Genomic DNA, 115,343 nt, shown 5'->3' on the forward strand with positions numbered 1-115,343 from the left:
ATACAGGGAAACACGGCTAAAACTTAGCAATGAAGCAGTACTGATTCTATCTAGAATATAAAGGGGATTATAAAATGACAGAAGAAGAGAAATCTATGTTAGAAACTAGACAAAGTATCAGAATAGGAGAACGAACTCTAAACGATGAAAATTTGCAACTGATTTTACCAAACTGGAAGGAGATTGAGATTCAAGTTGAGCAAATAAGAGCGACTGCTATTCAAGTAACGACTGATCGTATAGAGAGTTCTGGATCTGTGGACAGGCTTGATTTCAATAATGTTATAAGTATTCTCGGAGAGCGAGGTAGTGGAAAAAGCTCTGTTCTGTTGACGATGCGCGATAAGCTGATGAAAAAAGACGATAAAGATATTTTTCTGGATATGATTATTCCTGAAATGTTGGAGGATACTTCAGATATCCTAGGAGTTATCTTACTAAATTTGAAGAAATTTATTGATTCTAGAAGACATGAGATTGATGGATATTATCAAAAACAACGTAGAGTAAGATCTTCCAATAAGGATACCTTTAATAGCTGCATCTATAAGGACAAAACAGAGCTTGATGTCCTATGGGAAAAGGTGTTTTCGTTATACATATATAGAAAGAAAGATTACTCTAAAGTTATTGAGGAGAACTTTTCTGGAGTCACTGATTATACAGAAGAACGCAAAGAAGCACTGGTGTCCGAGTTAGAATTGACAGTTAAACTAAACCTGCTTTTTGATGAGTTAATTCTAGTATTGAATGGTGCGCAAACAGGAAAACATTTGATTTTTATTTGTTTTGATGATGTGGATTTGAACCCCAAACGCTGTAATGAGGTACTGAATGTGGTGTTGAAGTATTTGAATCATTCAAATATCATTACCTTTATTTCAGGTGACATCACTAAGTTCCAGGAGGATATGATCAGTGAAATGCTTATCCAGCATCAAGGGTATCAATTTATGGATCGAACGTTTGTTGGACAAAGGACTATGCTGGAGTCCCAACAAGAGTTGGTGTACGATTTTTTGAAAAAAATCATGCCATACTCGCGTAGATTTATGTTGCAGAAGCTGGACTCCTCAGCGAAGATGAATTTTTCAGTGAATGATGTAAGCAATGAAGGATCTGAGCCTCCTAAAATGAAAGAACTCATTAGACGCTTTTTTAAATATGAGAGCGAACTTCCATATGAATATTTTGTCACTGAGAAAGAAGAAGGAGAGCACATTACTATAAAAAAAGTCCAAAATATCCCAACTTATTTCAATATATTTGATGATAAGCCTCGTGGGTTAATTAATTTATATAGCTATTTGCATTTTAGTGAAAATTCTTCAAAAGATAAGCATAAAGTGAATCTGGATTTTAGGTTATCGGGTGATCAAGCAAGCCATTTGATTAAAGACTATGAGCGACTGATTGCCTATTACCAGAAGCTTTTTTCAATGATTATTGAAACAAATGCTTCATTGCGCAAGCATCAGGAATTTATGCATAATCTATATACTTTAACAAACAGCCAAACAGGTAAAGGTAACCCTATAGTTGTTGAGATACATCATGAAAGATTAAGATTTGAATTAATGAACAACTATTATGGTATTTCTCAAGAAGAGAAGATTCTCATTGTTCACTTCTTATACTTTGTTGAAAGTATAACTAGTACAAATATGGATTCTATTGATGGTAAAGAATATAGTCGCGATCTAAATCTAGCACTTGAAGTAATTGATAATCAAAGATTAATTCCTCATACGTATAATGTTAGAAATGTATTTGCCTTGTACTCCGAATTGAATAACATATTTCAGAATGATCAGTTGAACCAGATATATGATAAATATATATACACTAAGAGGTACCTTGAAATTATAGAGGATAAATTTAACGATTATGAGAGTAGATTCTCTGATGATACGATCTGGCAAAATAATTATGCTTTGATCTCGAATGACAAGGAAAAAAATAAACTGGATATAAAGAACAAAATACTAGAAGATTTCAAGGAGTTTACCTTTGATGTAACAATATTAGACCGAATCTCCTCAACAAAACACAACAGATATCTTCATAATGATTTTTATTCAATTTCGGAAATTACTGATGTTCAGAAGGGGGTTTCCTCCAAATTTGTAGATTATTCATTTTATTATTATTTCATCAGAACTGTAGATACGGAAGATCGAAATGAGTTTTTTGAGAGAATAGATAAAACACGTGAGCAACTTTTAAAAGTAGGAAGAATAATTGATGATGTTATACAAAGCAATCGTTTTAGAATTTCTCCCGAGATCATCAAGAAATATGATTCTCTACAGACTAGTACAGAGAGACTGAATGTGGAGATTGAAATAAAGCGATTGCAGTTGTTTAAAAAATTTCTAAATGATGAAATTGACTTTTTCATCAAGACACGAAGTAAGAGTAACGAGGCAATACTAAAAAATCGTATTAAGGATGAGAAAATCAAAGTTTTTTACCAAAATATTGACAGTTATAAGGGGATTTGAACGAAAAACATATGGAGTACTTATCAACTGTTGTAAATAAGAGTTCTAATATAAGCGACAATATGTTGATAGAAAATAGAGTGAAAGACGTTAAGGAAGTATATACTGATTTTTATGAAATCGCTAAAGGAACAGACCTAATAGAAAAAGGGAATAGTTATTGGCTGTATTACGAACCAGAACTTTTTAAAGGAACCGTAACCAGGGCAGTAAATGCATTTAACAGATTTATAACAATTCATTTTTATAGTGTCATGATTGTTGTTGTTAATGAATTAATTGGGGATTTAGAATCCTCTCAAATTATGCTGTTACTACAAGAGATACAAGAGCGTGCAATATTAAATAATTGTATAGATGATTTTACCGATGAGCAAGCTATAGCAAGAGCTCTAGAGCAACAGCAACAAAACATTAAAGAGACCATCTCTAATTATCTCAAGCATAAGCTGGACAATTCGAATGCTATTAATGCGATTTATACCTACAAGAATGAGTTACTTACGAATTTTGATAAGCTAGAGGATCAATATTTAGTAGATGAGATTCAAATCCAAAAAATCAATCAATTGATTGCTAAAATCCCTGCTGAATCCTTAAAAGCAGAGCTAAGGAATGTGCAAAGAAAACTTTTAGCAACAGGTACAATAAACAAATCTCAATTTGACGAAATTGTAAAGAGAATGAAGATATATTTAGACAATTTGGAGAAGAGAGCAGATGAGAGGGACTCATATGTTGTTATTGAGTTACAATCGCTTGCTAAAAATTTGAGTACTAAGGAAGAACTGTCCGATACCAGTAAGGAAATTCGTCGAGTTAGAAATGAAGCTAAAGAAAGACTTTACGATCTGGCTCTGGAAGAAACTGTATATGCTCTGGCCTATTTGTATCATCAGAAAATTGAGCATGGTGAGTCTATATGATCAAGCATTTTACAGGCTTGGTCTCTAAAATGGCTACTTTGCCATTTACAGAGTTTCTATTTGTTAAAGAAGCCTTGTACGAAGAACTGGTGCCAAGCGGGAAGAAGGAAGGGAGTAACAATAAGTACAAGCAGTATGCTTCGATGAAGAAAAAGATTCAAGAGCAACTAGTAGGCAAGCAGCATATTAAAAGTTTGGATACGCTTAACCTGCTGTTTGAGCAATACTATCCACTCAAGAGTTTTATGGTAGCTCGTTCAGAGGATGATATCTACTTGCAACAGTTAGAGAAGCTTACCGCATCTTTTATTACACATCGTAATGGTAGAATTTCACTGAAATACTGGAAGAATGCCAATGATGAATTTTTGTTTGGTGCTTTTGAAGGAGTAAAAAAGATTGAAGTCTGGAACACGTTTTCCAGAATGTTCTGTATCGATATACTGGTAGTGCTGCATTTATTGAACAATGATATGAATCATCCGGCATATCTTAACGGTTATTACTGGCTAATTAACCTAGGGGATATGCAGTTGGACAAAGTAATGGAACGCGGCTTAGCAGAGACTCATATCCACATTAGTGCTGGTATTAATTTTAATATGATATGGCATGAACTTATGAATATGAACCGTGAAGAGAGCCATGTGAAGCTTGGATCTTTCTGGAATCAAGTAGATGATACATACCTTGAGGATTCCCTCAAGGTATGTAGTTTAATCCGAGTATTACTCTTTAAATACCTCATCACTGGGAAAAACATGATGCTGGAGAATTATTTAGACGATTGGTTGAATCAAGAATCTGTTGATGATTTGGATTATCAATCTGGTAGTGATTTAAGTCATTTACTACAGTGGTTTATCTTTCGAAAAAATAAGCCAGAAAAGTATAACTACAAAAAAATACACAAGTTTTTGCTTCATGACTTCTCATTTCTTGAAGGGGATAATGAAACGCAGTCTACCGAAATCATTAAAGCAATGGCAGGACTTGGGGAGTTGCACACAACAGACGAGAATATATTTTTGTTGAAATCTTTGAGTTATATGAAAGACCAGAACAAACAGGGTTCTAGAGATACCTACTTTTCAAAGCTGTTCTGGCAATATTTGCGAATTAAAAACATAGTTTATCAAGGTGTGACGCAATCCAATTACATGGAAGGCCTTGATTATTTCCGTCATTTTTTTGCTAAAGCAACCTCAAATTCTAATATGCTGGAGCATGCGATCCGTAATCAAGTTTACAATAATAATTTGAAGAAGCTTGAAATAAGAGTAACTCCATCATCGAAGAATAATGTTCATGATATCAAGGATGATCTGAGAAAGAACTTAATTATTTTTTTTCGAACCTATAAACATATCCTTGAAGATCCAAAAGTGGATTATCCAGATTTCCCTCAAATCGGAATTGTTTATCATTTAATTAAAGCTCAGGATGAATCTTTTTATGAGAAGTGCTGGTACAAGGATTCAGACAGAAAGCAGTTGCAGAATGATAATTATTTTTATGGTCGTCTACAAAAAAAGTACATGGAGACTGTCGAAGCAATTAATGCCTTACGTGAGAAGATTCCGGGACTTTCTAGATATATCGTGGGTTTGGATGCAGCAAGTGTGGAGAATAATACAGAGCCCTGGGTATTTGCACCCATTTATCGTCATGCCAGAGATAGCCACAATAGCAAGCTGATGCTGCTTGGACGTGAAGAGAGAATTAACACTCTTGGGTTTACCTATCATGTAGGTGAGGATTTCAGGCACCTATTATCAGGGCTCCGTCATATAGACGAAGTAATTGAACATTTTAACTTTCATGTCGGAGACCGTATAGGGCATGGTATTGCCGTAGGGCTTGATGTGAAATGTTGGTGTGAAGAGAATCCAGTTGTTGTTTTACCCCGTATAGAATATATGGAAAATCTCCTTTGGCTATGGGGTCAAGCCTTTATGGAAAAAAAGTATAGTTTGGATTTAGATTTATTGGGAATTGAACGGGAAATTATGCTGCAGGCAGAGAAGATATATCACAACATTGAAGGAATTACCCTATTTACCTTATGGAAGGCATATCAGGGCAGATTTCAACCTTTTCAAACAGATGAAAGCTACATTTATGATATGTGCGTCACTGAGACAAATCGTACAGGGAAGTGGCGCAATGATACGGAGATGCCAGAACATCATTTTTGTAAGCAGCCTACAGGTACTCATGCGATGTGGAACGAATCCAAGTTGATTCATGCCAATCACTGCAAATGTTATCTAGAGCGGATGTATGAGGTAATTCAGATTACGGTAGGTGATCATGAGGTTGTCCTATTAGATAACCTACAAGCATTTGTACGCAATAAACTTAATGTTAAAGGCATTGTTGTGGAGACTAACCCCACGTCTAATCTTGCGATTTCAGGTATTGAAAGGCTGTTCAATCATCCTGTCCAGAACTTAAATGTACAAGGATTGGAGCATGAAAATCAAACAGGCAAAGGACTGGTGATTTCGGTTAACTCTGATGATCCAGCTGTATTCAACACAAGTATCAGTAATGAGCTGTCCTATATATTCTATTTGCTACAGGAAAAAGGGTACCCGAGAGACAATATCTTGGAATGGATTGATAAGATCCGTGAATGGGGACTGATGACCTCATTTATTAAAGATCGTGATATAGAAAAAGATGCATTAATTAAAGAAATAAATGATATTATTAAACATTTAAAGTAATGAGACATTTCTCCTAGGTATTAAAATATAGTACTGGCTCGCGTCGAACGCGGGCTCTTTTTTTAGTCTAATATCCCTATCTACTTAACTGGATTGAGATAAACTCAAACTGTTCTTACCTACTTATTATTTTAAATAAGTATTAGGGAAAAAAATTCTGATCAACTTTCTGAACAGTTATATTAATCGGAGGTGCCTTTTTGAGGATCTATGATATGGTTGAAGTGGAAAAACTAAAATCAAATTTTAATAAGTTACAAAAAAAGTCCTGCCACGATGCTTTAGAATTCATAAAAGAAAGATATCAAAAAGAGGGATTTTATTTTCATAGATTGTTCTTACACTCTGGTCTTATTTACGCATTGGAACCATCTGAGATCAAATCGATTATTTCTGTAATAGTCATAGAAAATGAAAGGGATAAAAAAATCAAGAAAGATTTATATTTTTTAAATTACCTTCTTTTAAGAAAGAAAGCTTATGAAGAGAATATAACTCAATTGATAAATTTAACTGAAGAAAGCATTAGTATAGAATCAATTTTCAATTACTTAGAATTTTTAAAATATCGTATTTATGTTCATTATGAGCCGTTGAGTGGGACTTTCCGAAGTGAAGATGAGGTTGAAGCTCACTTCGAACATATTCTTAGTTGCTCTAATGAGATAGTTGAACTAATTCGTACAAATAAGGTTTCTCCAGTATCCTCAGATAACAGTAAATGTTCAGAAGAAACTCTAAGAGAATTGTTTAGACTGATTTCTCGAAAAAAGGCTACTCAAGAAAAAATTCTTTCAATACTATTGGAAATTACAGAAGTTAATATTGTTGAAAATTTTGACTACTATGATAATAGGATTGAAAAAGCATATCTAACGGAATATTACATACCATTTTGGAGAGAATTTGAGATTTACAGAGATTTAAATTGTTCGCTATTTTCTCAAAAAAATCAAGATGAAGAAGAATTATTTTTGTTAAAAGCTGGTGGTTCACTAAGGGTGTTTAACTCTGAATTAATTTACTTTGATAACTATAACCAAATAGATTTTAATGCTGAAGTTAATCTCTACCAAGCATATAAATATCTAGAACCAATGTATGGGACTAAAAACAATGAATTCGACTATAAGGGCAAGGTTTTTAAAATAAATGATCTTCTTGAAAGCTATAAAAATTTACTTAAAGTGAATTTTACACTCTTAGAACAAGCAGATGAAACGCAACAATGCAAAATTCTTGTCTTAGAAGAAGAATCTATGCTTGAGTTATCCCATATAAAGCATCCAGAGTTACTTCATCTATTATCAGTAAATTTAGATGATTTAGGCGAACCTGCGACACTTGTTAACTATAAGCCATTAATTCGAAAAGAAGAGAGCTATTACATCGTACCTTCTCATATTGAGAATACAACGATAGAGAGATGTATTGATAAAATACTTTCAAGTGTTGATATAGTGAACATTAAGACTAAAAAAGGAATATTTTTTGAAAACCAAATAGAACAATTTTTTGAAAGAATGAATTTGGAGTTTGTTAAGGTTTCTAGAGATGAAAAGAATGGAATACCAGAAATTGACGGATTGTTTATTTTAGATGATTACTTATTTATCTTTGAGGCAAAAGCAATGATTAAACCAGAAAGTATCATTGAAGCTAGCGATTGTTTTGAATCAAAGGTATATAAAAAAGCTTTTACACAAATTGTGGAGCGACTTAACGTTTTTAATGATCCCGAAAAAAGGAGACTTATAGAGATTAAAACGAAACTTAGCTTCAAGGGAAAAAAAATCGCACCATTTATATTAATGAATCATTTTTATTTCAATGGATATCAAGGTTTATATTTTATGCAAGGAGATGAAACAAGGCACGTACCTATAATTGACTTTCTTACACTGAAAAGTTTAATAATGACGAAGAGTTTTCCATCATGGAAGTACAATAAGAAGCGAAATGCATACAAACCTCACATCAAAAAATACCATTCTGCAGAACAACTTTATTACTACATGTTAAATCAATTAAATGAACTAGTTTCAAGCGAAGAAACTATATATCAATTGGATGAAAATTTCATTCTTTCTCCTATTGCTACGTCGGTTAGAATACTCTAGAGCTAGACAAAAACATATTTTTATAGGTGAGAAAAATGAATTCATTTTCTTTTGGTGCAGAGTCTTCAACAGAAAGATGTTTAGAAAATATGGATAGAATATTTATGGGATTGGAGAAGAAAAATATTAGAGTTCATCCTTCTTGTCGTTTTTCTATTTTCAGAAAAAAATTTCGAGGAATTCTATAGCATAGTGATTGTGAGTGCTGGGTTAACTAGACATAGAAAACAAGCCGAAGCGATGGCAATGCATGCTTCGGCTTGTTTTTTTAATACTTTATTTTGTCGCTCGTTACTTCCCCAAATCCTTACTTCCCACTTACCGACTTGAACCAATCATTCACTTCTTGCGTGATCTGATCTCCACCGTTAGATTTCCAGTTAGCGACGAATTGGTCAAAGGCATCCACTGGCAGTTTGCCGTAGATGATCTTATTGAACGTTTCCATCTCGGACTGGCGGAGCAGGTTCCATTTGGAGACCATGGTTGGTGTGGCTGCGCCGGTGAAGTAGTTTTGTTTGCGAATGTCGATCTGAGACATGACGACTTTGGCAGCGGCCCAGTTTTCGGGTTTGCGGAACTCAGCCATTTGTTTCTCGTAAGGTGTTTCGGGCTTTTCGCCATCAGCCAGCTTCACGAGAGTTTTCATGTAGAGATCTGGAATACGTGCTGGACCAGTCAGGAACGGGAATTCGTTGGAGAAGTCTTTGATTTTCTCCTTGTCACTGGTCGGTTGACCGTCGATAATATCCCAGTCGTACCCTTTGGCGAAGCCGTATTCGTAATCACTGCCTGCAGCCGGGTTAGCCAGGTTATCGAGCAGGTAGTTATAGTACAGGAAAATCGCTTCTGGATGCTTGGCATCCTTATTGATCATGATACTGGCGTTCACACCAGAGTTCTGCCACTTCGTACCGATCTTGCCTTCTGGGCCAGCCGGAATAGGATAGGCTTTGTATTTGGCACCAGGTACGTTCTTCAGCAGATCAGGTGCAGGCCAGTCAGGTACCCAGTTCGCGCCAGGCAGAATGCCAGCGGTGCCAGCAGTCCAGCTTTCAGCGGATTTACCTTCGTCCCACAGTGCGGAGTCGGCGTGGATGTACCCTTTGTTCATCCATTCATTTAGCTTGGCAAGAGCTTGCTTGGCACCTGGATTAATGGAGCCGTATTCGAGATTACCATCGGCGTCCTTATTCCATTGTTCCTGGATTGTGCCGTATGCACCGAATAACCAGTCGAGCGAGCCCATCCAGGTATTCGTGTTATTTTTCAGCGAGATCGCCAGTGGGAATACTTTGTCCGGAGACAGCCCATCCGGGTTCTCGTTCTTGAATTTGTCCATGATATTTTCAAGGTCTGCGATGGTTTTCGGAGCTTCTAGATTCAGCTTCTCCATCCAGTCCTCTCTGAGCCAGAGCAGGGTATCGTCGTTATCCGTGTACTCCATGATTGGCATGTTGTATTTTTTGCCGTCTTTGGTAAACGGGTACCACAGCTCAGGATGCGCTGCTGCGTGATCTTTCAGTGTTTGGTTCGCGTACTTGTCGAACAACTCATCAATGGCGATGAATTGACCGGAGTCGATCAGCTGATTCGTCAGAACAGCGTTGGTTGGTACGGTTACGAAATCAGGCAGTTTCTCACCAGACGCAATCGCGAGTTGCAGCTTCTGTCTGTACTGATCGTCATTGGCCGGATACCATGTATCCTTATGCTTCATACCCAGCGTTTCGAGCATCCAACGATCGTGCACATTGTTTTCTTTTGTATCGCCTTGCACGTATTTCTTCGGCATCAACACCGAACTGAACTCGATAGGTGGGTCGTATTTTCCATTTGCAAAAGCAGCTTCTGCTTCAGCCGAACCGACGATTGCCGGCGTATTATCGTCAGTACCATTTTCACTCGCAGTCTCACCACTGCCGCACGCAGTGATCGTGATGAGTGCGATAACCATGAGCAGTGACCACCATGTTTTGAATTTGATCATTGTTCAATCCCCTACGATGTATGATCTTTACTAATGCATGTTCAAAAAGGACGTTTTTCAGTACCGAGAAGATGGGATGAAGCTAGAAATGGAGTAGCGGAGCGTAGATAGAGCTACGTGAGCAACTACAATGTTTCCAAAGGAAACATACTTCGTAAGCCTCCCGCTTATTTCGGCTGAATTCCATATTCGATGCTGAGGATGCGTGAGGCATCCTTCGTAATCAAAAGCGGACTTTTTGAACAACCTCTACAAGTGTAACTGTACCAATTTGGGTGGGAGGGCATCTATATGAGTTTGTTAGTTTTGATAGGACTCTATTATGTTATTAATGCTGGTCTCTATACTCCTGCGGCGTAACGCCGAACTGACGCTTGAATACTTTGATAAAATAAGCCGGGTCCATATAGCCAATCTCCATGCTGATTTCATATACTTTTTTGCTGGTTGTCACCAGCTTGTGACACGCTCGATCCATACGTAGGCGCGAGATATATTCACTAATGCCTTCGCCTGTTTCAATCTTATATATCTTGGATAGGTGAGTCGGATGCAGATTGACATGATCGGCCAAGGCACGCAAAGACACATCCAAATGCAGGTTCTTATCGGTATAATCCTGAATTTTCTTCACGTACTCGGAGCGAACATCTTTGATCTCGTTGGACGTGCCTTCTTTGAGTTTGCCAAGCACGCTAAGTGACCATTTCCGCAGTTTTCCAATCGTGGAGAAGGCTTCTCCGCTCTGAAGAAACTCGATATCGCTGCCCATTAAATTTGCCAGTGTGAGCTTGTTACGGTGTGCGAGATTAGTGAATGAAGCCGTAATGAGAAAACCAGCCTCCATGCAGTGTTCCCACGATTCCGACCATTTCTCATCTAGTTCTGTGCAGACAGCGAGAATTTTCTCTTCCGCAGCATCCCATTGCCCACTCTCTAGCAGTTGTACTAACGTAGGCGGGGTATACAGTACGTCCAGCGGTCCTTGCGCTGTGGGGGATTCCACGTCGCTGACCCGCATCACGAATTCGCGCTCGTCTCCAACGATCTGCCGAAAATAGGCTGAGGCTTGACGAAAACGGGGATAGAGCTGATCCGGGAAAGCAAACCATTCAGTCATAACGATAGAGAGGGAGCCCTTGAGGAACTGCTTGACCTTGGATTGAAGCTGAATCGATAGCTTCTCCAAAATGGTTTCTTTGCCAATATCGCCTTTGCGCTCCTTTAGTTGCAGTAAGAACACCAGATAGCCATGCTCTTCTTTGACACCCCATACCTCCATAAACTCACCCATAATCTCCTCCGCCATATTGATGATGGCATATTCGATCAGTGTCTGATCATGGCTGTCATATTGACCGAATTCCTCTTCCAAACGCACCAGCATGAGCGCAGCATCCCCCGCATGGAAAGGTAAACCATAGTTAGCAAGCTTACGATCCCATTCACTAGCTGAGTAGCGATGTCCCTGCAAAGCCTCCAACAGTAGTCGTCCCCGCAAATGAGGCAGATTCTCCCGTAACGTAAACTGAGTTCGCGTAAGTGAGCTTACAAGCTCCCATTCATTATTGAGTTGGTCGATTGCCTTCTGCACGGCACCCATTAATTCATCATCTGTAGGCGGTTTGAGTAAATAATCTACGGCCTCATACTGGATAGCTTTTTTGGCATATTCAAATTCGGAGTACCCGGATAAAAGAATGCATTTTATTTTTTTGTCACGGACTCGAATCCGTTCAATCAGTTGAATTCCCGTCATTTCAGGCATTTGAATGTCTGAGATCACGATATCAATCGGGTGTGTATCAATCATTTGTAAAGCTTCATGCGCCGAATAGGCTTTATGCACCTGTTCGATCCCCAGCGTATGCCAGGGCTTGGTCATGGATAGATTATCTACCCAGTGTGCTTCGTCGTCTACGATGATCATCTGCATGATGTTAGTCTCCTTGGGTGGTATTTAAGTCTTGAGGTTAAAATTAAGGGATAGATGAATTGAACAAGGGCGCTACGGATTCAAAGGTTCTTTCGATCGCTGTTATCCCCAGATTTTATTAAATCTTTTCTAAAGGTGAAATCCGGGGATAAAGGCGAACGCTTCGCTTCTACAGAATCCCTTTAATCCTTCGCTTTGGTTCACATAAAGTTTAAGCCTTTATTTTAAAGAAAGACTTTTATAAAGGTGAATTAGTATTAATTTAAGGGCGAAGCATAACCTCTTATGTTAGTTTCGGTTTCCTCGCTCGGGCTCTGTATCTTCCTTCGAGATCTCCCAGACGATCTCGGTTCGGAATCCGCCAAGTGGGGATGGGCCGAATCGGAGGTAGGATTGGGTACCGAATAGGTGCATGATGCGCTGGTTGGTATTCCAGAGACCACAGCCCATTTCCTCTTGCAAAGGCTCCTGCATTTTCATGTTCAGTGCTTCGTACTGTTCTGGGCTTAGGCCAGGGCCGTCGTCATCGATATATATTTTGCCTATTCCGTCCTCGCTCTCGCCAGTTATTCGAATTTCCCCGGAAGAATAGGACTTCGCCACGCCGTGAATGACGGAATTCTCGACCATCGGTTGCAGCATTAATCGCGGCACAGACTGCTGGAGCATGTTCTCCGGAATGTCAATGTGATACTCAATGCGACCGTTGCGCAGCTTCTGAATATCCAGATAGTTGATAAGCAGCTTGATCTCTTCCTGAAGGGAAGATGTCTCTCGTTCCATTCGGGTCGTATAGCGGTAATACGCACTTAGGTTATGCGCCATGGACACGACGGCTTGCTCGTCCTTCATCTGAGCCATATTAATGATATAACCAAGACAGTTATATAGAAAATGCGGATTAATCTGCGCCTGCAACTGCTTCAGTGTAGCTTCTCTGGCTCTAATTTTCTCATGAAATACATTCTCGATCAGATCTTGAATCTGATGGGACATGTCGTTGAACCGACGGAACAGGAACGAGAACTCGTTCTGCTTGTTACTATGCAAACGCACGGAATAGTCTCCTTGCTCTACACGGCGTAAGCCTTTGATCAGTTTTTTGATCGGATATTGCACGTTCCGGTAGAGCAGGATCGACGCCGAGATGCCCACCACCAGTAACAAAATCATACAAGCATAGAATAGATTCCGACTGAGTGAGATCGGCTGAAGAATCTGATAGAGCGGGATGACATCAACCAGATGCCAGTCCAGATACGTGGATTTCACGGAGCTAACCAAGTACTTTTTCCCACCCAGCTCAACGACATCCTGCGTTGTATCTTCTGAAGAGTGTGTATCCAGATAACGAATGAGTTCTTGGGATAACTGCTCATCGGCACTACGATTCAGAATGGGGGCGTCACCCTTGTGATAAAAGAATGGATCGCCTTGCCCGCCAGCTTTATACGTATCCAGCATATTTTGAATGTTCTCATAACTGAAACTGGCTTCAATGACGAGGTTGCTTCCAGTGAGCGTCCCCGGTTGAGCCAACGAATCGGTAAAGAACCAGTAGAAGGATTGCAGCCCTTCTTGAGTTGCTGTCCCTTGATCCCCATAGGTCCATTGTCCGCTCATATTTTTCTTCAAATAATCCTCATCATACCCGGATGAACGGTTGTAGTTGGCGATAACATCCTGATTCTGTTGGGAATACACGGCATAGCGAGTGGGCCATATATCTGTAACGCCGGATTGCAGCGTCATCTTTTCCTGTATGACATAACGGGTCTGCATCTGGTCATACCGATCGTCCCACATGTTCAATCCATTGAAAGCTCGCACATTCGGATCGCGTGAGAGAATCAGGCTGAAATCCATCATCTGATTAATGCGCGAATCGATCTGGCTGGACAGGAACGTCAGCTGCTTCGTGTTCGAAATCTGCAACTCATTACTGACCACGTCATAGGTGACGCTATTCGAGTAGGTGTACATGATGAGAATGGGGATGAATAACACCACAATTAACAAATTTATTTTGGCAAACAGGCTAAAGCGTGATCTCGCCTTGGCTGGAAATAATATTAAGCGCTTCCATGTATGCATGAAAATTCTCCTTTACCTTCACTTTCAGACTACATAGGCTGAACTAAACATTCACACGGAAACGGAGAGGACAGAAAGAACCTGGAGAAGCGGAGCGGTCGCTTGAAAGCTTTCTGAAGGAAAGCTACATCGGAAGCATAGGCTATCCTTGGATTTCCCCATTAAAAATGGGAATCAAAAAAAATCTGGGGGTAACAGCGATCGGAAGGTTGTTCTGTCATCGGAGTGATCGTGTGATATAAGTTTAGATCAAACTAACAAAACCCTATCGAGCCTAACAATGTTATATAGTCAGACCTCAGAATGGCTTGATACTATTTATATCAGAGAACCCCATCACACACAAAAACTTTTTTTGGGAACAGGAGAAGCGCTATGGAGGCTAAATTGGAGGGTAAACGAGTCCCGCAGGCCAGTCTTGGAAACAAGCTGGAGCATAAGAGAAAAAAACGTTACAAACAGCCGTGGATTCTACACTTCATGGTGTTGCCTGCGGCCATTATGGTCTTTATTTTTTCATATATTCCGATGTCGGGCATTCTGATGGCATTTCAAGATTACAAACCTGCATTAGGTTTTTTTAATTCGGAATGGGTGGGTCTGAAGCATTTCAGGTACATGTGGGAAAATGATTACTTCCTGCAAATTACGTGGAACACACTGTTTTTTGCCTGCTCCAAAATTGTCATGAACCTGATCATTCCATTTGTCTTCGCCTTATTGCTCAATGAGGTGCGGAAGATGGCGCTCAAAAGAACAATCCAGACCCTCGTGTATCTGCCACACTTCTTGTCCTGGGTAACACTGTCCGGTATTTTGATCGACATTCTGGCGCAAACGGGCATCGTCAATCAGTTCCTGGTCTCGGTGTTTGGCATCAAGCCAATCTTCTTCCTCGGGGACGGTAACTGGTTCCGGTTCACGGTCATTGCGAGTGATGTCTGGAAAGAGTTCGGCTTCAACACAATCATCTTCCTTGCAGCCTTATCCGGCATCAATCCATCACTCTATGAAGCAGCAGAAGTGGATGGAGCAGGGCGCTGGAAGCAAACGATCTATATTACCATCCCGGCACTCATTCCAATTGGAATTGTGATCGCAACACTGGCACTGGGTAATGTACTCAACGCCAACTTCGACCAGATCTTTAACTTATACAGTCCATTGATCTATCAGCAAGCGGATATCATTGATACGTTTGTGTATCGGGAAGGTCTGTTAAGTGGGCAGTTCAGCTTCGCTACCGCGGTGAATCTGTTCAAATCGGTCATCAGTCTGATCCTGATCGTAATCTCTTACCGACTGGCTTACCGTTTCGCCGGATACCGAATTTTCTAGAAAGGATGACGAGCCATGTATCATAAAACGCTGCCCTATCGCATATTCAGCATCTTCAACAATGTGTTCCTGACCATCCTTTCGCTGCTCTGTCTGCTGCCGCTCTATCACTTGCTGATGGTATCGCTCAGCGCGTCTGCACCTGCTAATGCCGGATTAGTCACGTTCTGGCCGATTGGATTCACGCTCGAAGCGTATGCCAAGACATTTGATAATTCCAACTTCCTGTCCTCGTTGTGGGTATCCGTAGAACGGACGGTACTGGGTACCGGGCTTGCGCTCATCGTCAATACGCTTGCGGCGTATGCGCTGTCCAAGGAGACACGGGTGTTCCGTGCACGTAACATCTATCTGTGGTATTTCGTAGTTACCATGCTGTTCAGCGGAGGACTCATTCCGGGGTATATCCTTATTCTAAAGCTGGGACTGATGAATACGCTGTGGGCGCTGATTCTGCCAGGTCTTGTGGCGGTGTTCAACATCATTCTGCTACTGAATTTCTTCCGCACGGTGCCGAAGGATCTGGAAGAGGCAGCGTTTATTGATGGCGCAGGACACTTTCAGACCTTTATCAAAATCTATCTACCCGTCTCCGTACCTGTTATCGCCACCGTGTCTCTGTTCATGATGGTTGGGCATTGGAACGCATATTTTGACGGGATCATCTATATCCGTGATTCGGAAAAGCTGCCACTCGCGACGTTTATGCAGACGATCATCGTGCAGGCAGACATGACCAAGCTTGATCCCGAAGCGATTGCGAACCTGTCGCAGCGGACAATCCGGGCTTCACAGATATTTATCAGCGCATTGCCGATTCTGCTCGTATATCCGTTCCTGCAACGGTATTTTGTGACCGGGATTGTGGTTGGGGCTGTGAAGGAGTAAGGTGTACGGTTGTATGTAGTAAGGCAATAAGAGGATCGGAAAAAGAGAGCTACTGAACTGGGGAAGGCCAGGGAGGTAGCTTCTTTTTTGATTAAATATTTCGTTTGAATTATGAATAATTGAATCCTTATATTTTTCTATTTCAATAGTATAATAATGGAAATATACGTTGGTTCATCATTCGTAGATAAGGAGAACAAATACAATGATCATAATGGTTGAGCCATCCGCTGAACGGATTGGGCGTTGGATCGACGCCTATGTTCCTAATAAAGATCTATTTTTTCTCAGGGAAGAGCATCTCATTAAACTAGAAATGCACCTTAACGATGTGTTAATTTTTCCGAGCAAAGAATTCTTTCGTCATTCCTCATATAATCAGATACAGCTTGTTAATAGCTTTGAATATTGGAAGATAGACAAAGAAATAAAATATGTACTTGTCGCTGACCCGAATTGGTTGTGTTCTCTCTCAAGTGAAATGCAGAAATGGATCAACCATATTCAGCTTACAGTACATCGTGGTTTGATCTTACCGATCTCGTTGCTCTCTACTCCGTATACATTTCCTGAGGAATATCTGGTGAAGGATCATGAAGAAGAATATGTCGTTCTACACAGTAAACTATGGAGTAAGCTTCCCTATGAAGTGAAGGTGGATCTGCTCAAAGGATATGCTAAGAAGTGGGATGACTGGAACGGTTATGCGCTGGATGACTCTATTCCTCTTCACTTGCAAAGATATGCCAATACATTCCCAGCTGAAGGAGGAGGGAATTGTTTAGCTGCAACATTGTTCGCTGTATCTCAGCAAGAATGGATTCTGAATGAATGGGTACATCCAGAGACATTTGCAGAAGGACTTAAGAGAGCCAATTATGTCATGAGAGATACAGAGGAGCTTCGTACGGGTGATGTTGTTGTATGGATGGATGCTAACGATATCGTTCAACATGCCTCGTATCATATGGGACAAGATCTGTTCTTTAATAAGGATGGTCAGACTTTTTTTAACCCTTGGAAAGTAATTGATTGGAAGGCACTCAAGCTGGAATGGGCGAGTTACACCTATAAGGTGTATCGGAAAGAAATTTAACATAAAGAAACGCAGCCCGATGCTAATAAATTGTATGTTATACATATCGTTTGTCGCTGACACAAACCATTACACTGAACTGAAGCTGTCATATAGAAGTTTTAAAATTTGGTAGACGATGTTTAAAAGGGGCTGTACGAATGTCAGAGTATACTATTAGGTTCATTCAAATCACAGATGTTCATGATATTTATATATTAAATCAGCATTTTAATTCTCAGTTTGTAAATTTCGGTGTTGAACAGGTTAAGCAAAAAATCGAAACCATTCTTGAACATACCAGAGATGTGGTCTGGGTTTATGAGCAGAATAATGAAGTTCTTGGATATATCCACGGTAGCCCGTATCAACTGTTATTCTCAGAGCCGTTGGTCAATGTACTGGGGTTTGTTGTTAAAGAAGGATATCGAAATCAGGGAATCGGGGGACGTTTAATTCAACATTTGGAATCATGGGCTCAGGATGAGGGTTATTATGGGATTAAACTGTTGTCACACCCTAGTAGAAAGAATGCACATGCCTTTTATGAGAAACGAGGATACCAGTTTACCAAAGATCAGAAGAATTTTATCAAGGTGTTGATTGGAGTAAAAGTAGGAACATACCTTTTGAACTAAGAACCCATTGCCCCCACATTCTCAACTCTGTTATAATGCCGGTATATCTACTGCATTGGGGGTTATACCGTGGCAATATTGGCTGTGCCGGATTGCTCGTTCGCTAGAAAGGCCTTACGCAAAGCCTGAATAGGGGCGGACTTTGTGTAGGGCGCGACGAGAATGAAATCGATCGCCCTGTGAGTACGTGAGTACCATCAACATGTGTCATCCCGCTGGCTTTGCACCTTATTGGAATGATCAATAACTATAAGGGGCTGAACGCCATGCAAACACCATTTATTCATAATCATCAATTTAATTATATTCAGAAGCAAGCCGATTTCCTGATCAAAACGCTACGCTCTGTCGTGGATCCTAAAGTATTGGAGACCGTGCGTTATACGGTTGGCACAAATGTCATTGAAGTCTTTGATGAGCTGACATCAGAATTGACATCGGAACAGAAGAATCTACTGGAGCCGTTATCCACGTATAATACGCCGCATGACGTGCAATTGTATCTGAACGAGCTGGAAGCATATCTGATTCCGTTTCCGCAAATATCGGCGAAGCAGATTCAGAAGTTGTTTCCTAAGGCGAAAAAGCTCAAATTGCCTGATCTCGAATCCGTCGATTATGCACACACGACCTATCTGAGATGGATCGACATTGCAACGAACCGTTTGTTCATCGTGTACCCTCATGAAGGCAAATTCTTCGGTATAGAGGGACGGATCACGGCTACCAACAAGAAGGGATACTGTATGTTCTGTCATCGCCATCAGGAACTCGGATTCTTCAACGTCAAGACCAAGAAGCATTCACCAGATCACTTTAGTGCCATTGGCCAGTATGTATGCATGGGTAACGATGCTTGTAACCATAGCATTAGTGATATAACGATGCTGGAGAAGTTTCTTTTCTCGGCAGTAAAATAAGGTAGTTACACAGCAAAAAGGTCGCTCTTCGGAGTGACCTTTTTTCGCTACATTGATGCGTTATGATCCTTACTGCGCTGGAATATCCTTAGCATAATCCAATCCTAGCTGATACGCGTAGTTAAGCAACTGCTCATAATGCTCTGGTGCAGCATCCAACGTCTCGTACAGGAATTCAACCTTAGAGCGAGATACGCCGCAGTAATCGGCAATACCGACGTTGAGCAGATTTTGAATGGACTCATCATAATTACGCTTTTGCATCTGTTGTTCTGTCACGCCTGAAAGGGCAATCCATAATATTTGCTGATGATGAAGCTTATTTGCGCCGTAGGCAAATCCGTTATTAAATACACGATCAATATAACCCTTCAGCATAGCTGGCAGATGCCACCACCAGAGGGGAAACACAAAAGCCACAGCATCATGCTTTTTCAACCGCTCCATTTCTGTTTGGATTTCAGGAGAGAATTCTTGAACTTCTTGAGTAAGGTTTGGTTCATCTCCTTCGAGGAGGAGAGGGTCGAAGCCAATGCCATGTAAATCCAATATCTCCGCACTGTGACCAGCCTCAGTTAGACCTTGTACAAAACGATCAGTAACCTGAAAAGTCAGGGAATTCTTCCTCGAATGCGACACAACAACTAATACGTTCATACGTATAGTTCACTACCTTTCTCGATCACGATTAATAGCCATACCCTATTGCCAATGCTATTATAGACAAGGAATGAAATCGTTGGGAAGAACGCACTTTGAAGTTCTATAGGAAGAAATAAGTTCTATAGGAACATGAAAGTACCCTAGTTAACTGCAATTAACATTCAATACACAATAGTAGTACGCAAGAAACAAGAGGTTATGTTTTCGCCTAGCAATAGCTTGAATCAGGAGGGAAGAACATTGACAGAGGATGGACATACGAGTGCTCCCAAGAAATACAAAGTAGGCGTGGAAGCTGCCTTGGAAGTCATGGGTGGGAAGTGGAAACCTTTAATTATCTACCATTTGACGACAGGGCGGAAACGTACATCGGAGCTGCGAAGGTTAATCCCCGAAATCACGCAGAAGATGCTGACAACACAGCTTAGAGGTCTGGAAAAGGATGAGATTGTGCAGCGAAAGGTATATTCGGAGATTCCGCCTAAAGTGGAGTATGAGTTAACGGACTATGGCTGGGGACTTAAGCCTGCCCTAGATCTATTATGTTACTGGGGTGAGGAGCACCTGGACAAAGTTTATGGAGATAAGTCCAAGGTGTTAGAGGAGTTCGACTCTTCAGAGAAGCGTTGACCCTGTAGCGAGGGAATAGGAGAAGGGCTCTATTGCACGGCAAAATAACCTTTTACATATGTTATACAAAATGGAAAAGGCGTACAGCAATAAGGTTTTGCTTGAAGGTTGAACCTTTTTCCGGTTCTCCTTATAATCCATTAGCTTTGGCAAAATTTCGGTTGACACCGTTTTCATGAAATGATACATTAAGGCTATAATTTGAAATGGGTGTTACTGATTAGATCAGGCATTACCATGTTGAAAATACCTTATGTATTTTCAAGATGGATTTTTGTGTTTTTTAAGAGGTGGGGTCAGTAAAGTGAGGTATATTAAAGCCTTCAACAATAACGTGGCTTTAGTTAAAGATCTCTCTGGACTTGAATGGGTAGTGATGGGTACTGGAGTAGGTTTCCAAAAGAAAAAAGGAGATCTGATCGAAGAAGAGAGTATTCGCCGGAAGTTTGCAGCAGAGGATTCAGCAGCGAAGAAACCTCTCGTGCAGGTCTTAGATCATATGGATCCTGATGTTCTCGATGTAGCGGTAGAAGTGGTTAAAAATGCGGAAGTCTCGCTTGGTATAACGTTCGAGAATAACATTTATTTAACCATCGCCGATCATTTGAACTTTGCGATCAAGCGAGCAAATGAGCAGATTGAATACGTTGAGACGAACCGTTGGGAAGTCAAAAATCTATATCCGAAAGAATATCTCGCAGCTCAAGAAGCTATCAGGCTTGTATTCGATCGCCTTGACGTTCTTTTGCCCAAAAGTGAGGAAACCTTTCTAACCTACCATTTCGTAAATGGACAGCAGACTAAAAAGACACGGATTGAAGAAACGTTGAAAATGACCGAAGTTATTAATCGAATTATTGAGGTTATCCAATATCATTTTCAAGTCAAGCTGGATGAAGAATCGTTAAGCTACACGCGGTTTATCACCCATCTGCGTCACTTTTTTATTCGTCAATTCAAGCAGAATCATATCGAAGACCAAGAGGTTGATCTAACGATCGTCGAAGTGGTCAAGAGCAAGTATCCTCGTTCCTATCAGGCAGTTGAGAAAATTGCACATCTGCTCGAACGGAAATATGGTTGGTCGCTATCGCCGAATGAAAGACTGTATCTTGCTCTTCATATCTGGCGTTTAACCAGCCAACTAGAAACTAAATAGGTCAACCGTGGAATTGTTACTGAATCATCGATTCAGGCGTTACCCAAGCATAGGAGAGCCAACAAGGCTCTACGTTGTTTGGGTATTTTTTTTGGAAATTGTGGAGAGGGGATTTCGCGATGAAAGCATATCAAGAGCTAGCTAAACAGATTGTAGAGAAAGTCGGAGGGAGGGAGAATGTAGAGCAGTCCTGGCATTGTGTGACGCGCTTGCGCTTCTTAGTGAGTGACAAGGAGAAGATTAAGCTAGAAGAGATCAAACAGTTAAAAGGAGTCATCGGTGCTCAATTCTCAGGTGATCAATTCCAAGTCATTATCGGTAATCAGGTCGCTGATGTATTCGCAGAGGTGGAACCTCTAGTCGGCACAGGTGGAGCGCAGGCAGCGAGCGGTGAGAAAAAAGGCATAATCTCCTCCGTCTTTGACTTCATCTCAGGTGTCTTCACCCCGCTCATTCCAGCGCTTGCCGGAGCGGGTCTGCTCAAAGGCTTCCTGGCGATGTTTGTAACATTTGGCTGGTTGAGTAATCAAAGCGAGACATATCTAGTGTTGAACATGATCGGAGACGGGCTCTTTTACTTCCTGCCCTTGTTCCTTGCTGTAACCGCTGCACGCAAAATTAAGACGAATGAGTATGTTGCACTTGCGCTTGCTGCACCGATGCTGTATCCAACCATGGTCAACGCGGTCAATTCAGGTGGAGAGATTACGAGTTTTACCATTTTCGGTGGGATTACCATTCCGGTGATCAATTACTCTTCATCAGTTATTCCGATCATACTTGGTGTCATTCTTCTGAAATACGTAAGTGCTTTTGTAAAGTCTTGGATGCCGAATGTGTTAACGATGATGTTCACACCGTTGCTGTCCCTAATCATTGTGGCTCCGATTACGCTGTGGTTGATTGGACCAATGGGTACCTATGCAGGTAATTGGGTCGCAAGTGGACTCGTATGGTTGTTCGATGTGGCTGGGCCATTAGCAGGCTTCTTGGTTGCTGGTTTTATGCCGCTGCTCATTATGACAGGTATGCATTATGCCCTTGTTCCCATTATTTTTCAAAATTTCGCGAGCTACGGCTTCGATCCGATTGTCTCTCCCATGATGCTGCTTAGCAATGTGGCACAGGCAGGGGCTGCATTCGCAGTTGCAGTGAGAAGTAAAAACTCTCAATTCAAACAGTTGGGTGCATCTACCGGCTTCTCGGCTCTTCTGGGTATCACGGAGCCTGCGATGTATGGGGTTAACATGAAATTGAAAAAACCGCTGTATCTTGCCATGATCTCTGCTGGGGTTATGGGTGGAATTGCGGCATGGCTTGGAATTAAGAAACAAGTATTAGGCGGACTGCCAGGGCTCTTCGTTTTGCCGGCGTATGCCGATCCGTTGGGGAATTCGTATAACTTGATCATGACCTCGATTCTTTTTGTTGGAGCCTTGCTCGGTGCCTTTGTGCTTGTCATGATCTTCGGTTTCAAAGATATTCCAGCTGAAGGGAAGCAGGAAGAGAAGAGCGCACAGAAAGTTCCGACGAAACCGAAAGCAACGGGTGCCAATCTTACAGAAGCTGCAACGAAAGGGCCAATCAACATCCATTCCCCATTGAAAGGACAGATTGTGAATCTTCATGACGTATCCGACCCGACGTTCTCAGAAGAAGCGATGGGTAAAGGTATTGCAATTGAGCCAGACGAAGATCGCATCGTTTCGCCGGTTAATGGAGAGGTCAGCATTATGCCGAAGTCCGGTCATGCCATTGGTATTAAAGGGGACGACGGCGAAGAACTGCTTATCCATATCGGAATTGAGACCGTTTCGCTAAAAGGTAAGCATTTTACAAGTCTGGTGAAGCCAGGGGATCGACTCGAAATAGGACAGCCTTTGATTGAATTCGATCGCGCCGCCATTCGTGAAGCGGGTCTTGAGACGGTAACGATGATGATTGTGACCAATACCGCCGACTATCTAGACGTACTGACGATTAACGAAGCAGGCCCTATTTTTGAAGGAGAACGCGCATTAACCATTATGAAATAAAACACAAACTAAGGAGTGATTGAATATGACAACAGTTCAAACAGGTTTTCCAACGAACTTTCTCTGGGGTGGCGCAACTGCCGCCAATCAGGTTGAAGGAGCGTATAACGTAGGTGGCAAAGGGCTCACAACAGCTGACATGGTTCCTTTTATACCAAAAGAAAAACGTGGGTTAAACTTCGCCATCGATGTAAACTCTGATTATATCGAGAAGGCTCTCAACAGAGAAGTAGATGATCGCTATCCGAAGCGTGATGGAGTCGATTTCTATCACCGCTACGAAGAAGACATTGCGCTATTTGCGGAGATGGGTTTCAAAGCCTTTCGCTTGTCGATTAACTGGGCGAGAGTTTTCCCTAACGGTGATGATGCAGCTCCAAGTGTCGAAGGATTGGAATTCTATGATCGAGTATTCAATGAGTTAGAGAAGTACGGCATCGAACCAATCGTTACGCTGTCTCATTATGAGACTCCGCTGGCGCTGACTCGCAAATATAACGGTTGGTACAGCCGTAAGTTGATTCCGCTTTTTGTTACGTATGCAGAAGTGCTCTTCAAACGCTACCGTCATCAAGTCAAATACTGGATTACATTTAACGAGATTAATATGATGGGACATAGCCCATATACAGGTGGGGCGTACTAGTCGATAAGCTTCCGAACCAAACCAAGGAACAAATCGCTTATCAGGCGTTGCACCATCAATTTGTAGCAAGTGCATTGGTGACGAAGCTCGCGCACGAGATCAATCCAGATGCTAAAGTAGGATGTATGCTGGCTAGGGGACAGACCTATCCAGTGACGAACAATCCAGAAGATGTGTTACTCGCACAGCATTATAACGACCTGAACCTGTTCCACACGGATGTGCATGTTCACGGCGAATACCCATCCTTTATGAATCGTTACTTTGCTGAGAACAATATTGTGATTCAGAAGGAAATCGGTGACGATGAAATATTGAAGCAGTATCCTGTGGATTATGTATCTTTGAGTTATTACATGTCCAAGTCGGTTGCATCCAATTCCGAAGATTATGAACAGGTATCTGGTAATCTCACGACGTATGCTGTGAAAAATAAATATCTGGATACGTCCGACTGGGGATGGCAGATTGACCCGAAAGGGCTCCGTATTACGTTGCGAGACATGTATAACCGCTACAGAAAGCCTCTTTTCGTTGTAGAAAATGGTTTGGGTGCATATGATAAGGTCGAGGAAGATGGCTCGATTCATGATACGTACCGAATTGATTACCTTAAGAAGCATATTGAGCAAATGAAAGAAGCAGTCATAGAGGGTGTAGACCTGATCGGGTATACGGCTTGGGGGCCAATTGATCTGATCTCCATGTCCACCTCCGAAATGTCCAAACGATACGGATTCATCTACGTGGATCAAGACGACGAAGGTAACGGTACATTGAACAGATCCAAAAAAGATTCGTTCGAGTGGTACAAGCAGGTTATTGCCACCAATGGAGAAGAGCTACAATGTTGAACAGGTTCAAGAGAACATGAGTTTTGAGTAAAGAAAAGTGTCGGTCCGTGCATTTGTGCATGATCGGCGCTTTTTGCCGTTGATATAAAGTTGTTTGTCTGTTATTTATCCGCTCTTTTACATGTTTCCACATCATTAGGGCAGGCTATTTGAAGTGTTTGGAATGGGAATGATGTAGAAAGGGCTGACAGCATGAGTAATGCATCCAAGACTCCAACAAAGGAAAAGAAACTGAAATGGTGGCAACTAAGTCTGCTCGGCGTGGCAGGAACGATTGGAACGGGATACTTTTTAGGTTCAAGTCTTGCCATCTCGTTTGGTGGTCCTGCGGTATTGATCGCTTATGTATTTGCAGCTTTGGGTACATATATTGTTTTTGATGCGCTCGCGCGAATGACGTCAGAACATCCGGAAGAGGGCTCCTTTCGCTCTTATGCAAAGAAGGCTTTTGGGAATTGGGCTGGTTTTTCCAGCGGATGGGTGTATTGGTTTTCCGAATTGCTCATTATGGGGAGTCAGTTGACGGCTCTGTCGATATTTTCCAGATTCTGGTTTCCTGCTGTTTCACTATGGGTCTTTGCCGCTGGATTTGGCGTAATCGGCCTATGTATCGTGTTTTTTGGCAACAAAGGATTTGACCGGGTTGAGAATGTGCTCGCCATCATTAAGATGGCAGCTATTATTATGTTTTTGATTCTGGCAATTGCGCTCCTTGCCGGTTGGATTGGAGGAACGAAGTACGATCATAAGGTACCCATGGATATGGCAGCGATTTTCCCCAAGGGTGGAGTAGGTTTGTGGTCTGCATTCCTTTTTGCGTTCTACGCCTACGGTGGTATTGAAGTGCTCGGGATTATGTCTTATCGATTAGAAAAACCTGAGGATGCACCCAAGGCAGGCAAGGTTATGCTCATTTCTTTATCCATCGTATATATCGTATCTATTGGTTTGGCGTTGATCATGGTGCCACTGAGTGCATTTAATCCCAAAGAAAGTCCATTTGTCCTGGCACTGAGCAGCGATCATCTGGCCTTTGTTCCGCACCTGCTCAATGGCGTACTGATTGTGGCGGGTTTCTCGACTATGACGGCATCGCTCTATGCGGTGACATCCATGATTATGACGCTGGCGAAGGAGGGAGATGCTCCGTCGTTATTCTCGCGTAAGTGGAAGCAGAAATATCCCTTATTTGCACTTTCACTCATTGGGTGTGGGCTTATCGGAACTATTGTTATGTCTTTGTTACTGCCTGGTAAAGTGTATGAATATATTACGACTGCAGCGGGATTGATGCTGTTATACAACTGGTCGTTTATCTTACTATCCTCTGGTCGGCTGCTGCAGTCCAAAAAGTTCGATGTCGTTAAACGCTGGATTGGGCTGCTGCTCATTGCGTTTGCAGTGACCGGTGCGCTCTTCCACACACTGAGTAGACCTGGTTTTTTTGTAAGTCTCCTGCTGGTCCTGCTCATTGGAATCAGTGATATCATTGTACAGCGCAGACGAAACAAAAAGCCCTCGGCTCAGTCAGCAAGTACCGAAATGGAAGACGATGAAGCGTATGAATCAAGTACCGAGGAGACAAATGGTTATCACATCACGGGTATACGGCTTCGTAAAAGTAAAGTGAAGTAAAGAAAATTTATGTTATAGTGCGTGTTCAAAAAGAACGGTTTTCAGTACCGAGAAGATGGGATGAAGCTAGAAATGGAATAGCGGAGCGTAGGCAGAACTACGTGAGCAACTACATTGTTTCTGAAAGAAACAAGCTTCGTAAGCATCCACTTATTTCGGCTGAATCCCATATTTGACGCTGAGATGCCATCAGGCATCCTTCGTAATCAAAAGCGAACTTTTTGAACAACCTCTTATAGAAGCAACAAAACAAAGTTCCGAATAACCTCTTTTCTCGCAGTGAGAATGAGGTTTTTTGGCTTTTCATTACATTTATATAACAGCCAAAAACCACTAGTATATCCTTATTATCTCAAACGCGGAGAGTGTGGTAAGATGCTACTAAGATGAGATGATCAGTTAGAGGGGATAACGATGAGTTATTTGACTGTCTATCCGAAAGCCAAGTTGATGTTAGTAGGCATGCTGATTCTTGGAATTTTTCTGGTTAGAAATTATCAACTTAGCGGAGAGGGTTTTCTAAAATATTTTATCCTGTTTATCATGGCCTTTATTGTAATTAATATCGTGATTCTAATCCGTCGTGTATTCTCGCCCAAGCCGAGCATTACTCTATGCGAAGATTATGTGATATCGACCAAAAACAAGAGGTATGACGCCTCCCAAATCGAGTGTGTCTATATGACCTACAAGCGAATTGGTATTAAGCTTTATGGTCGTAGACTCGTTCCTTCGGATCTATGTTTTTATTTTGAATCTAGCCAAGAGAACGCAGGGTTAGAAGAGTTAGAGGAATGGGCAGCACGGAACCAAAAAGAGGTGAAACACAAGTTTTTCCAAACCTTAACGTAGACTAGTACGTCTTAATATAGGGAGGATTTTCTAATGAAGACATTCGAACAATTTCTAACAAGTGATTGGTATCAAGTCGTTATAGCAGATCTGCTTCAGCTTAAACCCCACATCAAATTTGTCGAGCATGGCAGCTATGAAGCGAGCTTATTAATGGATGCTTTTAAGGAACGGAAGTATGTGCTTGAAGGGTTTGGCGCTTCTCTGCCAACAGAAGAAGAATGCATTCAATGGTTACTGGAGCAATACAACAATGACAAGGATAACATCATGTCTTTTGTAGTGGCTCGAATCACGTTTAGTGAAGAGTTAGATGATGATCCAGACGGTGAATTTCCTGAGGGTGAGGAGCTTGATGAAGTTGATCGTTCTGAAGTTGTTGAGATTCTAGGTTTTGCGAGGTCGGTCATCGCGAGTACGATCATTGAATATGATTTTGTCAAAAATCATCCTAAACAATTAACCGCTTATTATAAACGGACAAGAATTCCCGATGCAGCAAAATTTTCGTCTCAGATCAAGAAGGTGTATGCCTGCCTGAACTGATTGTTCGCTGTAAGGATTTTCTGGTAGAAATAGAATAGGGGCATATTGAATGCGATCTGATTAGAAACATTGAGATAAGCATTCATGTGCAATCGCAGATATATAGTTTTAGTTAGTAAGGAGTTGTACTTGTATGGGATTGTTGGGTCTTTTATTGATTATATTCGTGAGCTTTTTTGCGTTTCTAATCATTGCCTTTGTTATCCGTTATGCCATAGATTCATCCCAAACGTCGAGAAGACTTGATGTTCTAATTAAAGAAGTTAGGTACTTAAGAGCTGAAGTGAAAAGACAGAACCAAGATAATTCAGATGATCACAACCATATTATTGATACAAAAGTGTAGAAACTTGTTCAGATCGCTAAATAAATGATGTGGCAAGTGCACATACGTACCGTTACACCCAAAGGAGGAATTTAAGAATATGGGCATGTCTGACTATTACCAAAATCTAAGAGACAAGATTGGAAACGAGCTTATTTTTATGCCAGGGGTCGCTGGGATTATCCGTAATGAACAAGGGGAGATATTATTTGGTCGTAAGCATAAGGAGTCCACTTGGGGATTGATTGCCGGAGCTATTGAACTTGGTGAGACACCTGCCCAAGCGATGATTAGAGAGGCGATGGAGGAGACGGGGCTTGTGGTTGAACCAGAGAAGATCATTGGGGTATATGGTGGTGAAGAGCAACGGTTTACCTACGCGAACGGCCATCAGGTCGAATACGTCACGATTATTTTTGAATGTAGTATTACGTCCGGACAACTTTCTCCCGATAATGACGAGATGAAGGAACTTCAATTTTTTCCTGCACATCAGCTTCCTCCCATGGTAAACAAGTATCCAGATCATATATTTAGTTCCCAGCAGGAAGAGCGGGCACATTTTGCTAAATAAAAGATTAATGGATCTGTATCCTTATAAAATGAAAATGATCGAGATGGAATGGACCAGTAGTACATTTGGCTATTTATCCATCCCGATGTTTATCATGGGAGTGATTGTGTACTTTTTTCCGGACATTCTGTATAAGTGCTTTGTCCTCTTGAGATACAGACGTATTAAACCCAATTCGGAGTTCGAGGATAACCCACCGAGCGGCGATATTCCAAGATGGGTAGAAGTAATATTTAAAATATGCGGAAGCGTTATGATGATCATGGGGATTGTATGGTTTTGGTTTTCGGAAGAGTTTTATGAATTTTGGTTTTGAGCAAAATACATAAGAACAACTAGAGAGGAAGAGTGATCCTGAGAAGTTCCAAATACACACCATATTACAGTTACATTGGTATTGCTTTCTTTATCCTGACCCTGATTGTCAACTTGAGCTTCAAATATGGTACAACTTCGGATGAGGGCGTGCTGTTTCTCTTGTCTGTTTCAAATGCGGTATTATTGATGTTTACGTTGCTCTGGGCAGTATTCGGAATCATTGAGTTGCACTTGATCTTGAAAACAAAGAACAGGCTTCAATCCCGACTACGTCATGGTAGGATCAGTACAGAGGAGCATAGGGTCAGCCAGAAAAGTATTAAGTTCAGCCTCGCTATAGGGATAAGTTATCTGGTTATGATCGTCATTCAAATTGGCTACGTCATTCTGAACTGGGATGAGATTAATATCTAGGGAGCAATGTAGTGAGAGTTTTAAAGTGTTCCTTATTGGGCTAAGAGCATAGAACAATTTGTACCCAGGAGAGAATAAAATGAATAATCAATGGCAAATCAACAATGTACTAGATGAATGGACATGCCCATCCGAGATTGGAAAAGTCATTCAAGGGAATGTATTCACATTGGAACAATACCTTCTTGTTGAAGAAACATACATAGACACAATCATGGTGTTTTTAAAGGAAGCAGAACTGCAGACTCTACGGGTTATTCAAGTATCGGATCGATCAATCTCACAAGAAGATCAACATTCTGTGTTATATGAACAGGAATTTAGTCAAATTTTAATACAGGAAGATGGGGTATATAACACCGATGAAATTCGCACAATCTGCAAGATGATACTCAGAAATTATGCGGATTGTCAGTTGTACGCCAAAGATCATTTTTTTGTGCACTTTGGTTGGGATTATTATATGTTCATCGGTAGTAGTCATGATTCATACCAGGCCATTGAATTTGCTAGGAGCAAAAATTTATCTGTGGAAGAGTGTATCTCTCCTTATTATTATGAGGAAAAAGATGTAACTAGATCGATCGAATGGAGTGAAGTAGACGCTGAGGTGGCTATCGTTATTGCTGAAGAGGAAATTCGAGATGTGACCATATGGGAATACCGTAATGTATTGGGTTTATCCGAAGAGCATCCTGTTTTTGGGTATTTTAGAATAACGCAAGCGCATCAAGAGTTCTTTCAATCCAAAATCAATCATACGTTGGACTTCACCAAGTATAGGTACGGATTACACGCTAGTTGTTAATTCAGATAAATACATATGATAGAAAAAGAAAGGTAGTCATTCATGCAAAAGGAAATTCATAGTAAAATAATGGGTTCGTTTAAGTATGACGAGCAATTTAATACATACGAGCATACGGAAGGGAAAGTGTATTATACGTTAAGGCGATCTATGCAGGGTTTGATTATGAGTATCGTTTGATCCAAGCAGATGTGTAGCTGTGTAATAGATAATTAGATTCATAGAGAAGGGTGAACATCGAGATGGAGAATGGGATCTTTGAGCATATCGCGTTCCAATCTAATTTAACATTAGAGGAGTTCACGAAAAGCTTAAGTGCATTAATTGATACTGATGCCTTCCAGTTTGATTTTGAAAATGAAAATAATTGGAGCTGGGCGCATGATGAAGACCAGATAGAAGTAAATATATCTAAGCCATTTAAAGAAGGAACTCTGCAAGAATGGGATGACACCGTGCCTGAAGGCTGCAACTTTGGTGTTTCTTTACGTACCAGTAATAAGAAAGAACTTCGTCAAAGTGATACATTTAATGAACTCTTCGTACTGGGAAATTTAATTCCGAAATATATCAAAATGATCGAAATGATCATAGGCGGTAAAGCTTATTATCATAGAGGGAAATATAAAAAGTAGGGTAGGTCAACCATGGGATACGATTTTAGAGGAATAGTCACATCACTTGATGTTATGAAACGATTAAAGGACAAGTATACGAGCGCTAAGGTCATCCCGCTATACAATGGATTAATCGTTATCCCCCTAACAGATGAGCTATATGACGAGATTAATAAGAATCAAGGTACAACCATACCTAACTATGAGTATTTGACGGATATCATTAGTTCCTATTGTAGAGAAATCTCTAAGCTCGGCTTGGTCGCTTATATTGAAGCTGAATATTTCGGAGGAACAGGCTCACAGAATGCAATGGTATGGGACTCCAGTGAGGTTATTTTCGAGGAGACGTTAAGTCAGTCTGCAATCAACCGATCACTTGAAATTTTAGGAGTATGCAAATTACAGGGCAAAGACGAGTTTGATACTGTAGGTTTAGGTAGGCATCGCGATACAGAAGATTGGGAATAGAATGAGATGGTGAAATGATGATGAACATCTATGGTCATATCAAAAAAGCGAACGAAATCCTTGTTACACATGTGATATTTGAACAGGAGCAGGTAAGTCCGGAAAGAGTAGTTGAAGGGATTCAACAATCGTGGAAACATATTGAGAAATTTATAAAGAATACATCTCCAGATTGGACGAATTGGCTGAATGATCAACTGTTACATATGGATACCGAAGAATTAGCATTTTCCAATGATATGGTAAAAGAATGTACAAGAATAATGGAGAGAATGCAGGTAGAGCGAGAAGTGAAGTCGTATTATCAACAATATATTTCGTTAATAGGAAGCCTTCTTATTTACCATAAGTCATATGAAGAATGCTGCGATGTTTGTCAGGGCGAGCTTCAATATTACACGGATGAACTGAGGGACATCGTGGTGAAGAAGTGCAGAACCTGTGGAATGTTGTATACCGGACAGACTGGGGAACGGATTGGATTAGTTCATGAAATCAACTTGAGACGCTCCAGAAAAAGCGAGCTCGTAAGAGAAGGGATTATCTAGGTTACTTAGAATGAGGTGATTAGGTTTACATGGAGATTTCATACCATACGATAGATGTATTGAAACGGAGATACACAGGTACGAGTCAGTTTTACTTTTCGTTGTTTAGACATACTAAGCCTATGGATTTTGCATTACATACAGAGAAAACGTACTTGTTGAAATGCCTTCTTTCCAGTGAAGAATTCATGGAAGAGTATGCTGACTTTTTGCCAATTAACGAGGATGTGTTGGATCAAGCAATGGTGCTAAATCGCTATGAGTTGGAAGGTTCGCTAATCAGTATGTTTCTCCAAGGCACATGTACAGAGCCCATTGTAGCTGATGAGATCGAGGCAAGGAAACTATCACAGGCACTGCTCTCAGATCTGAGAGTTGAATTGGATCAATGGGTTGTCTTTAAGTTAGGAAATCCAGGTTGGTCCAAAGCTTCAATGGAGGCAACATTATCCTGCTTCTATATTGTGTTTTACGCAGCACACAGATGTTGGTTCATATTGGGGTACGAGGATGTTTATTAGATACATGGCATTACGAGATAGATAAAACGAAAGTTTGATTGAATATAACAAAAAAAGCCCACGGTGGACATCTTGTGAGTTAGAATCTCACTACCCTATCCACAAGCTATATTCCACCGTGAGTTACTTTACATATGTGTGTGATTGTATTACTTCGTAAAGAATGGCAAAGCCTCTTTCAAGATTTCTGCTCCAGACAACGGACCTTTACCTAATGCCCATACTTCGTCATTCACAACCAGCACATGGTTGTTTTTCACCGCATTAATCGTTTGGAAAGTGCTGTTACCCATCCATTTATCAAGGTCGGCCTGAGCGCCGTATATTACCAGATAATCTGGGTTTTCCTGTACTAGTGTCTCCAGATCAACATCGGCAACATCAATTTTACCTGGTGTTTGCTGCTGACTGGATTTGGTTTCATCGAAGCTATACTCTGCCCCCATTTTCTCTAGCAGTGTAGCGATATAGGATGTTTTCATCCAGATATAAAAGTTCTTCTCCAGCACTTTCACTACCATAACTTTAGGAGTGCCGGTAATTTGCGAATGCGTTTGTTCTATGTTCGAATTGAACTCACTCATCACCTGCTCGTGCTCTTTGTCTTTACCGAGTAATGTTCCGAGCACAGCAAAGTTCTGCTCCATATCACCATAACCGTTGGTGTAGAGGGCGATGGTTGGTGCGATCTTCTCCAGATCATCACGAATCGCTCCATGGACATCGGCATTCGCAATAATGAGATCAGGTTTGAGGGAAGAGATGACCTCCAGATTAGGCTGCTGATGATTGCCTACGAAGGTATAGTCCGTCACTTTGTCTTTCAGATATCCAAGCACCTCTGCATTGTAAGAGCCAGCGATGCCAACGGGTGTAATCCCCAGTGAAACTAACTCATCTGTAAAGGAGAAGTGCAGTGTCACAATTTTTTGTGGTGAACGAGATAATGTAGTGTCTCCCCATGCACTTTTGACGACATAGGAACCATCGGAATTCGAAGTAATGGACGGTGCATTAGCTGCATTGTCTTCACTTGAGCTCTGATCTGTGTTTGCATCGGAAGCAGACGTCGTCTCGTTATTGTCTGTATCAACAGTATTGTTAGCTTGTCCCTGATCTGCTGTCCCCCCTGCTTTGTTTCCCGCTGTCTGTCCCCACAGCCGGCGAGAACCAGTGTCATGATTAAGATGAAGCTCCAGAATAGTGATTTACGGTTCATTAGGTGTTTTTCCTCCATATGCGTTATTTTCTCTGTCCTTGTTTGATGATTAGATATACAAAATAAGGTGCACCAATAAGTGACGTGATGATGCCGACGGGAATCTCCATCGGTGGTACAATGACGCGACCTAGAAGATCGCCGAGCATGACAAGTAACGCACCCAAAGCTGCGGTAAAAGGTAGAGAACGGATGAAGTTCTCCCCGGTCAGTTTATGGGACAGATGCGGAATGATCAGTCCAACAAAGCTGAGATTACCCGAGATGCTGGCAGCACTTGCGGATAAAGCTAATGCCACGAGTAGCAGTAATGTTCGGACGGTACGTACGCGGGTGCCTAATGACACAAGAATCGACTCATCCAGCTTCAACACATTCAGATATCGCACAAGCAGCATGGCGGCGATTAATCCAGCTACCGTCCATGGCCATAATAGCTCGGCGTGTTGAAGATTACGTGCGTAAAGGCTGCCTTTGAGCCAGACGAGTGCCTGACTGGAGCTCATGGCGTATTTGACAATTAACATTTTGATGATGGCTTGCAGAGCCGCACTCACAGCGATTCCCACTAGCGCCAGTCGAATCATGGAGTTGCCTTGACGCCGATAAGCCAAAAGGAAAATAAGTACACTTGCTGCTGCGGAACCTGCCATCGAGTAGACTGGAAGCCAGATCGCTGGAGTTAAAGGTGCAAGCAGAATAATAAGCACGGTTACAAGCCCACCACCTGCCGTCGCGCCAATGACATCGGGTGAAGCAAGTGGGTTACGAAGCACGGTTTGCAGAATAGCTCCTGCCACAGAAGCAGAAACACCTACAAGTAGGGCGCAGAGTACACGCGGCAACCGAAGCTCATAGATGGTGCCGGCTTGTGCGCGAAACTGGTTAACAATCTCGCCAAAGGTAACCGGTGTAGCCCCGAAGCGAAGTGACAGGATAAAGACAACAACGATCATCACGAGTACGGTAGCCATTAGAAGAGAGTAACGACCTTTGCTACGGAAAGATATAATCTTCATATTTCTCATCCGTTCTTCCTCCCACGCATACGCATCAGGACAATGAAGAAGGGGGCTCCAATGAATGCAGTAATAAGTCCAACAGGCGATTCAATCGGGTAGAACAACATTCGTCCAACCAGATCAGCGTATACCAGCAGAACGCTGCCCGTAAGTGCTACGAGTGGCAGAATGATACGGTAATCTATACCTACCAATGTACGAACGATATGTACGGCCATTAGACCGATGAATCCAATCGGACCGCATATGGCTGTTGCTGCACCTACCAGTACGATAATCGCAATCATAATCCCGCTGCGAACAACAGTGAGTCGCTGTCCCACAGAGATGGCTGTGTCCTCACCCATGGATAACACGTTTAACTGAGCGGCAAATAAACAGCAAACGATGCTCATAGGAGCAAGCGTGAACAGAGAGAATATGACGTCATCCCAGGACATACCTGATAGATCACCCGCCATCCAGCGAAGAAGCTGATACAGATCTGTATCATGGAAGATGATGAGGGTAGTTGTCATCGAGCTGAAGAACAGACTGTTCACAAGCCCTGTCAACACCACACTACTGGAACTGAAACGACTGCGCACACTGAGCAAATAGATGATTATACCGCTTAGTGCTGTCCCAAGCATGGAGGCTGTAACTGTAAAAAATCGAAACGTCTGAAATTGCAGCAAGACCAGCAATACAGCAATCGCCATATTGGCGCCCTGATTAATGCCCATGACCTCAGGATCAGCCAGATCATTAGACGTTAACGACTGTAGCAGGCAACCAGCAATGCCAAGTGCCGCTCCGACTAAAGCTGCTGAGATGATGCGTGGCAGACGTATTGCCATGACCGAGCGCAGCAGTGATTCGTTATCATACCAGCCGAACCAGTTGAACAGAATGGGATCTTTGCGGCTGGACTGCAAATGAAATATCATGGCTAAGTAACAACCACACAGAAGTAGCACGATCAAAGTCAGGTAGATCCATACCCGTTTCGATAGACCCCAGCGTTTTTGAGCAGGAGAGGAATGAGATGTGCTATGAATTGAGAGAGACATGCTGGAACACCTTCATCTCCTTTTCAACGTTCAATTTTAATGAAAATGATTATCATTGTTGCTATAATACATTACAGTTGTGTGATTCATGTGTTTTTAGTGGCAGTTCAAAACGTCCACATGCTAAAACGTACATTTTGAACATGCACTTTTAGGAGGAGTATTGTGAGACGTTCCGTTTTATTAATAGAAGATGAGGAATCCATTCGCGAACTGGTCAGCGATTATTTCACGCAATCCTCTTGGCAAGTGATCGAAGCGGCCAACGGGGAAGAGGCACTGGAGTTATTCGAGACTCGTCCAGTTGATCTCGTCATTGTGGATCTGATGATTCCGAAAGTGAGTGGCTGGAATGTGTGTAAGCAGATACGCTCACAATCCACGGTGCCCATTATCATCCTGACTGCCAAGTCCGAGGAGGAGAACAAGCTGCTTGGTTTTGAACTGGGAGCGGATGATTATGTGACCAAACCCTTCAGTCCAAGAGTGCTGGTTGCTCGTGCAGAGACGCTGATGAAACGTGTGGAGCACACGGTGGGTCAGGAGGATCCGATGATTTCTTTTGGAAATACGGTCATTTACGAGAGAAAACGTCTTGTGGAGATTAACGGTCAGCCTATTGAGCTGTCTTATAAAGAGTATGATGTGCTGCTGCATTTGCTGAAAAATAAGAACTTTCCGTTAACGCGTGAACATCTGTTAAATCAGGTGTGGGGCGTGGACTATTTTGGTGACCCCCGTGTCGTGGATACACATATCAAAAATCTACGCAAAAAGCTCGATGCAGACGCTCGTTACATTCGCACGGTGTTTCGCATCGGTTACAAATTTGAGGTTGAGTCATGAAGCCAAGAGGCATTGTATTTAAGCTGTTTGTGGCGAACCTGGTATTCTATATCGTCTTCTTCGCGGCAGTTGTGGCGGGGCATTTCTGGTTCTTCGAACGTTTCTACCAGCATGAGCGTACGACTGAACTAGGGAAAAAGTTAGCCTCCTTCGCTTCGGATTACACCCAGCAGAAATGGCCTGCTGAGAAGACGCCAACCGTTATGGGCAGCTTCATTACGCAAAATCATGTGCAAATGGCGATTCTGGATACAGACGGAGAGGTTCGTTACGATAACCCGTTCCGCATTCAACTGAGTACAGACGCAGGGCAGCCGTTATCCATTGCAGTCTCTTTTTTTCCGGATATGTCCGCATTGGCGGCATATGGCTTGCAGCCTGGCGATCGCATAACGGTACAGGGAGAGTACTATGTGGAGCAAGGACATTCGTTATTCTCTCCCTATGTCATTCGTAAGAATGGCTCGCCTGCGGTAGGATCACTGCCGTATAATGCGAATCGAGAAGGCGTTATCGAGGTGAGCGGAACGATTGATTCTCTATTGTTGCCAGCACCCGGACAGTGGAATAACAGAGAAGGCATTATGGCTGCTGCGCTTAAGGTGTGGTTTCCTCTGCCAACAGAGTATAACGAGCAGGTGAACCGGGGAGAAGCATTTCATATGGAGTGGAAGGAACCCATTAGCGGGGTACATAATCTCGTGTTTGTCCAGCCCATCTTGCGTGATGGGAAGGTGACCGAGTATCTTTTTGCACTAACACCGTTAACCCAGCTGGGCGAGGCATTTGGCGCACTTGAGGTATATTATGCCTTTTTCAGTATTACCGGGGGATTGCTGCTTATTGTGGTTCTTTCGTTCTTATTTTCCAAAATGGTCTCACGTCCGCTATTACAGCTGAACCGAAACGCGGCACGTATGGCGAAGCTTGATTTCACTGCGATCTCTTCTATTGAAAGTAAAGACGAACTGGGAAGTCTGTCAGAGAGCTTGGTCAGCCTTTCTTCGAATCTGGATCGCACACTGAAGGAGCTTCAATTGACGAATGAGAAGCTCGTGCTGGAGATGGAATACAAGAGTAAAATGGAAGAGCTGCAAAAGCGCTTTGTTTCCGATGCATCTCATGAGCTCAAGACACCGATTAGTGTTGTGAAGGGGTATGCCGAAGGGCTTCTGGATCAGATCGCCGAAAATAAAAGAGAGCGATACATCCGTACCATTTTACGAGAAGCGGATCGCATGGAGAAATTAGTGCTAGACATGTTGGAGCTTACTCGGCTGGAAGCCGGAGCAGTGAAGTTACATGGTGAGTTATTCTCGGTGAATCAACTTGCATTAGAGTCCATGGAGAAGATGGAGCAGCTTGCGAAGGCGAAGCGCATGGAGATTCAAATTCAGGGAGATCGGAATGTGCACGCTTGGGCGGACCCCGAGAAAATCGAACAGGTACTCCTGAACTATCTCAGTAATGCCATTCATAACGGTACCGAAGGAAGCCCAATTCAGATTCTCATCCAGCATGATGTACAGAAGCAGAATGTCTGTGTTTCGGTAGAAAATGAGGGGCCGACCATTGCAGAGCATGAATTATCTCTGATCTGGGATCGTTTCTATCGGGAAGAGGACGCTCGCAGTCGCCAGGCAGGGGGAACCGGTTTGGGATTATCCATTGTGAAGGAAATTATACAACTGCACCAGCAATCGTACGGGGTTGTGAATACGCCCAATGGAGTCAGATTTTATTTTACATTAGATGTTCCATTGGAGGGATGAGCTTATTAAAGTACAATCCATGAAGAAAATCGTGATGATGTTCGACCAACCTGTATACAGAGAATGGGATTGCTTATATATTGATGGGAGTGCATTGTATTACAGTTATAAGGAGGACTGCCTGTGGAATTAAGACCAATCACATCGATAACGATGGATGAATTTGCTCAGCTCGGTCATTTTGGATACGTATCCACGCGTAAATTCGAATGTTCAAGAGAAGAGACGGAGATACCTTACTCTTACACGGTACGACTCCATCTCATTGATGTAGATCCGCCGTATGTGAAGGAAGAAATGAATGATGAAGAGGATCTGAAGCGATATAACCAGCTTGTTACATTAGGTTATTCGTATGGGGTGTATGTCGATCAGAAGTTAGTGGCGCTTGCGATTGCTGAGCCTCAATACTGGAATAATACGTTGTTAATCTGGCATCTTCAGGTTCATGAGCGCCATCAGCGGAAAGGGTACGGCAAGATTCTTATCGATAAGATGGCCAACTTAGCTAGAGACAACGGGTTACGAGCGGTGACGGTTGAGACGCAAAATACCAATGTAGCCGCAGTACAGTTCTATATGCAATGCGGATTTCAGATCGAAGGAATTGACCTCTCGCTATACTCCAATAACGATACAGGAAGTGAAGAGGTCGCATTGTATATGCGCAGGAAGATTCCACAACAACATGAATAACTAGAAGGAGTTGCAATGTTGAAGAGGTACGATAAGGGAAAAGTAAAACTGAAATGGTACGAATACATCATTATTCATTCATTTAGTGCGATATTACTACTGCTATTCTTAATCTTGATTGATGCGAAGCCAAAAGATCTCAAAGATTTTATAGAGTTGTTCGTTCAGGTCAACATCACCGGGGCATTAGCCATCGCCGCACTTGTGGCGAGCATTGGTACCTTTAGATGGGATCATTATATCAAAGGATTAAAAGGGGAAGGCATGTTATCCAGTAACTATAGAAAAGCTTACATAAATAAGAATGCCAAGAAGCCCTTGTATCTTATTTTATTTATGATCAGTGCCTTTATTCTTCTAAGCATTGTTACGTTAATTGCCAGTGTGTTCCTTGGTACAAGTGAAGTATCTATTCTCATGGTAAATATTAATATTGCACATGTGGTTAGATGGGCATGTCTTAGTCTGGTTGCAATTAACTTAGCCTTGAGCATTATTATGATTCAGTATTCACTGAAATATATGAAAGAGCTTCTCTATAGATAGAGGATAGCAATGAATTAGGAGCGAAGAAATATGGGACAGAAGCAGTTCTGGTTTTATATCAAACGAGAGATGACGGATTTTATCCAGGACGTTAACCTGTTCAGTGGCTTGGATGACTCTCATCGAGATTATGAAGACACATGGGAATGGTACGAATATGGCTCTAACGATCTGAGTAATGAAGAGGTGTATATCAATCTTTCAAGAGAGCACAACGGGGCACAAGCTAGTTACGAATGTCCGGTCAGATTAAAGTATCATAACTCAGAGGTTGAGATTCATACGGTTGGACTAGGGATTTCAATAGAATTAGGTGTGAAAGTATATTATGGTCAAGTCGCCTATGAAGGCGGGAATCAGTATACATATCAAGAGGAGCTTAGTTGGGGACTATAAACAAAAGCGGAGGTAGTGAAGATGAGCAGTGTTACGCTAAAACAACTTTCGACCCAGGAACATGCAGCCATGTTGGATCGTGAATTCGTTAATCATTTTCCATGGTATCGTTCGGGCAATTACTTTGCAAAGTGTTTGGAGGAGAATGTACAAGGAAAGCGAGTAACCCTATTGGCATTCCACAACGAGGTACTCGCGGGTGCCTGCCACCTGTTACATCACTCGGAGTATCCGTTTTTCAACCTTGATAATATTCCCGAGATCAATGATCTCAACGTATTCCCGGAATTCAGAAGAAAGAAAATTGCCAGCGCTTTACTGGATGAGATGGAGAAAATTGCAGCCCAAGATTACACGCGTATTGGACTCGGTGTAGGATTATATCAAGATTATGGAAATGCGCAAATGATGTATACCAAGCGTGGCTATGTCATGGATGGGAAAGGGATCATGTATAACAATGTTCAAGTGGTACCTGGACAACCTGTGATGGTAGATGATGAATTATTGCTGTATTTAGTGAAGGACTTGGGCATATAGTGTTGTAAAAGGATTGCATTCTAGAGGCAACAACGTATTGTCTCTAGTCATCGGGGAGAGTGGCCGTATTGATTATCATGTCAGAGATCATATTTGCTATATTGATCGTTGTCGTCATTCTCTTCCAAGCTGCATTAGCTGCTGGTGTGCCATGGGGCGAATACGCAATGGGTGGAAAATTCCCCGGTCAATACCCCCGCTTTATGCGTATTACTTGTTTGTTTCAGATCGCCGTTCTAGTTCTGATCGGAGTCATTGTTTTAAGTAAATCAGGTTTGCTACTGCCTGCATGGTCAGCGTTTGCAGATACGGCGATTTGGTTTATTATTGCCTACTTGGTGCTCGGCACGATAATGAATCTTATGACACCAAGTGTGTGGGAACGAAGAATCTGGACACCTGTAACCCTGCTACTTCTTATAACGAGTCTAGTCATTGCATTGTCATAAGATGATATGTAGCAATAACATAGCAACGATAACGCCCCTGGCATGTATGCCAAAGGGCTCTTTTCATTGTTAATGATCCTCATTTATACTAAATGGAAGTTATGAATATACATAGAGAGAATCAGGAAGGGGAGACTGTATTGTGGTGTGGATCTTTTACTTTGGAGCAGCGATATTCATTATCATAGGCATTGTAGTAGGGCGTAAGATGAAAGGAAATCGTTCCATAAGAGGCCGAAGAAGACGTCGGAAGAACATGTACAGAAGTACCAATTTACCTCAGAATCTTGGATTACGCAAAGAGATTGCATATAACCAGACCATTCAGAGACTGGAAGCTAGCTTCCAAACACATTTCTATACACATTCTGAAGACAAACTGGAATTACGGCTGCAACAGGAGCATCCTTACATGAGCAAACTAGAGTATCAGTGGAAGCTGCTGGAGCTCAAGCGGTATTTCATTATGGCCTCACTGCTGAAGCAGGTGCCTATGTTCAGTGAACAGGTGGATCAGTTGTGGCATGAAATGCTGATGTTTACAAGATCGTACGCCGATTTTTGTGCAGAATTCATGGGTGCCATGGTACACCATGAGCCAGCAGTTACTCGCAGTGATACGCCAGGTGCGCGTGCTTGGTTTGACTGGGTGTATTGTCAGCTATTTGAATTCACTCCCTACAGCTCTGCGATCTGGGGTGATTTCTTCAGATATCCGTTATCTAGTGATGTACAGAGGCTGATTGTGAAGGGGAACGTTCTGAACTGGTGAACCAGCTTTTCCATGCTAGGCGTACACAGGAGGAGCCTGAGACAGCGCAAGTGGTTTCTTATCTAATGGAACAGTTACAACGATCAGCCAACCTGAACGAGAAAGAGTTATCTCTTGGAACCTCAGGTTCAGGTACAAGTAATGTGGCTCTTCTCATGGCAAGTGCAATGGTATATTACTCCATACAAGATGAGTTAACGTATGAAATGCATATGGACAGTCTGGAACAAGACATGTTCCCGAGGGAGAAGGGGGCTTCGTCAAGTAGCGGTTGTTCGAGTAGTTCCAGTTGTTATGCAGATCATTCCAGCGATCATCACAGTCATTCTTCTGGAGATTCCGATTCCTCATCAGGTTCATCCTCAGACTCCTCTTGCAGTTCGTCCAGTTGCTCATCTTGTGGCGGTGGTGGAGATTAAGACACGGACTATGGAGCAGTGCGAATGCACGAATCAGCGAAAAAAAGGAAAGGGGCTATTCCCACTTGCGGGAATAGCCCCTTTTTTGGATGGACATGTTGGCTGTCCAATTTAATGATGATGGTGCGCATGCGCATCCGGTGCGTCGCCTTTTACGGTGCATAATACGGAACGATCATGCATGTGTTTCTCCGATTCAACCTGTAAAGTCACATGTTTAATTTCTTTATGCTCCAGCAGATGTTCAATCTTCTGTACCAACACTTCGGATGCATACACATCCATCTTGCCATCTACTACGATATGAGCGGTTAATGCGTTTAGATTGCTGGTAATCGACCATACATGTACATCATGTACACCTTGCACGCCGTCTACGTTTTGGATCGTTTGTACAAGGTCATTCAGATCTACATTCTTAGGTGTACCTTCCATGAGGATATGTAGAGATGATTTGGTAACGAAGAATCCACTTCGTAACACGAGTACAGCCACAATTACACTTGCTAATGGATCTGCCCAGCCCCAGCCGAAGAACATCATGAGCAGAGCTGCAGCAATAGCCCCAACAGAGCCGAGCATATCACTGATGACATGTAAGTATGCGCCGCGCATATTCAGATTTTTCTCCGTGTCACTGCCTCGCATCATAATCCAGGCAACCAGAATATTAATGAGCAATCCAATCGTACTGATAATCAGCATGCCTACGGTGGCTACTTCGGGTGGGTTAATGAAGCGACCAATGGCTTCGTAAAAGATATATAGGGAAATACCGATAAGGGTAATTCCATTCAGTGTAGCGGCTAGAATCTCAAAACGCCGATAACCGTAGGTTTTACCTGTGTTCACGGCTTTCTCACCAAATGTGAATGCTAACAAAGCAATTCCCAAGGCAATGGAGTCTGAGAGCATGTGACCTGCATCTGATATTAATGCCAGGCTGTTTGTTATAAACCCACCAACGGCTTCAACGAACATATACAGGGTAATGATGATAAAGGAAACGAGCAGTACTTTCTTGTTGTTGGTGTCAGCATGAGTATGACCATGGTCGTGATTGTGATGATGTCCAGACATACGATGTTCTCTCCTTTTTGCATAAAGTGTCTCATTAAGAAGTGGGTAATGAAAATAAGAAAAAGCTGTAATTACGAACTTATTATGAACATATGAGCAATTGTTCATATGATATGTTTTTATTATAAAAGCACCTCATATCAGTGTCAACCAGTTTCATTAGAAATATGAGTATAAAAATGTGTCAAGGTATACTCACAATCATTACATTTTGTTTAACCTGAAGTTATTGAATGCAGTTGATTAAGCTTGTGGTATGATAAAATATAAAATAAGGGAAAAACATGAAAAAATGGCTTATCGTATCAGTACATAAAGAATCCTATTGTATTATTAGAGGAAGAGAGCGGTTAAGTGGAGGACATGTATGCAAAATCAGACTAAGAAAATATTGATGTGGATTAATGTTATGTTGTTATGTGCAATATTAATTTGCATCTTAATCTATTTTATGAACAATAGTAGGCAATATAACGAGGGGAGTCCAGCAACAGCTGATTCTACAGCTGTGAACGATACCCTGTTGTCCCCAGATGAAGCTCCGTTAGAAGCGGAAGAAGTAAATATGATCGGAATGATTGAAACAAAAGATAGCAAGAACCTGGATATTTACATGAGTGCTTCAAGAAGCAATAACTTTGGGCAACTGCCATTCAAGCAAGATGAATCATTCAAAATGGATGTAACGAGTGAAAAAGTGAATGAACTTGAAATTGGACTTATGTCGATCTCCAGTGAGCAAATCTATAGTGAAATTGTTGCATCCGGAACAGGCAGCGTAGTTATCAAGGTATCTGAAAGTGGGATGTACCGAATTTATGTAAATAATCTATCGCCTGATTCTGTACAATTTAAGTTGAAATTAGGGAAGGCGATCGAGGGACCGATAGATTAAGCGCTGGATTCTAGACTCGGCTTAGGCAGGGTGCTGTCTGTCTTTTCTGTTAACGCTAACAATAGAGAGGTAGTTAACTCATGAATGAGATTCAGTATAATCTAAACTTTGAAAAATTGTGCAGTGAGTTGGCGCTTGGCGATGTAGTAGGAACGCCTACAGCCATCTCAGGAGGGTTATTACATAGGACTTATGCCGTAGTTACTAGTCTAAATAAGTATGCAGTGAAGGCACTCAATCCTCAAATTATGCTCAGACCTGAAGCGGTTACGAATTATATACAGTCGGAACGAATTGCGAATAAGCTAGCCGGCTCTATTGCTGCACAACCAGCTATGATCTTCAATGGTAATGCTGTGCACCGTATTGAAGGTCAATACTATCTCGTTTTTCAATGGATTGATGGGAAGACTCTGCAGTCTAAGGATGTTACTTCGTTTTATTGTGAACAGATGGGTACGATTCTCGGACAGATACATCGGACGGATTGTTCGTCGGTAATTGATACAAGTCTTCAGCAAGCCCAACAACTAGAAATCGACTGGAACGGCTATATGAAACGAGGTCTGCACGAAAATATAGAGTGGGCTGCGCTATTGGAAAACCAGGTGCACAAGCTCGATGAATGGACTGCCAAGGCTAACACTGCTTCAACAATATTGAGCGTAGATCAGGTGGTCAGTCATCGGGATCTTGAGCCCAAAAATGTCATGTGGCGGCATAATAAACCTATTATTATTGATTGGGAATCGGCAGGATTGATTACTCCACTGCATGATCTGGTTGAAACTGCAATCTATTGGTCTGTTCGTGATACAGGTAGTGTTAGTCAAGTTAAATTCATGGCATTTGTCCGTGCATATCGGAAACAAGCAGGTGAACAAAAGGCCGATTGGGGCATGGTGTTGAATCATGGTTATGAAGGCAAGTTAGCATGGCTGGAATATAGCTTGAAGCGATCCTTAAAGATTGAATGCACCGATCAAACAGAACAACAGCTGGGAACATCTCAAGTCATTGGAACGTTAGAAAGTCTGCAAAGGTACGAAAATATGAGTGCTGAGATTGAAGGCTGGCTGAATGCTTAATAATCTCTGGAGAGGGAGATGAATTCATGACAAAAGAGGGCTTTACACATTGTTTACAGATGTTTCCTAGTGTAAATATGGCTGCTACAGCAGGGTTCTACGAACGAATGGGCTTCCGGGTTGTACGTTATCTGGATTCAAGTGAACCTCATGTGTGCCTATATATGGATCAGGTTGAAATCGTATTAACTCAATCGAACCAAGAAGCAATTATACCTAATCGAGAAGTGCACGGTTATGGGTACGATGCGTATTTCATTACCGATGCCCAGGAGCAGATGGAGAACACGTTAAGAGAGTTAGGTGTAAATATTGTACGTCCGCTATCTACCACGGATTATAACAATAAGGAATTTGTGTTTGAGGATATTGATCGAAGATGGATTGCGGTAGGTAACAAGCAGTAAGAAGTAGTTGTGAAAAGATTATTTCTCATTCAGATACGAGTTTTCTGAGACAGGGATGTTAAAAGTTCTAGTCATTAAAAAACCAGTTGATAATGAGCAACTGGTTCTTCCTAAATTTATATGGAGTATTCCTTCAACCACTTCAATGCTTGTTCATCATCAGCAAAGAATTTAACGGATTCGGTCGTATTTGATTGTTCTAAATAGTTCATGATCTCGCCTTCTTCAAGGAGAAAAGCAATAGCCTGAGTGTGTTGCAGAAGCTGTTTGTTGAAGAACTTATCCTTCCAAGCCTTTTGCACAGAAAAATGATCTGGAATGTATCCTTTTCGATCGACCAACAATTTAAATGTCCGACCTTCGGAAACAAATTGCTGGCAAGCTTGCTCGAAACCTACAAACCATTCGTTAACGTCATCTGTAGTAATCTTACCAGTTAGGTGAGTAACGATTAAATCTGCTGAAATGGTTGTGCTGATATTTTGCTTGTTAATTTGGAATCATCTCCCTTAGATATCATTATACGAATTAGAGGGCTGGAATCAATTATTATGACTGCCAACGATGTATGATTTTATGGATGAGCTTGATATGGAGGGGATTTAACATGATAACCAAGAAGATGCCAGGTCAAGGAATTCAAAATGATCATTTTCCTAATCATATCGCTATGATGATGGATGGCAATGGTCGATGGGCTAAACAGCGTGGATTACCACGAACGGCAGGGCATTATGCTGGTATGAAAACGATGCGGAAAATTATTCGGATCTGTTGCAAGATGAATTTGAAATATCTCACGCTGTATGCATTCTCCTCTGAGAACTGGAAGCGCCCCAAGGATGAAGTGGATTATATTCTGAGTTTACCAGAGCAATTTTTTGATGAAGCAACGTTGCAGGAATTTGACGAAAATAACATCCGAGTACAATTTCTGGGGGATATTCGTAAATTCTCGACGGGGTTAACGGATATGATGCAATCAACTGTGGAACGAACCAGGAACAATGATGGAATGATCTTGAATTTTGCGATGAATTATGGAGGTAGGGCTGATATTATGCATGCCATGGAACAAATAGTGGCATCCGGCATTCATCCAGATGAGATAACGGAAGAGCTGTTCGAATCGTATTTGTATACCGAGGGTCAACCTTCACCTGAACTCATCATTCGTACAAGTGGGGAGATCCGTCTGAGCAACTTTCTGCTATGGCAGTCAGCCACCTCCGAACTATGGTTTACGCCAACCTACTGGCCAGATTTTAATCAAAAGTTACTGGACAGTGCGATTCAGGAGTACATCGAACGAAAAACAAGAGAATGATCGTTTAGCTTTGCAATCAAAGAGTTGAATTTCCTTTGAAATTAGGAGGGATGAAATATGATCTATCGTAGGAAGACGTACATCATATATTCTTCATTTGTTGAGGAATTTAATGCTTTGTTTAATGAAATCTTGCTGCCTTCACAGCAGAAATATGGTGCAAGATTGATAGGAAGATGGCATATGCCCATCGATGATGAGATTAGCGAGATTTTTGCGATGTGGGAGTACGATTCAATGGAACAATATGAACAGATTGAAGAACAGATTAAGGCAGATGAAGCGCATGTTAATCGGGTTCAGGCGCGGTGTGACCTTATAGGAAGAGATCGTATAAAAACTGCATGGCGAGAAAATATCCAGCAACAGTTCTTCACTTCTACAGTAGATAGAAAGGATACCATTTTATCGCCTCGACCTTAATCAGATGATAAAGTCCAATGAAAGGGTGAGTCGTGTTGGCAGAAACCAATAAAACATTACGAACATGTGCACAAGGTCACCAATATTATAAAAGCAGCGACTGTCCTACATGTCCAGAATGCGAGAAGAAACACAAACCCCTAACGGGATTTTTAAGTCTTCTTAGTGCACCGGCTCGGCGGGCATTGGAGCATGAAGGGATCACAACGCTAGAGAAGCTTTCTAATTATCGTGAGAAGGATATTTTGAAGTTGCATGGTATCGGGCCTTCCTCAATGCCGAGCCTTCGCAAGTCCATGGAGGAAGAAGGGTTACGCTTCAAAGATTAATTTCAACATCAATTTAATTAATAGGGGGCTTATATCCATGAAGACGATTGCGAGTTACTTTGATCCATTCCCTATCCTGGAAACAGAGCGTACACGTTTACGACCAATCACGTATTCAGATCTGGATGATATGTACGGCTACTGTTCTCACCCGGATGTCTCCCGTTATACCACATGGGACAAGCATGAGAGCAAGGCGGATACAAAGGGCTTTATTGATTTTATCTTAAGTCGGTATGAAGCTGATCAGTTGGGGCCATGGGGAATCGAGTATAAGCCAACTGGGAAGCTGATTGGTAGCTGCAATTATCTAAATTGCGATAGTCATACGATGAAAGTTGAAATAGGGTATGTTCTCTCAAATGATTATTGGAATAAAGGTATTATGACCGAGGTTGTGAACCGAATCATTCAATTTGGTTTTACAGAAGTAGGTCTTGTAAGGATTCAGGCGATGTGTATGGTCAACAATACAGGTTCCGCAAAGGTTATGGAGAAAACGGGTATGAAGTTCGAAGGAATTCTGCGTAATTATGCCAAGGTGAAGCAAGAGCTCCATGACTTGAACATGTACGCTATTACCATCGAAGATTACAGATCGCTAAGAGGTGTATGAATGGAGGATATTATGAGGAAAGGAGGAGAACCATATGCACTTTTATTGCAATTGCGGCAATCGCATTTCAGACACAACCGATTATTTATCTTATAAGGGATATATCATCTCAGATCAGGACGAGTTTGATTTTCTGGATGAGATTGATCGAGCCATTGAGCAATCGGGGCCTTCCGCGGAAGACAAAGAGAGCGCAGCGATGAAAGTCAGAAGGTTGTGGGGCGATCTGACTCGAACGGTTTATCAATGTCCAGAATGTGGAACGATTTACATGGATAATGATAAGAATCAGTTAAGAGGGTTTACTAGGGGTAACGAGAACACGGAGAAAAATCTATTACGCTCTGCAAAAGGCGATGCATGGCCAGGATTCATCTATGGCGATTGGGTTGATCAGAAGCCGGAATGGAGAGAGAAAGGTTACATACATGCCTCTATTCTGCAAGAGATGAAGATTTACGAAGATTGGGAGAGTCTTGAATGCGACTATATGGTGTTATTTCAGGAGTTGAAGGATAAGAACCTTTTACGATCAGGTCTATTGAAGAAAAATGGAGAATGGATTCATTCATGGTGGAGAGATCAGGAGTCATAGAATCATAACTAATAACTACATAGAATAGGAAGTGTTAGTGTAATGCAACCACATACAGAAGAGCAAAAAGTAGATTATCGCCCGTTAGGTATATCTGGGCTTGGTGGGTGGCTGGTTCTTGTACAGATTGGACTTTATCTTACAATGATTATGGTTCTAGTCCAATTATTTCGGTACTCCTTAACAGCTTTGAACCCAGAGACATGGGAGATTTTAACGTCGAACCAATCGAGCTTTTACCACCCTTGGTGGGGGCCGATCATTATGTTTGAAGCCACATATAATGCGCTGTTCTTCGTATTTAGCATAGTTACGCTTGTTATGTTTTATCGAAAGAAATCTGTATTCCCTCGTCTGATGATCATATTTTATAGTGTTAGTTTAGCTGTGAGCATCATCGATTATCTGTTGTTGCTTCAGATTCCTATTGCGAGAGAACTTGAGGATGGAAGTGGGTTAACCGGAATTGTAAGGTTGGTTATCACCTGCGCAATATGGATTCCTTATTTTATTAAATCTGAACGAGTTCGGAATACGTTTATCCGGTAAGCGGGAGATATATTAATTAGACAAACCTAAACATCATGAACGTACATAATGTCATATCGGGCATCACCTGTAATCCGTTATAATCTCCAAGTTGAAAAACATGGAATAACGCAATCAGGAGGTACACCGAATTGGCAGCTAAAAATAGGTATAAATCACTTGAACTTGAAACGCCCGGCGTATATGAGCTTGAAGGATTGGAAGTGGGAGTGACATCCAATTGTAATTACAAATGCGACTATTGCTGTGCATATAATCGAGATGATGGAGAATGTATTAGTGCTCAGGAGGTTATCCGGATTATCAGTGAGCTTCCACGGCTCAAACGAGTGCGTTTGTCTGGGGGAGAAGTGACCCTGAAATATCAGGACTGTTTGGAGATTGTGACGTATTGTGCAGCCCATGGCATTGACACACAGTTGAATACAAATGCAACCTTGCTGACAGAAGAACGAATACATGCTTTGCGTGATGCAGGATTATCCAATATTCATATTTCGTTTAACTATACGGAACCAGACGCGTATGCAGCGTATTACCGGGTACATCCAAGGATGTATGAACGGTTGGAGCAGAACATTCGTCTGTGTACCGAAGCAGGATTAGAGACGGTGCTGGAAACTCTGCTATTTGAAGGCACGCAAGCGAATATGCGAGCCATTAGTGAGAAGGTCTACGACATGGGCGTTCGCATTCATGAGATTCAGAACAGCATTGTGATGCCACATAGCAATTGGAGTCAGATTACACCGAAGGAATCTCTTGTTCATTCCGTTAGGGAACTCATTACACATAAGAAGCCGGATACGACCCTTTATTTCACGTGCATGGATCGCTTTGCCGATCAATTAGGTTTCCGAGAGGAACCTGGCGTTTATTTCTCGAATTGTGTGGACGGAACCAAGCAGCTGCATTTACATGGAAACGGGGATATCCTCATCTGTGAATTATGCCACCCGGTGGTCATCGGTAATATCTATCAAGGTACATCCCTAATAGATATCTATTCGAACCAACCCCGTGCGTTATCTGATTTTCTAGAAAAGTTGCCTTGTCCGGCATACGATGCACTTTTCCCCAATGAACAAAACGCATAATCGAAGTAAAAGCACCGGGCAGGTTACTCCTGCCAATATGTTGTAGATTGTTAATTGAGATTTATTTGAGATGCGGTCGTCATCTTACCTGTAGAAGGTTATCTGGACTCCTAGAGCGGAGAAAGGGTAACCTTTTTCTTTTGCAAATTGATATCTATACCAGTCTAGATAATATCTAATCCAATCCTCTATAACAAAGAAATCGACAGCGGAGTAATAGCAATCTCTGAATGATCTATTCAGATTCATTTAAGCTACTCAGCCTATTATGGCTGTAAGAACTTAGATGAAGAGGTGAGCTTCCATGTTGAAGATCTATGAGAAACCAACCAAGCAAGATTCATATAGAAGAGAAAATGACCCAGGAAGTTCGGACAAACACAATCCCCGAAACGGCTGCGGAAATGGTTAATTGTTACGCTAATCCTTAGCATAACGATTGGTTCCATACTCTATAGTCTAGCTGACCGTTATTTGATCAGGCATGTGGAAGTGGTCGTTGCCGACGACACAACTAACACTGCATCTCTTGCATCAAATGAGACCACACAGACAAGCAGTGAAGTGAATGCAACATCGGATGACTGGAACTATACCAGTGATGATATGCAGATTAACATTGAGAAAGTTCAGACCGGGACGGGTTCGGATCAGATTACTTATTATGTAGCGGATGTGACGGTAGCTGACGCAAGTAGTCTGCGCACAGCACTGGCGGATAACAGCTTTGGCACGAACATTATTGAGAACACATCTGATATTGCTGCTGCGAATAACGCGATCTTTGCCATCAATGGTGATTATTACGGCTTCCGAGATGATGGCGTTATTATCCGTAACGGTACAGTATACCGGGATAGTCCAACCCGTGATGCACTCGCATTGTTCAATGACGGTACGATCAAGACTTATAACGAGACCGAAGTTTCTTCCTCAGAGCTACTTGCTGAAGGAGTGACCAATACGTTATCTTTTGGACCTATTCTAATTCAGAATGGTGAGATTGTGAGTGATTTTAGTAGTGTGAAAATCGATACCAACTTCGGCAACCGCTCTATACAGGACGCGAATCCCCGCACGGCCATAGGAATGATTGCTCCGAATCACTATGTGTTCGTCGTAGTGGATGGACGCCAGGATGAGAGTCGTGGTATGACACTGGCTGAACTTGCTGCTGTGATGAAAGACTTGGGCGCAACCGAGGCCTACAACTTGGACGGTGGAGGATCGTCGACAATGTACTTTATGGGCAGAGTTGTCAATAATCCGCTGGGGAGAAATCAGGAACGCGGCGTCAGTGACATCCTGTATCTCAAGGAGGGTGAAGCATCATGACCATATTAATTCCTGCATATGAACCAGATGTTCGTTTACTGAATCTTATTTTGCAATTACAGACATTTGGTCTTGGTCCCATTGTGATCGTGGATGATGGCAGCGGACCTGCGTACCGAGGAATATTTGAAACGGCCGAGGCGTATGGATGCACCGTGCTCACACATATCGTTAATTTGGGGAAAGGGCAGGCACTCAAGACGGGGTTTCAACACATTCGGGAGAGCAACACGACAGGTTATGTTGTCTGTGCGGATAGTGATGGACAGCATCTCCCGCATGATATTAAACGAATATTCGATGTGTTGCAGGAGCAACAGACACCTGGCATCGTACTTGGCAGCCGTCAGTTCAGTGGGAGAATTCCACTGCGCAGCCGATTTGGTAACACGGTTACCCGGGGTGTGTTTGCTCTTACGACAGGCACCAAAGTATATGATACACAGACAGGCCTACGGGGGTTTCCATATTCTATGTTAGGCTGGCTGCTTCAGATTCCTGGGGAACGATTTGAATATGAGATGAACATGCTGTTGACTGCACACCAAGAAGGGTATGTAATTACCGAGGAGTATATTGATACGGTGTACCTGGATCATAATCGTTCGTCTCATTTCCGCCCATTGGTCGATTCGTTACGAATCTATCTGCCAATCCTTAAATTTAGCACGTCTTCGGTTGTATCGGCGCTGATCGATTTTGCCCTATTATTCATTATTCAATATTTCACACATCATCTATTTCTGGCCGTGGTTACCGCGAGATTGTGCAGTTCAATCTTCAACTATACAGTTAACCGGAAGTATGTGTTCACAAGGGGACAAACGTCCAAGGTTCACCAATCGTTCCCCAAATATTTTGCACTCGTCATCCTCGTGCTACTATTGAATTATGGTCTGCTGTACTTCTATAACGAAACCTTAATTCTTCCGCTCATTGCGGCAAAATTGTTGACAGAGGCTTCAATCTTCCTGTTCAGTTATTGGGCACAGCGTCGATTTGTTTATTCGTAAGCGCATCATGAATCACATCAGGTTAGCCAGTACATACTGGTTAGCCTTTTTGTTTTTATTAGTCAAAAGCATTTCTTATCGACTACAATATGGGTTACGATGTAATAAGCCAGAAGTAAACCTCTTATAAAGGAGCTTATCTATGTATTTAAAAAGTGTAGAGTTGTTGCACGATCAAGTTAGCCAAAAGAACCAGCATCCGTTCGATATTCCAACTGTCGCTTCTTTGGGACGGCTTGAGTTCAAGCGCAACATTACATTTTTTGTAGGTGAAAATGGCTCTGGTAAATCTACGCTACTAGAAGGTATTGCTTATCAATGCGGGTTCAATACGGCTGGAGGCGGGCGCAACAATTATTATGATACGCATGCATCCGAATCTTCATTAGGACATTACTTGCGTCTAGGGTGGTTGCCCAAAATATCCAATGGTTTCTTCATGCGCTCCGAATCCTTCTATCAATTTGCATCACATGTCGAGGAGGTTGGTTCTCTTAAACACTATGGAGGTCAATCCTTACATAAACAATCGCACGGCGAGTCCTTTCTGAGCTTATTCATGAACCGGTTCAATTCAAAAGGAATCTATTTGTTAGATGAGCCAGAGGCGGCATTATCCCCGGCGAGACAGCTATCGTTACTGCGTATTCTGCATGACCTTTCGGATACCTCTCAGTTCATTATTGCAACGCACTCTCCGATTATTCTGGGTTACCCCGGAGCAAGCATACTGAGCTTCGATCATGGCTCCATTCAGGAAGTGGAGTACGAGGATACCGAGCATGTTCAGATTACCCGCAGTTTCTTGGAGAACCGAGACCGGATGCTGAAGGAGTTACTTAGAGATTAATCATTAGTACATATGGACATTAAGGAGGAAGTTTAGTGAAAATAGGTTTGTTGATTGTCGATATGCAAGAACATATTGTACGGAATCGAGTAGAGCAGTCCAAGATCGATCGCGCATGTGAGTATATCAATCACGTTGCAGATGCGCTTCGTTCACAGAATCATGTGGTGGTTCAGATTCAGGATGTAGAAGGTATGGATGAAGCTAAACCAGAGGAATACCGCTGTATTCCTGAGATCGATGTGAAGCATGGCGACCTAGCCATCACCAAACAAAATTCCAATGCGTTCTGGCAGACGGAACTGGAGCAGGTGCTGCAAAGTCAGAATGTAGAGCTGGTCATTATCTCCGGATTTGCGGTAGAGGAATGCGTGACTTTTACGTATCATGGAGCAGAGGAACGAGGTTTCAAGCCGGTTCTATTACAGAATGGGATTCTAAGTGCACACTCGGATGCGATAACTTCAGCGCTTCGGGATCGTAACGTAGTGTCCTATCTTGTAATCGATTATTTGGTGAAATAAGTGTAGACTTGATAGGAATCGGCCTTGGTCGGTTCCTTTTTTGTAGCTACAAGAGTATATGCTATGCAATAAAACACGGACATTTTATACAAGAGTAGCAAGGAGGAGCGTCATGTTTATTATTGTGGCTAATAAGGGCATGCGAAGCTGGATCTCGGGTATATTTGATAATGAGACCGCAGCAGAACAGTATATAGATACAATTCCAGATGAATTAAAAGAGTTCCAGCAACGGATCGTATTAAATCATCTCAACTATCCGTTTTATATCGTGGAGCGAGATGGATTTCAATTTCTAACCCAAGATGGAAGTTATTGCAGTATTGGAGCAGACGGAATTTACAGAGGATGAAGATGAAGTTCATTTTAACCTCTATACCATTGAATCAGATTATCAGCCTCGAATGCCGGGCACCGATTATATGGGCATCTTAAGGCATGAACATGTGACCAATGAATTTATGCAGTGGTATAAGGTGGAGGGGATCAATTTCTTACATCGAAGAGGTATCCTGTATTCAAAGTAATAAGTATGCGTAAATTTGATAGGTAAGGGGTCTGAGAACGTAATTATGAAGCATTTGCTCCTAGTTGATGATGATGCCCATATACGGGCGCTTTTAAGGTATGTCATGACCAAAGAAGGGTATCAAGTGATTGAGGCAGAGGATGGTGTAGAAGCCATTGAACGGTTAAGAGAGAACAGTATTGATCTGGCCATCATCGATATTATGATGCCAAGGATGGATGGGCTCGAACTATGTAATGTTATTAGGCAAAATTACGACATTCCGATCATCATGCTCACGGCGCGGGACCAGCTTTTGGATAAAAAGCAAGGCTACCTCCAGGGTACGGATGAATATGTGACGAAGCCATTCGAACCAGAAGAGATGGTTTTCCGAGTTAAGGCATTGTTCCGTCGCTACAATCGTACTTCCAGTGATATGATCCGAATGAATCGAATCGTCATTGATCGTAAAAATGTTGAGGTCACGGATGGCGAATCCATTCTATTCTTGCCCATGAAGGAATTCGAACTGCTCTCTCAGCTTGCCCAATTTCCGGGTCGACTGTTCTCTAGAGATGAATTAATTCGTCTTGTGTGGGGAGCGGACTATGAGGGAGATGATCGTACAGTAGATGTACATATTAAGCGGCTTCGTCAGCGTTTTGCTGAATATGTGGATGATTTCGTTATTCAAACGGTACGGGGGATCGGTTATAAGATTGAGGTGAAGATTCCTTGAGATCATCGTTATACTTCCGGGTGTTCATGATTACCATCGCAGTTATTGCAGTTAGTGGCATTCTAGGTTTTCTGTTCTCTAATATCTATTATCATGTCAAATTAAAACCGTTTAATGATGAAAAGTTGGTTGGCATTGCGCAACAAATAAAACGATTTGCAGAACAACAGCCCGAAGGTATGGATTCTTATTTGCATAACGCCGCAGCACTTGGCTATGAAATCTATGTTACAGATGGTCAAGCGGATGAGCGATATTATGGTCGTGAATTCCGGGAAAGGGATCTGGATCAGTCATCGATTAAGCTGGTTCTTGCTGGTGATGTCTACCATGGCGTTGCCAAATTCCCTAATCAACCCTTTATTACAGGCTTTTTCGATAATCGATTAAGCAATACTGTAGGCGTGCCGATGCAGGTCGATAATCAACAGTATGCCTTGTTTATACGTCCAGATGTCATGCTGCAATTTGGGGAGTTACGCATATTTTTTGCCTTGATCGGATTGTTGACGGTAGGAATAAGTGTTGCCCTTTTCTTAATTAGTACAAGGTATTTAGTCAAGCCAATTGAAAGTTTAACCGATGCAACCAAACGAATCGCGCAAGGAAACTACAACCTGAGATTACCTACCAAACGGCGGGATGAGATTGGACAATTGGCTGAACATTTCATGACGATGAGCGGTGAACTGGAACGAGTGGAGCAGGGACGTCAACAGTTTGTATCCAACGTATCCCATGAAATTCAGTCACCACTTACTTCGATTCAAGGATTCGCCAAGGTGCTTGCTGAGCGCGATCTCTCGCTAGAAGAACGTAAACACTACGCATTTATTATCGAGGAAGAGAGTCGTCATCTTTCCTTGCTTAGTAAACAGCTGTTATTACTTTCTTCATTGGAACAAGGACAAGAAACATTGACTCAGAGTACATTCTCCCTAAAGGATCACATTCGCCAAGCGGTTCAAGTGTTACAATGGCAGCTTGAAGAGAAGGAATTACTTATGAAAATGTCTGTGCCGGATTCAATTCTGATCCGGGGGAATGATGTGTTGCTTATGCAGGTCTGGATGAATCTGATCGGCAATGCGGTAAATCACATACCGAAGGGGAGAAGTATTGCAATCTATGCTGAGGAAGTAGATAGACAATGCATCATTACCATTAAAGATACGGGCGATGGCATCGCTCCAGAACATATACCGTTTTTGTTCGATCGTTTCTATCGTGTAGATCGTGCGCGCGAACGTGCTTCTGGTCGTACAGGTCTGGGACTGGCTATTGTCCACAAGATTGTTCGAATTCACGGAGGAACGATTGAAGTACAGAGTACAACAGAGGGAACCCACTTCACTATTATATTGCCTCAACTGTAACATGTTGTTCATTTGCCGTTCATTTTCGCTTCCTATACTGAGGTCATAACGAAGGAGGGAAGCAGAATGTATTTGGCTATTCGAGAAATGAGATTTGCTAAAGGGCGGTATGCCTTAATTGCTACGATTATGGTGCTTGTTGCCTTTCTGGTTTTGTTTGTCACCGGTCTTGCACAGGGGCTGGCATATGATAATGCAGCTTCTGTTAAGAATATGACGGCAACTCATTTTGTATTGGAGCAGAATTCGAATCATCGGTTCACCAGGTCTCAACTGGACAAGAACCAACTGGATCAAGCTCGCCTTACCGTAGGTGAGAGTAATGCAGAGCCACTTGGTGTGAAGATGACGACCGTCATTCCAGCAGGAGATACGAAGAAGGTTGATGTGACCTTGTTCATGGTGAATCCCGATGGTTGGTTATCGCCAACCGTCAGCGAAGGATCTCCTATTTCTGAACAACAGGTAGGACAAGTGATGGTTGACCGGAAGTTATCTGAGTCAGGGGTTCAGCTAGGCAGCATTATTGAGGATCAAGCTTCGGGTATGCAATGGACGGTGAGTGGATTTGTGGAAAATGAGTCCTTCAGTCATTCTCCGGTTGTGTTCTTGAATGAGCAGGATTGGCTTAACCTACAAACAAGATCAACCACACCTCAAGGTACTGATAATGCAGCAGAGAGCATCGTGTACAATGCCATAGCGATGAAGGACTCTTCGGCGGATCAGATTGAGAACGTCGTGAAAGCTATGCCTGGAACAGAAGTGATTACAAAATCTGAAGCTATATCGGCTATCCCCGGTTACAAAGAAGAGCAGGGCTCACTAGTCATGATGATTGCCTTTTTATTTGTTATCTCTGCCTTTGTTCTGGCGGTATTTTTCTATGTGATTACGATTCAGAAAACGAGTCAATTCGGCATTCTAAAAGCCATTGGCACAAGTACTGCTTATTTGGCAAAAAGTGTGGCACTACAGGTATTGGTTTTATCTGTCGGTAGTTTGTTGATAAGTGTGCTTCTGGTTCAAGCCTTTGAGTCCGTTTTACCAGCTACTATGCCCTTCCAATTAGGTTTCTCTACGCTGGCCTTGACGTGTGTCTCCTTTGTTGTTATGTCACTGGCAGGTTCGTTATTTTCGGTATGGAAAGTAGCCAAAATTGATGCCTTGGATGCGATTGGGAGGACGGCAGCATGAGAAATAGACTAGTACTGCAGGGAATTAGACGAACCTTTGAAGATGGTGGAAGTGAACGAGTAATACTGAATGAGTTAGATCTTGAGGTTGCTGAAGGGGAATTGGTGGCAATCATGGGGCCATCTGGTTCAGGTAAGAGTACATTCCTATCCATCGCTGGTGCTCTTCTGGAACCCCAGCAGGGGCAGGTATTGCTAGATGGAAAGTCGATTACGGGTAAAGCTTCGAAAGACATTGCAGATATTCGACTTCGGAACATTGGATTCATTTTTCAAAGTGCTAACTTAATTCCGTATCTGAAAGTTGAAGAACAATTGATTTTGGTCGCCAAGCTGGCGGGAGTGGATAAGAGTGAAGCTTCTAAGCGGGCAGCCGCATTACTTGATACGCTGGGCTTATCAGCAAGGAGAACCGCATATCCGGACAAGTTGTCAGGTGGGGAGCGTCAGCGTGTTGCCATTGCGCGAGCCTTAATGAATGATCCAGCGGTTCTACTCGCCGATGAGCCAACAGCTAGTCTAGATGCAGAGCGAGGGCATGATGTCGTTAGCCTGATTGCGAAGCAAGCGAAGGAGCAACAGAAAAGTGCTGTCATGGTAACTCATGATGAGCGCATCCTATCGCTCTGTGATCAGGTTCTCTATCTGGAGAATGGGAAACTGAACGCGAAATAAATATGGTCTAAGGTTACATTCTAACTTAAATGAAATAGAATTCTTCCCTCTAAAGTAGGCAGTTTGAACAACATTCAACTGCTGCATTAGAGGGATTTTTATGTAATATAGACTTGCTGAACTCTCCATTTATAGGAAACGTTGAGGATAGAACCACTTCGTATTTTCCATTTCATGGGTTATGATGAAGAAAAAAGTGATCAGGTGATTAAGATAACTACGTATATTATGAATCAAGTGATCTGGTAACAACTGACCATCAAGTGGATTGTTTTCTTCAAGGCGGGGAGAAAAGAACTTACGTTACTATTGAAGAAAGTGGTCACTTCCCAAGATATGAACAAAAGAAGAAGTATGCAATTGAGATTCAGCAATTTATTATGAGTCTACATGAACTGAAATAGACCCGAGGAGGACGGGATAGCATGAATGAAATTGCAATGCCTCGATCGGCAGCACATCTGGTTGAATCGTTGCGGATGACCAATACTGGAACTTCTGTTTTTATCGAGATTCTAGTCCTCAGTGGTTCTCATATCGCGGAGACAGATCGGCAGAAGGAATTTGTCATCTGGTTGGCACAGCGAGATCAGAATATCATTGGACGTGGAACAGTGGGATTCGATCTGGACGAAATGCCCTGGTTAGAACATGATCTTGAACCTATGAAGCAGTTTATGTTGCGGATGATTGATGGGGCGAGAAAGAAAACTCAGTGGCAGATGTTAGACTATGAGCCTAGTGAAGATTGGTGCTATGTGACACTTGATCATTTCTCCACGATGTTGCAGGCGTTCGACCAGAGTCATGTCGATGAACAACAATATATAGAATGGACTACGCTTGATGAAGAAGATGATTACGAACCGACAATCCCTGTAGGTTATCCTAAGTGTGCACAACATGATGTGTATCTGTCCTGTTTGGGTTGTGTGATCTGCAACTCCAAGAAAGGGGGAAATGATTAATAATGAAAGTTTACTGGGACAAAAGATTTGAGAGCAAAGAGATGGTGTGGGGGAAGAGCCAAGCCGAACGGTTAATCATGCGATGGACGTATTCGCAAGCTATAACGTTCAAACGGTGTTAGTACCCGGATCGGGCTATGGTCGCAATACCCGACATTTGTCTTGCCACTTTTCAGTTGTGGGTCTGGAGTTCTCTAAGTCAGCAATTGAAATGTCGAAGGGCTGGGATGAGAAGACCCGAGTGATAGAATGTTCTATTTTAGAACCGTTCAATTTAGAGAATAAATGGGATGCAATATACTGCTACAATGTGCTACATCTGTTTCTAATGGAAGATCGGATGAAACTGATTCACAATAGTATGAAACAATTACGTGATCAAGGCATCATGTACTTCACATGTTTCTCTGATCAGGATCAACGCAATGGGCGTGGAAGCGTGCTGGAGGACAATACATATGAATATAAAGAGGGAAAAGCAGCTCATTTCTTTACAGAACAGGACTTAATTCAGCATTTTGCTGGGATGCGAGTTATTGAAACGGGACTATTAGATGAAGAGATCCCCAGTAGTGAGACGGAAACCGAGAAATATAATTTAAGATATATCATTGTTCAGATGGTATAATTTAAAAACAAAGGAGTGGTCCTATGCCTTGGCCGATGGTTCACTTTGCCGTTGCATCTCGTCTAGTAGCGAATCCATCACCTGAATTTCTATTAGGCAGTATTGCACCAGATTCGATTCATGTTAGAAGCAATATCACTAGAGCTGACAAAGCCAAAACACACTTGATGATTGAAGAACATGTATTTGTTACTGACGAGCAACTGAAGGATTATTTTGAGATGAACAGACAACAAGCGATGCAGGATAAACGATTTATGGACTACTTGTGCGGTTACATTGCGCATATTTACACGGATCGAGTCTGGACGTTCAATATCTATCCGCCATATGAGACTCTTCCAGAAGGTAGAAAGATCTATACCAAGGATGTCACGAAGCTGGAATTCCTTATCCTACAGCAGGATGGCGCAAACGAATGGATAGATAAGCTAAAAGTAGGTCGAGCCTTCGACTTAGGTGGTCTACGAGAGCATGAAGTCTATCAGTATCGAGATGAGAAATGGCAATTTCTCAAGACACCAGAACATGAACCAATAGAAGATCCAAGCGTTATATCGTTAAGTCTAGTGAATGAGTTTATCACGAATACAGCCAATGAGATTAGGGAGCTATATCAGCAATCGGGAATTATGAAATGAGAGGACGAATAATAACATGACGAAATACATAACGGAAATTACTGATCTAATGCGCAAATATCCAAGGGCATCGGCAGTTATATTATCTGCTATCGCAATTAATCTAATCTATACGTTAGGCAAAAACATAGGCACACTCATCTATCAGCTAATTCACTAAACGCATAGAAGTCAGATAAAGGAGCGCTGATTCGGAATATGAAGAATTCAATCCGTCTCACACGGTATGATCGGCAGTATGATGATGCATTAGCGGATTTTTCTCTCACAGGTGAACAGTTCCGATTTACCGCAATGCCTGCGGAAGTGATCGAGGAAGCGATTCAGAATGAAAATAAATACCCCATCGTTATTTTGCATGAAGATACGGTAGTTGGTTTCTTTATTTTGCACCGATACTCTGAATATGCAGATGAACACGTTGATCGTGAGACAAGTCTTCTGATCCGGGCGTTATCAATCTCAACCGAATATCAGGGGAAAGGGTATGGCCTTGAAGCTATGCAAGTATTGCCGTCATTTGTGCAAAAGCTTGTTCCAGATGTGAATGAGATCATACTGGCCGTGAATGAGGGTAACATCCCTGCCCAGAAGTTATATCTCAAAGCAGGGTTCGTGGATACAGGTAGACGAATGATGAAAGGGCAAGTTCTCCAGTTTATTTTTCATTATAAAATGGGATAGGGGAGGGAGCTCATGTACGCTGTCATTGCTAACGTGATTATAGACAACCAGCTCCGAACTGGTGCCAAGGTGTTTATTTTATATTGTCATGGCATGGCTGAGAGTCCTAAGGTTTATGGAATGGCCAAAGGTGGCAAGCGCATTGAGAAGTATATCTCATACAAGAAACTCAAGAAGTTCAGGTCTCAGTGGATTCCCGAGCACATCAGGCATCGTGTTCGTTGGTCATATGAGGATCGAGCCAGTGCAGATCGGAGTGCCAAAGCACTGGAGTTGATGTGGACTAACGTCCGCGTATACGATACTTCTGGCAAGTTAGTTAAGGATGGCGTGTCTGCTAGTAAGGTTGATGAGATAGCTAAGAACATTAACTTTATGGATCGTTGTTATGTTTTTGATGAGAATGAGGATTAAGAGGCTGCTCTGTAGAGTGGCCTTTTTTGGTATAGAGAGGAAGCAAATTGCAACAAACCTGCAAGTTCTTGCAACAAAACACGGAATCGTAGTTATAGCTTAGTTCGGCATGTATGATGAGTCGTAAGAGGAGGGACATTTACGTGAAGCTTATATTTGAGATCAGTTCATTGCTTGATCGAAGTACAGCCAAGATTGTTACACATCCAGAGGAACAACAGCACTGGGATTCGATCCGAGAAGCTATTCATCAAATGGATACAAAGATTGTGGTCATCAATGCTAAAAACAACCGCAATGTGCAGATTAAGCTCAGTTCGATCGCTGTCATCCAGTCGGAAGATCGGTTGTGCAGTGTACGTCTGATCACAGGTGAGCACTACTTGCTCCCTAAACGTCTGAAGTTTGTGGAAGAGGATCTACGTGATCAGCATTTTGTGAGAATTAATAATCAAACGATTATTAACACAGCTTGTATCCAAACATTCGCAGCAACCCAGCAGGCCAGAATTCAAGTCGAGCTTGTGGACGGCTCCAGCTATTATGTCAGTCGGTATTACATCAAACAATTCAGGGGGAAATTAGTATGATACAACAACTACGCCAATCGTTCTTTCAAGTATTCACATTGACTTCGTTATGGGTGACGCTTCTGTTAACGGTTTTTGATCCGAACCATTCCATTCGGTTGACTTATCTATGGAATGTTGCTGGAATTGCTGTTATTGCAGCGCTAATATTCGGGGTTATGTATGATGCATTATGGAACTATTTTACTCTCAAGCCGGTATGGAATATTGTCATTACATCTACAGTGAACATACTCGGTGGAATGGCGATGGTTTGGTTATATTCACCAGATATGTTTGATGTGATCGCACCTTGGTTTCCTGGGATGTGGTTACTATCCATTGTGCTGCATATCCTTGCTTTTTATTTTTATGCTAAAATGGATAACAAGAAAAAAGTGGAAGAATTAAATCGAATACTGAAATAGATAAGGAGGTTACATGAATAAAAAAGGTAGAAACGTTATCCTTGTTGTTCTATTGGCCATTTTAATTTTAGTGTTTACGAATCCCAATGAAGCAGATTATGACCAGTGGTTGGCGGAGGAACATTGTATTCGTTATACGAGTTCTCCCGAGATGGGTAGAGAGTATGTGATGTCCAAGAATGGTGTGGATCAGAAGATTGAAAACCGTAGGGGTACTATCCAGCATGCTGGAATCTATACCTTCTATGACAAGCATTATACGGATGCTGAAGGTAATGATATAAATATCAAGGCGTTCGGTATTCTGAAAATGCTATTTGATCGATCTTAATCTGTCCTGGTATTAAAATTGATCAATGACGAGTGAACAAATTTTTATTGTTTTCTCAGTTATGAAACTGCAAAAGAGAGTTTACTGCCATGCGCCCTTGGTATGATTTCAATCATGCTTCGTGGCGTATTTTGTTATGCCATATATGGCAGGATCGTATGGATATTCGCAAATTCCACATTATGGGTTATGATGTACTATAGAGAAAATTTAACAATAGTAACGAAATAATGAACAGAGAAGTTTCTCATACATCCGGTCGTAACGTGTGTTCCAAAGTTGGGAAAGTGCTCTTGGGTAATTTGGTTTTTCCGTATTATAGAAGGGGGAGTCGAGAGATGCGGAAGGTAAGTGTGCTTTTACTGGTACTCGTTGTTCTCGTAATAACTGCCTGTCAAGATCAATCTACAAGTGAACGTGTGCGAGAATCAAGCTCAACGCGAGCGACCAATAATGAAACAGAACAGATCACTTCAGAGAACGAATCATCGAGTGATGTCGTTGTTGCGCCGGTAGAAGAAGAACCTGTGTATCTGGATGAAACGAACTATTCAGGCGACGAACTTGAAATTATACAACTAATCAACGCTCGAATACGTTATTTATGGGAAGAGGATGAACAGCAGTATTTACAATTGTTTCAGAAGCAATCAGGTGTTTCTAGCATACCAAGTTATAAGATAAAGAACGTTATGTTCACGAGTGATCTTACCATTAAAGAGCAACGAACATTGTACGAAGGGCTGGTTTTCCTCGAAGAAGTTAGAGGTGATGGAAGAGAATCGCTGAGTATGTATGTGTTCACTAAAATCAAGGACGAGGGAGACTCTGCTCGTTGGAAGTTTGCTGGGATTGATTAGGTCTAGCAAGTCAGTTGCATGTTTCGTTTAGAGGGAATATGTAACTTGTACATAATAATAAGATTTTAATCTGGGAGGTTCAATTATGTCAGTTTATGCATTAAGTGTCATCGTAGTAACTGCACTACTACTCATTATTGGGAAACGAAGAAAAAGCAAAGTTTTATTTGGGTGGGGGATAGCAGGTCTTACCTTGATGCTAATCACAATGGGGCCTGCGTTTATTTTGGGATTTATGGATGGATTTGCTGAGGGCGTATCAGCTAGATAGTTGAATGCGATGGAGGGGCGTTATGGAATACATAGGTAAGCATGTGCGAATTACGCAAGCAACGGAGGAAGATCTTGATTTTCTGTGTAGGCTGGAATGTGATCCGAGCATCTGGGTGTACGAAGAGAGTATAGAGTCAGACGTAGAGAAGGTAAGGGAGAAGTATCGAGAACAATTTCCTACAAATGTAGATCGTTATGCTTACGATTTTATCATTAGACGTGTGGGCAATGCTGAGAACACGCCGATTGGACTTGTGCAGATATGGAGCTATGTTGATTTTCGGAAGAGCTGGGAATTAGGGTTCGGTATGCTGCCGGATTATACTGGCCGAGGTTATGCGAACGAAGCCACTCGGTTGTTGCTTCAATTTGCCTTTGCAGAAGTACAGGCTCACAAAGTGGTTGGGATGTGCAATGCACAAAATAAACGGTCAGCCCTTCTGATGGAGAAGGTGGGTATGAAGCGGGAAGGTATCTTCAGAGAAGAATTATTCTGGAATGATCAATATGTTGATCAGTACTTCTTCTCGATCCTCAAGAGTGAATTCTTTGCAGACACAGGTGTAGAAGGAGTCTAACAACATGAAGGCAACGAAACAAGAAAAGTAAGGAGTGGTGAGGAATGTTTGAGATCGTTGACATTAGACAGAAGCCAGAACGGGTACAAGATGCTGTGCAGTATTTCTGGAGGCAGTGGGGAACAGAAACGAGCTTTCATTTCTATCGAGATTGCATGGAGCGTTCGGTTGAAACGGAGAGTGATGTGCCTCGATTTTATGTGATGTTGGATGGGGAACGGATTATTGGAGGGTACGCGTTATTACGTAGTGATCTGAACAGCCGGCAGGATCTATTTCCGTGGTTTGCCTGTCTCTATGTAGAGCCTGAATACCGAGGGAAGAAGCTTGGCGAACAACTACAGAACCATGCGATTCGTGAAGTGCAGACTAAAGGTTACGACAAGCTGTACCTCTGCACAGATCTAACCGACTACTATGAGCAAAATAACTGGACTCATATCGGCAAAGGTTATTTGCTAGATGATGAGGAGACACGGATTTATGAATATAAAGTATAAGGAATTGTTCGATCGTCCTTCTACTTTATTTGAGTGAATTTGTTAGTTTTGTAAGTAAACTTAAATTCCAACCTTGGAACGGAGTGAGAACATCGAACAGACCTTATATGTAGCTCAAACGTTAGCAGAGAAAGTGATTCGTATGGCAGGGCAAGTTGTAAGAGATTCATTTGACCAATTAACCTGTGTCGTTCAAAAGGGAAGCTATGGTGATGTCGTTACGGCAGCAGACTATGAGAGCGAACGAATCATATGGGAAGCGATCACCGAAGCTTTCCCGAATCATGCGATTCACAGTGAAGAGCGAGGTCATAATGGTCAGAGCAATGAATGGTTGTGGCTGATCGACCCGCTAGATGGAACCAATAATTTTGCTATAGGGTTACCTGTGTTCTCTATCTCGATCACGTTAATGTATCGCGCAGAGCCAGTCCTTGGAGTGATTTACGAGCCTTTGGTGGATCGTTTGTATGTGGCTTCAAAAGGAAAAGGAGCATATTGTAATCAGGTCAAGTTAGCCGTAAGCAAGAGAGAAGATATTCATAGAGGTACAATCGGCTGGATTCAAGGCCATCAAGTGCAGAATGAAATGCAAGCGGTTAACTTACGTCAGCATGTGGATGTTCGTTTCAAACGGATGATGAGACTGTGGGCACCGACACTACAGTGGTGTATGCTCGCCAAAGGGCATATTGATGGCATTATCCTCTATAACTCGGAAGGGGACGATCTATATTCAGGGCTACTTATGGCTCAAGAAGCAGGGGCGGTCGTTATGAACTTTGAAGGAAAGCCTTTTGAGAAAAGCCATCCTGAGCCCTACCTCATTGCATGCCATCCGGAGCACCAAACCTATTTCCTCAACATCGTGAAGGAAGGATTGGAGAGATAGAGATGATTACTGAGCTTCAACGCCAGGACTTCCATAAGGTGCAGCATATTATCGACACTCATAGCACACTTGAGGTACGGGCTGTATTGTTCGGCTTTAATCCGGGCCGCATTTATGTTGATGATATTTCCGATATCAAGGCTGCGCTCGTGTGGATTCAGGGACAAAGCGGCTTTCAACTGATCGGAGATCCGCAGAGCGAATCTTTTGCGAAGGAACTATCTGCATTTATGACAACGGATATTGAACCTGAACTAGTAGATTTAACACTCGATTCCGTGGAAATTGGCGTACAGGATGGACGCTGGGAAGGGATACTGCGTAACATGGCAGGTAAGCGAGAACTCTCCAGTGATAATCAGCATGTATATCGATTCCATTCTCCACAAGGAACAGAACGTGTGGGAGGAATTGAAGAGACCGCTGCTGATGTTTATCAACTAGATGGGAAGGCTGTCCAATTTGTGAGAGTAGATTCTGCGCTTATACATGATCTCAAGTTCGCTAATTCATCCTTTCTGGAGGACAAGATTACTTACTTTTGGAGTACAGTTGATGACTTTTTGCAGCATGGCTTCGGTTATATGTTAGTTCATGAACAGAACAATGAAATTATGAGTATCTGTCTCTCAGGATTTGTTGCAGGACAGACACATGCTATTGATATTGAAACTGTGGAGGCGTATAGGAACAGGGGCTATGCTGCTGTTGTAGCAAAAGCTTTTGTAGAAGCGTGCAGGCGTGAGGGTCTTCAGCCGTATTGGGATTGTAGTCCGGATAATACAGGTTCGGTTCGATTGGCTGAACGTGTAGGAATGGTTTTCGATTTTGATTACAGCGTATATTGGTATCCATTATCGTCATAATTGGGCGTATCGTTATTTTGTTATGTGAAGGAGAATGGACATGAATGAATTGTTACAACAGCAAATGCAGTTTCTAATTGAGATTGATAAATTGAAGACGATTGAACGACAGACCCGAATTATTCATGGTGATCGACGTGAAAATGATGCGGAGCATTCCTGGCATCTCGCAATGATGGCTGTGATCTTACAAGGTCACGCGAATCAGGATGTGGATCTGCTTAAAGTGTTAAAGATGTTACTGGTTCACGATCTGGTAGAGATCGATGCGGGAGATACATTTGCTTATGATACGGTAGGTTATACGGATAAATATGAGCGGGAGATTCAGGCCGCCAACCGATTATTTGGAATGTTGCCACAGGCTCAAGCGGAAGAATTAATGAACCTGTGGTTAGAGTTTGAAGCAAAAGAAACGCCGGAAGCTGCATTTGCTTCATCACTGGATCGTATGCAACCAGTCATACATAATCATCAGAATGAAGGAGATACCTGGATGAAGAACAACATCACCAGTGAACAGGTATTGAATCGAAACCGTGAAGTCGAGAGAGGTTCCGAGACGTTGTGGGCATACGTACAGGAGATTGTACAGGATTCTGTCGATCAAGGGATTTTAGCGAAGCCAGCGCCACAACTAACCTCGGAATAAATGTAGTTTGGTTACGGAGGAAGGAGGCAGCCTATGGGATATATCACGGAACTAAGGACACTGTTGGGCTCGCGACCATTAATTTTAACAGGCTCCTGTGTGCTGGTGTTCAACGAACAGGGACATTTGCTCTTGCAGAAACGCACTGACAGTCTGGACTGGGGAACGATTGGAGGTTCCATGGAGCTGGGTGAATCCTTGGAGGAAACAGCTGCGCGTGAATTGTATGAGGAAGCAGGCTTGAGAGCGGGAGCGTATCGACTCATTACTGTGTTTTCAGGACAGGACATGTATTATCGCTATCCACACGGTGACGAGATCTATAATGTGATGGCTGTATATGAGGCATTGGACGTAGAAGGGGAACCCCGTATTATGGACGATGAGGGATTGGAACTGCGTTACTTTGATCTATGCCAACCAATTCCAGAGATCAATCCGATTACGGCATATGTGTTACAGAATACAGGATATATCAAAATGCCTGATTAGGAAAAATGTGCTAATATATAACACTACGATTTAATTTATATTTTAGCAGGAGGTACGATGATGAGTTTTGACTTCATTACATCTTTGGTCATGTTATATTATTTTGCAGTTGCGGGGCTTGTTCTATATGGTCTTATTGTATTTATTAGACTTGGACATCGGGGAATCAAGGCACTCGATATTTATCTAAGCGAGAAGCGCGGGGATCGGCAATAGAAATAGAATTATCATTTTTCTCTCAGTGTTTTATTGATCTTTTATTGGTATGATTGCATTATCACTCCATTTAAGAGAGGTTAATGATATGGATACCTTTTTAGAACAAATTAATGAGCTACAGGTGATTCAAAAAGATCTGGTAAGCATACATCCAATGTTTGCAGAGTATTATCCAGTGGTTGTAGCCTACGAATCTCTTCTATATATCTACGATTATTCTATAAATACACAGCAGTATGAATGGGTCAAAACCGTTCCAGATGACATGAACATTCCAGAGGAATGTATGGCAGCATTTCCAATACCTCATATGGATTGGCGTGTATGTGCGGTCGTTACCGATGCGGTGTTCCAAAGCTTTGAACAGAAGGTCTATCTGTTTCATGAATTCGTCCATTGTTATGTGTATGAACAGTACAGAGAGCAAGTTGGCGGGCGTATTGGTATCAAAAGCACGATGGAGCAGCGAAAACGGGTAAGCTGGGAAATCGACTACGAGTTTCCTTATGACGATGAGGTCATTGTTCGTATCATTGACGAGCTTCATCTTGCGCTGCAACATAAGGATCTTGAGCAGATAAGAGAGATTCGAACACAGTTGTTCAGCTCACTTAGCGTAGAAGCGGGTGAATTCTGGAACTGGCTGGAGTGGAATGAAGGCTACGCTCGGTATATTGAGAATCTAATCCGGGCAAAGTTCGAATTGCAACAGAATCATGTGGGAACAGAGAAACCGTTCAGTCGGCTTGTTTTCTATGAAACGGGTTCAACCTACATTGAATTGCTTGTTCAAGAGCAGCCAGCGCTTCATACAGACCTAGCGCAATTATTTGAACAGCTGCAAGCTGAACGAGTGAATGTTGAATTGAAACGGAGAGAATTAGACGTATGAATCACCTGATAACCATTCATCCCTTAACTGCATTGGATGTGGATGGTGCCAATCTTGTGTTTGAGATAGCCATTCGAGCTGCGTTTCAGGATGAAGGTTTGGATACTCAACATGATGACTTCTGGAATGAAGTGAATGACAAAAAAAGGCTGCTCCAAATGGTCTTGCAACAAAGCCATAATCAGGATGAAACGATGTTCTTTCTCTTAGCGAAGAGGGAAGATACAGTCGTTGGAACGATATCCTTTGCGCCTTGTAGTGAGTTAATTCGTAAGGGCACTAATCAGGAACTGGCAGATATCGGTGAACTGGGTACGTTGTACATTTTACCTGAGCTACAAGGTCAGGGGATCGGTTCTGCTCTAATTCAGGCGTTAATCGGTGAACTTCAGCGGCGTGGTCTGGATAAGTTCTGTCTGGATAGTGGTTATAAACATGCCCAACAGCGCTGGAAAAGGAAATTCGGTAAGCCTCACACCGTGTTACAAGATCACTGGGGAGAAGGCACAGATCATATGATCTGGCTGTGTGACGTGAAGGATTTTGCAGCCAAATAACATACAAACAAGAAGAGATGATCCTCTGTCGAACAGGAATCATCTCTTTTTTTACAATGGCTTAATTCCAATTCCATATCTCTACGCGATTTAGTTGGAATTGATGAAATTCCGGCAGCTTTGTTATTTTCTCCAGCTCACGTACAGGACCTGTAACGACAGCGCCATAGACTTGCACACCATTGTTTTTCAAATAGGCAAGACGTTGTTGATCCACATCCGAACCATTGTATTGTACATGATTAGTCATCCACTCCAGATCAGACATCATCGCTTGAACTTGCTCTTGCATCTGTTCTGCCTCGTCTGGTGCAAAATAGGCATACCAACTAGAACCAGTTTCTCCGAATAAGGTAAGAGGTTTGAGCGTTAGATGAGGCGTCATATAGTCGTACATACCCGAGCGTGAATAGGAGATATCTAACTCCTTCAATTCACCTGCATAGACTGGCATAGCGGTTACCCCAACATCGTAATTGGCAAGAAGCTTCATCAATTGTTCTGGAGATATTAGATTTTTCACGGATAGGGATAGCTCTGCGACATGCCCATCATCAATTTTAGCAAGTCTGTTCAGATGATTACTATCACTCGAATCAGTGGTGGGAGCAGCCTGGTCAGACACAAGAGAGTATGGGAGGAAAAATGGCCCCGTATTGTTGCCGTTCATATATGCTCCTGTATTGGTAATCGTATAGCTCAATTTGCCGCTGATACTTAGTTCGGCTTCAATCTCTCCAGTGATTACTTCCCATGAGCCTACTTGTCGATATATTTTCAGATTCGCTTTTTGAGTTAGAAACGGACTAACCTCAAAAGCTTCATGAACGGGTTTTTCTACACGTAGCCCATCACCGTGCATCTCTACAACAGATACGATGGAACGTAGGAAGTCATTGCGTACTTTTGATTGATCGAAGTAGATATGGAGTGATGATACATAGATATGGTAGACGATAAATACAAGAAATAAAGCACCTCCTGCGTTAAGGAAAAACTTCCATCTTGTCTTCCATACCATGCGTTTGAACTGCTTTTGACCCCATTCAGGTTGAAGATTCTCGAAATCTTCTTCTTGAAGGACACGCTGCTCATCATGTTCTGTGTGATTAGACATTCTCATTCGTCTCCTTTCATTTGAAGCATCTCTGCCTTGAATCGTTCTCTGGCACGAAAAAGGTTAACCTTGACCTGGTTCATATTCATATCCAAAACTTCGTAAAGCTCCTTATAAGATAGCTCGTTCATTTCTCGTAGTAACAATATGGTTCGATACTGTTCGGGAAGCTTCTTCATCACCTGTTGAATACGAATGGTTCGTTCACGTGCGTTAAGCACTTCCTCTGGGGAACGGTATGTATTTTCTGCGCCTTGCTGTTCCAGTTCCCGATTCATTTGTAGTTCACCACGTTGTTTACGATACCAATCGATAAATAAGTGCCGGGCAACTTTGTACAACCACGCTCTGGCATAACTTGCATGCTCGGCTTTCATAGATACCATAGCTCTGTAAAAGGTTTCTTGAACTAACTCCTCAGCGGTCTCCTGAGATCCACACATGCGGTAGAGATAGAGATGCAGGGAGGATTGGTACTGCTTGAATAGTTCGGCATATAGATCACTCCTCATTTCAAGTTTCCTCCTCCTTCTCTTAAGACAACGGGGCAATGTCAATTATGTTACAGTACATTTGCAAATATTAGGAGGTTTCTTTGGTGGACAAGAAAAAGCACATTCACGAAATCATTAAAATTGTATTTATGGACATAGACGGAACCTTGTTAAGTGAGCTTGATCGAACGATATCTCCTCATACAGAGAGAGCAATTCAAGAGCTGCGTAACAGAGGAATCCAAGTTGTTCTGGTAACAGGTAGACCCTATAGTTTATGTGAGGAATTCAGGAGAATGGGCATTGATACGATCATTTCAGCCAATGGTGCCCTTATTAAGAGTGGAGAACAAGTGATCCATAAGTCTATACTCTCTCCAGACATGGTAAGAACGTTTAGCGAATTTGCACAGCAGAATGGTCATGGTGTTTCCTATTTTACAGAGACGTTTGAGATGAACGGGAACTTTGAAACCGACGTACGTATTAGGGATGCATTAAGAGACACGCTGGGCATTATGGATTATCCTGGGACTCTATCTTCGCTTGAGCGTGAAATTTATTGTCTCTGTCTATATGCAGATCAAGCAGAAGCAGAGATATATCATAGGCAGTTTCCATCCCTGAATTTCGTGCGTTTCCATGAGTACGTATCTAATGTGCTAGAAGAGAATGTGGTTTCGAAGTCAGCCGCTGCAGAGAAAGTACTCAAATTTCTAAACATATCCCGAGAAGAGGCGATGGCGTTTGGAGATGGAGAGAATGATATCGATCTGTTGGAGTATGTTGGTCTTGGTGTTGCGATGGGGAACGGGGAAGAACGCATTAAGTTAAGTGCAGACTATGTTACGCGAAAAGCAAGTGAGGATGGGATTACGCACGCATTGAACGTATTTAAACTCATCTAATGATATCCTATTTATGGATTTTCATGTAGAATGATGTGGAATCTAGTAAGCCCTAAAGCATAGGGCGTGATCGAAGGGTGATTTTGTGAAAAAAGTAGTCATTATTTTATTATCTCTAGTTGTACTTGTGGGTGTCTCATCATCCGCCTACGCTCATCCAGGTAGATTGGATAAGAATGGTGGACATAAGTGCTCTGCAAAGTCCAAGCAAAAAGGTCTGTGCACAGGATACCATTATCATAAAAAGAGATAGGAGGAATATACACCATGATTGCACCTAAGCTGCAACCAGGAGACGAAGTTCGTGTGATCTCTCCATCGAGAAGTCTCTCCATTATAGAAGAGCAGCATATCCACCTGGCCAAACAACGATTGGAGGCATTGGGTCTAATCGTCTCTTTTTCCGCTAACGCATATGAAATGGATGATTTTGCTTCGTCCTCTATTGAATCGAGAATTCAAGATTTGCACACAGCCTTTGCCGATCCACAAGTCAAAGGAATACTGGCAACAATAGGTGGGTTCAACTCCAATCAGTTGCTGCAATATATCGACTATTCGCTTATCCAAGCCAATCCGAAGCGATTCTGTGGTTATTCTGATATTACTGCATTGAGTACCGCTATCTATACGAAGACAGGGCTGATAACCTATTCGGGTCCTGCGTTTTCGACGTTTGCTATACTTCATGGCAACGAATACACCGTCGAGTTTTTCGAGAAAATGATGATAGGATCGGCCGATTCAATTCACGTTACACCCTCTGTAGATTGGAGTGATGATGCGTGGTATCGGGATCAAGAGAACCGTCAATTTATTACGAACCAAGGGCCAGTGATTCTGAACGAAGGACAGGTAGAAGGCACCGTTATTGGCGGGAATCTATGTACACTGAATCTACTTCAAGGTACAGAATATATGCCTTCTCTAGAAGGGGCAGTCCTGTTCGTTGAGGATGACTATATGGCTGATCCGTCTACATTCGATCGGGATTTACAATCACTTATTCATCAGCCCGGGTTCGAGCAGGTGAAAGGGTTAGTCATTGGTAGGTTCCAGAAAGCATCAGGAATGACGCCTCAATTATTAGATAAAATTATAAGCAGCAAGCGGGAATTAACGCACATTCCGGTTATTGCAGATGTCGATTTTGGACATACCGCACCACATTTTACTTTCCCGATTGGGGGCAAGACCAAGCTTAACGCACAGGGCACGAGCGTGGAGCTCTGGATTTCAGAGTGAATATCGGAGTGAAAATCAATTGATATCTCACTTGTGATAAGTAGGAATGGTTAATATAATTACGTTTGGCATATGTAAGCAGACAATCCCACAGCCGATGTGGAAATCTAGAGGTGAAACATGAAATTCAGATGGGTGTATGTTCTTATTCTTGCTTTAATAACTACAATCATCTTACCTACAGCGGACGCAAGTGCAGCAGGTACGATTGCAGTGAAATCGAAAGTACTTTATTACAAAGGTCAACCGTACATAGAGCTTACAGGTGGAAACAAGAGTGTGACAACGAAGCTTAATAAGATGTTTAAGGTGCATGCCGTTAACATTGTGAGTGCAGACAAAAAGATAAAAAAAGAAAATAAAAAGTATTCCGTAAGCACCACAAGTGCCACAGTGAAATTTAATCAGAAAGAAAAAATATCTGTCGTGTACGAGGATTACATCTATGCAGGAGCAGCACATGGTTTTCCATCCTCAACGTCCTACAACTATGATCTTAGAACGGGTAAGGAACTGAAATTTAAAGATTTCGTGCAAAACGATGACCAACTAGCTAATTTAGAAGACTCCATCTCAAGTACCCTTAGAGCGATGTATAATGCAAACCAGGGTATTTTTGAAGAAAATATTAATGATTTCCCCTTGGATCAAGATCCTGCATTTTTCCTCTATGATAAGGGGATCGTAATTCGCTTCTATCCTTATGAAGTTGCCTCATACGCTGCAGGATTCGTTGATGTTAAAGTTCCTTATAGCAAAATAAATAAGTAGGTAACCCAAGTCAAGGTAACTATAAAACTAGGTTTAGACTAAGCGTGGTTCTTTAATGAATCATGCTTTTTTATTGTTTTACAGCTGAATCACTCGTGCAATGACGAGCGATAGAACGAGTACATACATATTTCTATAAAAATATTTAAAATATTCTAAATAATTCCAGTATTTTTCATCATTTTATAGTATATTTAAGGTATTCGGGAGGTGATAGAGGAACATCGCAACGTTGGTGATCTGTATGGCTTCTATGTGCATGCATACCGTAAGCGAAGCTTAACCCATTCCATGAAGGAGGTTTTAGTTGATGCCTATTGGTTGTTGGTTACGAAAAGCCGTTCTGTTAACCTTGTCGTTCATGTTAGTATCTGTCGCGTACTCACCCCATCCCGCTTCGGCAAATGCGAGTCCTGTGCAAGGATTTCATGTAAGCGGTACCAATTTATTAGATGCTACCGGAGCTCCTTTTGTCATGCGTGGTGTAAATCATGCTCATACCTGGTTCAAGAACGATCTGGAAACTGCGATTCCAGCCATTGCGGCGACCGGATCCAATACGGTACGCATTGTGCTATCGAATGGAAGTCGCTGGACAGCGGACTCGCTAACTGATGTGGAGCGAATTCTGGCACTCTGTGACCAGTACCAGCTGACAGTCATGCTGGAAGTTCATGATGCAACGGGTTCAGATAGTATAACGGAGCTTAAGAAGGCTTCGGATTATTTCATCAGCATCAAGCAGGCTCTAATTGGTAAGGAGGATCGTGTCATCGTGAACATCGCTAACGAATGGTATGGTTCATGGGGCACCGATGTATGGGCAGCCGGATACCAGCAGGTCATCCCTGAGCTTCGTCAGGCCGGCATCCGCAATACCCTTGTTGTAGATACAGCAGGTTGGGGACAGTACCCAACGGCGATCTTTAACAAAGGGTTAGATGTGTTTAACTCCGATCCGCTCGCAAACACAATCTTCTCCATTCATATGTACGAGTATGCAGGCGGAGATGCAGCAACGGTAAAAAATAACATTGATCAAGCGCTCGCTCTTGGTGTGCCTGTTATCGTCGGAGAGTTTGGCTTCCAGCATACCAGTGGTGACGTGGATGAGGCGACCATTATGAGTTATGCTCAGCAAAAAGGAGTAGGTTGGCTCGCGTGGTCTTGGTACGGAAACAGTGGTGGTGTGGAGTACCTTGATCTGAACGTTGGCCCAGCAGGCGCGCTGACGAATTGGGGACAAACCGTTGTGAACGGACCTAACGGTACGCAGCAAACATCGGTTTTGAATCGCATCTACACCACACCAGGGTACCAACCAGTACCTGCAACATAGGTGGCATAATAAACACATCCCATGGATTTAAAAGAGACCTTGAATAGAAGTTTGTAATGGAAACCTCCAAAAAGGAATGTCCAAAAGAAATTCCCAAAAGAAACTTCCATTAAAAATTTCACTATTTGGAGAAACGCCTTCAAGCTGTAACCTGCGGCAGGAGTTCCGGTGTACAATCATCTGCCGCAGGCAGATTGGAGGGGGAGTCCTATGCGGATGAAAAGGTTGTTTTGAATCGTCGATTTCGCTGCTCAATAATCTTCTCATAGTCTTCAATAAGTTGGTCGAAGATGTTCTCCCATGACCGCTGCTGTGCAAGCTTTCGCCCATAGTTGCCCATGGCTTTGAGTTGCTCAGGATGGTTTGCCCATAGACCTATCTCACGAATGAGTGCATCTGCACGACCCGCTTCAAACAAAATGCCACTGCGATGGTCAGCAACAAGATCCCGTACACCTCCAGCATTAGCCGCTAACACAGGCAAGCCCGAAGCCATAGCCTCCAACACGACGTTGCCGAACGTTTCTGTACAGGAAGGAAATACAAATAGATCTGCCGAAGCATACATATGAGCAAGCTCATCTCCATGAAGATAACCAGTGAAAGTTACATTTGCCGGTGCTTGTTGACGCATTTTGGGGAGCAGTGGTCCATCGCCAACGATAACCCAGTGAATACGTGATTGCAGCTCAGCTGGTAAATGCTGTATCGCCATAGTAAGTGTGCTGATATCCTTCTCAGGCGCGATTCGTCCAACGTAGAGCAGGATGAGCGGAGCAGTAATCCCATGCCGAATACGGAATTCTGAATTTCGCTTATCCGGCCTATATAGATTGCAATCAATTCCACGCGACCATTGCTTTAATCGCTGAATGCCTTGTTTGTGCAACGATTCGAGAGTCTCCAGTGAAGGGGCGAATGTAGCGTCGGCTCCGCGGTGAAACCATTGGACATACTTCCAGTAGAGGGGAATCATGCTTTTTAATCTGTAGTATTCGAGGTAACGATCGAAGTGGGTATGATAGGATACGACATGGGGAAGATGGTTTTTGTGAGCATAACGGAGGCCAAGCAGTCCCATATTGAATGGTGTGGAGATATGTAGCAGATCCGGCTGGAATGCCTGCAATTGTTTGTAGGTGGAGGTTCTGCTGGGTAGAGCAATTCGACATTCGGGATAGAGGAAAAAAGGGATATTAGCAACAGGTCGCACCGGAAAATCATCATTGCTCTCGATAATGGAGTTCGGAGTGAATAACAGATGTTCGATCCCTCTGCGCTGCATATGGGTACTCCAGCGTGCGAGCGTGGCGGCTACGCCATTGGTATCTGGAGCATAAGTATCCGTGAACAAGGCCAGGCGCATGATCATCCTCCCGTGACTCTTGATGCCAAGATCATAACAACCGTTCATTATGCAGAAGTCAACGGCACGTTAACTTATTGCGTTTTCTTGTAAATTGTATGAAGCACCGATGAAGCGTATCAGCTTCTTATCCTGGCAGGTACTCTGTCAGCAGTAACTTGTATAGCATATTCTGCTATGATGGGATGAGGTGTCGGCACATACTGTCAGCAGAATGGTAAGTAGTCATCATTGGTAGCTCGTTATAGATAGAGAATTATTGGAGGCAGAGAAATGAAACAATTAATAGAAGAATTACAGCAATTATTACCTTTGGATCAGCTTGAATCCATGTCAGGTGAAGAAGTGGTGGGTAACGTAGCGATGGATCTATACCGCGCTGAATTTGCTACCATTAGAGAATGTGGGACAGAGATCCCGCAAATCTTACGAGAAATGATCCTTCTTATTGAACTAGACACCGAATTATCGATGAATGGAATAGCTGGATATTTGGAAAATTCAAGTGGGCAATTTATAAGTGAAACGACAGCGGTGTTACAGCGAATCGGTAATGAGACGGATGCAGAGATTATGCAGAGTATTCAGGACATTTTATCCGCGAACGGAGTGAGTGCTGCACAGCTTAGAGAGAATGTGAATGGGTTGTCCGAGGGGGAGGTAACGAATTCCTTAGAGGTGCATGGACAGCAGGTTCATGAAGTGATGCAACAAGTACAGCATGTAGCGGAAGGATTATTGATGCAATCTGACAATGAAGAAGTATTTGAAATGCTCTATCAGTATGTGGATGCCAACATGGACAGTTTGAAGCAGCAGTTGGAGCAACTCTTATCTGAATAATGAAGCGAACTTAAGATGTATACGCGACGAGCGTGATACGGAGGAGTGGACTTGCGTGATTGTGATGATCAATGGAGCATTTGGCGCGGGCAAAACGTCAGCTGCGAACCAGCTACAGCCGTTAATTCCAAACAGCATGATCTTTGACCCTGAAGAGATTGGTTATATGCTGCGAAAGGTGATTCCAGAGGACGTAAGAATGAAGGAAGAGAACACAGACGATTTTCAGGATATGGAACTATGGAAAATACTTACCGTAACCATCGCCCGTGAACTGAGGCATAAGTATGATAAACATTTAATTGTGCCGATGACAATCTATGATACAGAACGCTTCGAATATATTTATCGTGGGCTTAGTGAATTAGACAGCAATCTGTATCATTTTACACTAATGACTTCAATGGATACATTGCATGAGAGGTTAGCCAAACGTGGCGATAAGCTAGGTGGGTGGACGTACCAACAAGCGGTTAAATGTCTAGAGGCATTTCAGGATGTGCAATTTGAACAACATATTGTAACCGATGATATGACTACGGATGATGTGGTCAAGCACATCTATTCCAACGTGATGTAGAAGGAACTGACTTTGGAATAGCGTTCAACCATACAATCCATAGGAGGGCTAAACGATGAGATTGAACAAACGTCTGGCGATTGAATCCATTATCTTAAGTCTGCTGTTAACCTTGGGTATTATCTGTTGGCAAGTCATCCAAGGTATGATATTAACGTATCGATATGAACCGGCTATTGTATACAGCTATTCTTCTGTGGAGAAATTGCAATCTACAGTTGCGTTTGGGACGGTTGTTCGAGCTGATCTGACATTCATGTTAATGAGTGGAGCAGAACTTATTCTATTCACATGTTTGTACTACTATGTTCGTTCAAGAATGAAGCAACGGAAGGCACATCTGTAACGTAATGCTCGTGAAACAAATCTGGATGCATGTGAAACAAACCTAGATACTGTTAACAAATACATGCTGGTTTATCATTCACCCTTCAATTAAACATCGTTCCCTATCTCCCTGAGTCCTTCTGGACTCGGGGTTTTTAGGTTAAATCTAATGTTTTTCCGGTTCGAAGGGGAAATTTTGTATATCCAAGCTGGTTAAACAATCCGTTACAATGATCTTGTAAGCGCTTATCGTGTTGGATAGAGAGAGGAGAGACAGGAATCATGATTACAACAGATCAGATTTATCTGGATCAATCATTGCCTAACAAAGAGGATGTATTTCAATTCATTTCCGCCGAGGCTGAACGTTATCACATTACGAGCAACCGCGAACAGCTTGAAGCTGATTTGTGGGAGCGTGAACAAGTCTATTCCACGGGGTTGCAGGATCACTTCGCAATTCCTCATACGCAGAGCGAAGCGGTGACTCGTCCAGCAGTAATGGTGATTCGTTTGAGCGAGCCGATTGACTGGGATTCTCATGATGGGAAGCCTGTGAAAACCATTTTTGTCATACTGGTACCGAAGGGTCATGTGGACGTATCTCATCTGAGGATTATTTCCTCACTAGCTACATTATTACTCGAAGATTCATTCAAAGAGGGCATTGCAGCAGCGGCGAAGCCGGAAGATGTATACGGCTTGCTTCATCAATATACGGAAGGACTGGTGTCATAATGAAAATCGTAGGTGTAACTTCATGTATCGCAGGACTTGCCCACACGCCAATGGCAGCAAAAGCATTGGAGAAGGCAGCAGTACAATTGGGTTACGAGATCAAAGTTGAGCAGCAAGGCGCAATGGGACAAGTGAACAAGCTGACAGATGAGGACATTGCAGCGGCTAATTTTGTACTCATCGCTTCGGATCAAACGGTGAAGGATATGGAGCGATTCGGCGATAAGAAGGTCGTTCGTGTCAAAATCGGTCATGCGGTTAGTCAAGCTGAAGCGGTGCTAACCAAAGCGGTAGAAGCGGTAAAAGCACAATCCTAAATTATCTTCCATATGAGGAGAGAGTAAGATGAGAAAATGGTTTGGTGAAGCAAAAACACATCTCATGACAGGTATATCCTACCTGCTGCCAGTTATTATCGCGGGTTCCTTGGTTGTAGCGATCTGTAAGATTATCGCGTTGTCGATGGGTATAACAGACCTTGATCCATACAAAGATGGAAGCGGATTCTTGCATATTTTATACCTGGTACAAAATGTAGGTTGGAGTGGTATCGGGCTACTGACCATTGTATTGTCTGGTTACATTGCTTATTCAATTGCTGACAAACCGGCGCTGGCCGCTGGTTTAATCGGTGGGGTATTGGCTCAACAGACAAACGCAGGTTTTCTAGGCGCGCTCATTTCGGGTTTCTTTGCCGGATATATCACGCTCTGGGTCAAAAATAAAGTTAAAATCACAGGTCCAGCCGAGGGCTCGGTACCCTTAATCATTTTGCCACTGATCACTGTGGGACTGACGGGTTTCCTAATGGCCGTTGTTCTTGGCGGACCACTGGGCGCGCTCAATGATTATCTGATTACATGGGTACAGAACATGAGTCAGAGCGGAACCAATACAGTCTTGCTTGCTATTATTCTAGGTGCAATGATCGGATTCGATCTCGGCGGACCCGTGAACAAAGCCGCTTGGATGGCAGGTAACGCGTTGTTCCTATCTGGTGTATATCTGCCTAACGTATTCATCAACATTGCAATCTGTATTCCACCACTTGGCTACGGTTTAGCAACATTGCTAATGAAGAAACGTTTCTCCAAAACGTATCAGGAAGCGGGTAAAGGTGCTGTCATTATGGGTGTCATCGGCATCACAGAAGGAGCAATTCCATTTACTTTGCGTAATCCTGCGAAAATGATTTTGGTCAACATGGTTGCCTGTGCATCAGGTGCAGCACTAACCGCGTTGCTCGGCGCGCACATCATCATGCCACCAATCGGTGGATTGTACGGTGCAATCTCCGTAGGTACACCACTTGCGTACCTTGCCGGAGGAATCTTCGGGGCACTCATTGTTGCGGGAGGGACGATGCTTGTTAACTTCCGAGATGAAGAAGAGAAACAACCTGCTGAAACGAAGGAAGCTTCTGTGAAGAAAAATGGAGAAGAGATTGAACTGGTGTTTGATTAAATAAATGAGAATTTATTAGAACCAATATGTATTCAACTAAACTTTTACACGAGAACGAAGGGGACAGAAATAACGTGAAGAAGCGAAACGTTCGCCTTTATCCCTGGATTTTCCCTTTGGAGAAGGGAATCAAAAAAATCTGGGGATAACAGCGATCGGAAGGTTGTTCTGTCATCGGAGTGGTTAGTGTAAACATCTTTTAGTTGAACTATATAGAGCTAAATAAGCAACTGGAGGGATACAGAGATGAGTGAGAGAGAACGTACGAAGGTGCATGTTATTCCACACACACACTGGGATCGGGAATGGTACTTCACCACCTCTCGTTCCAAAGTTTATCTAGTCAAACATGTCAAAGAAGTGCTAAATGCACTGGAGAATATCGAAGGATTTCATTATTATCTGCTAGATGCTCAGGGCTCCTTGTTGGATGATTACATCCGTTGGTGCCCAGAGGACGAGGAACGTATTCGCAACCTAGTTTCAGCTAAACGACTCATGACAGGCCCGTGGTATACCCAAACAGATCAGTTGGTCATTTCCAGTGAATCCATGGTTAGAAACCTGTACTATGGAACGGAAACAGCACGCAAGTATGGGCATTCCATGAAGGTTGGGTATGTGCCAGATGCGTTTGGACAATCAGCACAAATGCCGCAAATTTATCGGGAGTTCGGAATTGAACGCTTCTTGTTCTGGCGTGGGGTGTCCGATAATACGAATCCGCGTACCGAATTTACGTGGGAAGGATCGGATGGTAGCCAAGTTTTCGCGGTTCAAATGCCATTTGGATACTACTACGGAGGAAACATTCCAGAAGATGCCGAGGATTTGCAGCCGTATTTGGAAAAACAGATTGGCGCGCTTGAAAACAAAGCATCAACGCGGCATATTTACTTCCCCAACGGCTTCGACCAAGCACCGGTTCGTTTGAATCTGCCTCAGTTGATTGAACGCTTCAACGAGCTAGATGACAAACGTGAATATGTAATGAATGAGCCGGAACGCTTCATGGCAGAGATTGAAGCAGACAGTCATGATCTGCCGGTACTCCGTGGTGAGTTAATGGAAGCCAAGCACATGCGTATTCACAAATCCATTTTCTCCACGCGTGCAGATCTCAAGCAACAGAATAACCAGATTGAGAACTTCATTGCGAACATCTTAGAGCCTGTACTTGCCATCAGTCACTCCCTAGGGCATGAATATCCGCATCGCATTGTGGAAGATATTTGGAAGTTGATGTTTGAGAATGCAGCGCATGACAGTATTGGTGGATGCAATAGTGATACTACGAATCAGGACGTCGCTTTCCGTTACAAACAGGCCAATGACATCGCACGCAATCTACTAGATTTGCATATGCGAATGATTGCTTCAACCATTGAGCAGGAGGAGACATTTGCCTTTACCCTGTTCAATACTTTACCGTATGTTCGTGGGGGTGTTACGGAGATTGAAGCGTACATTCCAGAGGAATCGTTTGTCATTCGTGATACGAAGGGAAGAGAACTGGCTTATACGATTGTGGACAAAGTAGATCAGACAGACTATGTGTTAGGGCAACACATTGATCTGAATCCAAGTCGTAAAGTCTATCTCCCAGATCGTGTATACCGCGCGAAACTATTGGTAGAACTGCAAGAGGTTCCAGCGATGGGGTATACTCAGATCATCTTTGACTTTAGTCAGGGAGCAGCACCTGCGATTGAGCGGCGCAATGATCAGCATATCGAGAATGAATTTTTTGCTATCGTTGTTGAAGATAACGGTACATTAACCATTACAGATAAAACCTCTGGGCAGACGTATGCCAATCAGATGGTGTTTGAAGATAACGGTGATGACGGAGACTCTTACAACTATTCACCGCCGGAGCGGGATCTAATTGTATCCTCCATTGGCAGCAAACTGAATGTGACTACAGCGAAGACCACCGTTCTTGAGGAACTTCAACTGGGATGCACACTGAGTGTGCCTGCGGATCTGCATGAACGTGAAGCGGGTATAAGCTCGGGACAACTGCCAATTCAAGTTCAAGTGGGACTTCGTAAGGGCGAGCGATTGATCCGCTTTGAGCTTAAGGTACAAAATCAGGTGCTTAGCCACCGACTGCGTGTACTCTTTGATACAGGTCTAGTCTCCTCCTTATCGATTGCAGATCAGCCTTTTGGTATCATTGCTCGTCCTACATCCTTGCCTGAAGCCCAAGTGTGGGAACGTGAGAAATGGCAAGAGAAGCCGATCACGATTGAAGCGATGCAGAGTTATGCGGGATTGAATGACGGTAATCGTGGCATTGTGGTGATCACCGAAGGAGTGCGTGAATACGAGATTGTAGGCGAGAAGATGGATACCATTGCTTTGACCTTGTTCCGGACGTTTGGTTTCATGGGTAAAGAAAATCTTGTGTATCGCCCGGGGCGAGCTTCGGGAGAGAAAATCGTTGCTACACCAGATGCCCAGTTGCTGGGTGAGCTGAACTTCTCGTTTGCACTGTATATCCACAATGCAGGACTGGATGAAGCGAAGGTAGCGCATGTTGCGCGTGAGTATCTAACACCGATCGCTAGCTATCAATTATGTGACTTTTTGAATGGCCGATTGATCTTCGCCTTCCGTGACGAAGAGCGTACGTTGCCACAGAACTATAGTTTGATGTCCTTTAACGAGGAATCCAATGCTGTACTCAGCGCGTTCAAGAAAGCGGAGCATAGTGATGGATATATTATCCGCGTATTCAACCCGTACTTGAAGCAAAATGCACAAGCAACAGTTCAGTTCAATCAGTCGGTTTCGGTGGAACGAGTATCCTTGGCAGAACGGTCTTTGGAGCCTGCACAGGTTATTGCGCGTAAAGAGCAAGTCATTTCATTACCTGAGCTTACCCATTGCAAGCTGTTGACCGTCCTTGTATCTAAGGCAGATTAATATAAATACTGTTCACAGTTAGACGTGGTCAAATGGTTATTATCGAATGCTCAGCTTAGACAGATCAGAGAGGAGGTCGGATATCGATATGATTTTTCCATACAAACGTTTACAGAAGTTGTTTCTCCTTCTTCATGGTGAAGGGCAGGATCAGGCGTGGACAAGCCAGGCTCTTGCAGAGAGACTAGAGGTCACAGTGAGAACCATTCGGGACGATCTGAAGAAGCTGGAGAGCATCCTTGTACAACATGGAAGCAGACTGGAATCCAAACGAGGCAAGGGATACTCCATCGTAATTGATGAGCCCTCCAGTTATGATGAGTTGCTTGAAAATCGGCACAATCTTCAATCCGGAAGCTTGCCTATGCCTGGATCGCCTGAGGAGCGGATACGATTTGAATTGTTTAAATTGTTAAACGAACCAGGTCATATCAAAATGGAAGACCTCGCTGATCAATTGTTTATAAGCCGTGCAACGATGAATAATGATCTGAAGATCATTCGTCAGATTCTGGAGAATTATCAATTGCAGCTCTGCATTAAGCCTGGATATGGCGTGCAGGTAACCGGGGATGAGAAAAACATCCGGTATTGCCTCGCTGAATATGCTGACGTGCGTGATGAACAATTACAGTTGGCTCCGGATGGAATTACAGTCGCGCAGGAGCAATTGTTACAGCCTGTTGATCCAGCCCAAATTCGGGAAGTGGTGATGCGACATTTGCGTCATAAGCATGTTCGGATCGCTGATCTGGCTCTAAAGGATCTGATCACACATTTGGCTGTTATGGTCCTACGTGTGACGCAGGGTCATGGGCTAGAGAAGTTTGATACGGTAGAGGCGAGTGGGCAGGATCAGGAACTTGCTCTGCAAATGATTAAGGATCTGGAGGCGTTATATTCCATTCGTTTCTCTGCCGGAGAGTGCGATTATCTGTTATTGCATATCATTAGCAAAAAAATGACAGCTACCGATTGGGGTGGTCTATCGGATGATCCTCTATATGTTACCGTTCAGCGGATGCTAGATTATGTCTATGAACGATACAGTTATGATCTGAGAGATGATGAACGATTGCCGCGTGACCTTTACGCCCATCTGAAACCTATGATTACACGGCTAGAGCATGGGATGAACATGCGTAATCCGCTATTGGGACATATCCGTAAATATTACCCACTGGCGTATGAGATTACGATTGGTGCGGTTAAACAGCTACAGACGTATGTGCCTTATGAAATTAATGATAGCGAAATTGGTTATCTGGCATTGCACTTCGGAGCGGCGTTGGAGCGCAAATATCAGATTCCTCATCGAAAACGAAAGTCCGTCCTGCTTGTATGTGGCTCAGGTTATGGAACAGCACGTATCCTTGAATCGCGTCTGCGCTCATTGTTTGCGGAGCTTGAGGTATCTCGCGTAGTCTCCTTACGTGAATATGAGGAAATGGTGAGTATTCCCGAGGATATGGTGATCTCCACGATTCGCTTGCGAGAGTCTAAGGGCAAGCCTTCGGCTGTTATCGCTGCCATTCCTTCAGAACGCGATATGGCAACCATTACGCACATGGTTCGTTCTAGTGATACTCAAGAAGAAATGACGTTACTACGCTATTTCGACCCTGAATTTTTCATGTATCGTACGGATCAGCCTGACAAGTTCAAGCTCATGTCTGAGATGAGTGATATGTTATCAGCGCGAGGTGTAGTGACAGAACGGTTTTGGCCTGCATTACAGGAGCGTGAGGAGATGGCTTCTACCGCTCTGGGTAGAGGCATGGCAATTCCCCATCCATTGGAGCTAAGCTCTACACGGACAGTTGTCTCCGTCTGTTTGCTGGAGAAGCCTATTCGTTGGGATGATGAGAATGAAGTACACGCGGTATTCATGTTATCGATATGCAAAGAGGATTATGAGCAAGCGATGGGCATCTACGATCTATTTGTGGAATTGATCCGCCAAGAGGAACTACTTGAGGGATTGCGCACCTGTGATGCCTTTGAGGATTTTGCCCAGATCGTACGTCATACACTGAGTACCAAAAGTACAGATGCATATGCTTAAGTAGCAAAAGGTATGATCGGGATATTACATGTAAGCTAACAAACAAGCAGTTCTCTATCCGATTAACCGGGGAGAACTGCTTGTTCGTTTATGATTTCTTGTATATTGTTTATGTTCGTTAATGAGCGTTTGTCTATCGTTCTATATCACTTTCAATCAATTATATGTGCTTCGAAATAACTTCTTCCAGCCCTTGTGCCACCGATTGTGCCCCACGTGCAAGATGTCGCTCATACAGGTGTAGACGGACAAAGCTCTCATCTGTACCCATCGCTTCTGAGAAAATGCCACTAAGCCCTCTCGCGCGACGATCAATCTGTAGCAGCAACTCTAACGAATCATCCATCGGATAGAACAGAACCTCCAGCTCATCCAAATATCCACGGAACTTATTGGTTGGTACGAACTCGAATTCCTGAACAAAGGGCAGATTGCCGCCAAGTTTAGGGGCGTAGTCATTGGTAACCTCACGCAACTTGAAGCCAAGGATGTCAATGGCATCTAAGACGGTACGCATCTCTTGGGTGGGTACAACACGTAACAAATCCCGATCCGAAGGATCCACAGCACTTGCAATATCAAGGCCTGTTTCCACCCATACCTCAGCACTATGTAACGTGAGCGGAAGATTTTCCGGCAGGTCAAACGAGAACTGTTTCTCTAACTTCGCGCCTGGTTGCAAGGTGAAGCCATCGGTTAACAAAAACTTGGCGATAGTTGCCTTCTCCTTGAATTTACGATCATCGCGTTCCCGTAGGTAATGAGTGTGAATGCTTAGGTATATTCGGTCGACGATCTGTTCGACATCACCGCCTTGTATGTATACCGTTCCAGAAATAACACCGCCAGGGATAACCTCAGGGGTATCTAACTCTGTATTTACTTTTGCCGCGCCTACGCCAACACTAGCTAACATTTTCTTGAAAAATGACATTTGCTCAACCTCCGGATCAGTTCGATTTCTGGTAAAAAATACGACTGCGACCTTACAGTGCGTGTTCAAAAAGATCGGTTTTCAGTACCGAGAAGATGGGATGAAGATAGAAATGGAGTAGCGGAGCGTAGACAAACTACGTGAGCAACTACATTGTTTCCGAAGGAAACAACCTTCGTAAGCATCTACTTATTTCGGCTGAATCCCATATTCGACGCTGAGATGCTGTAAGGCATCTATCGTAATCAAAAGCGGATTTTTTTGAACAACCTCTTATACGGAATGTGAAGGATTGCCGTTTCAAATTTTATAGTATAAAATTCTCGGAATAGTGGGGGAAATGAACGGTCATTGTCGAATATAGTTAAATAAAGGAATATGCGGAGGAGGAATCGGATGGGACTGGAATGGTACGACATGATTGCGAGACGTAACGGAGGGTATCGGGGCAGGGCGAAGTTTATCGTCGAAGGACAATCAGCGGAAGTTGTGTTTGAGAAACGATTAATTGAAATGTTACCTCTTCATACTACGGTACTTGATGCGGGATGTGGCCATGGTGAGTTTACACTGCGAATGTCAGCTTACGCTCCGTACATTACCGGTTTCGACAACTCCAGCGAGATGATACGAATTGCATTATCGGGGTTGGCATCGTCTGGTGTTAGAAACGTAGAGTTTGTACACGCTACGACCAAGACGAAGATGCCGTTTGTGGATGAACAGTTTGACCTAATCTATGATCGTCGTGGACCAACATCTATCATTGAACATGACCGAGTGCTTCGCAAAGGCGGAACAATCATTGGTATCCATGGTGATGTGAGCAAGGTGAGAGAGCGGTTGTTGAATAACCATTATGAAGATATTGCGATTGAAGAATTCAACGATGCTGTTCTGGTGTTCCCTAATGAACATGAGTTTGCACTCTTTCTCTCCGATACGCCAGGAAATCCAGACTATACGTCGCCTGAACTTCAGGAGTCACTTCAAGCCAAACTAGATGAAAGTCTGGTTGACGGACGAATTTGTGTACAGGAGCGCAAGTATATTTGGAAAGCTGTAAGAGCAGGTGAGTAATGCTATATATTCAGAAGAACGAAATTAACATTTAAACTGAGGTGTGGAGGGAATACATGATAGATTTGAGATATCCTATTGGATCATTTGAACATTCGGGGGAAATTACTGTAGCTCAGAGAGAACAGTGGATTGAGGACATCGCACAGTTACCCACTAACGCTCGTCTAGCTGTAGAAGGATTGAGCCCAGAACAGCTGAGCCTACCTTACCGGGACGGGGGCTGGATGGTCAAGCAGGTCATTCATCACATGGCGGATAGTCATATGAACAGCATGATTCGATTCAAGTTGGCACTGACCGAGGATAATCCAACAATCAAGCCGTATTACGAGGATCGCTGGGCTGAGCTTAGTGATTCACGGGAATTGGATATTGAATTCTCACTTCAGATTCTAGATGCATTACACCGCCGGTGGGTCGGGCTGTTACATACCTTAACAGATGCAGATTTTTCTAAATCATTCTATCACCCAGGTTCACAAGAAACGACTAGATTGGATTACAACCTAGGCGTCTATTCCTGGCATGGCAGACACCATGTTGCTCATATTACTTCACTTCGGGAACGATTAGGTATATGAGATTGGTATAATTTTTATAACTTTCATAGGTAAGTAGTAAAGACGTCTAAGTGGAGCAATACGATCTCCTAGGCGTCTTTTTGTATGCCCATTTTATACTTATAAATCATGGGAATTTTTCAAGAAAAATGGAGAACTTTTGGGTAAAAATGTTATAGTAGAGTGTGCTATGATTTTGAGAGAAAGTGGTTTGAAGTGCTGTTTCTGTAAGGGGTTTTCATCTGAATGAGGAGGCAAAAGCAATGGAGAAAACAATTAAAAATGTGCAGGATGTATATGACATGTTAGATGCGGAATTTCGTTCCGCAAAACAGTTCTGGGAACCTTTTTATGAAGATCGTAGCAGACCAATTCCCTTTTTCCCGAATAAGCCTGATGAGAATTTGGTAGCACATGTGAACTCAGGACTGCTGACTGGAGGCAAGGCGCTAGAGCTCGGTTGTGGGCCAGGTAGAAATGCGCTCTATCTGACGCGTGAGGGTTACCAAGTCGATGCATACGATCTATCCGAGACAGCTATTGCATGGGCAAAAGAACGGGCTAGTGAAGAACAGCTGGAGGTTAACTTTGAGTGCCGATCCGTATTTGAGTTATCTCCGCAGGCAGCATATGATCTCGTATATGATTCTGGCTGCCTTCATCATCTCTTGCCTCATCAGCGTATACCGTATCTGGAGATGATCTATAATGCACTTCGACCAGGAAGCTACTTTGGAATGACTTGTTTTGCTCCGGGATTCGGAGGTATGGGCGGGCCAGAGACGGTTATGGATGATTGGGATGTGTACCGGGAGAAATCAATGAAGGGTGGTCTAGCATTCACGGAAGAGAAGCTCCGCTATATGCTGGAGGAATCCTTCGAGTGCGTGGAGTTACGTCCGATGAAGACGATGAATCAGGAAGATGCTGAGTTTGGCATACCCATCCTCTGGGTGACGTTGTGGAAGAAGAGAGACGCATAATTACATAGATCGTGCAGTTTAAACTTAAATTAGGAGGATGACGAATGAGAACAGAACATTATATCATCACAGGTACTTCTAAAGGCATTGGGATGCAACTAGCAGATGTGTTATTGGAAAGAGGAGCTTGGGTTCACGGGATTTCACGAGGAACTCATGAGTCGTTAACAGGTCATTCTCAATATTCACATTACGCTTATGACCTTAGTGATCATACGGGGATCGATGAGCTGATGACTCGAATTCTGGCACAGGTTTCAGCGCAGGAAGCTGAGTTCGTTGGACTAATCAATAATGCAGCTATGGTTGAACCGCTTAAGCCGATAGATCAATGCAATGCGACTGAGATTAGCCAAAGTATAAATATTAGCTTGGTAGCACCTATGATATTAAGTTCTGCTTTTATCCGCCATAGCCATGCTATGAATGTAAGACGGAAAATTGTAAACGTGTCTTCTGCATCAGGGCAATATCCAGCGCCCTCTATGGGAACGTACTGCACAGCCAAAGCAGGCATCAACATGTTTACGCAATGTCTTGCGGCAGAACAAGGTGGCACGGTGAATCCAGTTGAAGTGCTCACATTTGACCCAGGTATGGTCGATACAGAGTTGCAGGCTGTGGCACGAGGTAAGAGCGAAGCGGAATTTGCGCTGTCAGCACTATTCAGTCAAGCTTATGAAGCAGGTCAACTGCAAGATGCGAGAGATGTCGCTGAGCGACTTCTAGCCCAACTGAAATAACAAAGGAATTCTGGTTGCTGAGGTGCAGTCCGAATGATGCTACCAAGGAGTGAGTTTTTGAAGAAAATAAGTTGGATCATCTTATCGCTCTTGATTATTGCTGCAATAACCCTATTGATCGTTAGAGCCAACAGCTTGAAGCTTGCTTTATCTTGGGGAGGATACTCAACGTCATACTCTACTTACCATCAGGGATATAATGCGAATCAGCTTGAATACAAGGTAATTGAGGCAGGAGAAGAGGATAAGCCCATTTTGCTCTATTTGGAACGTAATAGATTTGGTTTTTGGAAGATTTTATTCGACAGCGGACAGACCCCAGATGCCAAGTTTGCGCACATTTTATGGATGAATAAGGGCGGATTTAAGACATTTACTTTTCAGGATGATCCAACGTTTTCAACGGAGTGGAACTATCTGGCTGTTGGAACCAACGCAGTGAAACAGATTGAGTTGTCGCCTGATTGGCTCCGACCTGGGACAGCCTTCAAAATCCAGCAGTCAGGAAAATCGTATAGCATTTATCTGATCACATATACGGATCCTGAGGATGGTGAGAGCATGGATATATACCAACTGCTGCTCGACAAAGGAATGATTAAATAATCTAATGAGGGATGGTTGTAGATGTCCAATTATAACTTAAATTCAAGTACTGCAGAAGATTCTCAGTATGTTCGTCAGCAATTAATAGCGTATAATGCAAGTCATATATCGACTGAACTCAGAGATCGGTATGAGGAACTAAACTTCCATGTGAAAAATGAGTCTGGCGAGATTGTGGCCGGTATACTCAGTACACTGTGCTGGAACTGGCTTGAAATCGATATTCTGTGGGTAGATCCGCATCAGCGTCATCAGGGCTATGGCTCTAAGCTTCTGCTTGAGGTGGAACAGCTTGCACGCGAGAAGCAGTGTGATTTTGTTATGCTGAACACCTTCTCTTTTCAAGCGCCGGAATTTTACAAGAAGCATGGGTACACAGTAACGACAGTTATTGAGAATGCCCCAACAGGGCACACACACTACTATTTTAAGAAAGATCTTTAAATGAGAGCTTGCTTCATCGTTTAAGGTCAACAGGGGGAATCCATCATGGTAACCGTAAGAGCTATTGAACTTCAGGATTTGCCAGCATTAAGCCACTTATACAATGAGCTGATGGGAACACCAACAAACGAGGTTCAGATGCAGAAGATGTTTCGATATATTCAACAGAATGGGCATTATTATATCCTTGGAGCATTCCATGAGGGGAAGCTGGTCGGCTCCGTGATGGGCATTGAGTGTATGGATCTGGTAGGTCAGTGCAAACCATTTATGGTGGTGGAAAATGTGATTGTATCTGAGCTGGTGCGCAGGCAGGGCATCGGCCAAAAGCTAATGCTACAGATCGAACGGATTGCGAGAGATCTCGCATGTGGTTATATGATTCTGGTATCTGGCGACCAGCGGAAGGAAGCTCATCAGTTTTATGAGAAGCTAGGATTCAAGGATGAGAAGGTACAGGGTACCGGAAGCACTTTAGCTGATCTCGTAAGCCCTGCCGATAATCTACAAATGTTGGTAAAATATACAAAGCTCTTGCTGTCTAATGTCTTATGTGTACAAGGAGGTTTTATATATCATGCGTGTGATTGATAACATTAAAGTTTGGGGGGAACCGCTGGAGAATGCAGTGAGTCAGGCTGTTACTTGCTGGCAGTATGGAGATGTGCTTGGTGTGGCATTAATGGCGGATCATCATAAAGGATATTCTCAACCCATTGGTGGTGTAGTCGCCTACCGTAATATGATTAGTCCTTCAGGTGTGGGATACGATATTGCCTGTGGTAACAAGGCGGTACGTACGAATCTAATGTGGGACGATATTGCTCACGGGATTGCGAAGATAATGGATGAGATTAACCAGGTCGTGTCATTTGGGGTGGGACGGAACAATCCTACACCGATTGACCACGAATTGTTTGATGATACGAGCTGGAAGCTATTTGACACCATCGAGCCTAAGCTAGAGCAGAAGTTAAAGACGCTGGCACGCAACCAACTCGGAACCGTGGGCAGTGGTAATCATTTTGTGGATATTTTCGTGGAAGAAGCTACGGGCAAGGTGTGGATTGCCAATCACTTCGGAAGTCGTGGATTCGGTCATAAAGTGGCGAGTGGTTTCCTTAACTTGGCAGCAGGGCGTGAATTCAGCGGGAAAGCGCCTGGTGAGTCGATGGATCAGCCTCCTACACTGTTTGATCTAGGTAGCGAGATGGGTGATATGTACTGGAAGGCGATGACACTTGCGGGTAGATATGCATATGCAGGACGTGACTACGTCATCGAACAGGTACTGGATATCCTCGGAGCTCGCAGCGAATACGCTGTCCATAACCACCATAACTTTGCTTGGAAAGAAGATCATTTTGGCGAAGAAACTGTCGTGGTAAGGAAAGGTGCAACACCGTTATCCCCAGGACAGCTTGGTTTTGTTGGAGGTAGCATGGGAGATATTTCAGTCATTGTCGAAGGAATTCACAGCGATGAGAATACGGAGTCTTTCCGTAGCACTGTCCATGGAGCAGGACGGATTATGAGTCGTACACAGGCTGCAGGCAAAATGAATTATAAGCTCCGCACACGTATGGGCGGAGAGATTAGTGAAGAACAGATGTATCAAGCCATCCGCGCGTATGGCGTAGAACTGCGTGGTGCAGGAACGGATGAAAGTCCGTTCGTGTATAAGAAGCTGCAGGATGTGCTCCATGCCCATGCAAGTACCTTGAAAGTGAATCATATTCTGCGTCCGGTTGGCGTGGCAATGGCCGGGGGCAATGAGTTTGATCCGTACAAGGATTAATATCTAAAGCAGGTGAATCCATTGAAAAATTGTGCCTTATACAGCTCACAGTTTGACTTAGAGCAAGTTCATGAACTTCTTCGGTCAATGTATCCCAAGATTCGATAGAGCTGAATGAAGATAAAACACATATTACCGTAACTCATAAGAAATGGTTTAGCAAAAGAACCAAAGGATTCAACATCATGACGAGTCGAACGCATCCGGAGCAATTTACAACCATGATGCAAGGCATGATGAATTTTCTTGGTCAGATTGATGCAAACCGCCCTCTTCTCCAGGAAAAAGTATTGATCAAATGCTCAACCTTGAATATGGTGATTGGCATTGAGACAGATGAGGACATATCCGAGGATTTCTTCAATGAGCTGTTGCAACTCGCGGATCAACTCGATGCGCTCATCTTCTGGGGCGGTGGCTCTCTGTTGAACGCTCAAGGACAACTGTTACTTGATACGAACGGTGATTCAGAAGTTGAGGATTACGCAGTAACCGCGCATCCAAGCCTGTTGGATGAAGCGCGGCCACAGTCGCCATCTGGCATTCAGCGTAAGGAGCGATCTGAACGAATTTTGACAGAACAGGGCATTCCATTTAATTCACATTTGCCTGCTAGAGCTGGAGAGGAACATACGAGAATTCGATCTCTTGATGAAGTGGCAAGACGTGCAGTGGCTCTATGTCTTGCGGCTCTCAAGGGAGAATGTTTGGGTGCTGGTGAAAGTGCAGAAGATACCGCCGCGCTTGTCCAAGAGGTTATCGATAAATATGATGCAGGTTCATTCTTCTCGCCAACCGAGCGAAGCTTTATTCAACAACATGGGGCGGAGCAGCAGGAGGTGATCTCCTTCTCGTGGGGATATGAAGCTTATCATGTTATGCTGTGGGCACTTGGTTATGTTCAAGAGTTAGGTGCTCCAACACAGCTATGTAACGTGGGACAAGCGGTAGGATATTTGCAGCAATGTGACACATTTGAAGACTTTATATCTCAAGCTTCATTCCGTGATGCAAGTGAAATCCTAGACGCAGCAGATTTAATCTATCGGTATAACTGGGTCTGTGTAGACAGTCGCGTGAAAGGGACTACACCACCTGCGGGTCTGAATGGAGGGGTAGCCTACGAACGACACCGGGCGTTGAATTGGTTAATCTGTTATCTAGATCAAGAGTGGGATGATGTTAGAACGGATACCTAAGCATGCGACTGGGTGTCGGGAAGAAAAGAAGTTAAACTGCAAATGCAAGCGTAAATACCCCAAGCCATTCATGAATGGCTTAGGGTATTTGTCATGAGTATGATAACAATCGTTTAACATGTCCAAATCTGAAGATGCAGTCTAATACTTGCATGTCAGCAGCCGATAATGGATTCTATCGCTAATCATGTAGAGCTACAGGATTACAAGCATGCATTCTTAGGAGAACCATGGGGCTGACGGTGGTATAGATCAACCGCTATGCCGGCCGAACTGTTCTCGAATAATAACATCTGCGAGAATGAGCTTTTTTTCCACATTACTTTCAGGATTCACAATACGCCATAACATCTGATCCACTGCGCGTGCACCAAGTAACTCCTTGTTGACGTTGACACTAGCGAGCATAGGAATGTCGTTATATACATTATCAAAGCCTGTGACGACACACTGATCAGGTACGCGAATGCCCATACTTTCTAGCGTCTGAATGGTAGAGAGGGCATAAAAGTCATTGGCGCACACAAATACTTCAGGTAAGTTGGTTTCGTTAAACTGCGAACTGAAGGTCTTGCGAAAGTCCTCAAGATCCGGGCTGCTAAGCTCGGGAATCTGGTTGAGTTCAATCCCGTGTCCCACAAGAACTGAGCTGTAAGCCAGCCAACGTTCATAGAAACTGTGTGCATCATGGATGTTGCCTACAAACTGGAAACGTTTGAATCCCTTTCGAAGCAGATAGAGCATAATGTCACGCATGGACGCAAAATTGTCCGTGAAAATACTGTCACTATGGAAGACGGGATCTAGATGATCGACCATCACGACAGGTATACCCAGACGTTTAATCTCGAGCAGGATCGGTGTGGAGATGGAGCCTACCGTAATGATGCCTCGAATGGCATCCGGATTTAATAACGTAAATAATTGGTCAGCAGAAGGCTCTGTCAGTGTCAGTATATTAATACTCTTCTGATTAAGCCTGGAGGATATCCCATTAAAGACGGGGCCCCAGTATACGGATTCCTGATTCTGATAACGGACGTTAGGAAACAAAATTAAAATCGTTCCGCTCCAACGTATGTTTTGTGGATCATTAAGATCATTACTATTGTGTACATCCCCAGATAACGCAGCGTTATCTTTGAAATATCCAAGCTTGCCTGCGGCTTTAAGGATAACATCCCGTGTCTGGTCGCTTACTCCTGATTTTCCAGATAACGCGCGTGAAACCGCAAATTTCGACAAGCCCGTAAAGTGTGCAATTTCCTGAATTGTTACCTTCGTCTTCATCATACCATCCTTACACTCGTAGTTCTGCCGTATTGTCTACAACGAATTATGAAACTGATTCTAGTATACATGATTAATTTCCCTGAATCGAATTACAGACAGACATTTCAAGTGGATAGCTCTAGGTGGGCTTAAACGGATTGTGAAATGCTAAGATGAGTGAGGTTACACGAGAATTAAGGCGAATTTTGTCTAAAAAATTATGTTTTGTTATTTTAAATAAATAACAAAAACAAAAAATATTGATTGGTTCTTCATTCATGTGTACTCAATAGGTGGGATGGATAATATGCTTTGAAATAAGCAGTTATATTGTCTTTAATTGCATTCTAACAGAAGAATTAGAAAATGTTAACAACAAAAATGTTGACGCTTACATTGTGATATGTTAAATTTTGTTTGTTAAAACCAAACGAGAAAATAACAAATGGTGGTGGTCATGTATTTTCTTTAGGGCATATGGGGTGCATCGGTTTCGGTTTGGCCATGATTTGTAAACACATTTGGGGAGGTTGTTCTAATCATGATTAGAAAACGGAGCTTTTTTCCTATTCTTTTATTGGTGTTCATGCTTCTTGTATCCGCTTGCAGTGGAGGGGGAACAGCACAGACAGCCAGTGAACAAGAAGGTACGACGAATTCTGGCAATACGACAGAAACGGTAGAAGCAAGCACGGAAGCTGAAGAACCTGCAGCGGATGTTCCGAATCTGAATGGCCGTGTCATTAAGGTTGCAGCATGGTGGGATCTGAAACCAGCTGGAGAGACTGCGTCCGACAAAGCACGTTTGGATAAAATTGCTGAGGTTGAGAAGAAATACAACGTGACCATCGAATTCGTGAATGTACCGTTTGAAGAGTACATGAACAAATTCACAACGACTGCCCTTGCTGGCGAGCCGTTCGCAGATATTGTACAGATGGAATATAAATCTGCACTCCCGGCTGTTCTCAAAGGGCAGTTATTGCCGATCTCTGAATTCACCACGAGTGAGAACAATATCAATCAGGAAGCTAACTTGATGACGAGATTCCCGTCTATTGCAGGTAATGATTACGCATTTGACTCACCGACAAGTATTGGCCTGGGTCTTCACTATAACCGCGATTTATTCAAGAAGCTGTCGCTGCCTGATCCACAGGAACTGTATAACAACGGCGAGTGGACTTGGGATAAGTTCATGGAACTTGCTAAACAGGCAACCAAAGATACAGATAACGATGGCAAAATTGATGTCTATGGATATTCTGGCTGGGTAATCGATGCACTGCGTCACTTTACGGCAGCCAATGGCGGTACGATCGTAGATGACGGGAATTCCAAAGAAGGCTTGTCTGATCCGAAAACGATTGAAGCAGCTGAATTTATCAAGCGCCTGTATAACGTCGAGAATGTGGTGAAAGTGAAAACGGGCGACAAAACGAATTGGGAAGAGAGTAACACATTCAAGGATGGAGACGTTGCTCTGTTCACTGCTGCCGAATGGCAATTAGGAGATCTGACCTTTGCAGCTGGAGTCGTACCTATTCCGAACGGCCCTCAGGGCGATAAGTCTGTAACGTATGCAAACAATGCGGCAGCAGCGAAGTTCATTCCTAAAGGGGTAGAGGATCCGAAGATTGTCTACCAAATCTATGAAGAGACCTTCGACATTCCACAGATTGAAGAGTACCCAGGTCAAGATTACCTGGAAAGCCTCTACTCAGATGAGAAGGACATCGCAATGATTCGTGAGCATATTGCTGGCACAGGTCGCATCCTGCTGGATGATGCTTATGCAGGTTATCCAATCGGTGATTATGTAAACGATATCATCAAAAACAATGCTTCCGTCACGGCAACAGCAGAGAAGTATAAAGCACAGGCTCAAGCTGCTGTAGATAAGCTCAGTAAACAATAACACCAGCAATGATTAGGGAGGGTCTGAAAACTCCGAAGGAAGCAGAGTTGGTCGAGTTTTCAGACACGTCCTAGGTAGGGGTACCTCGTATCTAAGATGCAGGAGTACCCCTTTTCCTAAATCCCAAAAAAGGAACGCTGGCATCAGCCTTGATGAGGAGGACTCGTAGGATGGCTGGAATTCTACAACGAAAGAAATGGATCCTGCCTGCCGTAATGGTCATCGCAGCAGCCGGGGTGATTTTTTATTTCACATCGGGGACAGATGCGGAGAGTGCGGATGTTCCACCCGGCGGTTTGCCGGCCATTGAAGTGGATGCGATCTTGCAGCAGACAAGGCAGAAGAAGGGGTATGAGCAATATTTGTCTAACGTAGGCGAAGCTGCTCGGCCGAATGTGGATATTACGATTGAAGCTGGGGATTATACACGGGCTAGTGGCGGTGAGGTGCAGACGCTCGCTCATTACGAGGGCATGGAAGGAACATCGCTACATACCGGTGAGACCGGAGAGGTCGACTGGATGATCAGCGTACCAGAATCGGGATGGTACAACCTTTCTGCAACGTATTTCCCTATAGAGGGCAAGAGTTCCGCGATTGAGCGTGCACTGTACATTGATGGTGAACTTCCGTTTGCGGAAGCCGCCTATTTGCAGTTTGATCGGGTGTGGAGCAATGAGAAGGATGAGGTTCAGCAGGATAATCAAGGGAATGATCTTCGTCCCAAGCAGGTGGATAAACCGCGCTGGGTAGAGGAAATTTTTCAGGATTCGGACGGCTACGAACAAGCACCATTCAAGTTTTATTTGGAAAAAGGGGAACACACACTAACGCTGAAATCCTCTCGGGAACCGATGGTTTTACGTTCTTTACGATTGTTCAATGACAAACCGGTAGCTCCGTATTCGGAGATGGCACAAGCGCAGAATAGCGATTCATTCCCGCAACCGAAGGATGTGCTCATTCGCATAGAAGGGGAGGCTGCCGTTGCCAAGTCTTCTCCAACGTTATATCCAACTAGCGAAAGATCGAGTTCAGCAGTGTCTCCTTACAGCGCTTCCCAGGTACGAATCAATACGATTGGCGGCTATAACTGGCGTTTGCCGGGACAATGGATTGAATGGGAAGTGGAGGTGCCGGAGGATGGACTTTATCATATCGGATTTACGGCGCAGCAAAATTTTGTGAAAGGGATCTATTCCACCCGCAAGTTAACCATTGATGGCGAGGTTCCATTTGCTGAGATGATGAAAGCTCCTTTTCGGTATCAGAGCGATTATCGTGTAGATGTGATGGGCGGGGATGAGCCTTATAAGTTCTCGCTGGACAAGGGCAAACATGTCATTCGGCTGGAAAATAGCCTAGGCGATTTCGCACCACTGATCCGCAATGTAGAGGATAGCTTGTACAATCTGAACTCCATGTATCGGCGAATTCTGATGATCACAGGTACTAAGCCTGATGAGTTCAGGGATTACCGGGTGGAGAAGCAGATTCCGAATCTGCTGGAAGTGTTCAGTGGTGAGAGTGAGCGTTTGAAGGAAGTTGCCGCTCAGCTTCGCATCTTATCCGGTCAATCGAGTGATCAGGAGGCGCTGATCAAAACGATGGCGCAACAGCTCGATGAGATGATTGAGAAGCCGGATACCATTCCGAGAAGACTCGCTGCTTACAAAACAAATACAGGTGGACTCGGTACATGGGTGCAGCAAGCGAGAGAGCAACCACTGGAGATTGATGCACTCTACGTTACCTCGCTAGATCTTAACATTCCTGAAACGGGCATGGGGCCAATGGCCAAAATCGGGCATGAAGCGAAAACGTTCTACAACTCATTTTTCATCGATTATAACCAGATCGGAAACGTTGCTACATCCGAGGATCAGCGGACAGTGACTGTCTGGATCGGTAGCGGACGAGATCAAGCGAACACAATGAAAGCGATGATTGATGAGACGTTCACCCCTGAGAGCGGCATTAATGTCAATCTGAAGCTGGTGAATATGGGTACGTTGTTGCCAGCTACGTTATCAGGCGAAGGGCCAGACATTGCGATGCAGATTGGCAATGACCTGCCTGTGAACTTTGCGATGCGGAATTCAGCCATGGATCTGACGCAGTTTAGTGATTATGACGCAGTGGAACAGGAGTTTAGGGAAAGTGCGATTGTCCCATATGCCTATGATTCTGGTGTATATGCACTCCCCGAAACGCAGACGTTCAACATGTTATTTTATCGTAAAGATGTGCTTGCTGAGCTCGGTCTTGAGGTGCCTCAGACGTGGGATGATGTCGAGAGCTTACTTGCGATCCTGAGCAAAAATCATATGGAATTTGGCATGCCGATTGTAACGCAGGCGAACATGCAAGGTGTCAATATTCCGCCGAACTCACAGTATGCAACGATGCTGCTGCAAAATGGCGGTGCGTTCTATCGAAATAATGATAAGGAATCGGATCTGGATTCTCGTATCGGGATTGAGACGTTCAAAAAATGGACGGAGTTCTACACCGACTACAAGCTGGAACGAGAATATGATTTTGCCAATCGTTTCCGTACCGGGCAGATGCCTATTGGCTTGACGGATTACACGATGTATAACCAGCTATCTGTCTTTGCACCTGAGATTCGTGGCCTGTGGGGATTCGTGCCCGTGCCGGGAACCGTACAGGAAGATGGAACACTGAACCGCGATACGCCGGGTGGTGGTACTGCGGTCATGATGTTACAGAGTGCGAAGGATCAAGAGGCTGCATGGGAATTTATGAAATGGTGGACCAGTACACCGATTCAAGCGGAATTCGGACGTGAGATGGAAGGTTTGATGGGAGCCGCTGCACGTTATCCGACTGCGAATATAAAAGCTTTGGATTCACTTCCATGGCCTGCTGAGGATTACGCTAATTTGAAGGCGCAATTCGAAACGGTGAAGGGTATTCCTGAAGTGCCAGGCGGTTACTTTACAGGACGCCATCTGTTTAATGCGTTTTACAAAACCGTCGTAGGTCAGGTGGAAGCAAGAGAATCCATCATGGACTATACCCAGTATATTCAGGACGAGATTCGGATCAAGCGTAATGAATTTGGTCTTCCGTAAGCAGAGGGAGGGTTAACAGTGTCACAAATATCACTCCGAGACGGACAAAACAGTCCTCCTGAGAAAACGCCGAGAATGGGCATGAAATCATGGTGGAGCTGGAAGCTCCAGGAAATGAAGGCCAGCAAACATTCCTATGTACTGCTCGCTCCTTATATGATCCTGTTTACCATGTTCACCGTGATTCCCGTTGTCATCTCAATCATATTGAGCTTCACCTACTTTAACATGCTGGAATTTCCGAAATTTATTGGTTGGCAGAACTACACCCGATTATTTCTGGAGGATGACGTATTTCTGATTGCGATCAAAAATACGTTGCTGTTTGCCATCATTACAGGACCGATCAGTTATATTGCTTGTTTCGTTTTTGCCTGGATTATCAATGAGTTGACTCCGAAATGGAGAGCGTTTATGACGTTGATTTTCTACGCGCCTTCCATTTCGGGTAATGTCTATTTTATCTGGCTGATGATTTTCTCGGGCGATCGGTACGGGATTGCGAACGGTCTGTTAATTAAATGGGGATTTCTGCTTGAGCCAATCCAATGGCTGAAGACTGAAGCCTACATTATGCCGATCCTCATCCTGGTGCAATTGTGGCTCAGTCTTGGAACAGGCTTCCTCGCGTTTATCGCAGGTCTGCAGACGGTAGATCGGACGTTGTATGAAGCAGGGGCTGTAGATGGAATCAAGAACCGTTGGCAGGAGCTATGGTACATTACGCTGCCTTCGATGCGTCCACAGCTGATGTTTGGTGCGGTTATTCAATTAACGACCTCCTTCGCTGTAGCGGATGTATCCATTGCACTTGCAGGTTTCCCAAGTGTCAACTATGCCGCTGAGACGGTGGTTACGCATTTGATTGATTTTGGTACCACGCGGTTCGAGATGGGGTATGCCTCAGCCATTGCGACAGTGCTCTTTATGATTATGGTGGGCACGAACTTGTTGGTACAGAAACTGCTGAGAAGGGTGGGAGAGTAACGATATGGCCGCCATTACAACAGCCAAAAAGCGGGTGAACCGCTCATTATCCGGAAGCATCTCCCTGTTTGCCCTTCTACTGGTGTTCGGTGCGTTTATGGTACTGCCTCTCATCTATGCGATCAACAATGCGTTCAAGCCACTGGATGAGATCTTTACTTTTCCACCGACCCTATTTGTTAAAAACCCAACGTTAAGCAACTTCACCGATTTGCTGAACCTGCTTAGCGATTCATGGGTTCCATTCTCACGTTATATTTTCAACACGGTATTTATTACAGGAATCGGCATCGTGGGTCACGTGCTACTGGCTTCTGCGGCAGCATACCCACTTGCCAAACACAAGTTCCCGGGCAAAGTATTCATGTTTCAGGTGGTTGTACTTTCCCTGATGTTCACACCTGCCGTGACGGCAATCCCGAACTATATGATCATGTCATGGTTAGGATGGATCGATACGTATTGGGCTGTTATCATTCCGGCATTTGCCTATTCGCTAGGTCTGTATCTCATGAAGCAATTCATGGAACAGATTCCGGATGCATTGCTGGAAGCAGCAAAGATTGATGGCGCAAGTGAGTATCGCATTTTCTGGTCGATCGTCATGCCGAATGTGAAGCCAGCGTGGCTTACTTTGATTATTCTGTTATTCCAGATGCTGTGGGGAAGCGATGGCAATGGATATATCTATAGTGAGCAGTTGAAGACCTTGCATTATGCTGCAGGGCAGATCATTCAGGGCGGAATTTCCCGTGCCGGAGCAGGTGCAGCGGTTGCATTGATCTTGATGAGTGTGCCAATTACGCTGTTTATTTTCTCGCAGAGCCGCATCATTGAGACGATGGCAAGCTCAGGCATGAAGGATTAAGGGGGAACGATATGGCACGCACAGTGAAAAGATGGCTAAGTCTTCTGGCGGCAGTATCCCTGTTGCTGGTGAATGCCATGCCTGCGGCAGCCTCCCCGGCGCCGTATGACAGCTACAACTACAACTACTGGAAAGAAGCCGTTCCTTCACCGGATGCTTACCTGCCTCAGCGAACGATCTCAGGCAGCGATCTGGGGATTGGCGAATTCAAAGATCCTGGTGATATGAACGTCTCTTCATCCGGTCAGATCTATATTTTGGACAGTGGGAACAGCCGCATCGTCGTCTTGGATGCGAAATATAAGCTCTTACGGGTTATTGATGGTTTTATGCTGGATGGCAGCAAGGAGGCATTTAGCGTTCCGAGCGGACTATTTGTGGATGAAAATGAACAGATTTACATTGCAGATACCGGCAACAGTCGCGTCGTAGTGTTAGATGCAGAAGGGAACCTGGTACATACCATTACGAAGCCAGAATCGGACATTTTAGCGACTGATTTTCAGTTTCAGCCTTTGAAGCTGACCGTGGATCGTGTGGGCCGGGTATACGTTGTGGCACAAGGTGTATATGAGGGCATTATGCAGTTTGATGAGAACGGTCAATTCATTGGTTATGTAGGAACAAATAAGGTTGAACGGGACTATGGCGAATATATCTGGCGCATGTTTTCAACTAAAGCCCAGCGGGCTCAGATGGTTCTATTTGTACCTACCGAGTTCTCGAATGCAGATATCGACCATAAAGGGTTCGTATATGCAACTAACATTGATCCAGGTTCGAACGAGCCAATCAAGCGCTTGAATCCGTCGGGCGAGGATGTGCTCAAACGATTCGGTTACTACGATGTCAAGGGAGACATCCGCTTCCGCAATAGCACTGGCCCATCCAAGTTAATTGATGTGAAGGTGTTAGGCAACGGCATGTACAGTGTGCTGGACGCCACGCAGAACCGAGTGTTCACTTATGATGATGAAGGCCATCTGCTGTATATCTACGGGGGCAAGGGTAACCAGGTTGGTACACTCAAGACTCCTGTTGCAATTGAGCAATCCGGTGATCATTCGTTAGTGCTGGATCGGGGCAAAAGCAATTTGGTAGTCTATGAGCCCACTCGATTCGGTTCAACGGTGAATCAGGCTGTCACTCTGCATTATCAGGGCGAGGACACGGAGGCCGTGCATCTCTGGAAAGAGGTACTTAAGCTGAACGCTAACTATGATATCGCATATATTGGCATCGGTAAGTCATTGCTGATGGAGAAGAAAAACGAAGAGGCTCTTGGTTACTTTGAGCTGGGCATGGATCGCAAGAGTTATTCTGTCGCATTCAAACGACATCGGAGAGAGGTCATGAAGGAGAATTTTGGCACATTTCTAACGGTTGCTATTGTGGCGGTCTTTGTTCTGATCCTTGTTCGATTGGCGGTTAAATGGAAACGGAGGAGGCAGATCGATCGTGAAGCAGGATTACATTAAGTTTCCGTTGCACCTCATTTTTCACCCCATTGATGCATTCTGGGATCTGAAGTCGGATAACCGGGGTAGGTTAGCTGTTGCTTTTAGTGCACTCGTGCTGACGATTATGATTATGATTTTGCAAAAACAGTACGCAGGTTTTCTGGTCAACTATTCGGACCCGCGGACACTGAACAGCATTCAGGAGATCTTAACGATTGTTGTGCCGTTCTTTCTCTGGTGTACAGCCAATTGGGCCATCACAACCCTGATGGAGGGTGAAGGCAAATTCAAAGAGATTGTGCTGGCGACAGGTTACTCGCTTATCCCACTTATTTTGATTTATGCACCGATGATTGTGATTAGTCGGTTTATGGTTCAGGAAGAAACGGCTTTCTATTATCTAGCAACGACGATTGCCTTCATCTGGTTTGTGCTTTTGTTGTTCATCGGTACAATGACGGTACACCAGTATACTGTTATCAAAACCGTTATTACGATGGTGCTGACCGTTATTGTTATGGGGATTATCATTTTCCTTGGTGCGCTGGTGTTTAGCATGCTTCAGCAACTATTCGAATTTGGCTACAATATCTATCGCGAATTGATTTTTCGGACGTAAAGGAGGCGGCATCGGTGAACAAAAAGCAACGACTATATACGGTGCTGGCCGGCGGTATAGCTGTGGTGATGATTGCAGCCGGGCTGCTGTATATAAATAACCGGGGCATTCCTGCTGTAGAAGTTGCAGCTTATGTCCAGACGACAACAGAAGCGCAGCCAACCGAGGTGGAGGCACTTCGTTTCTTGACAGACTCATCTGAGGGCGTACCGGGTATGAAGCTGGTGGCCGAGGATGCGGGTCTCGCGCTCTACTACAATGAAGAGACGACCGAAATAGCGGTTCGAGACGGAAATAGCGGACAGATCTGGTACAGCAATCCGGAAGCGCGGAATGAGGATGGTCTGGCCTCGGGATATGAGAAAGAGGTGTTATCCTCTCAGCTCAACGTTTCCTTCCGTGATGCAATCGGTACGTTAGAGAATTATCCTAATTTTAGCTCCAGTATTAGTAACAAACAATTTGTCGCATCCAACATTGAACAGGGAGTTCGCGTGAATTATACCCTCGGGGATACATCGCTTGGCATTAATGCGTTGCCTAAACTGATCAGTAAACAGCGGCTGGAAGAAAAGGTTCTCTCCAAGCTGGATGAAACTGCAGCGCGATATACTTCCGCTCGTTATTATCCAAGCAAAGCGAATCCGGAGGTACTGGAAAGACTGGACGGACAGATATCTAAACAGCTTGTTCTAAACAAGATGCTGGATGCATTCCAGACCGCAGGATACAGCGAAGAAGATCTAGCCTATGACAATCAGGAGAATGGTGTCGAGGGTGGAGGTGCATCGGAGAAGCCTAGTTTCGAAATTCCAGTAGAGTACCGGTTAGAGGAAGGGACACTTCTTGTAACGGTACCACTGAGTCAGGTGAAAGAGAGTGGGCAATACCGCATTCGCAATATCGATCTGCTCGCTTATTTTGGTGCTGCCGATGCTGAGGAAGAGGGATATATGTTTGTACCTGACGGTTCGGGCAGCCTGATTCATCTCAACAATGGGAAGATCAAGGAAGATCAGTATGTTCAACGTGTCTACGGTATGGATCCCAACGATAATTCTCTCAGTCGTCCTCAAGTAAGTGAGTCTGCTCGTATGCCTGTCTTTGGATTGAAGAACGGTGATCGTGCGTGGTTTGCCATCATTGAGAAGGGTGATGCGATGGCTAGCATCGCAGCGGATATCGGTGGCAGACAAAATAGCTACAACCATGTATATAGCAGCTTCTCCTTACGCGGTGAAGATGAATTGGAAATGTATACGTCACAGAAAATACAGGAGATTCAGTTGCTTAGTGAAGAGCCGTTTCGTGGAGATATTCAGGTACGCTATCAATTCCTTCAAGGGAATGATGCCAGTTATTCCGGAATGGCAAGGTTATATCAGCAGCAGCTAATGAATCAAGATGTATTGAAACCATTGGTTGATCAAGAGGATATTCCTTTCTATGTGAACGTGCTTGGTGCGGTGGACAAAAGAGCTTCTTTCCTTGGGGTGCCTTATCGCACCACATTAGCGATGACCACTTACGAGCAGGCGAGTACCATTGCAGAAGAACTTCAGCAAAAGGGCCTGAAGCATGTGCAAATGCGATATCAGGGATGGTTTGGTGGAGGATACAGTCACCATACGCCAACACGAGTGAAGCTGGATTCGGAAGTGGGAAGTTCGTCGGAGTTGAAGCAGCTCTCTGAACAATTGCGTGAATCAGGGGGTGCGCTTTTCCCGGATGTGGCCTTTCAGCATATCTATCACAATGACTCTCGGTTTGCACCTTCCGCAGATGCGACGCGTTTTGTCACCAAGGAGACTGCCCAGTTGTATCCATACAATCCTGCCTTGAACCGAATGGATCAGAGCAGAGACGATTACTACCTACTCTCAGCAGCCAAGCTTCCCTATGTAGTCAGTGAATTCGCTGAGAAGGTTGGCAAGTTGGAGCTACAAGGGTTATCCCTGCGTGATCTCGGTCAGGTGTTAAGCTCGGACTATCGGGATAGTCGGGTTATTCATAGGGAGACGGCGAAGAACATTGTGCAAGAACAGCTTGAAAAGTTACAGCAGACTTACCCGAATATGATGCTTTCATCGGCTAATGCATATGCCTGGGGCTACGCTCAGCATATTGTGGATGTGCCAGGAGGCTCAAGCCGGTTCAATATCACCGATGAGGAAGTACCCTTTTACGAGATGGTCATTCATGGATACAAAGACTATGCTGGCTCACCTATGAATACATCGGGAGATCAAGATCTACGCAAACAATTGCTGCGTAGTCTGGAGCTCGGAGCAGCACCGCAATTTCAATGGACTTATGAACCATCGTCTCTTATGAAGCTGACGAATTACGATTCGGCGTATGCTACGGACTATGCATACTGGGTGGATGAGGCTGTAGAGCTATATCAAGAAGCCAATGAAGTGCTCCGTGGTTTGAGAACCCAAACGATTGTAGACCATAAGCGGATACAGGACGGGGTCGTGCAGGTCAATTACAGTGGTGGTGCACAGATCCTCGTTAACTATACCTCTGAGCCGGTTACGGTGGATAACATCGTTGTGGATGCGGCGGATTACGCGCTGAAAGGAGTCAACCGATGAGAACGATTCGATTATCGCTAAAATCACGGAGAGCGTTGCTTGGCCTTGCGTTTATCTCACCCTGGCTGATAGGCTTCATCTTTCTCTTCGTAACACCGTTGCTGCAATCGATTCGGTTCAGTTTGAGTAATTTATCGGTTGCCCCTGGAGGATATGTACTGGATTTCGTTGGGTTGAAAAACTTCAAGGATGCAATCCTGGTCGATGCCACCTTTAACCGTATTTTGTTAGATTCGGTCGGTGCGATGCTGCTGAATGTTCCGATGATCCTGTTCTTTAGTTTGTTCACGGCGACGTTATTGAATCAGAAGTTTAAGGGGAGAACGATGGCGCGTGCAATTTTCTTTCTCCCTGTTATTCTGGCTTCAAGTGCAGTAGCAGCGGCTGAGTCTGCGGGGTTGATCAATATGATGGGGGATGCCTCTGCAATTGATTCGTCTGTGGACGGAGGGGCTTCCTTCAACGTGGTATCCATTGTGCGCATGCTGTCTGACGTGGGATTACCTATGGCTTATGTTGATTATATTGTGGAAGCCATTATGCGTATTTACGAGATTGTCAGCAGTTCAGGCGTACAGATTCTGATCTTTCTTGCCGCACTGCAATCGGTGCCTGGTTCAATGTACGAGGTAGCGAAGATTGAAGGTGCGACAGCTTATGAGTCGTTCTGGAAAATTACATTCCCTATGGTCAGCCCGCTGATTCTGACGAATGTGATCTATACTATTATCGATTCATTTGCTGGAAGTCCGGTTACGGAGGCTATTTATCAGACGGCATTCAAAACCCAAAACTTCGGTCTCAGCTCGGCGATGTCCTGGCTATACACGATCGTCATTGGACTCGTGCTGGTTGTTGTCGGCTGGGTGTTGTCCCGGCGAGTTCATTATAACTAACAGACCGTTTAGATTACGCCTGAAGGAGGCATTAGACTATGGCTGCGTCCGGAACAGATCGCATGGTAGTCGTCCCCAAAGAAAACGTTCATATGCATAGGGTGCGAAACAAAACATCGGATCTGCTCTATTCCATCTTCCGATATGCACTGGTCATTGGAATTTCGTTTATTATTCTATATCCATTGTTTCTCAAAATTTCGGTTACCTTCAAGGATAAGCAGGATATTTATAATCCAACAATCTATATGATTCCGCAGCATTTCACGTTGGATAATATTAAACTTGCGGCGCAGGTGATGGATTACCTTCCTTTGCTTGCGAACACGCTCTTATTTGTAACCATCACCACCATACTCACGGCAATATCTTGTGCTCTTGCTGGATATGGGTTTGCACGTTTTTCTTTTCCGGGCAGTAATGTGTTATTTGTACTCGTCATTCTTACGATTTTGGTGCCAACCAGCACCTTGATGGTGCCGATGTATCTGCACTTCCGTAGCTTCGACTTTATCGGTATTATTCATCTGTTTACCGGGCGAGATGGGATTAATCTGCTCAATACGTACTGGCCTTCCATTATTACAGCAGCAACTGCGGGAGGGCTAAAGGCAGGTTTGTTCATTTATATTTTCCGTCAGTTCTTCAAAGGCATGCCTAAAGAGATTGAAGAAGCCGCATTGATTGACGGTGCGGGTGGATTTCGAACATTTGCTAGAATTATGTTACCCAATGCCATATCACCATTGATTACAGTCATTCTGTTTTCATTTGTATGGCAGTATAACGATACATTCTACTCGGCATTGTTCATGAGCGAGAGCCCACTTATCTCACTTAAGGTGGCTTCATTACCTGCACAGGCAAACCAATTGATTCCGCAACTGATGGGCTTTGGTTCCAACTCTGGTATGAAGGCAGACCCGAACTATGTTGCGATGATTGTAGACACTGGCATTTTGCTCGCAATTGCACCGTTAATTATTTTGTATTTGTTTGTACAGCGGTATTTCGTTGAAAGTATCGAGCGTTCTGGAATCGTTGGTTAATACAGCAAGACCCAAGTTCTTCGCTAAGAACTTGGGTCTGTTGTTGGTTATGCTGGTATCTAACCTAATCAAAGATGAAAGGGGAGATTCACATGTTGATTGAGAACGGAAAGACAGGTGCATACCAAAAGCGAAATTGTGGACGTGATCCGTCAATATGGATGGCCCCAGGAGTGGAACCGTCAGGGCGATCTTGGCCCCGAGCGTTACATTGAAGTTCAGGTATGGGATGAGCGCATAATTGAGCCTTATATAGGTTGTTCAGAAAGGTCGCGTTAGATTACGAAGGGAACACGTACTTAGATAGAGTCGTAGGAAATCGGTGTAAAAAAAATCATTCTTTCGTTCAATTCAATTTATTTACAGGATAAATCCCGTTGTTTAACGAATACGATAGAGAAACGAGCTTTCCTAATCCAACGACCAGAGGTGTTGAAATTCATGAATCTATTTGAGCAATGTTCAGGCCAAACGTTATCCTCCAATTTACAATGGTTGAATGAGCCAGCGGAGTGGTTCATTCAGGATGGAGTAGTCACAATTACGGTTCCACCGGTAAGTGATTTTTTCATTGATCCAGCGGGTGCGGCGGTTAAATCTTCTGCACCATACCTACATACAGTGATTAAGGGCGATTTCAGTATCGTTGCAAGAGTAGAGGTCGATATGAGAGAACAGTATGATTCTGGATGTCTGATGATTATGGCGGATGATGTACACTGGGCTAAAGTATGTTTTGAATTTTTCGAAGGTCAGCCTTCTATTCTGAGTGTTGTGACACGGGAGAATTCGGATGATTGCGTATCATCCCCTGTAGATGTGAACAAGCCATATTTGCGCATTGCGCGCGCAGGCAACAGCTTTGCGTTTCATTATTCACAGGATGGCGAGAAGTGGAAGCTGGTTCGATATTTCGGCATGGATTGTCCAGAAGAGATTAAGGTGGGTATTGTCGCACAATCTCCTGTTGGACAGGGAAGCAAGTCAACATTTACAGAGGTAAAGCTTCAATATGGTGTGGACACAGATATTCGCATCGTGAAGTGACGGATATCTGTGCCCGCAAGTTTATTTTACTCGAATCAATAATCCAAATAAGCCCAGTACAGCAAAAGTCAGAAACGCAATTGTGTTGGAGAACGTTTCAATGGTGTAGCCTGCCATGGAAGAGCCTAAGAATTGTCCAACGCCGAGTGCGAGGAAGGCAAGGCTGATCCCAATGGATACATTTGGCGTGAAGAGTCTTGTCGCCCAAACGATAAATACACTAGTCAGGAATATATATGTGCTGCCAAACATGATCGCTGAAGTCAGACTAGCAGTCATCGAAGGCAGCAGAATAACCCCAAGTGAGAGGGATAAGAGCAGAATGCCTAGTCGGTAAGCCCGGCGGATTTCAATCCGTTCAATAATACGACCAGCACATCCACCGAGTATACCCATGACTCCCATAACGATCCAGAACAGGACAGCTTCCGAATCGGAGGCTCCTTTTTCGTCTGTAAGGAAGTTTCGGGCAAACGTCCAGTAAATTGCAGAACTAAAGCCTGTTAACAGGCAAGCCATAAGTAACGCAGCACCGGGTCTGGTTGGTCTCATACATGCCCAGATCGATTTGGTGCAAGGAAGCGTTTTGGTCGCTGGGATGACTCGTCTATTCCATAACAGAACGACAATGCCAATCGCGGCAAATAAAATGTAGGTTAAACGCCAGTAATCGGTGAACAGCCAGTAGAGCGGACCAGAGACAACAATTCCGAAGCTGGTTCCTGTATTGATCCAACTGTTGCCTCTCGCCTGCAGATGAGGTGCAAGTTCGGCATTAACGGTATTGCCGAGTGCGGGGGACGCCCAGCCTGTGCTCAGACCAGCGAGAAAGATACCAAGTGCAAGCACCCATGCATTCTGAGACAGAGCGATACCTATTAATCCAAGCACGGCACTGATCCCAGCCAATTGAAGAACATAATGATGCCCTCTGTGATTAATGATCAACGGAGCAGTCAGAAGTGACAGACAGTACGCAATGTAGGTTCCCGAATTAATCGCGCCCGAAGCAGCATCGTTTAATTGCAGCGCTTCTGAGATCTCTGGCATAAACAGCCCATAACTGAAACGCCCAAAAGCGTAACATACAGCGATAAGTGCAATGCCTGGAAAGATAATTTTTTTCATTTTATTCACCGCCTTTTAGATAGAACGATCATTATATTTCTTGCGAAATAAAAAAGTGAGTTGAAATACTAACTCACCCTGTGTACTAGGATTTGAAACTTTTTTCCGTCATGTGAATCAGTTCTCTGCAGACTTCATTAACATCTTCCGTTTCGGCAAGTGCAGTCGAGCCCTCCAGTAGCAGGATAAACTGCAATAGCTCTCTTTCACTCACTGAGGGATTTAATTTTTTGATCAGGGTCATTACATGTTTTTTGTGTGCATTTACGGTTTGTACAATGACATGATTGGCGTCCGCTCCGAACTCCTCTTTAGCACGCAAAAACAAACATCCTCTGTTCTCATATTCCATGAGCCAGCGTGCATGTCCTTCAGCCAAATTAAGGAAGAGGGGCTTCGATTGATTATCCGCATATTGCCGCAGTTGTTCGAGATAGCGCTGCTCCCGCCGCAGAAGTACTTGGACAATAAGAGCATCCTTCGATTCAAAGTGATTGTATAGTGTCATAATCGCGATCTCGGCATCTGTAATAATACGCTTTAAACCGATGGCATGAAATCCATGGAGATAGAACAACTTTTCAGCTACGTTTAACAGCATTTCCTTTTTGCTGCTCATCATTAATCATACTCCTTCCGCTAGAAGATAGAACGATCATTATATCTGGTATGTTATAGCCAATCGTCCGAATTGTCAATTTATGTGAATATATCAATGCACTGAGAACCTCGTCGATTTTATCGAGCATATATAAACATGGTATATTTGACATGAATGTTTTAAATGAATAAGTGTGTAAGGGATTAAAGAGTAGATTCAGAAAAGCAAGGAGAGGATTCATATCCTGCACGAAGAGAGATGCATTCAGTCCATTCAACAAAATAAGATCATGATGCAAGATTTGCAACATGTTCGCAGTCTTCATCTGCCGCAGTGCTACATTGGAGCAGGATACGTCCGTAACTATATATGGGATGAACTGCATGGATACGATCATCGTGAGCTACACGACGATATTGATGTAGTCTATTATGATGCAGAAGATATAAGCGAAGATCGGGATACGATGATGGAAAAAAAGCTTCAACAGGTTACTGGCAATCCCAAATGGTCTGTGAAAAATCAGGCAAGGATGCATCAGCGTAACCATGCCAAGCCCTATAAGTCGACAGAGGATGCCCTCAAGTTTTGGCCTGAGATCGTTACAGCTATAGGTGTACGGATTGACGAACGGGATAACATTTGCATCTGTGCTCCACATGGACTGGAGGATCTGTATCAGTTGATCGTACGCAAAAGCCCGTTCTTCATGGATGCAGATTATTATAATCAACGGGTAGAGAAGAAGTGCTGGCAACAACGGTGGCCTGAGCTCAAGATAATCAAGGCATAGGGAGGAGAAGCATGAGGAAGATTACAACATTTTTACGAGAGAAAGGACTTTTCATTGATATTATTTTACTTGTATGTCTAGTTATATTTCTAGTGTTCTGGGGTAGGAATTTTGCAGTCACGTTTTTTGGAGCGATCAGTGTGGCCTTTATGATATTGCGTCGTATCAATTACGAGAAACATGTTGTGCTGAAACGTATTATTTTGTCCGGACTAGGGATTGTAGCAGTTTCGTTTATCATTATTGAAGCTCTTGTATTTACCCAATTGGGTGCAAATGATCAGGAAGAAGCGGATTATATCATCATATTAGGATCGGGTATTAAAGGAACCGAGCTATCACTTACGCTCAAACAACGATTGGATGCTGGTCTGGATTATATTCAAGCCCATCCGCAGATCCCCGTTATTGTTTCCGGAGGTCAGGGGCCAGGAGAAGACATCACGGAAGCCCTTGCTATGAAAACGTATCTGATGACTCAAGGAATTAACGCCAATCGGATTATTATGGAAGATCGCTCGACTTCGACAAGAGAGAATTTAGTTTTCTCCAAAAAGATAATTGATCAATCCGGGATAGTGAATCCTGAGATCATGATTGTTACAAGTGATTATCACATGTTCCGTGCCAAGTATTTAGCGGTTAAAAGTGGTTACTCTGCTGAATATGGCATCTCGGCTTCATCGCCAGGCTACCTCAAACCAATCAATATGATTCGTGAATATTTAGCCGTGATCAAGGCGTTGATTTAGATTTACAGTCATGGAGTGCCAAATGCGCTCTGTGGCTGTTTTTATTATAAGAACAGGAATATGTAGTACAATAGGATATAGTTGGAAGAACGTGGGGAAAGAAAGGAATCGGATACAATGAAGACACACATCCTGTTGTTTGAAGGTTATGTTTCGTTTGAAATTATGTTAGCCAGTTATTTCATGAAAACCCAAGGTGACGTAATTACCGTTGCATTGGATGAGGGCGCTCTTGGTTCGTATGAAGGGTTGTCCGTCAATCCGGATCTGATCTTGAATCAGGTTGATCCATCCATGGTGGAGCTGTTTATTATTCCCGGAGGGGATGTAACCTCACTTCTTAAGAGAGGAGAGTTGATGAACTTTCTTCACATCCTGAATGAACAAACGACTCCAATTGCAGCTATCTGTTCTGGAACATTACTGCTTGGTCAAGCAGAAGTGCTGGAGGGGAAATGCTTTACGACTAACGCAGAGGCGCAGATGAGAGACATCACTACCCAAGGAGTGTATATGAATACCAATGTTGTCGTAGATGGCCACATTATAACGGCTAAGGCTAATGCTTATGTTGATTTTGGCATCGAGATTGGTAAAGTCATGAATATCTATTCAAGCTCTGAAGATCTGGAAGAAACGATTGAAGTGTTCAAATATTTCAAAGCCAAACCATGATATAATATGTGGCGTTAATATAGAAGAACGAGATATAGGAGTGAACGGTCATTACTGCATTTAAACTAGTATCTTTCTACGAACAAAACCAGATTACAATAAATGATATGGAAGAAATTGTACGTCTACTGGCACAGGCGCCATTATTATACGATGACGGACAGACGATTCAGGTTCGGGATTTCATGAATGGCTTGGAGATTACGCTGCGGTCGAATGTTCGTCCTGCAGTAAGTGAGCTGTATGAACTTGCTGTACAGGCTTGCCGTCAATATCCAGATAACTCGACATATGAGCAATTTCAGGATGCACTCGGATTACAGGCGGAGTTGTGGCAAGAAGAAGTGCTGACACTGGCGATGTGGATGGATTGGTTGAAGCAGATCGCTGAAGGACGTCGAGCTTTACCGGAGTATCATTTTGAAGCTATGCTCGGGGCGTTGCCGGATGGATTCATGATCCATGA

The 115,343-nt window shown here is 43.3% G+C and carries 125 protein-coding genes and 1 pseudogene (2 of these 126 cut by a window edge); 109 read left to right on the forward strand and 17 right to left on the reverse strand.

Going from position 1 to position 115,343, the window contains the following annotated elements; translation table 11 throughout:
* From DMB88_RS07995 to DMB88_RS08015, 5 genes are all read left to right on the forward strand, one after another.
* Nucleotides 1-61: the end of a hypothetical protein gene (locus tag DMB88_RS07995; protein WP_128100925.1), read on the forward strand. It extends 671 nt beyond the left edge of the window; only the last 61 of its 732 coding nucleotides appear in the window; its start codon lies off the left edge, out of view; the stop codon is at nt 59-61.
* 13 nt (nt 62-74) lie between these two features.
* Nucleotides 75-2,504, forward strand: a complete 2,430-nt coding sequence (locus DMB88_RS08000; RefSeq protein WP_128100926.1) for a hypothetical protein — start codon at nt 75-77, stop codon at nt 2,502-2,504.
* Nucleotides 2,501-3,430 carry a hypothetical protein gene (locus tag DMB88_RS08005; protein WP_128100927.1) on the forward strand — a complete coding sequence of 310 codons (930 nt, stop codon included), beginning with the start codon at nt 2,501-2,503 and terminating at the stop codon, nt 3,428-3,430. Before DMB88_RS08000 ends, DMB88_RS08005 begins: the two co-directional genes overlap by 4 nt.
* Nucleotides 3,427-6,162: an amidohydrolase family protein gene (locus tag DMB88_RS08010; RefSeq protein ID WP_128100928.1), complete on the forward strand. Its 2,736-nt coding sequence runs from the start codon at nt 3,427-3,429 to the stop codon at nt 6,160-6,162. The genes DMB88_RS08005 and DMB88_RS08010 overlap by 4 nt, the downstream gene beginning before the upstream one ends.
* A gap of 215 nt (nt 6,163-6,377) precedes the next feature.
* Nucleotides 6,378-8,282 (forward strand): hypothetical protein, encoded by a 1,905-nt coding sequence (locus tag DMB88_RS08015; protein WP_128100929.1) that lies wholly within the window; start codon nt 6,378-6,380, stop codon nt 8,280-8,282.
* Nucleotides 8,283-8,589: 307 nt separating this feature from the next.
* On the opposite strand, the gene DMB88_RS08020 is transcribed toward DMB88_RS08015, so the two are convergent.
* From DMB88_RS08020 to DMB88_RS08030, 3 genes are all read right to left on the reverse strand, one after another.
* Nucleotides 8,590-10,272, reverse strand: coding sequence for a type 2 periplasmic-binding domain-containing protein (locus DMB88_RS08020; protein WP_128100930.1), 1,683 nt, complete (start codon nt 10,270-10,272; stop codon nt 8,590-8,592).
* Between the two features lie 328 nt (nt 10,273-10,600).
* The gene (locus DMB88_RS08025) at nt 10,601-12,208 is read right to left on the reverse strand and encodes a response regulator transcription factor (protein ID WP_128100931.1); all 1,608 of its coding nucleotides are present in this window, start codon (nt 12,206-12,208) and stop codon (nt 10,601-10,603) included.
* 288 nt (nt 12,209-12,496) lie between these two features.
* Nucleotides 12,497-14,302, reverse strand: a complete 1,806-nt coding sequence (locus tag DMB88_RS08030; RefSeq protein WP_128100932.1) for a cache domain-containing sensor histidine kinase — start codon at nt 14,300-14,302, stop codon at nt 12,497-12,499.
* Between the two features lie 480 nt (nt 14,303-14,782).
* Between DMB88_RS08030 and DMB88_RS08035 the strand changes: the two genes are divergently transcribed.
* The 5 genes from DMB88_RS08035 (at nt 14,783) to DMB88_RS08055 (ending at nt 19,161) form a co-directional block, all read left to right on the forward strand.
* Nucleotides 14,783-15,640 (forward strand): ABC transporter permease, encoded by an 858-nt coding sequence (locus DMB88_RS08035; RefSeq protein WP_174715334.1) that lies wholly within the window; start codon nt 14,783-14,785, stop codon nt 15,638-15,640.
* A gap of 15 nt (nt 15,641-15,655) precedes the next feature.
* On the forward strand, nt 15,656-16,528 hold the full coding sequence (locus DMB88_RS08040) for a carbohydrate ABC transporter permease (RefSeq protein WP_128100933.1): 873 nt from the start codon (nt 15,656-15,658) through the stop codon (nt 16,526-16,528).
* A 205-nt stretch (nt 16,529-16,733) separates the two neighbouring features.
* Nucleotides 16,734-17,624 carry a hypothetical protein gene (locus DMB88_RS08045; RefSeq protein WP_128100934.1) on the forward strand — a complete coding sequence of 297 codons (891 nt, stop codon included), beginning with the start codon at nt 16,734-16,736 and terminating at the stop codon, nt 17,622-17,624.
* A 140-nt stretch (nt 17,625-17,764) separates the two neighbouring features.
* Entirely contained in the window at nt 17,765-18,241 is a 477-nt protein-coding gene (locus DMB88_RS08050; RefSeq protein WP_128100935.1) for a GNAT family N-acetyltransferase, read from the forward strand.
* A 266-nt stretch (nt 18,242-18,507) separates the two neighbouring features.
* Nucleotides 18,508-19,161 carry a FusB/FusC family EF-G-binding protein gene (locus DMB88_RS08055; RefSeq protein WP_128100936.1) on the forward strand — a complete coding sequence of 218 codons (654 nt, stop codon included), beginning with the start codon at nt 18,508-18,510 and terminating at the stop codon, nt 19,159-19,161.
* Between the two features lie 69 nt (nt 19,162-19,230).
* Here DMB88_RS08055 and DMB88_RS08060 read toward each other — a convergent pair whose 3' ends face one another.
* Nucleotides 19,231-19,818, reverse strand: a complete 588-nt coding sequence (locus DMB88_RS08060; RefSeq protein ID WP_128100937.1) for an NAD(P)H oxidoreductase — start codon at nt 19,816-19,818, stop codon at nt 19,231-19,233.
* A gap of 246 nt (nt 19,819-20,064) precedes the next feature.
* On the opposite strand from DMB88_RS08060, the gene DMB88_RS08065 reads away from it, so the two are divergent.
* The 14 genes and pseudogenes from DMB88_RS08065 to DMB88_RS08130 all read left to right on the forward strand — a co-directional run bounded on the left by DMB88_RS08065 (nt 20,065) and on the right by DMB88_RS08130 (nt 32,778).
* The gene (locus DMB88_RS08065; RefSeq protein ID WP_056699048.1) at nt 20,065-20,454 is read left to right on the forward strand and encodes a winged helix-turn-helix transcriptional regulator; all 390 of its coding nucleotides are present in this window, start codon (nt 20,065-20,067) and stop codon (nt 20,452-20,454) included.
* Nucleotides 20,455-20,758: 304 nt separating this feature from the next.
* A complete protein-coding gene (locus tag DMB88_RS08070; protein WP_164848643.1) occupies nt 20,759-21,613 on the forward strand; it encodes a PRD domain-containing protein in 855 nt (284 codons plus the stop codon).
* Nucleotides 21,614-21,732: 119 nt separating this feature from the next.
* Nucleotides 21,733-23,649: a beta-glucoside-specific PTS transporter subunit IIABC gene (locus DMB88_RS08075; RefSeq protein ID WP_128100939.1), complete on the forward strand. Its 1,917-nt coding sequence runs from the start codon at nt 21,733-21,735 to the stop codon at nt 23,647-23,649.
* Between the two features lie 25 nt (nt 23,650-23,674).
* Nucleotides 23,675-25,149 (forward strand): annotated as a pseudogene (locus tag DMB88_RS08080) (glycoside hydrolase family 1 protein).
* 192 nt (nt 25,150-25,341) lie between these two features.
* Nucleotides 25,342-26,784: an amino acid permease gene (locus DMB88_RS08085; RefSeq protein WP_128100940.1), complete on the forward strand. Its 1,443-nt coding sequence runs from the start codon at nt 25,342-25,344 to the stop codon at nt 26,782-26,784.
* 414 nt (nt 26,785-27,198) lie between these two features.
* Entirely contained in the window at nt 27,199-27,636 is a 438-nt protein-coding gene (locus tag DMB88_RS08090) for a hypothetical protein (RefSeq protein WP_128100941.1), read from the forward strand.
* Nucleotides 27,637-27,669: 33 nt separating this feature from the next.
* Nucleotides 27,670-28,182 (forward strand): hypothetical protein, encoded by a 513-nt coding sequence (locus DMB88_RS08095; protein ID WP_128100942.1) that lies wholly within the window; start codon nt 27,670-27,672, stop codon nt 28,180-28,182.
* Between the two features lie 425 nt (nt 28,183-28,607).
* Nucleotides 28,608-29,081 (forward strand): NUDIX domain-containing protein, encoded by a 474-nt coding sequence (locus DMB88_RS08100; protein WP_128100943.1) that lies wholly within the window; start codon nt 28,608-28,610, stop codon nt 29,079-29,081.
* A 348-nt stretch (nt 29,082-29,429) separates the two neighbouring features.
* Nucleotides 29,430-29,813, forward strand: a complete 384-nt coding sequence (locus DMB88_RS08105; RefSeq protein WP_128100944.1) for a hypothetical protein — start codon at nt 29,430-29,432, stop codon at nt 29,811-29,813.
* A 79-nt stretch (nt 29,814-29,892) separates the two neighbouring features.
* The gene (locus tag DMB88_RS08110) at nt 29,893-30,621 is read left to right on the forward strand and encodes a DUF7683 domain-containing protein (RefSeq protein WP_128100945.1); all 729 of its coding nucleotides are present in this window, start codon (nt 29,893-29,895) and stop codon (nt 30,619-30,621) included.
* 242 nt (nt 30,622-30,863) lie between these two features.
* Entirely contained in the window at nt 30,864-31,256 is a 393-nt protein-coding gene (locus DMB88_RS08115; protein WP_128100946.1) for a hypothetical protein, read from the forward strand.
* A gap of 12 nt (nt 31,257-31,268) precedes the next feature.
* On the forward strand, nt 31,269-31,709 hold the full coding sequence (locus DMB88_RS08120; protein WP_128100947.1) for a hypothetical protein: 441 nt from the start codon (nt 31,269-31,271) through the stop codon (nt 31,707-31,709).
* A gap of 14 nt (nt 31,710-31,723) precedes the next feature.
* Nucleotides 31,724-32,257, forward strand: a complete 534-nt coding sequence (locus DMB88_RS08125; protein WP_128100948.1) for a hypothetical protein — start codon at nt 31,724-31,726, stop codon at nt 32,255-32,257.
* Between the two features lie 29 nt (nt 32,258-32,286).
* A complete protein-coding gene (locus DMB88_RS08130; RefSeq protein WP_128100949.1) occupies nt 32,287-32,778 on the forward strand; it encodes a hypothetical protein in 492 nt (163 codons plus the stop codon).
* Nucleotides 32,779-32,927: 149 nt separating this feature from the next.
* Here the strand turns inward: DMB88_RS08130 and DMB88_RS08135 are convergent, their stop codons facing one another.
* Genes DMB88_RS08135 through DMB88_RS08145 form a run of 4 tightly spaced genes read right to left on the reverse strand, consistent with a single transcriptional unit; the run spans nt 32,928 to nt 36,071 of the window.
* Complete coding sequence (locus DMB88_RS08135) at nt 32,928-33,701, reverse strand: ABC transporter substrate-binding protein (protein WP_164848644.1); 774 nt, start codon at nt 33,699-33,701, stop codon at nt 32,928-32,930.
* Complete coding sequence (locus DMB88_RS30180; RefSeq protein WP_164848645.1) at nt 33,698-33,997, reverse strand: hypothetical protein; 300 nt, start codon at nt 33,995-33,997, stop codon at nt 33,698-33,700. The genes DMB88_RS08135 and DMB88_RS30180 overlap by 4 nt, the downstream gene beginning before the upstream one ends.
* Nucleotides 33,998-34,020: 23 nt before the next feature.
* Nucleotides 34,021-35,025 carry a FecCD family ABC transporter permease gene (locus DMB88_RS08140; RefSeq protein WP_128100951.1) on the reverse strand — a complete coding sequence of 335 codons (1,005 nt, stop codon included), beginning with the start codon at nt 35,023-35,025 and terminating at the stop codon, nt 34,021-34,023.
* Nucleotides 35,022-36,071, reverse strand: coding sequence for a FecCD family ABC transporter permease (locus DMB88_RS08145; protein WP_128100952.1), 1,050 nt, complete (start codon nt 36,069-36,071; stop codon nt 35,022-35,024). The genes DMB88_RS08140 and DMB88_RS08145 overlap by 4 nt, the downstream gene beginning before the upstream one ends.
* A gap of 165 nt (nt 36,072-36,236) precedes the next feature.
* On the opposite strand from DMB88_RS08145, the gene DMB88_RS08150 reads away from it, so the two are divergent.
* The 9 genes from DMB88_RS08150 (at nt 36,237) to DMB88_RS30185 (ending at nt 42,622) form a co-directional block, all read left to right on the forward strand.
* Nucleotides 36,237-36,917 (forward strand): response regulator transcription factor, encoded by a 681-nt coding sequence (locus DMB88_RS08150; RefSeq protein WP_128100953.1) that lies wholly within the window; start codon nt 36,237-36,239, stop codon nt 36,915-36,917.
* A complete protein-coding gene (locus DMB88_RS08155; RefSeq protein ID WP_128100954.1) occupies nt 36,914-38,689 on the forward strand; it encodes a sensor histidine kinase in 1,776 nt (591 codons plus the stop codon). Before DMB88_RS08150 ends, DMB88_RS08155 begins: the two co-directional genes overlap by 4 nt.
* A gap of 123 nt (nt 38,690-38,812) precedes the next feature.
* Nucleotides 38,813-39,385 (forward strand): GNAT family N-acetyltransferase, encoded by a 573-nt coding sequence (locus DMB88_RS08160; protein WP_128100955.1) that lies wholly within the window; start codon nt 38,813-38,815, stop codon nt 39,383-39,385.
* Between the two features lie 15 nt (nt 39,386-39,400).
* The gene (locus DMB88_RS08165) at nt 39,401-39,931 is read left to right on the forward strand and encodes a hypothetical protein (RefSeq protein WP_128100956.1); all 531 of its coding nucleotides are present in this window, start codon (nt 39,401-39,403) and stop codon (nt 39,929-39,931) included.
* Nucleotides 39,932-39,961: 30 nt separating this feature from the next.
* On the forward strand, nt 39,962-40,327 hold the full coding sequence (locus DMB88_RS08170; RefSeq protein ID WP_128100957.1) for a hypothetical protein: 366 nt from the start codon (nt 39,962-39,964) through the stop codon (nt 40,325-40,327).
* A 21-nt stretch (nt 40,328-40,348) separates the two neighbouring features.
* A complete protein-coding gene (locus DMB88_RS08175) occupies nt 40,349-40,867 on the forward strand; it encodes a GNAT family N-acetyltransferase (protein ID WP_128100958.1) in 519 nt (172 codons plus the stop codon).
* A gap of 77 nt (nt 40,868-40,944) precedes the next feature.
* A complete protein-coding gene (locus DMB88_RS08180; protein ID WP_128104363.1) occupies nt 40,945-41,316 on the forward strand; it encodes a hypothetical protein in 372 nt (123 codons plus the stop codon).
* 142 nt (nt 41,317-41,458) lie between these two features.
* Entirely contained in the window at nt 41,459-42,088 is a 630-nt protein-coding gene (locus tag DMB88_RS08185; protein ID WP_128100959.1) for a glycine-rich domain-containing protein, read from the forward strand.
* A gap of 201 nt (nt 42,089-42,289) precedes the next feature.
* A complete protein-coding gene (locus DMB88_RS30185) occupies nt 42,290-42,622 on the forward strand; it encodes a hypothetical protein (protein WP_164848646.1) in 333 nt (110 codons plus the stop codon).
* On the opposite strand, the gene DMB88_RS08195 is transcribed toward DMB88_RS30185, so the two are convergent.
* Nucleotides 42,619-43,587 carry a cation diffusion facilitator family transporter gene (locus DMB88_RS08195; RefSeq protein ID WP_128100961.1) on the reverse strand — a complete coding sequence of 323 codons (969 nt, stop codon included), beginning with the start codon at nt 43,585-43,587 and terminating at the stop codon, nt 42,619-42,621. The genes DMB88_RS30185 and DMB88_RS08195 overlap by 4 nt on opposite strands.
* A 367-nt stretch (nt 43,588-43,954) precedes the next feature.
* Between DMB88_RS08195 and DMB88_RS08200 the strand changes: the two genes are divergently transcribed.
* The 3 genes from DMB88_RS08200 to DMB88_RS08210 all read left to right on the forward strand — a co-directional run bounded on the left by DMB88_RS08200 (nt 43,955) and on the right by DMB88_RS08210 (nt 45,977).
* Nucleotides 43,955-44,482 (forward strand): hypothetical protein, encoded by a 528-nt coding sequence (locus DMB88_RS08200; RefSeq protein WP_128100962.1) that lies wholly within the window; start codon nt 43,955-43,957, stop codon nt 44,480-44,482.
* An 80-nt stretch (nt 44,483-44,562) separates the two neighbouring features.
* Nucleotides 44,563-45,570: an aminoglycoside phosphotransferase family protein gene (locus DMB88_RS08205; protein ID WP_128100963.1), complete on the forward strand. Its 1,008-nt coding sequence runs from the start codon at nt 44,563-44,565 to the stop codon at nt 45,568-45,570.
* Nucleotides 45,571-45,596: 26 nt separating this feature from the next.
* Complete coding sequence (locus tag DMB88_RS08210) at nt 45,597-45,977, forward strand: VOC family protein (protein ID WP_128100964.1); 381 nt, start codon at nt 45,597-45,599, stop codon at nt 45,975-45,977.
* 116 nt (nt 45,978-46,093) lie between these two features.
* Here the strand turns inward: DMB88_RS08210 and DMB88_RS08215 are convergent, their stop codons facing one another.
* The gene (locus DMB88_RS08215; RefSeq protein WP_128100965.1) at nt 46,094-46,471 is read right to left on the reverse strand and encodes an STAS/SEC14 domain-containing protein; all 378 of its coding nucleotides are present in this window, start codon (nt 46,469-46,471) and stop codon (nt 46,094-46,096) included.
* Nucleotides 46,472-46,584: 113 nt separating this feature from the next.
* On the opposite strand from DMB88_RS08215, the gene DMB88_RS08220 reads away from it, so the two are divergent.
* The 36 genes from DMB88_RS08220 to DMB88_RS08385 all read left to right on the forward strand — a co-directional run bounded on the left by DMB88_RS08220 (nt 46,585) and on the right by DMB88_RS08385 (nt 70,576).
* The gene (locus DMB88_RS08220) at nt 46,585-47,304 is read left to right on the forward strand and encodes an undecaprenyl pyrophosphate synthase (protein ID WP_254438499.1); all 720 of its coding nucleotides are present in this window, start codon (nt 46,585-46,587) and stop codon (nt 47,302-47,304) included.
* A gap of 57 nt (nt 47,305-47,361) precedes the next feature.
* Complete coding sequence (locus tag DMB88_RS08225) at nt 47,362-47,727, forward strand: NIPSNAP family protein (RefSeq protein WP_128100966.1); 366 nt, start codon at nt 47,362-47,364, stop codon at nt 47,725-47,727.
* A gap of 35 nt (nt 47,728-47,762) precedes the next feature.
* Nucleotides 47,763-48,056 (forward strand): RNA polymerase alpha subunit C-terminal domain-containing protein, encoded by a 294-nt coding sequence (locus DMB88_RS08230; protein WP_128100967.1) that lies wholly within the window; start codon nt 47,763-47,765, stop codon nt 48,054-48,056.
* 37 nt (nt 48,057-48,093) lie between these two features.
* Complete coding sequence (locus DMB88_RS08235) at nt 48,094-48,672, forward strand: GNAT family N-acetyltransferase (protein ID WP_128100968.1); 579 nt, start codon at nt 48,094-48,096, stop codon at nt 48,670-48,672.
* A 34-nt stretch (nt 48,673-48,706) separates the two neighbouring features.
* Nucleotides 48,707-49,267 carry a hypothetical protein gene (locus tag DMB88_RS08240; RefSeq protein ID WP_128100969.1) on the forward strand — a complete coding sequence of 187 codons (561 nt, stop codon included), beginning with the start codon at nt 48,707-48,709 and terminating at the stop codon, nt 49,265-49,267.
* Nucleotides 49,268-49,309: 42 nt separating this feature from the next.
* Nucleotides 49,310-49,816 (forward strand): DUF2569 domain-containing protein, encoded by a 507-nt coding sequence (locus DMB88_RS08245; protein ID WP_128100970.1) that lies wholly within the window; start codon nt 49,310-49,312, stop codon nt 49,814-49,816.
* A gap of 131 nt (nt 49,817-49,947) precedes the next feature.
* Nucleotides 49,948-50,913, forward strand: coding sequence for a radical SAM protein (locus DMB88_RS08250; protein ID WP_128100971.1), 966 nt, complete (start codon nt 49,948-49,950; stop codon nt 50,911-50,913).
* 474 nt (nt 50,914-51,387) lie between these two features.
* A complete protein-coding gene (locus DMB88_RS08255) occupies nt 51,388-52,248 on the forward strand; it encodes a phosphodiester glycosidase family protein (RefSeq protein WP_254438500.1) in 861 nt (286 codons plus the stop codon).
* On the forward strand, nt 52,245-53,261 hold the full coding sequence (locus tag DMB88_RS08260; protein ID WP_128100973.1) for a bifunctional glycosyltransferase family 2/GtrA family protein: 1,017 nt from the start codon (nt 52,245-52,247) through the stop codon (nt 53,259-53,261). The genes DMB88_RS08255 and DMB88_RS08260 overlap by 4 nt, the downstream gene beginning before the upstream one ends.
* Before the next feature lie 142 nt (nt 53,262-53,403).
* Nucleotides 53,404-54,111 (forward strand): AAA family ATPase, encoded by a 708-nt coding sequence (locus DMB88_RS08265; protein ID WP_128100974.1) that lies wholly within the window; start codon nt 53,404-53,406, stop codon nt 54,109-54,111.
* A gap of 35 nt (nt 54,112-54,146) precedes the next feature.
* A complete protein-coding gene (locus tag DMB88_RS08270) occupies nt 54,147-54,635 on the forward strand; it encodes a cysteine hydrolase family protein (protein ID WP_128100975.1) in 489 nt (162 codons plus the stop codon).
* Nucleotides 54,636-54,747: 112 nt separating this feature from the next.
* On the forward strand, nt 54,748-54,987 hold the full coding sequence (locus DMB88_RS08275) for a hypothetical protein (protein WP_128100976.1): 240 nt from the start codon (nt 54,748-54,750) through the stop codon (nt 54,985-54,987).
* 220 nt (nt 54,988-55,207) lie between these two features.
* Nucleotides 55,208-55,885 (forward strand): response regulator transcription factor, encoded by a 678-nt coding sequence (locus DMB88_RS08280; RefSeq protein WP_128100977.1) that lies wholly within the window; start codon nt 55,208-55,210, stop codon nt 55,883-55,885.
* A gap of 26 nt (nt 55,886-55,911) precedes the next feature.
* A complete protein-coding gene (locus DMB88_RS08285; protein ID WP_128104365.1) occupies nt 55,912-57,261 on the forward strand; it encodes a sensor histidine kinase in 1,350 nt (449 codons plus the stop codon).
* 66 nt (nt 57,262-57,327) lie between these two features.
* A complete protein-coding gene (locus tag DMB88_RS08290) occupies nt 57,328-58,458 on the forward strand; it encodes an ABC transporter permease (RefSeq protein ID WP_128100978.1) in 1,131 nt (376 codons plus the stop codon).
* A complete protein-coding gene (locus DMB88_RS08295) occupies nt 58,455-59,132 on the forward strand; it encodes an ABC transporter ATP-binding protein (RefSeq protein WP_128100979.1) in 678 nt (225 codons plus the stop codon). Before DMB88_RS08290 ends, DMB88_RS08295 begins: the two co-directional genes overlap by 4 nt.
* Before the next feature lie 425 nt (nt 59,133-59,557).
* Nucleotides 59,558-60,100: a hypothetical protein gene (locus tag DMB88_RS08300; protein WP_128100980.1), complete on the forward strand. Its 543-nt coding sequence runs from the start codon at nt 59,558-59,560 to the stop codon at nt 60,098-60,100.
* A 46-nt stretch (nt 60,101-60,146) separates the two neighbouring features.
* Nucleotides 60,147-60,728 (forward strand): class I SAM-dependent methyltransferase, encoded by a 582-nt coding sequence (locus DMB88_RS08305; RefSeq protein WP_254438501.1) that lies wholly within the window; start codon nt 60,147-60,149, stop codon nt 60,726-60,728.
* Nucleotides 60,729-60,751: 23 nt separating this feature from the next.
* The gene (locus DMB88_RS08310) at nt 60,752-61,369 is read left to right on the forward strand and encodes a zinc dependent phospholipase C family protein (RefSeq protein ID WP_128100981.1); all 618 of its coding nucleotides are present in this window, start codon (nt 60,752-60,754) and stop codon (nt 61,367-61,369) included.
* A gap of 16 nt (nt 61,370-61,385) precedes the next feature.
* Nucleotides 61,386-61,529 (forward strand): hypothetical protein, encoded by a 144-nt coding sequence (locus DMB88_RS30190; RefSeq protein ID WP_164848647.1) that lies wholly within the window; start codon nt 61,386-61,388, stop codon nt 61,527-61,529.
* Nucleotides 61,530-61,567: 38 nt separating this feature from the next.
* On the forward strand, nt 61,568-62,053 hold the full coding sequence (locus DMB88_RS08315; protein ID WP_128100982.1) for a GNAT family N-acetyltransferase: 486 nt from the start codon (nt 61,568-61,570) through the stop codon (nt 62,051-62,053).
* Nucleotides 62,054-62,065: 12 nt separating this feature from the next.
* On the forward strand, nt 62,066-62,467 hold the full coding sequence (locus DMB88_RS08320; protein ID WP_128100983.1) for a hypothetical protein: 402 nt from the start codon (nt 62,066-62,068) through the stop codon (nt 62,465-62,467).
* 143 nt (nt 62,468-62,610) lie between these two features.
* Nucleotides 62,611-63,057 carry a LytTR family DNA-binding domain-containing protein gene (locus DMB88_RS08325; RefSeq protein ID WP_164848648.1) on the forward strand — a complete coding sequence of 149 codons (447 nt, stop codon included), beginning with the start codon at nt 62,611-62,613 and terminating at the stop codon, nt 63,055-63,057.
* Nucleotides 63,054-63,464 (forward strand): hypothetical protein, encoded by a 411-nt coding sequence (locus DMB88_RS08330; RefSeq protein ID WP_128100985.1) that lies wholly within the window; start codon nt 63,054-63,056, stop codon nt 63,462-63,464. Before DMB88_RS08325 ends, DMB88_RS08330 begins: the two co-directional genes overlap by 4 nt.
* A 13-nt stretch (nt 63,465-63,477) precedes the next feature.
* A complete protein-coding gene (locus tag DMB88_RS08335; protein ID WP_128100986.1) occupies nt 63,478-63,795 on the forward strand; it encodes a hypothetical protein in 318 nt (105 codons plus the stop codon).
* 338 nt (nt 63,796-64,133) lie between these two features.
* Nucleotides 64,134-64,655 carry a hypothetical protein gene (locus DMB88_RS08340; protein WP_128100987.1) on the forward strand — a complete coding sequence of 174 codons (522 nt, stop codon included), beginning with the start codon at nt 64,134-64,136 and terminating at the stop codon, nt 64,653-64,655.
* A gap of 85 nt (nt 64,656-64,740) precedes the next feature.
* Complete coding sequence (locus DMB88_RS08345) at nt 64,741-64,926, forward strand: hypothetical protein (protein ID WP_128100988.1); 186 nt, start codon at nt 64,741-64,743, stop codon at nt 64,924-64,926.
* Nucleotides 64,927-64,948: 22 nt separating this feature from the next.
* Nucleotides 64,949-65,506 carry a GNAT family N-acetyltransferase gene (locus tag DMB88_RS08350; RefSeq protein WP_128100989.1) on the forward strand — a complete coding sequence of 186 codons (558 nt, stop codon included), beginning with the start codon at nt 64,949-64,951 and terminating at the stop codon, nt 65,504-65,506.
* 44 nt (nt 65,507-65,550) lie between these two features.
* A complete protein-coding gene (locus tag DMB88_RS08355; protein ID WP_128100990.1) occupies nt 65,551-66,006 on the forward strand; it encodes a GNAT family N-acetyltransferase in 456 nt (151 codons plus the stop codon).
* Between the two features lie 133 nt (nt 66,007-66,139).
* Nucleotides 66,140-66,898: an inositol monophosphatase family protein gene (locus DMB88_RS08360; RefSeq protein ID WP_368028362.1), complete on the forward strand. Its 759-nt coding sequence runs from the start codon at nt 66,140-66,142 to the stop codon at nt 66,896-66,898.
* Between the two features lie 2 nt (nt 66,899-66,900).
* Entirely contained in the window at nt 66,901-67,764 is an 864-nt protein-coding gene (locus DMB88_RS08365; protein WP_128100991.1) for a GNAT family N-acetyltransferase, read from the forward strand.
* Nucleotides 67,765-67,804: 40 nt separating this feature from the next.
* The gene (locus DMB88_RS08370; RefSeq protein ID WP_174715274.1) at nt 67,805-68,416 is read left to right on the forward strand and encodes an HD domain-containing protein; all 612 of its coding nucleotides are present in this window, start codon (nt 67,805-67,807) and stop codon (nt 68,414-68,416) included.
* Between the two features lie 33 nt (nt 68,417-68,449).
* The gene (locus DMB88_RS08375) at nt 68,450-68,908 is read left to right on the forward strand and encodes an NUDIX hydrolase (RefSeq protein WP_128100993.1); all 459 of its coding nucleotides are present in this window, start codon (nt 68,450-68,452) and stop codon (nt 68,906-68,908) included.
* A gap of 57 nt (nt 68,909-68,965) precedes the next feature.
* Nucleotides 68,966-69,124 carry a hypothetical protein gene (locus DMB88_RS30195; protein ID WP_164848649.1) on the forward strand — a complete coding sequence of 53 codons (159 nt, stop codon included), beginning with the start codon at nt 68,966-68,968 and terminating at the stop codon, nt 69,122-69,124.
* Between the two features lie 88 nt (nt 69,125-69,212).
* On the forward strand, nt 69,213-70,019 hold the full coding sequence (locus tag DMB88_RS08380) for a hypothetical protein (protein ID WP_128100994.1): 807 nt from the start codon (nt 69,213-69,215) through the stop codon (nt 70,017-70,019).
* On the forward strand, nt 70,016-70,576 hold the full coding sequence (locus tag DMB88_RS08385; protein WP_128100995.1) for a GNAT family N-acetyltransferase: 561 nt from the start codon (nt 70,016-70,018) through the stop codon (nt 70,574-70,576). Before DMB88_RS08380 ends, DMB88_RS08385 begins: the two co-directional genes overlap by 4 nt.
* Nucleotides 70,577-70,637: 61 nt before the next feature.
* Here the strand turns inward: DMB88_RS08385 and DMB88_RS08390 are convergent, their stop codons facing one another.
* Nucleotides 70,638-71,693 carry an anti sigma factor C-terminal domain-containing protein gene (locus DMB88_RS08390; protein ID WP_254438503.1) on the reverse strand — a complete coding sequence of 352 codons (1,056 nt, stop codon included), beginning with the start codon at nt 71,691-71,693 and terminating at the stop codon, nt 70,638-70,640.
* 2 nt (nt 71,694-71,695) lie between these two features.
* Complete coding sequence (locus DMB88_RS08395; protein ID WP_128100996.1) at nt 71,696-72,205, reverse strand: RNA polymerase sigma factor; 510 nt, start codon at nt 72,203-72,205, stop codon at nt 71,696-71,698.
* Between the two features lie 113 nt (nt 72,206-72,318).
* Between DMB88_RS08395 and DMB88_RS08400 the strand changes: the two genes are divergently transcribed.
* From DMB88_RS08400 to DMB88_RS08420, 5 genes are all read left to right on the forward strand, one after another.
* The gene (locus tag DMB88_RS08400; protein WP_128104368.1) at nt 72,319-73,095 is read left to right on the forward strand and encodes a Cof-type HAD-IIB family hydrolase; all 777 of its coding nucleotides are present in this window, start codon (nt 72,319-72,321) and stop codon (nt 73,093-73,095) included.
* Nucleotides 73,096-73,222: 127 nt separating this feature from the next.
* On the forward strand, nt 73,223-73,348 hold the full coding sequence (locus tag DMB88_RS08405; protein WP_254438627.1) for a YHYH domain-containing protein: 126 nt from the start codon (nt 73,223-73,225) through the stop codon (nt 73,346-73,348).
* 14 nt (nt 73,349-73,362) lie between these two features.
* Nucleotides 73,363-74,340 (forward strand): S66 family peptidase, encoded by a 978-nt coding sequence (locus DMB88_RS08410; RefSeq protein WP_128100998.1) that lies wholly within the window; start codon nt 73,363-73,365, stop codon nt 74,338-74,340.
* Between the two features lie 120 nt (nt 74,341-74,460).
* Nucleotides 74,461-75,111 (forward strand): RsiV family protein, encoded by a 651-nt coding sequence (locus tag DMB88_RS08415; protein WP_128100999.1) that lies wholly within the window; start codon nt 74,461-74,463, stop codon nt 75,109-75,111.
* Nucleotides 75,112-75,421: 310 nt separating this feature from the next.
* Complete coding sequence (locus tag DMB88_RS08420) at nt 75,422-76,450, forward strand: glycoside hydrolase family 5 protein (protein WP_254438504.1); 1,029 nt, start codon at nt 75,422-75,424, stop codon at nt 76,448-76,450.
* Between the two features lie 208 nt (nt 76,451-76,658).
* Here DMB88_RS08420 and DMB88_RS08425 read toward each other — a convergent pair whose 3' ends face one another.
* Nucleotides 76,659-77,816, reverse strand: a complete 1,158-nt coding sequence (locus tag DMB88_RS08425; RefSeq protein ID WP_128101000.1) for a glycosyltransferase family 4 protein — start codon at nt 77,814-77,816, stop codon at nt 76,659-76,661.
* A 273-nt stretch (nt 77,817-78,089) separates the two neighbouring features.
* Here DMB88_RS08425 and DMB88_RS08430 point away from each other — a divergent pair, with 273 nt between their 5' ends.
* The 8 genes from DMB88_RS08430 (at nt 78,090) to DMB88_RS08465 (ending at nt 86,764) form a co-directional block, all read left to right on the forward strand.
* Entirely contained in the window at nt 78,090-78,659 is a 570-nt protein-coding gene (locus DMB88_RS08430) for a DMP19 family protein (RefSeq protein ID WP_128101001.1), read from the forward strand.
* A 64-nt stretch (nt 78,660-78,723) separates the two neighbouring features.
* Entirely contained in the window at nt 78,724-79,239 is a 516-nt protein-coding gene (locus DMB88_RS08435; protein ID WP_254438628.1) for an AAA family ATPase, read from the forward strand.
* Between the two features lie 55 nt (nt 79,240-79,294).
* Nucleotides 79,295-79,585, forward strand: a complete 291-nt coding sequence (locus DMB88_RS08440; RefSeq protein ID WP_128101003.1) for a hypothetical protein — start codon at nt 79,295-79,297, stop codon at nt 79,583-79,585.
* A gap of 263 nt (nt 79,586-79,848) precedes the next feature.
* Nucleotides 79,849-80,304 (forward strand): PTS sugar transporter subunit IIA, encoded by a 456-nt coding sequence (locus DMB88_RS08445; RefSeq protein ID WP_128101004.1) that lies wholly within the window; start codon nt 79,849-79,851, stop codon nt 80,302-80,304.
* On the forward strand, nt 80,304-80,621 hold the full coding sequence (locus DMB88_RS08450) for a PTS fructose transporter subunit IIB (RefSeq protein ID WP_128101005.1): 318 nt from the start codon (nt 80,304-80,306) through the stop codon (nt 80,619-80,621). Before DMB88_RS08445 ends, DMB88_RS08450 begins: the two co-directional genes overlap by 1 nt.
* 28 nt (nt 80,622-80,649) lie before the next feature.
* Entirely contained in the window at nt 80,650-81,768 is a 1,119-nt protein-coding gene (locus DMB88_RS08455) for a PTS fructose transporter subunit IIC (RefSeq protein ID WP_128101006.1), read from the forward strand.
* A gap of 246 nt (nt 81,769-82,014) precedes the next feature.
* On the forward strand, nt 82,015-84,699 hold the full coding sequence (gene mngB, locus DMB88_RS08460) for a mannosylglycerate hydrolase (RefSeq protein ID WP_128101007.1): 2,685 nt from the start codon (nt 82,015-82,017) through the stop codon (nt 84,697-84,699).
* A gap of 88 nt (nt 84,700-84,787) precedes the next feature.
* The gene (locus DMB88_RS08465; protein ID WP_128101008.1) at nt 84,788-86,764 is read left to right on the forward strand and encodes a BglG family transcription antiterminator; all 1,977 of its coding nucleotides are present in this window, start codon (nt 84,788-84,790) and stop codon (nt 86,762-86,764) included.
* A 160-nt stretch (nt 86,765-86,924) separates the two neighbouring features.
* On the opposite strand, the gene DMB88_RS08470 is transcribed toward DMB88_RS08465, so the two are convergent.
* The gene (locus tag DMB88_RS08470; RefSeq protein ID WP_128101009.1) at nt 86,925-87,698 is read right to left on the reverse strand and encodes a sporulation protein; all 774 of its coding nucleotides are present in this window, start codon (nt 87,696-87,698) and stop codon (nt 86,925-86,927) included.
* Between the two features lie 396 nt (nt 87,699-88,094).
* On the opposite strand from DMB88_RS08470, the gene DMB88_RS08475 reads away from it, so the two are divergent.
* The 9 genes from DMB88_RS08475 to DMB88_RS08515 all read left to right on the forward strand — a co-directional run bounded on the left by DMB88_RS08475 (nt 88,095) and on the right by DMB88_RS08515 (nt 95,114).
* Nucleotides 88,095-88,778, forward strand: a complete 684-nt coding sequence (locus tag DMB88_RS08475) for a class I SAM-dependent methyltransferase (protein ID WP_128101010.1) — start codon at nt 88,095-88,097, stop codon at nt 88,776-88,778.
* 56 nt (nt 88,779-88,834) lie between these two features.
* Entirely contained in the window at nt 88,835-89,362 is a 528-nt protein-coding gene (locus tag DMB88_RS08480; protein ID WP_128101011.1) for a YfiT family bacillithiol transferase, read from the forward strand.
* Between the two features lie 242 nt (nt 89,363-89,604).
* Nucleotides 89,605-90,324, forward strand: coding sequence for a class I SAM-dependent methyltransferase (locus DMB88_RS08485; RefSeq protein WP_128101012.1), 720 nt, complete (start codon nt 89,605-89,607; stop codon nt 90,322-90,324).
* Between the two features lie 44 nt (nt 90,325-90,368).
* Nucleotides 90,369-91,067 (forward strand): SDR family NAD(P)-dependent oxidoreductase, encoded by a 699-nt coding sequence (locus tag DMB88_RS08490; RefSeq protein WP_128101013.1) that lies wholly within the window; start codon nt 90,369-90,371, stop codon nt 91,065-91,067.
* A 57-nt stretch (nt 91,068-91,124) separates the two neighbouring features.
* Nucleotides 91,125-91,673 carry a hypothetical protein gene (locus DMB88_RS08495; RefSeq protein WP_128101014.1) on the forward strand — a complete coding sequence of 183 codons (549 nt, stop codon included), beginning with the start codon at nt 91,125-91,127 and terminating at the stop codon, nt 91,671-91,673.
* 21 nt (nt 91,674-91,694) lie between these two features.
* Nucleotides 91,695-92,117 (forward strand): GNAT family N-acetyltransferase, encoded by a 423-nt coding sequence (locus DMB88_RS08500; RefSeq protein ID WP_128101015.1) that lies wholly within the window; start codon nt 91,695-91,697, stop codon nt 92,115-92,117.
* 45 nt (nt 92,118-92,162) lie between these two features.
* Nucleotides 92,163-92,708, forward strand: a complete 546-nt coding sequence (locus tag DMB88_RS08505; RefSeq protein WP_128101016.1) for a GNAT family N-acetyltransferase — start codon at nt 92,163-92,165, stop codon at nt 92,706-92,708.
* A complete protein-coding gene (locus DMB88_RS08510; protein ID WP_128101017.1) occupies nt 92,695-93,915 on the forward strand; it encodes an RtcB family protein in 1,221 nt (406 codons plus the stop codon). Before DMB88_RS08505 ends, DMB88_RS08510 begins: the two co-directional genes overlap by 14 nt.
* 185 nt (nt 93,916-94,100) lie before the next feature.
* Nucleotides 94,101-95,114 (forward strand): DUF4272 domain-containing protein, encoded by a 1,014-nt coding sequence (locus DMB88_RS08515; RefSeq protein WP_254438505.1) that lies wholly within the window; start codon nt 94,101-94,103, stop codon nt 95,112-95,114.
* A 252-nt stretch (nt 95,115-95,366) separates the two neighbouring features.
* Here DMB88_RS08515 and DMB88_RS08520 read toward each other — a convergent pair whose 3' ends face one another.
* A complete protein-coding gene (locus DMB88_RS08520; RefSeq protein WP_254438506.1) occupies nt 95,367-96,407 on the reverse strand; it encodes a LacI family DNA-binding transcriptional regulator in 1,041 nt (346 codons plus the stop codon).
* A gap of 520 nt (nt 96,408-96,927) precedes the next feature.
* Here DMB88_RS08520 and DMB88_RS08525 point away from each other — a divergent pair.
* The 11 genes from DMB88_RS08525 to DMB88_RS08575 all read left to right on the forward strand — a co-directional run bounded on the left by DMB88_RS08525 (nt 96,928) and on the right by DMB88_RS08575 (nt 110,928).
* Nucleotides 96,928-98,304: an ABC transporter substrate-binding protein gene (locus tag DMB88_RS08525; RefSeq protein ID WP_128101018.1), complete on the forward strand. Its 1,377-nt coding sequence runs from the start codon at nt 96,928-96,930 to the stop codon at nt 98,302-98,304.
* Nucleotides 98,305-98,474: 170 nt separating this feature from the next.
* Complete coding sequence (locus tag DMB88_RS08530; protein ID WP_128101019.1) at nt 98,475-101,402, forward strand: extracellular solute-binding protein; 2,928 nt, start codon at nt 98,475-98,477, stop codon at nt 101,400-101,402.
* A gap of 75 nt (nt 101,403-101,477) precedes the next feature.
* On the forward strand, nt 101,478-102,389 hold the full coding sequence (locus tag DMB88_RS08535) for a carbohydrate ABC transporter permease (RefSeq protein ID WP_128104371.1): 912 nt from the start codon (nt 101,478-101,480) through the stop codon (nt 102,387-102,389).
* Between the two features lie 4 nt (nt 102,390-102,393).
* Nucleotides 102,394-103,257 carry a carbohydrate ABC transporter permease gene (locus tag DMB88_RS08540; protein ID WP_128101020.1) on the forward strand — a complete coding sequence of 288 codons (864 nt, stop codon included), beginning with the start codon at nt 102,394-102,396 and terminating at the stop codon, nt 103,255-103,257.
* An 11-nt stretch (nt 103,258-103,268) separates the two neighbouring features.
* Nucleotides 103,269-104,735, forward strand: coding sequence for an NHL repeat-containing protein (locus tag DMB88_RS08545; RefSeq protein ID WP_128101021.1), 1,467 nt, complete (start codon nt 103,269-103,271; stop codon nt 104,733-104,735).
* On the forward strand, nt 104,716-105,336 hold the full coding sequence (locus tag DMB88_RS08550; protein WP_128101022.1) for a Yip1 family protein: 621 nt from the start codon (nt 104,716-104,718) through the stop codon (nt 105,334-105,336). Before DMB88_RS08545 ends, DMB88_RS08550 begins: the two co-directional genes overlap by 20 nt.
* A 14-nt stretch (nt 105,337-105,350) precedes the next feature.
* Complete coding sequence (locus DMB88_RS08555; protein ID WP_128101023.1) at nt 105,351-107,936, forward strand: DUF5696 domain-containing protein; 2,586 nt, start codon at nt 105,351-105,353, stop codon at nt 107,934-107,936.
* The gene (locus DMB88_RS08560) at nt 107,933-108,832 is read left to right on the forward strand and encodes a carbohydrate ABC transporter permease (protein ID WP_128101024.1); all 900 of its coding nucleotides are present in this window, start codon (nt 107,933-107,935) and stop codon (nt 108,830-108,832) included. The genes DMB88_RS08555 and DMB88_RS08560 overlap by 4 nt, the downstream gene beginning before the upstream one ends.
* Nucleotides 108,833-108,870: 38 nt before the next feature.
* On the forward strand, nt 108,871-109,881 hold the full coding sequence (locus tag DMB88_RS08565; RefSeq protein ID WP_174715275.1) for a carbohydrate ABC transporter permease: 1,011 nt from the start codon (nt 108,871-108,873) through the stop codon (nt 109,879-109,881).
* 99 nt (nt 109,882-109,980) lie between these two features.
* Nucleotides 109,981-110,160: a hypothetical protein gene (locus DMB88_RS08570; protein ID WP_128101025.1), complete on the forward strand. Its 180-nt coding sequence runs from the start codon at nt 109,981-109,983 to the stop codon at nt 110,158-110,160.
* 162 nt (nt 110,161-110,322) lie between these two features.
* On the forward strand, nt 110,323-110,928 hold the full coding sequence (locus DMB88_RS08575) for a DUF1349 domain-containing protein (protein WP_128101026.1): 606 nt from the start codon (nt 110,323-110,325) through the stop codon (nt 110,926-110,928).
* 21 nt (nt 110,929-110,949) lie between these two features.
* Here the strand turns inward: DMB88_RS08575 and DMB88_RS08580 are convergent, their stop codons facing one another.
* Nucleotides 110,950-112,056: an MFS transporter gene (locus DMB88_RS08580; RefSeq protein ID WP_128101027.1), complete on the reverse strand. Its 1,107-nt coding sequence runs from the start codon at nt 112,054-112,056 to the stop codon at nt 110,950-110,952.
* Nucleotides 112,057-112,141: 85 nt separating this feature from the next.
* A complete protein-coding gene (locus tag DMB88_RS08585) occupies nt 112,142-112,678 on the reverse strand; it encodes a TetR/AcrR family transcriptional regulator (RefSeq protein WP_254438507.1) in 537 nt (178 codons plus the stop codon).
* Nucleotides 112,679-112,946: 268 nt separating this feature from the next.
* Between DMB88_RS08585 and DMB88_RS08590 the strand changes: the two genes are divergently transcribed.
* From DMB88_RS08590 to DMB88_RS08605, 4 genes are all read left to right on the forward strand, one after another.
* Nucleotides 112,947-113,450, forward strand: a complete 504-nt coding sequence (locus DMB88_RS08590; RefSeq protein WP_254438508.1) for a nucleotidyltransferase family protein — start codon at nt 112,947-112,949, stop codon at nt 113,448-113,450.
* 11 nt (nt 113,451-113,461) lie between these two features.
* Nucleotides 113,462-114,202, forward strand: coding sequence for a YdcF family protein (locus tag DMB88_RS08595; RefSeq protein WP_128101029.1), 741 nt, complete (start codon nt 113,462-113,464; stop codon nt 114,200-114,202).
* Between the two features lie 117 nt (nt 114,203-114,319).
* Nucleotides 114,320-114,877 carry a DJ-1/PfpI family protein gene (locus DMB88_RS08600; RefSeq protein WP_128101030.1) on the forward strand — a complete coding sequence of 186 codons (558 nt, stop codon included), beginning with the start codon at nt 114,320-114,322 and terminating at the stop codon, nt 114,875-114,877.
* Nucleotides 114,878-114,984: 107 nt separating this feature from the next.
* Nucleotides 114,985-115,343: the 5' portion of a hypothetical protein gene (locus DMB88_RS08605; RefSeq protein WP_128101031.1), read on the forward strand. The gene runs 100 nt beyond the window's last position; only the first 359 of its 459 coding nucleotides appear in the window; its start codon is at nt 114,985-114,987; its stop codon lies beyond the right edge, outside the window.

Source organism: Paenibacillus sp. DCT19 (genome assembly GCF_003268635.1).
In the GTDB taxonomy this organism is placed as follows: Bacteria; Bacillota; Bacilli; order Paenibacillales; family Paenibacillaceae; genus Paenibacillus.

What these genes read in the sequence shown, in the direction of transcription:
- DMB88_RS08480 (WP_128101011.1), top strand. Translation starts at nt 88,835, where the DNA reads ATGATAGATTTGAGATATCCTATTGGATCATTTGAACATTCGGGGGAA.
- DMB88_RS08315 (WP_128100982.1), top strand. Translation starts at nt 61,568, where the DNA reads ATGAAGAATTCAATCCGTCTCACACGGTATGATCGGCAGTATGATGAT.
- DMB88_RS08575 (WP_128101026.1), top strand. Translation starts at nt 110,323, where the DNA reads ATGAATCTATTTGAGCAATGTTCAGGCCAAACGTTATCCTCCAATTTA.
- DMB88_RS08220 (WP_254438499.1), top strand. Translation starts at nt 46,585, where the DNA reads ATGATAACCAAGAAGATGCCAGGTCAAGGAATTCAAAATGATCATTTT.
- DMB88_RS08030 (WP_128100932.1), bottom strand. Translation starts at nt 14,302, where the DNA reads ATGCATACATGGAAGCGCTTAATATTATTTCCAGCCAAGGCGAGATCA.
- DMB88_RS08385 (WP_128100995.1), top strand. Translation starts at nt 70,016, where the DNA reads ATGAATCACCTGATAACCATTCATCCCTTAACTGCATTGGATGTGGAT.
- DMB88_RS30190 (WP_164848647.1), top strand. Translation starts at nt 61,386, where the DNA reads ATGACGAAATACATAACGGAAATTACTGATCTAATGCGCAAATATCCA.
- DMB88_RS08545 (WP_128101021.1), top strand. Translation starts at nt 103,269, where the DNA reads ATGGCACGCACAGTGAAAAGATGGCTAAGTCTTCTGGCGGCAGTATCC.
- DMB88_RS08145 (WP_128100952.1), bottom strand. Translation starts at nt 36,071, where the DNA reads ATGTCTCTCTCAATTCATAGCACATCTCATTCCTCTCCTGCTCAAAAA.
- DMB88_RS08375 (WP_128100993.1), top strand. Translation starts at nt 68,450, where the DNA reads ATGGGATATATCACGGAACTAAGGACACTGTTGGGCTCGCGACCATTA.
- DMB88_RS08200 (WP_128100962.1), top strand. Translation starts at nt 43,955, where the DNA reads ATGCAAAATCAGACTAAGAAAATATTGATGTGGATTAATGTTATGTTG.
- DMB88_RS08500 (WP_128101015.1), top strand. Translation starts at nt 91,695, where the DNA reads ATGTCCAATTATAACTTAAATTCAAGTACTGCAGAAGATTCTCAGTAT.
- DMB88_RS08490 (WP_128101013.1), top strand. Translation starts at nt 90,369, where the DNA reads ATGAGAACAGAACATTATATCATCACAGGTACTTCTAAAGGCATTGGG.
- DMB88_RS08280 (WP_128100977.1), top strand. Translation starts at nt 55,208, where the DNA reads ATGAAGCATTTGCTCCTAGTTGATGATGATGCCCATATACGGGCGCTT.
- DMB88_RS08455 (WP_128101006.1), top strand. Translation starts at nt 80,650, where the DNA reads ATGAGAAAATGGTTTGGTGAAGCAAAAACACATCTCATGACAGGTATA.
- DMB88_RS08330 (WP_128100985.1), top strand. Translation starts at nt 63,054, where the DNA reads ATGATACAACAACTACGCCAATCGTTCTTTCAAGTATTCACATTGACT.
- DMB88_RS08060 (WP_128100937.1), bottom strand. Translation starts at nt 19,818, where the DNA reads ATGAACGTATTAGTTGTTGTGTCGCATTCGAGGAAGAATTCCCTGACT.
- DMB88_RS08300 (WP_128100980.1), top strand. Translation starts at nt 59,558, where the DNA reads ATGAATGAAATTGCAATGCCTCGATCGGCAGCACATCTGGTTGAATCG.
- DMB88_RS08590 (WP_254438508.1), top strand. Translation starts at nt 112,947, where the DNA reads ATGATGCAAGATTTGCAACATGTTCGCAGTCTTCATCTGCCGCAGTGC.
- DMB88_RS08465 (WP_128101008.1), top strand. Translation starts at nt 84,788, where the DNA reads ATGATTTTTCCATACAAACGTTTACAGAAGTTGTTTCTCCTTCTTCAT.
- DMB88_RS08540 (WP_128101020.1), top strand. Translation starts at nt 102,394, where the DNA reads ATGGCCGCCATTACAACAGCCAAAAAGCGGGTGAACCGCTCATTATCC.
- DMB88_RS08435 (WP_254438628.1), top strand. Translation starts at nt 78,724, where the DNA reads ATGATCAATGGAGCATTTGGCGCGGGCAAAACGTCAGCTGCGAACCAG.
- DMB88_RS08410 (WP_128100998.1), top strand. Translation starts at nt 73,363, where the DNA reads ATGATTGCACCTAAGCTGCAACCAGGAGACGAAGTTCGTGTGATCTCT.
- DMB88_RS08440 (WP_128101003.1), top strand. Translation starts at nt 79,295, where the DNA reads ATGAGATTGAACAAACGTCTGGCGATTGAATCCATTATCTTAAGTCTG.
- DMB88_RS08295 (WP_128100979.1), top strand. Translation starts at nt 58,455, where the DNA reads ATGAGAAATAGACTAGTACTGCAGGGAATTAGACGAACCTTTGAAGAT.
- DMB88_RS08565 (WP_174715275.1), top strand. Translation starts at nt 108,871, where the DNA reads ATGGCTGCGTCCGGAACAGATCGCATGGTAGTCGTCCCCAAAGAAAAC.
- DMB88_RS08395 (WP_128100996.1), bottom strand. Translation starts at nt 72,205, where the DNA reads ATGAGGAGTGATCTATATGCCGAACTATTCAAGCAGTACCAATCCTCC.
- DMB88_RS08595 (WP_128101029.1), top strand. Translation starts at nt 113,462, where the DNA reads ATGAGGAAGATTACAACATTTTTACGAGAGAAAGGACTTTTCATTGAT.
- DMB88_RS08025 (WP_128100931.1), bottom strand. Translation starts at nt 12,208, where the DNA reads ATGCAGATGATCATCGTAGACGACGAAGCACACTGGGTAGATAATCTA.
- DMB88_RS08020 (WP_128100930.1), bottom strand. Translation starts at nt 10,272, where the DNA reads ATGATCAAATTCAAAACATGGTGGTCACTGCTCATGGTTATCGCACTC.
- DMB88_RS08420 (WP_254438504.1), top strand. Translation starts at nt 75,422, where the DNA reads ATGCCTATTGGTTGTTGGTTACGAAAAGCCGTTCTGTTAACCTTGTCG.
- DMB88_RS08015 (WP_128100929.1), top strand. Translation starts at nt 6,378, where the DNA reads ATGGTTGAAGTGGAAAAACTAAAATCAAATTTTAATAAGTTACAAAAA.
- mngB (WP_128101007.1), top strand. Translation starts at nt 82,015, where the DNA reads ATGAGTGAGAGAGAACGTACGAAGGTGCATGTTATTCCACACACACAC.
- DMB88_RS08035 (WP_174715334.1), top strand. Translation starts at nt 14,783, where the DNA reads ATGGTGTTGCCTGCGGCCATTATGGTCTTTATTTTTTCATATATTCCG.
- DMB88_RS08120 (WP_128100947.1), top strand. Translation starts at nt 31,269, where the DNA reads ATGGGATACGATTTTAGAGGAATAGTCACATCACTTGATGTTATGAAA.
- DMB88_RS08210 (WP_128100964.1), top strand. Translation starts at nt 45,597, where the DNA reads ATGACAAAAGAGGGCTTTACACATTGTTTACAGATGTTTCCTAGTGTA.
- DMB88_RS30195 (WP_164848649.1), top strand. Translation starts at nt 68,966, where the DNA reads ATGATGAGTTTTGACTTCATTACATCTTTGGTCATGTTATATTATTTT.
- DMB88_RS08600 (WP_128101030.1), top strand. Translation starts at nt 114,320, where the DNA reads ATGAAGACACACATCCTGTTGTTTGAAGGTTATGTTTCGTTTGAAATT.
- DMB88_RS08340 (WP_128100987.1), top strand. Translation starts at nt 64,134, where the DNA reads ATGCGGAAGGTAAGTGTGCTTTTACTGGTACTCGTTGTTCTCGTAATA.
- DMB88_RS08100 (WP_128100943.1), top strand. Translation starts at nt 28,608, where the DNA reads ATGGGCATGTCTGACTATTACCAAAATCTAAGAGACAAGATTGGAAAC.
- DMB88_RS08130 (WP_128100949.1), top strand. Translation starts at nt 32,287, where the DNA reads ATGGAGATTTCATACCATACGATAGATGTATTGAAACGGAGATACACA.
- DMB88_RS08445 (WP_128101004.1), top strand. Translation starts at nt 79,849, where the DNA reads ATGATTACAACAGATCAGATTTATCTGGATCAATCATTGCCTAACAAA.
- DMB88_RS08505 (WP_128101016.1), top strand. Translation starts at nt 92,163, where the DNA reads ATGGTAACCGTAAGAGCTATTGAACTTCAGGATTTGCCAGCATTAAGC.
- DMB88_RS08290 (WP_128100978.1), top strand. Translation starts at nt 57,328, where the DNA reads ATGTATTTGGCTATTCGAGAAATGAGATTTGCTAAAGGGCGGTATGCC.
- DMB88_RS08040 (WP_128100933.1), top strand. Translation starts at nt 15,656, where the DNA reads ATGTATCATAAAACGCTGCCCTATCGCATATTCAGCATCTTCAACAAT.
- DMB88_RS08470 (WP_128101009.1), bottom strand. Translation starts at nt 87,698, where the DNA reads ATGTCATTTTTCAAGAAAATGTTAGCTAGTGTTGGCGTAGGCGCGGCA.
- DMB88_RS08365 (WP_128100991.1), top strand. Translation starts at nt 66,901, where the DNA reads ATGATTACTGAGCTTCAACGCCAGGACTTCCATAAGGTGCAGCATATT.
- DMB88_RS08380 (WP_128100994.1), top strand. Translation starts at nt 69,213, where the DNA reads ATGGATACCTTTTTAGAACAAATTAATGAGCTACAGGTGATTCAAAAA.
- DMB88_RS08320 (WP_128100983.1), top strand. Translation starts at nt 62,066, where the DNA reads ATGTACGCTGTCATTGCTAACGTGATTATAGACAACCAGCTCCGAACT.
- DMB88_RS08180 (WP_128104363.1), top strand. Translation starts at nt 40,945, where the DNA reads ATGTCAGAGATCATATTTGCTATATTGATCGTTGTCGTCATTCTCTTC.
- DMB88_RS08350 (WP_128100989.1), top strand. Translation starts at nt 64,949, where the DNA reads ATGGAATACATAGGTAAGCATGTGCGAATTACGCAAGCAACGGAGGAA.
- DMB88_RS08000 (WP_128100926.1), top strand. Translation starts at nt 75, where the DNA reads ATGACAGAAGAAGAGAAATCTATGTTAGAAACTAGACAAAGTATCAGA.
- DMB88_RS08195 (WP_128100961.1), bottom strand. Translation starts at nt 43,587, where the DNA reads ATGTCTGGACATCATCACAATCACGACCATGGTCATACTCATGCTGAC.
- DMB88_RS08310 (WP_128100981.1), top strand. Translation starts at nt 60,752, where the DNA reads ATGCCTTGGCCGATGGTTCACTTTGCCGTTGCATCTCGTCTAGTAGCG.
- DMB88_RS08355 (WP_128100990.1), top strand. Translation starts at nt 65,551, where the DNA reads ATGTTTGAGATCGTTGACATTAGACAGAAGCCAGAACGGGTACAAGAT.
- DMB88_RS08335 (WP_128100986.1), top strand. Translation starts at nt 63,478, where the DNA reads ATGAATAAAAAAGGTAGAAACGTTATCCTTGTTGTTCTATTGGCCATT.
- DMB88_RS08345 (WP_128100988.1), top strand. Translation starts at nt 64,741, where the DNA reads ATGTCAGTTTATGCATTAAGTGTCATCGTAGTAACTGCACTACTACTC.
- DMB88_RS08085 (WP_128100940.1), top strand. Translation starts at nt 25,342, where the DNA reads ATGAGTAATGCATCCAAGACTCCAACAAAGGAAAAGAAACTGAAATGG.
- DMB88_RS08415 (WP_128100999.1), top strand. Translation starts at nt 74,461, where the DNA reads ATGAAATTCAGATGGGTGTATGTTCTTATTCTTGCTTTAATAACTACA.
- DMB88_RS08045 (WP_128100934.1), top strand. Translation starts at nt 16,734, where the DNA reads ATGATCATAATGGTTGAGCCATCCGCTGAACGGATTGGGCGTTGGATC.
- DMB88_RS08450 (WP_128101005.1), top strand. Translation starts at nt 80,304, where the DNA reads ATGAAAATCGTAGGTGTAACTTCATGTATCGCAGGACTTGCCCACACG.
- DMB88_RS08275 (WP_128100976.1), top strand. Translation starts at nt 54,748, where the DNA reads ATGTTTATTATTGTGGCTAATAAGGGCATGCGAAGCTGGATCTCGGGT.
- DMB88_RS08260 (WP_128100973.1), top strand. Translation starts at nt 52,245, where the DNA reads ATGACCATATTAATTCCTGCATATGAACCAGATGTTCGTTTACTGAAT.
- DMB88_RS08370 (WP_174715274.1), top strand. Translation starts at nt 67,805, where the DNA reads ATGAATGAATTGTTACAACAGCAAATGCAGTTTCTAATTGAGATTGAT.
- DMB88_RS08235 (WP_128100968.1), top strand. Translation starts at nt 48,094, where the DNA reads ATGAAGACGATTGCGAGTTACTTTGATCCATTCCCTATCCTGGAAACA.
- DMB88_RS08285 (WP_128104365.1), top strand. Translation starts at nt 55,912, where the DNA reads ATGATTACCATCGCAGTTATTGCAGTTAGTGGCATTCTAGGTTTTCTG.
- DMB88_RS08125 (WP_128100948.1), top strand. Translation starts at nt 31,724, where the DNA reads ATGATGATGAACATCTATGGTCATATCAAAAAAGCGAACGAAATCCTT.
- DMB88_RS08010 (WP_128100928.1), top strand. Translation starts at nt 3,427, where the DNA reads ATGATCAAGCATTTTACAGGCTTGGTCTCTAAAATGGCTACTTTGCCA.
- DMB88_RS08225 (WP_128100966.1), top strand. Translation starts at nt 47,362, where the DNA reads ATGATCTATCGTAGGAAGACGTACATCATATATTCTTCATTTGTTGAG.
- DMB88_RS08485 (WP_128101012.1), top strand. Translation starts at nt 89,605, where the DNA reads ATGGAGAAAACAATTAAAAATGTGCAGGATGTATATGACATGTTAGAT.
- DMB88_RS08240 (WP_128100969.1), top strand. Translation starts at nt 48,707, where the DNA reads ATGCACTTTTATTGCAATTGCGGCAATCGCATTTCAGACACAACCGAT.
- DMB88_RS30180 (WP_164848645.1), bottom strand. Translation starts at nt 33,997, where the DNA reads ATGAACCGTAAATCACTATTCTGGAGCTTCATCTTAATCATGACACTG.
- DMB88_RS08170 (WP_128100957.1), top strand. Translation starts at nt 39,962, where the DNA reads ATGGGACAGAAGCAGTTCTGGTTTTATATCAAACGAGAGATGACGGAT.
- DMB88_RS08430 (WP_128101001.1), top strand. Translation starts at nt 78,090, where the DNA reads ATGAAACAATTAATAGAAGAATTACAGCAATTATTACCTTTGGATCAG.
- DMB88_RS08580 (WP_128101027.1), bottom strand. Translation starts at nt 112,056, where the DNA reads ATGAAAAAAATTATCTTTCCAGGCATTGCACTTATCGCTGTATGTTAC.
- DMB88_RS08390 (WP_254438503.1), bottom strand. Translation starts at nt 71,693, where the DNA reads ATGTCTAATCACACAGAACATGATGAGCAGCGTGTCCTTCAAGAAGAA.
- DMB88_RS08530 (WP_128101019.1), top strand. Translation starts at nt 98,475, where the DNA reads ATGGCTGGAATTCTACAACGAAAGAAATGGATCCTGCCTGCCGTAATG.
- DMB88_RS30185 (WP_164848646.1), top strand. Translation starts at nt 42,290, where the DNA reads ATGAAATGCATATGGACAGTCTGGAACAAGACATGTTCCCGAGGGAGA.
- DMB88_RS08475 (WP_128101010.1), top strand. Translation starts at nt 88,095, where the DNA reads ATGGGACTGGAATGGTACGACATGATTGCGAGACGTAACGGAGGGTAT.
- DMB88_RS08510 (WP_128101017.1), top strand. Translation starts at nt 92,695, where the DNA reads ATGCGTGTGATTGATAACATTAAAGTTTGGGGGGAACCGCTGGAGAAT.
- DMB88_RS08095 (WP_128100942.1), top strand. Translation starts at nt 27,670, where the DNA reads ATGAAGACATTCGAACAATTTCTAACAAGTGATTGGTATCAAGTCGTT.
- DMB88_RS08055 (WP_128100936.1), top strand. Translation starts at nt 18,508, where the DNA reads ATGCAAACACCATTTATTCATAATCATCAATTTAATTATATTCAGAAG.
- DMB88_RS08245 (WP_128100970.1), top strand. Translation starts at nt 49,310, where the DNA reads ATGCAACCACATACAGAAGAGCAAAAAGTAGATTATCGCCCGTTAGGT.
- DMB88_RS08520 (WP_254438506.1), bottom strand. Translation starts at nt 96,407, where the DNA reads ATGATGAAGACGAAGGTAACAATTCAGGAAATTGCACACTTTACGGGC.
- DMB88_RS08205 (WP_128100963.1), top strand. Translation starts at nt 44,563, where the DNA reads ATGAATGAGATTCAGTATAATCTAAACTTTGAAAAATTGTGCAGTGAG.
- DMB88_RS08265 (WP_128100974.1), top strand. Translation starts at nt 53,404, where the DNA reads ATGTATTTAAAAAGTGTAGAGTTGTTGCACGATCAAGTTAGCCAAAAG.
- DMB88_RS08090 (WP_128100941.1), top strand. Translation starts at nt 27,199, where the DNA reads ATGAGTTATTTGACTGTCTATCCGAAAGCCAAGTTGATGTTAGTAGGC.
- DMB88_RS08425 (WP_128101000.1), bottom strand. Translation starts at nt 77,816, where the DNA reads ATGCGCCTGGCCTTGTTCACGGATACTTATGCTCCAGATACCAATGGC.
- DMB88_RS08175 (WP_128100958.1), top strand. Translation starts at nt 40,349, where the DNA reads ATGAGCAGTGTTACGCTAAAACAACTTTCGACCCAGGAACATGCAGCC.
- DMB88_RS08165 (WP_128100956.1), top strand. Translation starts at nt 39,401, where the DNA reads ATGTTGAAGAGGTACGATAAGGGAAAAGTAAAACTGAAATGGTACGAA.
- DMB88_RS08075 (WP_128100939.1), top strand. Translation starts at nt 21,733, where the DNA reads ATGAAAGCATATCAAGAGCTAGCTAAACAGATTGTAGAGAAAGTCGGA.
- DMB88_RS08115 (WP_128100946.1), top strand. Translation starts at nt 30,864, where the DNA reads ATGGAGAATGGGATCTTTGAGCATATCGCGTTCCAATCTAATTTAACA.
- DMB88_RS08535 (WP_128104371.1), top strand. Translation starts at nt 101,478, where the DNA reads ATGGGCATGAAATCATGGTGGAGCTGGAAGCTCCAGGAAATGAAGGCC.
- DMB88_RS08140 (WP_128100951.1), bottom strand. Translation starts at nt 35,025, where the DNA reads ATGAGAAATATGAAGATTATATCTTTCCGTAGCAAAGGTCGTTACTCT.
- DMB88_RS08560 (WP_128101024.1), top strand. Translation starts at nt 107,933, where the DNA reads ATGAGAACGATTCGATTATCGCTAAAATCACGGAGAGCGTTGCTTGGC.
- DMB88_RS08585 (WP_254438507.1), bottom strand. Translation starts at nt 112,678, where the DNA reads ATGATGAGCAGCAAAAAGGAAATGCTGTTAAACGTAGCTGAAAAGTTG.
- DMB88_RS08050 (WP_128100935.1), top strand. Translation starts at nt 17,765, where the DNA reads ATGTCAGAGTATACTATTAGGTTCATTCAAATCACAGATGTTCATGAT.
- DMB88_RS08110 (WP_128100945.1), top strand. Translation starts at nt 29,893, where the DNA reads ATGAATAATCAATGGCAAATCAACAATGTACTAGATGAATGGACATGC.
- DMB88_RS08525 (WP_128101018.1), top strand. Translation starts at nt 96,928, where the DNA reads ATGATTAGAAAACGGAGCTTTTTTCCTATTCTTTTATTGGTGTTCATG.
- DMB88_RS08515 (WP_254438505.1), top strand. Translation starts at nt 94,101, where the DNA reads ATGACGAGTCGAACGCATCCGGAGCAATTTACAACCATGATGCAAGGC.
- DMB88_RS08155 (WP_128100954.1), top strand. Translation starts at nt 36,914, where the DNA reads ATGAAGCCAAGAGGCATTGTATTTAAGCTGTTTGTGGCGAACCTGGTA.